Source organism: Bradyrhizobium sp. Leo114, from assembly GCF_055229415.2.
In genome coordinates, this window is record NZ_JBUYEN020000003.1 from 1 (window position 1) to 111,770 (window position 111,770).

At 63.1% G+C, this 111,770-nt stretch carries 107 protein-coding genes, 1 tRNA gene, 1 pseudogene and 1 riboswitch (1 of these 110 running past the window's edge); of the genes and pseudogenes, 49 read left to right on the top strand and 60 right to left on the bottom strand.

All coding sequences use genetic code 11. From position 1 onward, the window contains the following. Positions 1-585 precede the first annotated feature (585 nt). The 4 genes from pdeM to ACZIRK_RS04280 form a co-directional block, all read right to left on the bottom strand. On the bottom strand, positions 586-1,284 hold the full coding sequence (pdeM, locus tag ACZIRK_RS04265) for a ligase-associated DNA damage response endonuclease PdeM (RefSeq protein WP_245475221.1): 699 nt from the start codon (positions 1,282-1,284) through the stop codon (positions 586-588). Between the two features lie 161 nt (positions 1,285-1,445). Beyond that, positions 1,446-4,085 (bottom strand): ligase-associated DNA damage response DEXH box helicase, encoded by a 2,640-nt coding sequence (locus ACZIRK_RS04270; RefSeq protein WP_463326991.1) that lies wholly within the window; start codon positions 4,083-4,085, stop codon positions 1,446-1,448. A 99-nt stretch (positions 4,086-4,184) separates the two neighbouring features. After that, positions 4,185-5,411 carry an ABC transporter substrate-binding protein gene (locus tag ACZIRK_RS04275; RefSeq protein WP_130227530.1) on the bottom strand — a complete coding sequence of 409 codons (1,227 nt, stop codon included), beginning with the start codon at positions 5,409-5,411 and terminating at the stop codon, positions 4,185-4,187. A 361-nt stretch (positions 5,412-5,772) separates the two neighbouring features. Then, positions 5,773-6,699, bottom strand: a complete 927-nt coding sequence (locus tag ACZIRK_RS04280) for a class I SAM-dependent DNA methyltransferase (protein ID WP_463327066.1) — start codon at positions 6,697-6,699, stop codon at positions 5,773-5,775. A 144-nt stretch (positions 6,700-6,843) separates the two neighbouring features. Between ACZIRK_RS04280 and ACZIRK_RS04285 the strand changes: the two genes are divergently transcribed. The 5 genes from ACZIRK_RS04285 to ACZIRK_RS04305 all read left to right on the top strand — a co-directional run bounded on the left by ACZIRK_RS04285 (position 6,844) and on the right by ACZIRK_RS04305 (position 12,022). Further along, positions 6,844-7,884: a ligase-associated DNA damage response exonuclease gene (locus tag ACZIRK_RS04285; protein WP_130227532.1), complete on the top strand. Its 1,041-nt coding sequence runs from the start codon at positions 6,844-6,846 to the stop codon at positions 7,882-7,884. Beyond that, the gene (locus ACZIRK_RS04290) at positions 7,881-9,533 is read left to right on the top strand and encodes an ATP-dependent DNA ligase (RefSeq protein ID WP_130227533.1); all 1,653 of its coding nucleotides are present in this window, start codon (positions 7,881-7,883) and stop codon (positions 9,531-9,533) included. Before ACZIRK_RS04285 ends, ACZIRK_RS04290 begins: the two co-directional genes overlap by 4 nt. A 99-nt stretch (positions 9,534-9,632) precedes the next feature. Next, entirely contained in the window at positions 9,633-9,938 is a 306-nt protein-coding gene (locus ACZIRK_RS04295; protein ID WP_028167653.1) for a DUF6460 domain-containing protein, read from the top strand. A gap of 17 nt (positions 9,939-9,955) precedes the next feature. Then, positions 9,956-10,690, top strand: a complete 735-nt coding sequence (locus ACZIRK_RS04300; protein WP_130227535.1) for an MBL fold metallo-hydrolase — start codon at positions 9,956-9,958, stop codon at positions 10,688-10,690. A gap of 3 nt (positions 10,691-10,693) precedes the next feature. Further along, entirely contained in the window at positions 10,694-12,022 is a 1,329-nt protein-coding gene (locus ACZIRK_RS04305; protein WP_130227536.1) for an MATE family efflux transporter, read from the top strand. A 118-nt stretch (positions 12,023-12,140) separates the two neighbouring features. Here the strand turns inward: ACZIRK_RS04305 and ACZIRK_RS04310 are convergent, their stop codons facing one another. Then, on the bottom strand, positions 12,141-13,238 hold the full coding sequence (locus ACZIRK_RS04310; protein ID WP_130227537.1) for a quinone-dependent dihydroorotate dehydrogenase: 1,098 nt from the start codon (positions 13,236-13,238) through the stop codon (positions 12,141-12,143). Beyond that, positions 13,235-13,579 carry a DUF952 domain-containing protein gene (locus tag ACZIRK_RS04315; protein ID WP_130227538.1) on the bottom strand — a complete coding sequence of 115 codons (345 nt, stop codon included), beginning with the start codon at positions 13,577-13,579 and terminating at the stop codon, positions 13,235-13,237. The genes ACZIRK_RS04310 and ACZIRK_RS04315 overlap by 4 nt, the downstream gene beginning before the upstream one ends. A 183-nt stretch (positions 13,580-13,762) precedes the next feature. Between ACZIRK_RS04315 and ACZIRK_RS04320 the strand changes: the two genes are divergently transcribed. Both ACZIRK_RS04320 and ACZIRK_RS04325 read left to right on the top strand, forming a co-directional pair. Continuing rightward, positions 13,763-14,419 (top strand): S24 family peptidase, encoded by a 657-nt coding sequence (locus ACZIRK_RS04320; RefSeq protein WP_207231067.1) that lies wholly within the window; start codon positions 13,763-13,765, stop codon positions 14,417-14,419. Positions 14,420-14,472: 53 nt separating this feature from the next. Further along, entirely contained in the window at positions 14,473-15,684 is a 1,212-nt protein-coding gene (locus ACZIRK_RS04325) for an NAD(P)/FAD-dependent oxidoreductase (protein ID WP_130227539.1), read from the top strand. 301 nt (positions 15,685-15,985) lie between these two features. Here the strand turns inward: ACZIRK_RS04325 and ACZIRK_RS04330 are convergent, their stop codons facing one another. Beyond that, complete coding sequence (locus ACZIRK_RS04330; RefSeq protein ID WP_245474846.1) at positions 15,986-16,768, bottom strand: class II aldolase/adducin family protein; 783 nt, start codon at positions 16,766-16,768, stop codon at positions 15,986-15,988. A 238-nt stretch (positions 16,769-17,006) separates the two neighbouring features. On the opposite strand from ACZIRK_RS04330, the gene ACZIRK_RS04335 reads away from it, so the two are divergent. Further along, positions 17,007-17,939, top strand: coding sequence for a 2-dehydropantoate 2-reductase (locus ACZIRK_RS04335; RefSeq protein WP_130227541.1), 933 nt, complete (start codon positions 17,007-17,009; stop codon positions 17,937-17,939). Between the two features lie 181 nt (positions 17,940-18,120). Here ACZIRK_RS04335 and ACZIRK_RS04340 read toward each other — a convergent pair whose 3' ends face one another. From ACZIRK_RS04340 to ACZIRK_RS04360, 5 genes are all read right to left on the bottom strand, one after another. Beyond that, on the bottom strand, positions 18,121-19,761 hold the full coding sequence (locus ACZIRK_RS04340; RefSeq protein ID WP_130227542.1) for a lysine--tRNA ligase: 1,641 nt from the start codon (positions 19,759-19,761) through the stop codon (positions 18,121-18,123). A 171-nt stretch (positions 19,762-19,932) separates the two neighbouring features. Next, positions 19,933-20,838 (bottom strand): transporter substrate-binding domain-containing protein, encoded by a 906-nt coding sequence (locus ACZIRK_RS04345; protein ID WP_130227543.1) that lies wholly within the window; start codon positions 20,836-20,838, stop codon positions 19,933-19,935. Between the two features lie 68 nt (positions 20,839-20,906). Further along, positions 20,907-21,497 (bottom strand): SCO family protein, encoded by a 591-nt coding sequence (locus tag ACZIRK_RS04350; protein WP_028167642.1) that lies wholly within the window; start codon positions 21,495-21,497, stop codon positions 20,907-20,909. A 21-nt stretch (positions 21,498-21,518) separates the two neighbouring features. Beyond that, positions 21,519-21,806 carry a hypothetical protein gene (locus ACZIRK_RS04355; RefSeq protein ID WP_130227544.1) on the bottom strand — a complete coding sequence of 96 codons (288 nt, stop codon included), beginning with the start codon at positions 21,804-21,806 and terminating at the stop codon, positions 21,519-21,521. 103 nt (positions 21,807-21,909) lie between these two features. Further along, positions 21,910-22,374 (bottom strand): hypothetical protein, encoded by a 465-nt coding sequence (locus ACZIRK_RS04360; RefSeq protein WP_028163486.1) that lies wholly within the window; start codon positions 22,372-22,374, stop codon positions 21,910-21,912. A 270-nt stretch (positions 22,375-22,644) separates the two neighbouring features. Between ACZIRK_RS04360 and ACZIRK_RS04365 the strand changes: the two genes are divergently transcribed. Together ACZIRK_RS04365 and ACZIRK_RS04370 are read left to right on the top strand one after the other, a co-directional pair. After that, the gene (locus ACZIRK_RS04365) at positions 22,645-24,303 is read left to right on the top strand and encodes an FAD-binding dehydrogenase (RefSeq protein WP_130227545.1); all 1,659 of its coding nucleotides are present in this window, start codon (positions 22,645-22,647) and stop codon (positions 24,301-24,303) included. 65 nt (positions 24,304-24,368) lie between these two features. Continuing rightward, positions 24,369-24,719: a RidA family protein gene (locus ACZIRK_RS04370; protein ID WP_130227546.1), complete on the top strand. Its 351-nt coding sequence runs from the start codon at positions 24,369-24,371 to the stop codon at positions 24,717-24,719. Between the two features lie 98 nt (positions 24,720-24,817). On the opposite strand, the gene glk is transcribed toward ACZIRK_RS04370, so the two are convergent. Together glk and ACZIRK_RS04380 are read right to left on the bottom strand one after the other, a co-directional pair. Beyond that, positions 24,818-25,786, bottom strand: a complete 969-nt coding sequence (gene glk / locus ACZIRK_RS04375) for a glucokinase (RefSeq protein ID WP_130227547.1) — start codon at positions 25,784-25,786, stop codon at positions 24,818-24,820. A gap of 202 nt (positions 25,787-25,988) precedes the next feature. Beyond that, the gene (locus tag ACZIRK_RS04380; protein WP_028163482.1) at positions 25,989-26,444 is read right to left on the bottom strand and encodes a CBS domain-containing protein; all 456 of its coding nucleotides are present in this window, start codon (positions 26,442-26,444) and stop codon (positions 25,989-25,991) included. 303 nt (positions 26,445-26,747) lie between these two features. Here ACZIRK_RS04380 and ACZIRK_RS04385 point away from each other — a divergent pair, with 303 nt between their 5' ends. From ACZIRK_RS04385 to ACZIRK_RS04395, 3 genes are all read left to right on the top strand, one after another. Then, a complete protein-coding gene (locus ACZIRK_RS04385; protein WP_130227549.1) occupies positions 26,748-27,584 on the top strand; it encodes a universal stress protein in 837 nt (278 codons plus the stop codon). Positions 27,585-27,825: 241 nt separating this feature from the next. Further along, positions 27,826-28,497: a helix-turn-helix domain-containing protein gene (locus tag ACZIRK_RS04390; RefSeq protein ID WP_207231068.1), complete on the top strand. Its 672-nt coding sequence runs from the start codon at positions 27,826-27,828 to the stop codon at positions 28,495-28,497. A gap of 35 nt (positions 28,498-28,532) precedes the next feature. Continuing rightward, on the top strand, positions 28,533-28,736 hold the full coding sequence (locus tag ACZIRK_RS04395; RefSeq protein WP_130227550.1) for a hypothetical protein: 204 nt from the start codon (positions 28,533-28,535) through the stop codon (positions 28,734-28,736). 27 nt (positions 28,737-28,763) lie between these two features. Here the strand turns inward: ACZIRK_RS04395 and ACZIRK_RS04400 are convergent, their stop codons facing one another. After that, positions 28,764-29,918 (bottom strand): alpha/beta fold hydrolase, encoded by a 1,155-nt coding sequence (locus tag ACZIRK_RS04400; RefSeq protein WP_474417448.1) that lies wholly within the window; start codon positions 29,916-29,918, stop codon positions 28,764-28,766. Positions 29,919-30,049: 131 nt separating this feature from the next. On the opposite strand from ACZIRK_RS04400, the gene ACZIRK_RS04405 reads away from it, so the two are divergent. The 4 genes from ACZIRK_RS04405 to amaB all read left to right on the top strand — a co-directional run bounded on the left by ACZIRK_RS04405 (position 30,050) and on the right by amaB (position 33,805). Then, positions 30,050-30,265 (top strand): ChaB family protein, encoded by a 216-nt coding sequence (locus tag ACZIRK_RS04405; protein WP_130227551.1) that lies wholly within the window; start codon positions 30,050-30,052, stop codon positions 30,263-30,265. A gap of 185 nt (positions 30,266-30,450) precedes the next feature. Further along, the gene (locus ACZIRK_RS04410) at positions 30,451-30,816 is read left to right on the top strand and encodes a nuclear transport factor 2 family protein (RefSeq protein ID WP_130227552.1); all 366 of its coding nucleotides are present in this window, start codon (positions 30,451-30,453) and stop codon (positions 30,814-30,816) included. Between the two features lie 266 nt (positions 30,817-31,082). Then, the gene (locus ACZIRK_RS04415) at positions 31,083-32,141 is read left to right on the top strand and encodes a class I SAM-dependent methyltransferase (protein WP_130227553.1); all 1,059 of its coding nucleotides are present in this window, start codon (positions 31,083-31,085) and stop codon (positions 32,139-32,141) included. 149 nt (positions 32,142-32,290) lie between these two features. Next, complete coding sequence (amaB, locus tag ACZIRK_RS04420) at positions 32,291-33,805, top strand: L-piperidine-6-carboxylate dehydrogenase (RefSeq protein WP_463326993.1); 1,515 nt, start codon at positions 32,291-32,293, stop codon at positions 33,803-33,805. A gap of 10 nt (positions 33,806-33,815) precedes the next feature. Here the strand turns inward: amaB and ACZIRK_RS04425 are convergent. After that, positions 33,816-33,889, bottom strand: a tRNA-Gly gene (locus ACZIRK_RS04425). Positions 33,890-34,034: 145 nt separating this feature from the next. Between ACZIRK_RS04425 and ACZIRK_RS04430 the strand changes: the two genes are divergently transcribed. The 3 genes from ACZIRK_RS04430 (at position 34,035) to ACZIRK_RS04440 (ending at position 35,903) form a co-directional block, all read left to right on the top strand. Continuing rightward, on the top strand, positions 34,035-34,874 hold the full coding sequence (locus tag ACZIRK_RS04430; protein WP_028163474.1) for a helix-turn-helix transcriptional regulator: 840 nt from the start codon (positions 34,035-34,037) through the stop codon (positions 34,872-34,874). Between the two features lie 57 nt (positions 34,875-34,931). Then, on the top strand, positions 34,932-35,291 hold the full coding sequence (locus ACZIRK_RS04435; RefSeq protein ID WP_130227555.1) for a VOC family protein: 360 nt from the start codon (positions 34,932-34,934) through the stop codon (positions 35,289-35,291). A 129-nt stretch (positions 35,292-35,420) separates the two neighbouring features. Then, positions 35,421-35,903: an SRPBCC family protein gene (locus ACZIRK_RS04440; RefSeq protein WP_463326994.1), complete on the top strand. Its 483-nt coding sequence runs from the start codon at positions 35,421-35,423 to the stop codon at positions 35,901-35,903. Here ACZIRK_RS04440 and ACZIRK_RS04445 read toward each other — a convergent pair. Next, a complete protein-coding gene (locus ACZIRK_RS04445; protein WP_130227557.1) occupies positions 35,832-37,277 on the bottom strand; it encodes an MATE family efflux transporter in 1,446 nt (481 codons plus the stop codon). The genes ACZIRK_RS04440 and ACZIRK_RS04445 overlap by 72 nt on opposite strands. A 208-nt stretch (positions 37,278-37,485) precedes the next feature. On the opposite strand from ACZIRK_RS04445, the gene ACZIRK_RS04450 reads away from it, so the two are divergent. Together ACZIRK_RS04450 and ACZIRK_RS04455 are read left to right on the top strand one after the other, a co-directional pair. Next, positions 37,486-38,823 (top strand): PQQ-dependent sugar dehydrogenase, encoded by a 1,338-nt coding sequence (locus ACZIRK_RS04450; RefSeq protein ID WP_463326995.1) that lies wholly within the window; start codon positions 37,486-37,488, stop codon positions 38,821-38,823. Between the two features lie 251 nt (positions 38,824-39,074). Further along, positions 39,075-39,308, top strand: coding sequence for a hypothetical protein (locus ACZIRK_RS04455; protein ID WP_028163469.1), 234 nt, complete (start codon positions 39,075-39,077; stop codon positions 39,306-39,308). A gap of 40 nt (positions 39,309-39,348) precedes the next feature. Here ACZIRK_RS04455 and ACZIRK_RS04460 read toward each other — a convergent pair whose 3' ends face one another. After that, complete coding sequence (locus tag ACZIRK_RS04460) at positions 39,349-39,960, bottom strand: TetR/AcrR family transcriptional regulator (protein WP_130229018.1); 612 nt, start codon at positions 39,958-39,960, stop codon at positions 39,349-39,351. 101 nt (positions 39,961-40,061) lie between these two features. On the opposite strand from ACZIRK_RS04460, the gene ACZIRK_RS04465 reads away from it, so the two are divergent. From ACZIRK_RS04465 to ACZIRK_RS04475, 3 genes are all read left to right on the top strand, one after another. Next, positions 40,062-40,802, top strand: a complete 741-nt coding sequence (locus ACZIRK_RS04465) for an SDR family NAD(P)-dependent oxidoreductase (protein WP_130229017.1) — start codon at positions 40,062-40,064, stop codon at positions 40,800-40,802. A 122-nt stretch (positions 40,803-40,924) separates the two neighbouring features. Then, on the top strand, positions 40,925-41,230 hold the full coding sequence (locus tag ACZIRK_RS04470) for a hypothetical protein (protein WP_130229016.1): 306 nt from the start codon (positions 40,925-40,927) through the stop codon (positions 41,228-41,230). 259 nt (positions 41,231-41,489) lie between these two features. Further along, positions 41,490-41,813: a hypothetical protein gene (locus tag ACZIRK_RS04475; RefSeq protein WP_130229015.1), complete on the top strand. Its 324-nt coding sequence runs from the start codon at positions 41,490-41,492 to the stop codon at positions 41,811-41,813. Between the two features lie 87 nt (positions 41,814-41,900). Here ACZIRK_RS04475 and ACZIRK_RS04480 read toward each other — a convergent pair whose 3' ends face one another. Further along, on the bottom strand, positions 41,901-43,313 hold the full coding sequence (locus ACZIRK_RS04480) for an adenylate/guanylate cyclase domain-containing protein (RefSeq protein WP_130229014.1): 1,413 nt from the start codon (positions 43,311-43,313) through the stop codon (positions 41,901-41,903). Between the two features lie 569 nt (positions 43,314-43,882). After that, complete coding sequence (locus ACZIRK_RS04485) at positions 43,883-44,941, bottom strand: 2'-deoxycytidine 5'-triphosphate deaminase (protein WP_463327067.1); 1,059 nt, start codon at positions 44,939-44,941, stop codon at positions 43,883-43,885. Between the two features lie 156 nt (positions 44,942-45,097). Beyond that, positions 45,098-45,177, top strand: a riboswitch (SAM riboswitch). Between the two features lie 71 nt (positions 45,178-45,248). Here ACZIRK_RS04485 and ACZIRK_RS04490 point away from each other — a divergent pair. Then, positions 45,249-46,433: an O-succinylhomoserine sulfhydrylase gene (locus tag ACZIRK_RS04490; protein WP_245474992.1), complete on the top strand. Its 1,185-nt coding sequence runs from the start codon at positions 45,249-45,251 to the stop codon at positions 46,431-46,433. Between the two features lie 65 nt (positions 46,434-46,498). Here the strand turns inward: ACZIRK_RS04490 and ACZIRK_RS04495 are convergent, their stop codons facing one another. The 3 genes from ACZIRK_RS04495 to ACZIRK_RS04505 are packed head-to-tail and all read right to left on the bottom strand — an operon-like array spanning position 46,499 to position 49,536. Beyond that, positions 46,499-47,515, bottom strand: coding sequence for an SGNH/GDSL hydrolase family protein (locus ACZIRK_RS04495; RefSeq protein WP_130229011.1), 1,017 nt, complete (start codon positions 47,513-47,515; stop codon positions 46,499-46,501). A 15-nt stretch (positions 47,516-47,530) separates the two neighbouring features. Beyond that, the gene (locus tag ACZIRK_RS04500) at positions 47,531-48,289 is read right to left on the bottom strand and encodes an SGNH/GDSL hydrolase family protein (RefSeq protein WP_130229010.1); all 759 of its coding nucleotides are present in this window, start codon (positions 48,287-48,289) and stop codon (positions 47,531-47,533) included. Continuing rightward, positions 48,286-49,536 (bottom strand): OpgC domain-containing protein, encoded by a 1,251-nt coding sequence (locus tag ACZIRK_RS04505; protein ID WP_130229009.1) that lies wholly within the window; start codon positions 49,534-49,536, stop codon positions 48,286-48,288. The genes ACZIRK_RS04500 and ACZIRK_RS04505 overlap by 4 nt, the downstream gene beginning before the upstream one ends. A 226-nt stretch (positions 49,537-49,762) precedes the next feature. Between ACZIRK_RS04505 and apaG the strand changes: the two genes are divergently transcribed. Next, positions 49,763-50,155, top strand: coding sequence for a Co2+/Mg2+ efflux protein ApaG (gene apaG / locus ACZIRK_RS04510; RefSeq protein WP_028163459.1), 393 nt, complete (start codon positions 49,763-49,765; stop codon positions 50,153-50,155). Between the two features lie 118 nt (positions 50,156-50,273). Here apaG and ACZIRK_RS04515 read toward each other — a convergent pair whose 3' ends face one another. From ACZIRK_RS04515 to ACZIRK_RS04525, 3 genes are all read right to left on the bottom strand, one after another. Beyond that, a complete protein-coding gene (locus ACZIRK_RS04515) occupies positions 50,274-51,272 on the bottom strand; it encodes an Hsp33 family molecular chaperone (RefSeq protein ID WP_463326996.1) in 999 nt (332 codons plus the stop codon). Positions 51,273-51,484: 212 nt separating this feature from the next. Continuing rightward, positions 51,485-52,411, bottom strand: a complete 927-nt coding sequence (argF, locus tag ACZIRK_RS04520; protein WP_028163457.1) for an ornithine carbamoyltransferase — start codon at positions 52,409-52,411, stop codon at positions 51,485-51,487. Then, positions 52,411-53,619, bottom strand: a complete 1,209-nt coding sequence (locus tag ACZIRK_RS04525) for an aspartate aminotransferase family protein (protein WP_165435484.1) — start codon at positions 53,617-53,619, stop codon at positions 52,411-52,413. Before ACZIRK_RS04525 ends, argF begins: the two co-directional genes overlap by 1 nt. Before the next feature lie 498 nt (positions 53,620-54,117). On the opposite strand from ACZIRK_RS04525, the gene ACZIRK_RS04530 reads away from it, so the two are divergent. Further along, a complete protein-coding gene (locus ACZIRK_RS04530) occupies positions 54,118-54,633 on the top strand; it encodes a GcrA family cell cycle regulator (RefSeq protein WP_028163455.1) in 516 nt (171 codons plus the stop codon). 121 nt (positions 54,634-54,754) lie between these two features. Here the strand turns inward: ACZIRK_RS04530 and phoB are convergent, their stop codons facing one another. The 10 genes from phoB to ACZIRK_RS04580 form a co-directional block, all read right to left on the bottom strand. Beyond that, positions 54,755-55,462: a phosphate regulon transcriptional regulator PhoB gene (gene phoB, locus ACZIRK_RS04535; RefSeq protein WP_028163454.1), complete on the bottom strand. Its 708-nt coding sequence runs from the start codon at positions 55,460-55,462 to the stop codon at positions 54,755-54,757. A 116-nt stretch (positions 55,463-55,578) separates the two neighbouring features. Then, on the bottom strand, positions 55,579-56,295 hold the full coding sequence (gene phoU / locus ACZIRK_RS04540) for a phosphate signaling complex protein PhoU (RefSeq protein WP_028163453.1): 717 nt from the start codon (positions 56,293-56,295) through the stop codon (positions 55,579-55,581). A gap of 11 nt (positions 56,296-56,306) precedes the next feature. Next, entirely contained in the window at positions 56,307-57,128 is an 822-nt protein-coding gene (gene pstB, locus ACZIRK_RS04545; RefSeq protein WP_028163452.1) for a phosphate ABC transporter ATP-binding protein PstB, read from the bottom strand. Continuing rightward, positions 57,125-57,970 (bottom strand): phosphate ABC transporter permease PstA, encoded by an 846-nt coding sequence (gene pstA, locus ACZIRK_RS04550; protein ID WP_028163451.1) that lies wholly within the window; start codon positions 57,968-57,970, stop codon positions 57,125-57,127. Before pstA ends, pstB begins: the two co-directional genes overlap by 4 nt. A 1-nt stretch (position 57,971) precedes the next feature. Then, positions 57,972-58,961 (bottom strand): phosphate ABC transporter permease subunit PstC, encoded by a 990-nt coding sequence (gene pstC / locus ACZIRK_RS04555; RefSeq protein WP_035689936.1) that lies wholly within the window; start codon positions 58,959-58,961, stop codon positions 57,972-57,974. 201 nt (positions 58,962-59,162) lie between these two features. Further along, positions 59,163-60,173 (bottom strand): phosphate ABC transporter substrate-binding protein PstS, encoded by a 1,011-nt coding sequence (gene pstS, locus ACZIRK_RS04560; protein WP_028163449.1) that lies wholly within the window; start codon positions 60,171-60,173, stop codon positions 59,163-59,165. Positions 60,174-60,316: 143 nt separating this feature from the next. Next, the gene (locus tag ACZIRK_RS04565) at positions 60,317-61,615 is read right to left on the bottom strand and encodes an ATP-binding protein (protein WP_463326997.1); all 1,299 of its coding nucleotides are present in this window, start codon (positions 61,613-61,615) and stop codon (positions 60,317-60,319) included. 32 nt (positions 61,616-61,647) lie between these two features. Then, the gene (locus ACZIRK_RS04570; protein ID WP_463326998.1) at positions 61,648-62,703 is read right to left on the bottom strand and encodes a lysylphosphatidylglycerol synthase domain-containing protein; all 1,056 of its coding nucleotides are present in this window, start codon (positions 62,701-62,703) and stop codon (positions 61,648-61,650) included. Positions 62,704-63,029: 326 nt separating this feature from the next. After that, positions 63,030-63,326, bottom strand: a complete 297-nt coding sequence (locus ACZIRK_RS04575) for a hypothetical protein (RefSeq protein WP_130229144.1) — start codon at positions 63,324-63,326, stop codon at positions 63,030-63,032. Next, complete coding sequence (locus ACZIRK_RS04580) at positions 63,326-64,720, bottom strand: OmpA family protein (protein ID WP_028163445.1); 1,395 nt, start codon at positions 64,718-64,720, stop codon at positions 63,326-63,328. Before ACZIRK_RS04580 ends, ACZIRK_RS04575 begins: the two co-directional genes overlap by 1 nt. A 168-nt stretch (positions 64,721-64,888) precedes the next feature. Between ACZIRK_RS04580 and ACZIRK_RS04585 the strand changes: the two genes are divergently transcribed. Both ACZIRK_RS04585 and ACZIRK_RS04590 read left to right on the top strand, forming a co-directional pair. After that, on the top strand, positions 64,889-65,950 hold the full coding sequence (locus ACZIRK_RS04585) for a polysaccharide deacetylase family protein (protein WP_130229145.1): 1,062 nt from the start codon (positions 64,889-64,891) through the stop codon (positions 65,948-65,950). A gap of 313 nt (positions 65,951-66,263) precedes the next feature. Further along, positions 66,264-67,073, top strand: a complete 810-nt coding sequence (locus ACZIRK_RS04590) for an SDR family oxidoreductase (protein ID WP_130229146.1) — start codon at positions 66,264-66,266, stop codon at positions 67,071-67,073. Positions 67,074-67,104: 31 nt separating this feature from the next. Here the strand turns inward: ACZIRK_RS04590 and ACZIRK_RS04595 are convergent, their stop codons facing one another. From ACZIRK_RS04595 to ACZIRK_RS04615, 5 genes are all read right to left on the bottom strand, one after another. Continuing rightward, positions 67,105-67,377 (bottom strand): hypothetical protein, encoded by a 273-nt coding sequence (locus tag ACZIRK_RS04595; protein WP_130229147.1) that lies wholly within the window; start codon positions 67,375-67,377, stop codon positions 67,105-67,107. A 25-nt stretch (positions 67,378-67,402) separates the two neighbouring features. Beyond that, positions 67,403-68,854 carry a benzoyl-CoA 2,3-epoxidase subunit BoxB gene (boxB, locus tag ACZIRK_RS04600; RefSeq protein WP_130229148.1) on the bottom strand — a complete coding sequence of 484 codons (1,452 nt, stop codon included), beginning with the start codon at positions 68,852-68,854 and terminating at the stop codon, positions 67,403-67,405. A gap of 14 nt (positions 68,855-68,868) precedes the next feature. Next, a complete protein-coding gene (gene boxC, locus ACZIRK_RS04605; RefSeq protein WP_130229149.1) occupies positions 68,869-70,557 on the bottom strand; it encodes a 2,3-epoxybenzoyl-CoA dihydrolase in 1,689 nt (562 codons plus the stop codon). A gap of 121 nt (positions 70,558-70,678) precedes the next feature. Continuing rightward, a complete protein-coding gene (locus tag ACZIRK_RS04610; protein WP_130229150.1) occupies positions 70,679-71,485 on the bottom strand; it encodes an alpha/beta fold hydrolase in 807 nt (268 codons plus the stop codon). A 106-nt stretch (positions 71,486-71,591) separates the two neighbouring features. After that, the gene (locus ACZIRK_RS04615; RefSeq protein ID WP_130229151.1) at positions 71,592-73,127 is read right to left on the bottom strand and encodes a benzoate-CoA ligase family protein; all 1,536 of its coding nucleotides are present in this window, start codon (positions 73,125-73,127) and stop codon (positions 71,592-71,594) included. Positions 73,128-73,265: 138 nt separating this feature from the next. Here ACZIRK_RS04615 and ACZIRK_RS04620 point away from each other — a divergent pair, with 138 nt between their 5' ends. Next, on the top strand, positions 73,266-74,174 hold the full coding sequence (locus ACZIRK_RS04620; protein ID WP_130229152.1) for a helix-turn-helix transcriptional regulator: 909 nt from the start codon (positions 73,266-73,268) through the stop codon (positions 74,172-74,174). Between the two features lie 189 nt (positions 74,175-74,363). Here the strand turns inward: ACZIRK_RS04620 and ACZIRK_RS04625 are convergent, their stop codons facing one another. Then, on the bottom strand, positions 74,364-75,149 hold the full coding sequence (locus ACZIRK_RS04625; RefSeq protein ID WP_130229153.1) for an IclR family transcriptional regulator domain-containing protein: 786 nt from the start codon (positions 75,147-75,149) through the stop codon (positions 74,364-74,366). A gap of 119 nt (positions 75,150-75,268) precedes the next feature. Here ACZIRK_RS04625 and ACZIRK_RS04630 point away from each other — a divergent pair, with 119 nt between their 5' ends. After that, complete coding sequence (locus tag ACZIRK_RS04630; protein ID WP_130229154.1) at positions 75,269-76,627, top strand: aromatic ring-hydroxylating dioxygenase subunit alpha; 1,359 nt, start codon at positions 75,269-75,271, stop codon at positions 76,625-76,627. Between the two features lie 115 nt (positions 76,628-76,742). Next, positions 76,743-78,179 (top strand): glutamine synthetase family protein, encoded by a 1,437-nt coding sequence (locus tag ACZIRK_RS04635; RefSeq protein ID WP_130229155.1) that lies wholly within the window; start codon positions 76,743-76,745, stop codon positions 78,177-78,179. Between the two features lie 321 nt (positions 78,180-78,500). Here the strand turns inward: ACZIRK_RS04635 and ACZIRK_RS04640 are convergent, their stop codons facing one another. Then, positions 78,501-79,982, bottom strand: a complete 1,482-nt coding sequence (locus ACZIRK_RS04640; protein ID WP_463326999.1) for a GH1 family beta-glucosidase — start codon at positions 79,980-79,982, stop codon at positions 78,501-78,503. A gap of 17 nt (positions 79,983-79,999) precedes the next feature. After that, positions 80,000-81,682, bottom strand: a complete 1,683-nt coding sequence (locus ACZIRK_RS04645; RefSeq protein WP_245475007.1) for a glycoside hydrolase family 17 protein — start codon at positions 81,680-81,682, stop codon at positions 80,000-80,002. 289 nt (positions 81,683-81,971) lie between these two features. Here ACZIRK_RS04645 and ACZIRK_RS04650 point away from each other — a divergent pair, with 289 nt between their 5' ends. Continuing rightward, positions 81,972-82,454, top strand: coding sequence for a hypothetical protein (locus ACZIRK_RS04650; protein WP_130229157.1), 483 nt, complete (start codon positions 81,972-81,974; stop codon positions 82,452-82,454). Between the two features lie 1,279 nt (positions 82,455-83,733). Here ACZIRK_RS04650 and ACZIRK_RS04655 read toward each other — a convergent pair. Further along, a complete protein-coding gene (locus ACZIRK_RS04655; RefSeq protein ID WP_463327000.1) occupies positions 83,734-85,092 on the bottom strand; it encodes a pentapeptide repeat-containing protein in 1,359 nt (452 codons plus the stop codon). A gap of 464 nt (positions 85,093-85,556) precedes the next feature. Between ACZIRK_RS04655 and ACZIRK_RS04660 the strand changes: the two genes are divergently transcribed. From ACZIRK_RS04660 to ACZIRK_RS04705, 10 genes and pseudogenes are all read left to right on the top strand, one after another. Continuing rightward, the gene (locus ACZIRK_RS04660; protein WP_463327001.1) at positions 85,557-85,901 is read left to right on the top strand and encodes a hypothetical protein; all 345 of its coding nucleotides are present in this window, start codon (positions 85,557-85,559) and stop codon (positions 85,899-85,901) included. Continuing rightward, positions 85,898-86,500, top strand: a complete 603-nt coding sequence (locus ACZIRK_RS04665; RefSeq protein WP_463327002.1) for a DUF6680 family protein — start codon at positions 85,898-85,900, stop codon at positions 86,498-86,500. Before ACZIRK_RS04660 ends, ACZIRK_RS04665 begins: the two co-directional genes overlap by 4 nt. A 56-nt stretch (positions 86,501-86,556) precedes the next feature. Further along, positions 86,557-87,171, top strand: a complete 615-nt coding sequence (locus ACZIRK_RS04670) for a GIY-YIG nuclease family protein (RefSeq protein WP_463327003.1) — start codon at positions 86,557-86,559, stop codon at positions 87,169-87,171. Between the two features lie 150 nt (positions 87,172-87,321). Further along, the gene (locus ACZIRK_RS04675) at positions 87,322-87,849 is read left to right on the top strand and encodes a hypothetical protein (protein WP_463327004.1); all 528 of its coding nucleotides are present in this window, start codon (positions 87,322-87,324) and stop codon (positions 87,847-87,849) included. A gap of 72 nt (positions 87,850-87,921) precedes the next feature. Next, positions 87,922-88,298, top strand: a pseudogene (locus tag ACZIRK_RS04680) (SOS response-associated peptidase family protein); the annotation flags it as partial. A 130-nt stretch (positions 88,299-88,428) separates the two neighbouring features. Beyond that, the gene (locus ACZIRK_RS04685; protein ID WP_463327005.1) at positions 88,429-89,511 is read left to right on the top strand and encodes a ComEC/Rec2 family competence protein; all 1,083 of its coding nucleotides are present in this window, start codon (positions 88,429-88,431) and stop codon (positions 89,509-89,511) included. Beyond that, a complete protein-coding gene (locus ACZIRK_RS04690) occupies positions 89,508-90,296 on the top strand; it encodes a hypothetical protein (RefSeq protein WP_463327006.1) in 789 nt (262 codons plus the stop codon). Before ACZIRK_RS04685 ends, ACZIRK_RS04690 begins: the two co-directional genes overlap by 4 nt. A gap of 36 nt (positions 90,297-90,332) precedes the next feature. After that, positions 90,333-90,764: an ATP-dependent DNA ligase gene (locus tag ACZIRK_RS04695; protein ID WP_463327007.1), complete on the top strand. Its 432-nt coding sequence runs from the start codon at positions 90,333-90,335 to the stop codon at positions 90,762-90,764. Positions 90,765-91,019: 255 nt separating this feature from the next. Next, complete coding sequence (locus ACZIRK_RS04700; protein ID WP_463327008.1) at positions 91,020-91,694, top strand: hypothetical protein; 675 nt, start codon at positions 91,020-91,022, stop codon at positions 91,692-91,694. A gap of 91 nt (positions 91,695-91,785) precedes the next feature. Continuing rightward, positions 91,786-92,151 (top strand): hypothetical protein, encoded by a 366-nt coding sequence (locus tag ACZIRK_RS04705; protein ID WP_474417449.1) that lies wholly within the window; start codon positions 91,786-91,788, stop codon positions 92,149-92,151. Between the two features lie 232 nt (positions 92,152-92,383). Here ACZIRK_RS04705 and ACZIRK_RS04710 read toward each other — a convergent pair whose 3' ends face one another. The 3 genes from ACZIRK_RS04710 to ACZIRK_RS04720 form a co-directional block, all read right to left on the bottom strand. After that, positions 92,384-93,115: a hypothetical protein gene (locus ACZIRK_RS04710; protein ID WP_474417450.1), complete on the bottom strand. Its 732-nt coding sequence runs from the start codon at positions 93,113-93,115 to the stop codon at positions 92,384-92,386. Positions 93,116-93,208: 93 nt separating this feature from the next. Continuing rightward, positions 93,209-93,382: a hypothetical protein gene (locus ACZIRK_RS04715; RefSeq protein ID WP_463327011.1), complete on the bottom strand. Its 174-nt coding sequence runs from the start codon at positions 93,380-93,382 to the stop codon at positions 93,209-93,211. 41 nt (positions 93,383-93,423) lie between these two features. Next, positions 93,424-93,984 (bottom strand): hypothetical protein, encoded by a 561-nt coding sequence (locus ACZIRK_RS04720; RefSeq protein ID WP_463327012.1) that lies wholly within the window; start codon positions 93,982-93,984, stop codon positions 93,424-93,426. Here ACZIRK_RS04720 and ACZIRK_RS04725 point away from each other — a divergent pair. Continuing rightward, on the top strand, positions 93,955-94,368 hold the full coding sequence (locus tag ACZIRK_RS04725) for a hypothetical protein (protein ID WP_463327013.1): 414 nt from the start codon (positions 93,955-93,957) through the stop codon (positions 94,366-94,368). The genes ACZIRK_RS04720 and ACZIRK_RS04725 overlap by 30 nt on opposite strands. Before the next feature lie 51 nt (positions 94,369-94,419). Here the strand turns inward: ACZIRK_RS04725 and ACZIRK_RS04730 are convergent, their stop codons facing one another. From ACZIRK_RS04730 to ACZIRK_RS04755, 6 genes are all read right to left on the bottom strand, one after another. Continuing rightward, on the bottom strand, positions 94,420-94,758 hold the full coding sequence (locus tag ACZIRK_RS04730; protein WP_474417451.1) for a hypothetical protein: 339 nt from the start codon (positions 94,756-94,758) through the stop codon (positions 94,420-94,422). 38 nt (positions 94,759-94,796) lie between these two features. Beyond that, a complete protein-coding gene (locus tag ACZIRK_RS04735; RefSeq protein WP_463327015.1) occupies positions 94,797-94,976 on the bottom strand; it encodes a hypothetical protein in 180 nt (59 codons plus the stop codon). After that, positions 94,939-95,502 carry a hypothetical protein gene (locus ACZIRK_RS04740; RefSeq protein WP_463327016.1) on the bottom strand — a complete coding sequence of 188 codons (564 nt, stop codon included), beginning with the start codon at positions 95,500-95,502 and terminating at the stop codon, positions 94,939-94,941. Before ACZIRK_RS04740 ends, ACZIRK_RS04735 begins: the two co-directional genes overlap by 38 nt. A 501-nt stretch (positions 95,503-96,003) precedes the next feature. Beyond that, a complete protein-coding gene (locus ACZIRK_RS04745; protein ID WP_463327017.1) occupies positions 96,004-98,469 on the bottom strand; it encodes a virulence-associated E family protein in 2,466 nt (821 codons plus the stop codon). A 90-nt stretch (positions 98,470-98,559) separates the two neighbouring features. Further along, on the bottom strand, positions 98,560-98,802 hold the full coding sequence (locus ACZIRK_RS04750) for a helix-turn-helix transcriptional regulator (RefSeq protein ID WP_463327018.1): 243 nt from the start codon (positions 98,800-98,802) through the stop codon (positions 98,560-98,562). A gap of 92 nt (positions 98,803-98,894) precedes the next feature. After that, on the bottom strand, positions 98,895-99,725 hold the full coding sequence (locus ACZIRK_RS04755; RefSeq protein ID WP_474417453.1) for a hypothetical protein: 831 nt from the start codon (positions 99,723-99,725) through the stop codon (positions 98,895-98,897). A gap of 378 nt (positions 99,726-100,103) precedes the next feature. On the opposite strand from ACZIRK_RS04755, the gene ACZIRK_RS04760 reads away from it, so the two are divergent. Beyond that, positions 100,104-100,370 carry a helix-turn-helix transcriptional regulator gene (locus ACZIRK_RS04760; protein WP_463327020.1) on the top strand — a complete coding sequence of 89 codons (267 nt, stop codon included), beginning with the start codon at positions 100,104-100,106 and terminating at the stop codon, positions 100,368-100,370. A gap of 494 nt (positions 100,371-100,864) precedes the next feature. Further along, on the top strand, positions 100,865-101,008 hold the full coding sequence (locus tag ACZIRK_RS04765) for a hypothetical protein (RefSeq protein WP_463327021.1): 144 nt from the start codon (positions 100,865-100,867) through the stop codon (positions 101,006-101,008). Between the two features lie 199 nt (positions 101,009-101,207). Here ACZIRK_RS04765 and ACZIRK_RS04770 read toward each other — a convergent pair whose 3' ends face one another. After that, complete coding sequence (locus tag ACZIRK_RS04770) at positions 101,208-102,611, bottom strand: tyrosine-type recombinase/integrase (RefSeq protein ID WP_463327022.1); 1,404 nt, start codon at positions 102,609-102,611, stop codon at positions 101,208-101,210. Between the two features lie 786 nt (positions 102,612-103,397). Here ACZIRK_RS04770 and ACZIRK_RS04775 point away from each other — a divergent pair. Both ACZIRK_RS04775 and ACZIRK_RS04780 read left to right on the top strand, forming a co-directional pair. Further along, positions 103,398-104,012 carry a TetR/AcrR family transcriptional regulator gene (locus ACZIRK_RS04775; protein ID WP_130231770.1) on the top strand — a complete coding sequence of 205 codons (615 nt, stop codon included), beginning with the start codon at positions 103,398-103,400 and terminating at the stop codon, positions 104,010-104,012. 89 nt (positions 104,013-104,101) lie between these two features. Next, positions 104,102-104,962, top strand: a complete 861-nt coding sequence (locus tag ACZIRK_RS04780) for a DMT family transporter (protein WP_463327023.1) — start codon at positions 104,102-104,104, stop codon at positions 104,960-104,962. A 2,121-nt stretch (positions 104,963-107,083) separates the two neighbouring features. Here the strand turns inward: ACZIRK_RS04780 and ACZIRK_RS04785 are convergent. The 5 genes from ACZIRK_RS04785 to ACZIRK_RS04805 form a co-directional block, all read right to left on the bottom strand. Beyond that, positions 107,084-107,797 carry an ABC transporter ATP-binding protein gene (locus tag ACZIRK_RS04785; RefSeq protein WP_130226645.1) on the bottom strand — a complete coding sequence of 238 codons (714 nt, stop codon included), beginning with the start codon at positions 107,795-107,797 and terminating at the stop codon, positions 107,084-107,086. Beyond that, positions 107,790-108,569, bottom strand: a complete 780-nt coding sequence (locus ACZIRK_RS04790; protein WP_130226646.1) for an ABC transporter ATP-binding protein — start codon at positions 108,567-108,569, stop codon at positions 107,790-107,792. Before ACZIRK_RS04790 ends, ACZIRK_RS04785 begins: the two co-directional genes overlap by 8 nt. Next, positions 108,562-109,509, bottom strand: coding sequence for a branched-chain amino acid ABC transporter permease (locus tag ACZIRK_RS04795; protein WP_130226647.1), 948 nt, complete (start codon positions 109,507-109,509; stop codon positions 108,562-108,564). Before ACZIRK_RS04795 ends, ACZIRK_RS04790 begins: the two co-directional genes overlap by 8 nt. After that, on the bottom strand, positions 109,506-110,423 hold the full coding sequence (locus ACZIRK_RS04800; protein WP_130226648.1) for a branched-chain amino acid ABC transporter permease: 918 nt from the start codon (positions 110,421-110,423) through the stop codon (positions 109,506-109,508). The genes ACZIRK_RS04795 and ACZIRK_RS04800 overlap by 4 nt, the downstream gene beginning before the upstream one ends. 224 nt (positions 110,424-110,647) lie before the next feature. Then, a protein-coding gene (locus ACZIRK_RS04805) for an ABC transporter substrate-binding protein (protein ID WP_130226649.1) crosses the window boundary here: on the bottom strand, positions 110,648-111,770 show its 3' portion. It continues 50 nt past the right edge of the window; the window shows 1,123 of its 1,173 coding nt (coding positions 51-1,173); the start codon falls outside the window, past its right edge; its stop codon occupies positions 110,648-110,650.

Consider the following 111,770-nt stretch of genomic DNA (forward strand, 5'->3'; position numbering starts at 1 on the left):
CCCGTGCAACAAAAAGCACGGGGGTAGGACCACAGGTTCAACCGAAGCATTCCGGCTTTCCCTGCGCGATGGTTTACGGCTTACTTCGTGCTCTCCCCGGTGACCGGGCTCTTTTGCCACCGTCACTCTGCGGATACTTGATCCACAAAACTTAGCGCCAGCGTCGGGGCGCCAGGACCACACGACTTCGCCGTCCGCGTTGCATGCGCTCGTCAGTCGCACGCATCGCGTCCACCGCATCTCACCGCAACGTTCGTGACGATCGCGAGCCGCCCCTCATTCGCGTGAGACGCGCGGAGTTAAATCACTGATTTGCCCGACGGCGGAAGCGGAATGTTTTTCGCGCGAGGGCTGGACGGCGCAAATCAACTTGGAATCGCTGGTGAATTTTTCTCCGCCGTCATTCCGGGGCACGCGTAGCGTGAGCCCGGAATCCATTTCTCCGCCAGCGCAAGTGGACGAATGGATTCCGGGCTCGCGACTTCGTCGCGCCCCGGAATGACGGAGAGTGAGGAGTTCGTGGCCCATCCCTCGGGACGCCGCTTGCGCGGCTTCTCGGGATGAGGGGGGCGCTTGTGGCGCCAATCAATAACAGCGGGAGGCGGCGATGGTGTGGAGCTTGGTGTCGCCGAGGAGGTGGGCGGTGAAGGCCGGTGTGCCGAAGAGTTTTGCGAAGGCGGCGTCGCGGATGCTGAGGCCGCCGGCGTAGGCGCCGAAGGCTGGCATCACGGCGCGCTCGCCATCGCTGGCGAAGCAGCGGCGTTCGACCGCGCGGCCGCGGGTCGAGACGCGGGCCTTGGGATGCAGATGGCCGGCGATCTCGCCGATGGCGCCGGTCGGCTCATGGCGGAATCTGATGCGGCCGATCGCGACTTCAGTGGCAACCATGCCGCCGAGATCGGACGGCAGGGCCGGATCGTGATTACCCGAAACCCAGATCCAGTCGCGCCGTGCCTGCAGCGCGGTGATGGCGTCGCGATCCTGCGCGCTCATCCGCTCGTGCGCACGCCGATCATGAAAGCTGTCGCCGAGCGCGATCACCATGCGCGGGTCATGACGGGCGATCACGGCGGCCAAACGGCCGAGGGTCGCCGCGGTGTCGTAAGGCGGCAGCAGCACGCCGCGCGTGGCGAAGCTCGAACCTTTTTCCAGGTGCAGGTCGGAGACGACGAGCAGGCGCTGCTCTTCCCAGAACAAAGCGCCGGAGAGATCGGCGGCGAATGACACGCCGGCGATATCGACGGCGGCGGTCGTATCGACGGTGAGAGCCACTTGCTCCGTCATGGCCGGGCTCGTCCCGGCCATCCACGTTCTTCCGCACGCGCCGAAGCGAAAGACGTGGATGCCCGGGACATCTGCGCGAAGACGCGCTTCGCGCTTTTGCCCGGGCATGACGGTGTGGAGAGAGATGTGCTCCAAAAATTCATCTACTTTGCTACGATGTCTCATGACATCGCCTCTTTCACGAGTTCGTCGGCGGCTTCCGCCAAGAGCTCGTCGGATGCTTCGCCATAAACTGACTCGCGGCCGATTTCCAGCATCACTGGAACCGCGAGCGGTGAGACGTGCTCCAGTTCCCGGTGCGTGATTCGCCCCTGGATCCGCGCGAGCATATCGCCGAGCCGGCGCAGATCGAGCAGACCGGTTGCGGCATCGGCACGGGCCGCGCGCAACAGGACATGATCGCCCTGATGCTTGCGCAGCACATCATAGACAAGGTCGGTCGAGAACAGCACCTGACGTCGCGATTTCTCCTCACCAGTATGGCGACGCGGGATTAGCCCTGAGATGATGGCGCAATTGCGGAAGGTGCGCTTCATCAACGCCGATTCGGCGAGCCATGCTTCGAGATCGTCGCCGAGCATGTCGGGATTGAACAGCGCGTTGAGATCGAGCTGGCCGTGCCGGATCATAAAAGAGAGGTCGCCGAGCCCCCAGATCGCCAGCGCATATTCATTGGCGATGAAGCCGAGCGGCCGGGTGCGGGCGCGCTCCATCCGTCGCGTCAGGAGCATGCCGAGCGTCTGGTGCGCGAGCCGGCCCTCGAAGGGATAGCAGACCAAATAATGCTTGTTGCCGCGTGGAAAGGTTTCGACCAGGAGCTCGCGGACCGCGGGCACGCGGGAGAAATCCTTCTGCAGCGACAGCCATTCATGGACCTGGTCCGGCAGCGCATTCCACGCCCGGCGATCGTCGAGCAGTTTGCGGACGCGCTCGGCGAGGTAGGTGGAGAGCGGGAATTTGCCGCCCATATAGGACGGCACTTTTGCATCCTTGTCGTTGGCGCGGGAGACATAGACCTGGTCCTCGACCAGTGCCTCGTAGCGCACCACCTCGCCGCCGAACACGAAGGTGTCGCCGGGCACGAGGCCCTCGATGAAGACTTCCTCGATCTCGCCTAGCATCTTGCCGCCGCGCGCGATTGCGCCGGTCGAGCCGGAGCCGCCGGCGCGTGAGCGCACCAGCCGCACCTTCAGCATGGTGTCCTCGACGATGGTGCCGACGTTGAGACGGTAGCTCTGCCGCACGCGGGGATTGGCGACGCGCCAGCGGCCCTGCTTGTCCTGCTTGATGCGGGCGAAGCGCTCATAGGTCTTCAGCGCATAGCCGCCGGTGGCGACGAAATCGACGATGTCGTCGAAATCGGCTCGCGTCAGCGCGGCATAGGGCGCCGCTGTCCGCACTTCGTCATACAGCTCATCGGAAAAGAACGGCTCGCCACAGGCGCAGCCGAGCACATGCTGCGCCAGGACGTCGAGTGCGCCTGATCGCAGCGGCGGCGTGTCCTGCGCATTCTCGGCAATCGCGTCGATCGCGACGCGGCATTCCAGCACCTCGAAACGGTTGGCCGGCACCAGCACGGCACGCGAGGCTTCGTCGAAACGGTGATTGGCGCGGCCGATGCGCTGCATCAATCGCGACGAGCCCTTGGGCGCACCGATATTGATGACGAGGTCGACATCGCCCCAGTCGACACCGAGATCGAGCGAGGAGGTGCAGACCACGCCGCGCAGCCGGCCGGCCGCCATCGCATCCTCGACCTTGCGGCGCTGCGCGACATCGAGCGAGCCGTGATGCAGCGCGATCGCAAGCCCATCGTCGTTCATGCGCCAGAGATCCTGGAACAGCATCTCGGCCTGGCTGCGCGTGTTGACGAACACCAGCGTGGTCTTGTTCTGCTTGATCAATTCATAGATCTCGCCGAGCGCATGGCGCGCGGTGTGGCCGGCCCACGGCAGACGTTCGCGCGTATCCAGCATCTCGACGATCGGCGGCGCCGCGCCGCCGGCGGTGACGACATCGGCGGCGATCTGCGCGGCCGGTTGCTGCGGCACCAGGAAGCGCGCGAGCTGCTCCGGCTCGGCGACCGTCGCCGACAGGCCGATCGCGCGCATCTCCGGTGCGAGCCGCCACAGCCGCGCGAGACCAAGCGACAACAGGTCGCCGCGCTTGGAGGTCACCAGCGCGTGCAGCTCGTCGAGCACGATGCGCCTCAGCGAGGAGAACAGGAACGGCGCGTCATCGGATGAGAGCAGGAGCGCGAGCTGCTCGGGCGTGGTGAGCAGGATGTCCGGCGGATAGCGCCGCTGCCGCTGGCGTCGCGATACCGGCGTATCGCCGGTGCGGGTCTCGATCTTGATCGGCAGCCCCATCTCAGCGACCGGCGCCTCAAGGTTGCGCGCGATGTCGACGGCGAGCGCTTTCAGCGGGGAGATGTAAAGGGTGTGAAGGCCGCCGGCGCGCTTCACGCTGCGGCCGGTGGAGATGAGGTTGGAGCGCGGCGCACTTGAGGTCGCTCCCTCTCCGCTGGCGAGCAGGTCATTCTCCCTCCGCCTGAAAGGGGGAGGGCTGGGGCGGTGCAGCCCGCCGCTAAGCTCCACGAGAGTCGGCAAGAATCCCGCCAGCGTCTTGCCGGCGCCGGTGGGCGCGATCAGCAATGCCGAGCGGTTCTCGCGCGCCTTCGCCAACAGCGCGAGCTGATGCGCGCGCGGCGACCAGCCGCGGGCCGCGAACCATTTCTGGAAGCGGAGAGGCAGGAGGGATTCGGCCTCGGTCGGGGCCGCGGGCTGGGTCAGGACGGGCACCGGGTAGAGCTATGCCTTCGGGGGCACTTCGTCGAGGGGTGCTCTCCCCAACCCTCTCCCCGCGAAGAGCGGGGAGAGGGAGATGAAGCAGTTCCCCGCCTACTCCGTCACGGGCTTGTCGGAGATGTCCCAATCCTTGCCGTTGAAGATCGAGATGTAGAGCGTCTTCATCGGCGTGTAGTCTTCGGGCGTGTAGCTGTAATTGATACCGTCGAGGAAATAGGGCGAGTGGAAGCCGGCGAGCGTGGTCGCGTGCTTCAGCACATTGGCGCGGGTAAGGTCGTCGCCGCAGCGGCGCAGGATTTCGGCCATGGTCGCGACCTGGCCGTAGCCGGCGAAGGCGATCGTGTTGTCGGGATCGACATTGGGCAGATATTTCTTCCGCAGCTCCTCGAAGGCGAGCACGTCCGGATCCTTCTCGAAGCGGGGCACGCCGACTTCCTTGGCGTAGCGGATCGCGACGATGCCGGTTGCGTTCTCAAGCCCCGCGGCGTTCAGGATCGAGCGGCCAGTCGAGCCCGCCGAGAGCAGATGCAGCGGCTTCCAGCCGAGCTCGGCGACCTTGCGGATCGACTGCGACGTCGCCTTGCCTGTCGTGATGTTGTAGAAGACATCGGCGCCGGATTTCGAGAGATTGATGAGCTGGGAATCGACGGTCGGATCGGTGAGATCGTAGGTCTGCTCCATGATGACCTGCGCCTTGCCGTCGGCATCCCCCAGCACCTTCTTGAACGGACCTAAGAAGTCGCGACCGAAATCGTCGTTCTGGTAGAGAATGCCGACTTTCGCGTCCGGCTTCACGCTGACGACGTGTTTGGCCAGAATGCGGGCCTCGGTCGGGTAGAGCGGCAGGCCGGCCATGGTCCATTTGAAATTCTTCGGATCATTCCATTTCGACGCGCCGGTGTTGAGCAGCAACTGCGGCACGCCTTTGGAATTGAGATATTTGTGCACGGCGGTCTGCGGCGCGGTACCGAGCGAGCCGTACAGCGCCAGCACTTCCTCCTGCTCCACCAGGCGCCGCGTTGCCTCGACGCATTTCGGCGCGCTGTAGGCATCGTCCATGGTGAGGAACTTGACCTTGCGTCCATTGATGCCGCCCTTCTCGTTCAGCATCTGGAAATAGGCCTCGCCGACGCGACCGAGCACGCCATACAGCGAGCCGGGGCCGGAATGCGGCACGGTCTGGCCGAGCTTGATCTCGGTGTCGCTGGCGCCCGGATCATATTTCTTCTCGGCGGCCCAGAGATAGGGCGCGGACAGGCTTGATGCGGCGAACGCACTGATGGCGGTGGCGCAGAATTCGCGCCTGGTTTGCTTCTTCATTGTTGTTGTCTCTCCCTAGACGACAACAATGATCAACATTCCGCTTGGCTCGGCAATACCGAACTTTTGCCTTTGCGACGCAATGACGCTCGAACAGTTCCGCGCGACGGAAAGGGTAGCGTCTAGACTCAAGTTTTGCTGATGCCGCAGCCGGTGAAGGTTTCGATTGGCGACCGGAGTTAATTCACTCCGGCTTCGCCACGCTCACTGCCGTCATTCCGGGGCGATGCGCAGCATCGAGCCCGGAATCCATTTGTCCGCCGTCACCCGGTGCGTGATGGATTCCGGGCTCGCGCTGTGCGCGCCCCGGAATGACGGCCGGTTATTGCTGCGGTCAAGAGCGCTCCCCGGGCTACGGCCGTTACGTCTTCGTGGCAATCACGACCAGGCCGGGGACGGGCACCTTGCCTTCGTTGCGCGTGGAGGCGGGCTGCAGCGCCGATAAGTTCAGGCCTGCGGCCTCGATCACGGCGCCGATGTAGGGCGCGCCGTGCGCATAACGCAGCCCGTCGCCGATCACGATGCTGTCGCCATCATGCGTCTCGACGGTGAAGGCGACGGCGCCACCGGGTGCGAGCACGCGTCCAGCCTCCGCCAGAACAGGCGCGAGGTCGCAGACATAGACCATGGCGTCGGCCGCGAGGATGAAATCGGCGCTGGCGTCATCCCTGGCGCGCAGCCCGTTCAGCATGTCCTGGACCTCGAGCTCGGCATAGAGGCCGGTGGCGCGCGCCTGCTCGATCATGCCCGGCGAGAGGTCGATGCCGATGAAGCGATCGACGTTCTTGGCAAAGGCGGCAGCACCGAGCCCGGTGCCGCAGCCGAGATCGATGCCGCGCTTGAAAAAGGCCGGCTTGTTCGCGGCGGCGCGCGCCGAGAGCACCGCCTTGAACAACAGCGAGGGGCCGCGATAGCCGAGATCGCGCTTCAAAGCCTCGTCGAAGCGCGGCGCGTATTGATCGAACAGCGCCTGCACATAGGCCTTCGGCATGTCGGACAATCCCTCCGCGCCGAGCTGCATCAAATGCAGACTGGCGCCGTGATGATCCTGTGGGTCGGCGTCGCGGGCGCGACGGAAGGCTGTGATCGCCGCCTCGCGTTCGCCGAGCTCCTGGCGGATCTCGCCGAGCACGAACCAGGCGGAGACGAAGCGCGGTGCGAGCTCGATCGCCTGCTCGAGCAGGTCGGCGGCGGCGGCGAGATCACCCCGCAACTGCAAATCGCGCGCGAATTCATAGCGGCGGTCGGCAACGAGATCGCCGGAGGACAGGAAGAGACGTCCGGACATCGCTTGGGGAACCAGTTCCGTCATTGCCGGGCTCGACCCGGCAATCCATCAATAGAAAGATGGAATCTTTAGAGAGATGGATGCGCGGGTCAAGCCCGCGCATGACGGCTAAAAATCGGGTTAAGCCGGCTTATATACTGCGGCATGCGTCCGCAAGACATCCTGCTGCCAGTTGCTGCCGGTCTCTGCTGCAAACCGGGTGGCTTTCATATCGATCCGGTCCGCCCTGTGGAGCGCGCGGTCATCACCCATGGCCATTCCGACCATGCGCGAGCCGGCCATGGCGCGGTGCTGGCGACGCAAGAGACCCTCGACATGATGCGGCTGCGCTATGGCGACAATTTCGCCGGCTCCACGCAGGCGATTCGTTATGGCGAGGAGGTCAGGCTCGGCGACATCAAGGTGAAATTCCATCCCGCAGGGCACGTGCTGGGCTCCGCGCAGATCGCGGTCTCCTGCAAGGATCTCTGCATCGTCGCCTCCGGCGACTACAAGGATGCGCGGGACCCGACCTGCGCGCCGTTCGAGCTCGTGCCCTGCGACGTCTTCATCACGGAGGCGACCTTCGGCCTGCCGGTGTTCCGGCATGGCGATGCGGCCGATGAGGTGAAGAAGCTCTTGGCATCGGTGGCGCTGTTTCCGGAGCGGGCGCATCTGGTCGGCGCCTATTCGCTCGGCAAGGCGCAGCGCGTGATCGCGCTATTGCGCGAGGCCGGCTATGACGCGCCGATCTATTTGCATGGCGCGATGGAGAAGATCACGCGCTACTACGAGAGCCGCGGGATTGCGCTCGGCGAGCTGCGCCCGGTGCGCGGCATGAAGAAGGCCGAGCTGGCCGGCACCATCACGCTGGCGCCGCCGACGGCGACCTCCGACATCTGGACACGGCGCTTTCCCGACCCGGTCACCGCGTTTGCCTCGGGCTGGATGCGGGTGCGCGCCCGCGCGCGCCAGCGCGGCGTCGAGCTGCCATTGGTGATCTCTGACCATGCCGACTGGGACGGGCTGACCGCGACGATCGGCGCGACCGGCGCCGGCGAGGTGTGGGTGACGCACGGTCAGGAAGACGCGCTGGTGCATTGGTGCAAGAGCAAGGGGCTTGCCGCGCGGCCGCTCGATCTCGTCGGCTATGGCGATGAAGAGGAGACCGAAGTCGTGCTCGACGGCGAGGAAGGCGGGGCATGAACCGTTTCGCCGAACTATTGGACCGCCTCGCCTATGAGCCCGGCCGCAACAACAAGCTGAAGCTGCTCACGGCCTATTTGCGCGACACCGAGGACCCCGACCGCGGCTATGCGCTGGCGGCGCTCACCGGCGCGCTGTCGTTCAAGCACGCCAAGCCGGGCCTGATCCGCGACCTGATCATGGAGCGCACCGATCCGGTGCTGTTCGGATATTCGTATGATTATGTCGGCGATCTCTCCGAAACCGTTGCGCTGATGTGGCCGAAGGTGGCGCTCGTCGGCCACAACAATCCGCCGCCGCCGACGCTGACGGAGGTCGTCACGCGGCTGCGCACGCTTGGCAAGACCGAGTTGCCGGCGCAGCTCGCGCGCTGGCTGGACGAGCTCGACGAGACCGGGCGCTGGGCGCTGCTAAAGCTCGTCACCGGCGCGATGCGGATCGGGATTTCGGCGCGGCTCGCGAAAACCGCGGCCGCGGCGCTCGGCGAGAAAGATCCGCATGAGATCGAATTGATGTGGCCGGGGCTGGCGCCGCCCTATCTCGATCTGTTCGCCTGGCTGGAGGGCCGGGCCGAAAAGCCTGTCAACCGCGACCCGGCGCCATTCCGCCCGGTGATGCTGGCGCATGCGATCGAGGATGCGGATTTCGCCAGTCTCGATCCGGCGGATTTCATCGCCGAATGGAAATGGGACGGCATCCGCGTGCAGGCCGTCTCAGGCCGCGACGAGCGCGGGCATTTGCAGGTTCGGCTCTATTCGCGCAGCGGCGAGGACATCACCAAGAGCTTTCCGGATTTGCTGCCGTCGCTGCATCTGCCCGGCGCGATCGACGGCGAGCTATTGGTGCTGCGCGACGGGCGGGTGCAGACCTTCAACGTGCTGCAGCAGCGGCTGAACCGAAAGGTCGTCTCGCCGAAACTGATGAAGGATTATCCGATCCATCTGCGTGCCTATGACCTGCTCGGCGACGACGAGAACGATTTGCGCGAACTGCCGTTCGAGGAGCGCCGCACGCATCTGGAAGCCTTCATCAGGAAGCTCGCCGATCCGCGCATCGACCTGTCGCCGACCGTCCCCTTCACCGATTGGCCCGCGCTGACCGCGGCGCGTGCCGATCCGGCCGGCGCCGGCGCGGGACTGGATGCGGAAGCGGTCGAGGGCGTGATGCTCAAGCGCCGCGATGCGCCCTATCTGCCGGGCCGTCCGAAGGGGCAATGGTGGAAGTGGAAGCGCGATCCGCACATCATCGACGCGGTACTGATGTATGCGCAGCGCGGCCACGGCAAGCGCTCGTCCTATTATTCCGACTATACGTTCGGTGTCTGGACCAATGGCGGTGCTGGCGACGAATTGGTGCCGGTCGGCAAGGCCTATTTCGGCTTCACCGATGAGGAACTCTTGCAGATCGACCGCTTCGTTCGCCGCAACACCACCGAGAAATTCGGCCCCGTCCGCCATGTCGTGCACGAGCCGGACCAGGGCCTGGTGCTCGAAGTGGCCTTTGAGGGTCTGCAGCGCTCGCCGCGGCACAAGTCGGGCGTTGCGATGCGGTTTCCGCGCATCAACCGATTGCGCTGGGACAAGCCGCCGCGCGAGGCCGACCGGCTGGAGACGCTGGAGCGGATGCTGAAGAGTGTGACGGCAAATTAAGGTTCCGCCCGTGGATGATAAGCATTGACGGCGCGGCGCGGGTTCCCCATGTGCATCGCCTTGCCTATAATGCGGATGCACACCCGCGAGGAGACAGCAATGCCTGACGACGTCCGTGACTTGCCGGCCAGCCAGAATGACGGTTTGTACCGCTTTCTCGGCGGCTCGCCGCTGTCGGTCGCCTTCCGGCTGATCCTCTTGTCGATCCTGGTCGGCGTCGTGCTCGCCGCGGTCGGATTCGATCCCTGGAATATCATCCACAGCATCCAATTGCTGTTCCAGCGGCTGTGGGACCTCGGCTTCGACACCATCAACTGGCTGTGGCGCTACTTCCTGCTTGGCGCCGTGATCGTGATCCCGGTCTGGCTGTTGTCGCGGCTGTTCGGCACGCCGCGCGGCCGCTAGCTGGCGCGGGCCGGGCGATGCAACTGCGATTTGTCGGCTGCGGCGACGCCTTCGGCTCCGGCGGCAGGTACAACACCTGCTTCCACGTCACCGGCAACAGCGTCAATTTCCTGATCGATTGCGGCGCATCCTCGCTACCGGCCATGAAGCGCCTCGACATCGTGCGCGATGAGATCGATCTGATCCTGATCACGCATTTCCACGGCGACCATTTCGCCGGCCTGCCGTTCTTCCTGCTCGATGCACAGTTCTCACGGCGCAGCCGGCCGCTCGTGATCGCGGGGCCTGAGGGCATCGAGACGCGGCTGCCACAGGTGATGGAAGCGCTGTTCGAGCATTCGTCCAAGACCAAGCAGCGTTTCGAGCTCTCCGTCGTGCCGCTGGTGCCCGAGCAAAGCCGCAGCTTCGGCGCGGTGACGGTGACGCCCTATCCGGTCGTGCATGGCGAATCCGGCGGACCGTTCCTGGCCTACCGGATCGAGACCGAAGGCCGCGTCATTGCCTACAGCGCCGACACCGAATGGACGGAGACGCTGATCCCGGCGGCGCGCAACGCCGACCTGTTCATCGCGGAAGCTAATACCTACGACAAGATCGTCAAGAACCATCTCAGCCTGGCGACGCTGGAAGCGCATCTGCCCGAGATCGGCGCCAAGCGGCTGGTGCTGACCCACATGAGCGACGACATGCTCGGCCGCGTGGACGAGCTGCCCTACACCGCCGCCAGCGACGGCATGGTGGTGGTGTTCTAGAAGATGCACGCACCAAACCCATCCGCGGAGGTCACGAGCCGGCAGGTATTCGCCATCGCAGGTCCCGCGATGATCGCGAACCTGACGACGCCGTTGATCGGGATCGTCTCCACCACGGCGATCGGACGGCTGGACGATGCGGCGCTGCTCGGCGGGGTCGCGATGGCCTCCGTGCTGTTCGACTGCATGTTCTGGCTGTTCGCGTTCCTGCGCATGAGCACGGTTGCCTTCACCGCGCAGTCGCTCGGCGCCGGCGAGACGCAGGAATTGCGTGCGATCCTGGTGCGCGGCTTCATCGTCGCGGCGGTGATCGGCGCCGCGCTGATCGTGCTGCAGGGGCCGCTGGCCGCGATCCTGCTCAGCGCGATGGGCGGCAGCGAAGGCGTGACGGCGGCGGCGAAGACCTATTTCCTGATCCGCATCTGGTCGGCGCCGCTCGCGCTCGCCAACTACGTCGTGCTCGGCTGGCTGATCGGCCAGGCGCGGGCGACATTGGCGCTGTCGACGCAGATCGCGATCAACGTCGTCAACATGGCGGCGACCATACTGCTGGTGCTGGTGTTCACTCTCGGCATTGCCGGCGCGGCGATCGCCGCTGTGATCGCGGAAACGGCCGGGCTGTTGCTCGGCATCCTCATTGCGCGGCATCTGACGGGAGGAAAGCTCGACATCCTGCCGGGCACGCTGTTTGCGCGCGAAAAACTAATGCGGATGCTCGCCGTCAACCGCGACATCATGATCCGCACCGCAGCACTGATCACGGCGTTCCTGTTTTTCACCGCGCAAGGCGCCCGCGCCGGCGACGTCACGCTGGCGGCGAATGCGGTGCTCAACAATTTCCTTTTAGTCAGCGCCTTCTTCCTCGACGGCCTCGCCAATGCCGCCGAGCAGCTCTGCGGCCGCGCCTATGGCGCGCGCGACCGCTATGCATTTGCCGGCGCAGTGCGGCTGGTCATCGTCTGGGGCTTTGCGTTTGCGCTCGCAGTGATGGCGGCATTCGCGCTGTTCGGGCCTGTTCTGATCGATATCATGACCGCGAACACGGAGGTGCGGCAGGCCGCGCGCGCGTTCCTGCTGTTCGTGATCCTGTCGCCGCTGCTGGCGGTGTTCGCCTTCGCCTATGACGGCGTCTATATCGGCGCGACCTGGGCGCGCGACATGCGCAATCTGATGGTGCTGTCGCTCGTGATCTTCCTCGCCGCCTGGTTTCTCTTGCGCCCCTTCGGCAATGCCGGGCTGTGGACCGCACTGCTGGTGCACTATGCCGCGCGCGGCGGATTGGAGGCGCTGCGCTATCCGGCGCTGTTCAGGGCATCGTTCGCGACGCCATAGTACGAACCGACTACGCCGTCATTGCGAGCGAAGCGAAGCAATCCATCTCTCCCGCGCGGCGGCATGGATTGCTTCGTCGCTATCGCTCCTCGCAATGACGGTGCAGGCCGGACATGGCTCACCGTACCGGCCAGTCCTCGGCCGTGATGGTGGCGGCATCGGCGCCGACGATTTCGGACAGCGAGTCGCGGCCGGTGCGCAGGAGCGTCGAGGAGAGATCGCGCTTGATGTCGTCGACGAGGCCGAGGCCCTTGTAGACCAGCGAGGAATAAAGCTGGATCAGGCTGGCGCCGGCGCGGATTTTTGTGAGCGCGGCGCCGCCGGAATCGATGCCGCCGACGCCGATCAGGGGAAACGCACCCTCAGCGCGCACATAGGTCTCCGCCACCATCCGCGTCGACAGGCGGAACAGCGGCCGGCCCGAGAGACCGCCCTGCTCCTTGATGCGGGCCTGCTCACGTAACGTGGACGGCCGCGCCAGCGTCGTGTTGGCGACGATCATGCCGTCGACGCGGCGCGAGCGTGCGATGTGAACGACGTCGTCGAGCTCGGCGAGGCTTAAGTCCGGCGCGATCTTCAAGAGCACCGGCGAGTCGCCGGCATTTTTCCGCACCCGCTCCCGGGTCTCGATGACCCGTGCCAGGAGGTCATCGAGCGCGGCCGATTGCTGCAGATTGCGCAGGCCCGGCGTATTCGGCGAGGACACGTTGATGGTGAAGTAGCTCGCGACCGGCGCAAAAGTCTCGATCAGCTTCACATAGTCGGCGGTACGATCCGGCGAATCCTTGTTGGCGCCGACATTGACGCCGACGATGCCGGAAAGATGGGCGCGGCCGGCGAGCCGCCGCAGCACCGCCGCCGCGCCGTCGTTGTTGAAGCCCATGCGGTTGATGACGGCTTCATCCCGCTCAAGCCGAAACAGCCTCGGCCTGGCATTGCCGGACTGCGGCAGCGGCGTCACCGAGCCGATCTCGACAAAGCCGAAGCCGAGCTTGAGCAGCGCATCGGGCGCCTCCGCGTTCTTGTCGAAGCCCGCGGCCATGCCGACCGGATTGGGAAAATTCAGTCCGAACGCGCGCACCGCGAGCTTCGGATCATCCGGCCGCTGGCGGATCGGCGGCAGGAAGCGCAGCCCCTGGATCGCCAGCCGGTGGGCGTCCTCCGGATCGAGCCAGCGCAGCAGCGGCAGCGAGACGGCATCGAAGGCGCGGATCACGGCAACGTCTCCGGGATCGCATGGGTGCCGTCGGCGCGCGCCGGCAGGTCGTAGACCGCGGTGACCGCGCCGAGATCGAGCTCGCCATAGAGATGCGGAAACAATTCATCGTGACGGGAAGGCTCCCAGCGCAAGGCATCACCCAGCGCATCCGCGTCGACCGCGATCAGAAACAGGCCGGTTTGGCCGGAAAAATGCTTTCGCGCGGTCCCGGCGACCTGGGATGCGGTGGAGAAGTGGATGAAACCGTCGCGCAGATCGTCGGCACTACCCCGATACACTCCGGCCCGCTCGGCCTCGCGCCAAGCTGAGGCAGGGCTGATTTTATAGATCGTGCGCACCTATCCGGTGTCCCATGCTTCACGCTTGAGTCTGTTGGGGTTTTCCCGAAGCTGGCCGGGCCAGCGATGGACCGTATCGACGCCCGTGGCGCAACTCAAGCGCCACAGCAGGGCCGATTGGGGACATTTGCGGAAAGCCGCAGGTTCCGGCAATAATTCCTAAATCAGAACGGCGGAATTCCGATGGTCAGACCGCCCAAGCAATCGCGCCTGCTGACCCACGGCCAGGTCTGGGCCGCACTGGACCGGCTGGCGGAGCGCGCCGGATTGTCGCCGTCCGGGCTTGCCCGGCGCGCCGGGCTGGACCCGACCACCTTCAACAAGTCCAAGCGCATCACCACCGACGGCCGCGAGCGTTGGCCCTCGACCGAATCGGTCGCGAAGGCGCTCGCCGCGACCAACGTGTCCATCGACACCTTCGTGCAGTTGATCGGCGACGGCGGCGGCCGCGGCGGCCCGTCAGTGCCGCTGATCGGCCTTGCCGAAGCGTCGGCAAGCGATGCTTTCGACGACAACGGCTTTCCGACCGGCAAAGGCTGGGACGAAGTGGCGCTGCCGACCGTCCCCGACGAGCACGCCTTCGCGCTCGAAATCTTCGGCGACACGCTGCGGCCGGTTTTCCGCGAGGGCGATATCATTATGGTGTCGCCGTCAACTCCGATCCGCCGCGGCGATCGCGTGGTGGTGCGAACCAAGGACGGCGAGATACTGGTGAAGGAGTGCAAACGCCGCACGGCGAAGACGCTCGAATTGCAGTCGCTCAATCCGGCGGAAGCAGATCGCACGCTCGCGGCCGAGGACGTCGCCTGGATCGCGCGGATCGTGTGGGTGAGGCAGTAACTCTCTGGTGTCATCCCTGCGAAAGCAGGGACCCATAACCACAGGAGGTTGTTGTGGCGCGCATTCTTGTCCTTGGTGCGGGATTCGCCGGCCTCTGGGCTGCCATCGGGGCTGCGCGCAAGCGCGATGAGATCGGCCGCGCGGCCGAGGTCGAGATTCTCGTCATCGATCGCAATCCCTATCACAACATTCGAGTCCGCAATTACGAAGTCGACCTGAGCGAGGCGGCGATCCCGCTTGGCGAGGTGCTGGACCCTATCGGCGTCGCTCACAGACTTGCCGAGGTGCAAGCGATCGATGCGGTCAAACAGCAGGTGACCGTCGCAGCGAGCGACGGCCCGGAGGTTTTGACTTACGATCGGCTGGTGCTGGCGCTTGGCAGCGAACTGGCGCGCCCGGCGATTGCCGGCCTCGCGGCCAACGGCTTCGACGTGGACGCCTATGCGGCTGCCGTCCGGCTCGACGCACATCTCGCAGCGCTCGGCGCCGAGGCGCCATCGGAAGCGCGCTCCACGGTGGTCGTGGTCGGCGCCGGTTTCACCGGAATTGAGGTCGCAACCGAGATGCCGGGCAAGCTCGATCGAGCCGGCGTCACCGACGGGCAACGCATCGTTCTCATAGACCCCAATCCCGCGGTTGGCGTCACGATCGGGGATAATGCCCGCCCTGTCATCAATGAGGCGCTCTTGGCGCTCGGCGTTGAAACGCGACTGAGCGTGAGGGTTACCGCTATCGAGCCGAACGCGATCGCGCTCAGTTCGGGGGAGATCATTCCCACACGGACAGTCGTGTGGTGCGCGGGCATGCGCGCAAGTCCGCTGGCTGAGGCGCTGGATGTTGAACGCGACCGGTATGGTCGCGTCATCGTCGATCAATTCATGCGCGTGACCGGTGCAACAAATGTCTTTGCCGCCGGCGATGTGGCCTGCAGTTTCGTGGACGGCGTCCACGCCTCCGTGATGTCCTGCCAGTTCGCCCGGCCGATGGGCCGCTTCGCAGGCCATAACGTCGTGGCCGACCTGTTCGGGCAGCCGATGCTACCGCTTCATATTGATTGGTATGTCACCGTGCTCGATCTCGGCGCGTGGGGAGCTTTGTACACGGAAGGGTGGGATCGCCAGGTGCGTACCAGTGGGGCTGCCGCGAAAGTGACCAAGCAGACGATCAATCACGTGCGGATCTATCCGCCGCGGACAGGTGATCGTGCGGAGATCCTCGCGGCTGCGGCGCCGACGCTGCAGGCGCCGCCGGCCGTGCGATCGTAAACGTCGGCTGCAGAAGCATCGCGCGTAGACTCGGCATTCTCGTCGTTCCCGCGAAGGCGGGGACCCATAACCACAGGGAGCTGTTGTGACGCGAACAAGCGGTTACAGCGGAGCACATTACTGTGGTTGGGTCCCGGGTCCCGGCTACACCAAGCGGCTTCGCCGCGGCGCGCAAGCCCCGGACGACGCCGTCATTGCGAGGAGCGAAGCGACGAAGCAATCCCCATCTCCACAAGCGGTGAGATGGATTGCTTCGCTTCGCTCGCAATGACGGCTTGGATGCAGTCGCGCAAACCTCACCTTACGTCGCGTAGTCCGGCTCCTTGCGGTCCAGCATGCGCTTGAGCGCATCGAAGTGCCGCTGCGCCGGGCTTGGGCTCCTGTAGAGGCTGGTGCCGCCGATATCGCGCATGGTCTTTTCGACCACGGGAGCAGGCAGCTTCTTCAGCGGCTGTCCGGTCCACATCGCATAGATCTGCACCTGCGCGGCGCGCTCGATGTAGTAGAGCCGGTCATAGGCCGCCGCGACGGTCTCGCCGACGGTCGAGATGCCGTGGTTGGCCATGAATAGAATGGTCTTGTCGCCGATCACCCTGGCGAGCCGCGCGCCTTCGGCCGGATCGAGCGCCGGGCCGGTATATTCGTCGTCATAGGCGATCTTGCCGGCCATGCCGACTTCGGTCTGGCCGATCTCCTTGATGCGGGGATCCTCGAGCCGGGTCAGCGCGCTGGCAAACGGCATGTGGGTGTGAAACACCGCTTTGGCCTGCGGCAGCGCCTTGTGGATCGGGGCGTGGATGCAATAGCAGGAGCGCTCGACCTCGCCCTCGCCGCGCTTGACCTCGGCATCGTCGATGCCGACTTCCATGAAAGAGGAAGCGGTCACCTCCGACCAATGCATGCCGAACGGAATCTGATAGTAGCGGTCGCTGCGGCCGGGCACCACGAAGGTCAGATGGTTGAAGATGCCCTCACTGAAACCCTGGATGAAGGCGAGCCGGTGCGCGGCGGCGAGATCGACGCGCGCCTGCCACTCTGCGGCGCCTTGATCGGTAAGCGTGTCCGGCGAAACCCTGAACTGCATGTTGATCCTCCCTTGCGCGCCTGTGCTGGCGGCTTGTTATTGGCGCAGTCTAGCTCAAATTGCCGCCGCCCCGATTGCAATTACCGTGCACCAACCATCCCAATTTCGCGAGGCGGGCGCGGCGCATTGGCGGCAGTTGGCAGCATGTTTTCGATAGAACAACGCGGCAAGACGCAGTTTGCGTTGGCAAAGCCGGCAATGTTCGCCCTACAGTTAAGGATGAGGAGACCTATTTCGGATGACTGCTGGCACTGAAGGAAACCCGGATCGCAAAACCATTGCCGTCGTCGGCCTCGGAAGCATCGGCGGTATCATCGCCGGCCTGTTGCGCGCGGCGGACCGGCACGATGTGGTCGCCTGTGTCAGGCGGCCGCTCGATCGTCTCGTGGTCGAGCGTGCGGAAGGCGCAATCGATGTTCCGCTTCGCGCACTGACCGATCCGGAGCAGGCGACGCCGGTGGACTGGGTGCTGTTCTGCACCAAGGCGCAGGACACGCCGTCAAGCGCGCCGTGGCTTGCAAGACTCTGCGGCGCCGACACCCGGATCGCGGTCCTGCAGAACGGCATCGGGCACAAGGAGCGGCTGGCACCATTGGCCGGACACGCAACCATTATTCCTACGCTCGTCTATTACAATGGCGAGCGATTGGCGCCGGACCGCGTTCGCTTCCGACGTGCCGGCGACTATGAGTTCACGGTCGCGGACGATGCCGATGGACGGGCGTTCGAAGCCCTGCTCGAAGAAACCGGCCTGCGAGTGCTGCGCAGTGACGACTTCGCCACGCTCGCCTGGCGAAAGCTCCTGATCAACGCGGTCGCCAATCCGATCACCGCGCTGACCCTGCTGCGGCAGGCGGTGTTCCGGCGCGATGACGTCAAAGCGCTGTGTCTTGCCATCCTCGAAGAGGCTGTTGCCGTCGGGCGCGCCGATGGCGCTCGCCTCGAGGCAGATGAGGCCCAGCGAATGCTGGCGACGCTGCTCACCTATCCGCCCGACGCCGGCACCTCGATGTATTTCGATCGCCTCGCCGGCCGACCGTTCGAAGCCGACGCGCTCACCGGCGCGATCGTCGCGGCCGGCAAACGACATGGCGTGGCGACGCCGCTCAACGGCCTCCTGCTGACGCTATTGCGTGCGACGAGTGATGGGTTGCGGGATGCGAAGCGGTAGGGTGGGCAAAGCGAAGCGTGCCCACCATTCCTTGCGCCGCGCTTGATGGTGGGCACGGTTCGCTTTGCCCACCCTACGGGACGATCATTGCCGGGCCTGACCCGGCAATCCATCGACCGAAAGAGTCTTGCGAAGCTGGATGGATGCGCGGGTCAAGCCCGCGCATGACGGATTGAGAAAGCTACGACGACCTTGCCAGTGCGCCGTCGATCATGTTGACGGCGTTCTGGAGGCCGTAGACCGCGACGAAGGAGCCGAAGCGCGGGCCTTTCTCCTGGCCGAGCAGGACCTGGTAGAGCATGTTGAACCAGTCGAGCGAGACGCCGGGGCGGCCGTCCTTGCCCTTCTTCACGGGATCGAGGAACGGCTCGCGGCGGCCGATCTCGTAGACCACGTTCTGGATGTCCTCCGCGGTCGAGTCCGGCGGCATGTTGGAGAGCGCATCACGCAAATCCTGCAGCGCCGCCCGCTCGCTCTCGGTCGGCTCGCGGAACTGCTTCGAGGGCGCGACGAAGTCGCGGTAGTAGTTGATGGCATAGCCGACCATCGCATCCAGCTTCGGATGCGTCTGCGGCGTCACGCCCGGGCGATAGCGGCCGATGAAGCCCCACAAGGTCTCGGCATTCTCCGCATTCGACGACGACACCAGCGTCAGCAGAAGCTGGAAGGTGACGGGCATGTCCACCTTCGGCGGATGGCCGGAGTGGATGTGCCAGACCGGATTCTGCAATTGCTGCCGCCCTTCCTGACGCGGGAAGGCGTCGACGAACTGCTGGTATTCGTCGACATTGCGCGGGATCACGTCGAAATAGAGCCGCTTGGCCGCCTTCGGCTCGCGATACATGAACAGCGACAGCGATTCCGGCGAGGCATAGCGCAGCCATTCGTCGATTGTGAGCCCGTTGCCCTTCGACTTCGAGATCTTCTGGCCTTTGTCGTCGAGGAAGAGCTCGTAGTTGAAGCCTTCCGGCGGCGTGCCGCCGAGCGCCGCGCAGATCTTGCCCGACAGCTTCACCGAATCGATCAGGTCCTTGCCGGCCATCTCATAGTCGACGCCGAGCGCATACCAGCGCATCGCCCAGTCCGGCTTCCACTGCAATTTGCAGCGGCCGCCGGTGACGGGCACCGTGACGCTCTCCTTCGTCTCGGGGTCTTCATAAGAGATGGTGCCGGCCTTGGCGTCATGTGCGGTGACCGGCACGTAAAGCACGAGCCCGGTGCGCGGGCAGATCGGGAGGAACGGCGAATAGCTCGCGGCGCGCTCCTCGCGGAGCGAGGGCAGCATGATCGCCATCACCTTCTCGATCCGCTCCAGCATCCGCAGCAGCGCGGCGTCGAAGCGGCCCGAGGTGTAGTAGTCGGTCGAGCTGGCGAATTCGTAGTCGAAGCCGAACTGATCGAGGAAGGCGCGCAGCCGCGCATTGTTGTGCTCGCCGAAGCTCGGATGCGTGCCGAAGGGATCAGGCACCTTCGTCAGCGGCATGCCGAGGTGCTGCTCCAGCAGCTCCTTGTTCGGGACATTGTCCGGCACCTTGCGCAGGCCATCCATGTCGTCGGAGAAGGCGAGCAGGCGCGTCTTGATCTTGTCCTCCGTGAGCACGCGGAAGGCGTGGCGCACCATGGTGGTGCGCGCGACCTCGCCGAAGGTGCCGATATGGGGCAGGCCGGACGGGCCATAGCCGGTCTCGAACAGCACCTCATCCTTCGGATTTTTTTTCAGCCGCGCGACAATCGCTTTCGCCTGCTCGAACGGCCAGGCGTTGGATTGTTCGGCGAGCGCACGCAGGTCGCTCGGGCTTGCGGCAAGGTCAGTCACGGACATCGGGGTCTCCAAGGCCGCGGAAACTAACGGCCTCCGCGGCAAAATGCAAAATAGCGGCGAAGCTGTCATTCCGGGATGGTGCGTCAGCACCAGACCCGGAATCTCGGGATTCTCCGATGTGCAATAGCACATCGTAGTTCGATGCTCGCGCATCGCCCCGGAATGACAGCGCTAAAACGGGCTGACGGAAAAATAGCGCAGCCACAGATCGGTGTAGCGGCCTTTTTCCCAGAGCCGGAACAGCGCCCAGTTCAACGCCTGCCGGAGCAGGTCGTTGCCCTTGCGCACCGCAATGCCGATGCCCTCGCCGAAGAAGCGGCTCTCGACGAAGGGGCCGCCGGAGAAGGCGCAGCATTCGGCCGAATCGGTGCCGTTGATCCAGAACGCGAGCGCGATCGCGTCGCCGAAGATGAAATCGACCTCGCCGCGGCGAAGCGCCTGCCGGAGCGCGTCGTCATTTGGATAAGTGTGGAGCTCGGCGTCGGTGAACATCGCCTTCAGATAGGCTTCGTGCGCGGTGCCGCCGATGACGCCGACCTTCTTGCCTTCGAGATATTCCGGCCGCACCTCCGGCAGCACGGCGTTGCGCTGGGACACGAAGCGGGCCGGCGCGCGGTAATAAGGATCGGAGAAATCAACCCTTGTGCGCAATTGCGGCGTCACCGCCATCGAGGCGATGATGGCATCGCCCCTGTTGGTGGCGAGCGCATCCACGAGCGTCTCGAAGCGGCGCATCTGGATGGTGCAGGTGACCTTGATCTCCTCGCAGATCGCGCGCGCCAGGTCGACATTGAAACCGGCCGGATTGCCGTCAGGACCGGTGAAGTTGAACGGCGGATAATCGGTTTCGGTCAGGAACCGGATGACGGTGATGCGCGACAGATCCGGCCGTTCAGGCCGCCGCCGCGGATCCCAGAAACCGGGCACCGCCTGCGGCGCCGCCTCGACGGGCGGCTTCGGCGGCGGGGTTTGTGCCAGCGCGGACCCGCTACAGACAGCCAACGCCGCTACAACCAGCCATCCGGCCGTGGCGCGGACAGGACGGGAAATGTCGAGCGGGGCGGTCTGATCTGACATTTGGCCGGGCAATGTTGCGGAATTGGACGGCCTTATAGACCATCCGGGGCACGATGCGAGGCTTTAGCTCAGAGATAGCGCTTGAGGTCGGCCGCAGCTTCTTCCGGGCTGCGTTTGAGGTTGAACGGGGAGACGAACTTGCCGTCGCGGTCCATCAGATAGATCAGCGCGGTGTGGTCCATTGTGTAGTCGCCGTCCTTGAGCGGGACCTTCTTGGCGTAGACGCGATAGGCCGACAGCACCTTGGCGATGGCATCGGGGTTGCCGGTGAGGCCCTTCAGATGCGGGTCGAAGCTGGAGAGATAGTCCTTCATCGCCGCCGCGGTGTCGCGCTCCGGATCGACCGAGACGAAATAGGCGTTCACCTTGTCGGCGTCCGTGCCCATCGCCCGCAGCACTTCGGAAATCTCGAACAGCGAGGTCGGGCAGACGTCGGGGCAATGGGTGAAGCCGAAGAAGATCAGCGTCGGCTTGCCCTTCAGGCTCTTGTCGGTGATGGTCTGGCCGGCTTGGTCGGTGAGCTGGAACGGGCCGCCGATCGCCGACGGGGTGGTCATGCTGCGCAGGCCGCCCATCGTCCAGAACAACAGCAATAGCCCGATCGCCAGGCTGCCGGCGAAGGCAGCCACGATCACGAGCGGGCGGGTGGTCCGATCCATGAAAAAATTCCTCTTATTGGATCAGAAACAGGCCGAGACGCCGGCCGCGATGGTCTCAAAGAACACCGCCGTGCCGTAATGGAACCAGAGCGCGCCCGCGCCCAGCACGACGAGCGCGCCCAGCCCCGCGGCACCCCAGGCGATGGCGGACGCCGCCTTGCCCTGTGCCGAGGCCGGCGCGGTCATTCCATGCGAGGCGGAAACCGGCTGAACCATGTGCTTGAAATAAGCCCGGTTCCGCCGCCCGGCAAGCGCAATGCTGCGGCGCGCCGTCACATCATGTGGAGGGAAATACCGAACTGTCGCCACTCGTCATGCCCGGGCTCGACCCGGGCATCCACGTCTTCCTTGACGTCAAGAACGTGGATGGCCGGGTCAAGCCCGCCCATGACGGCAGAGGGCGACCGCGCCTCTAGCGCGCCCGGTTGGCGGAGGCCTGGGCGTCGAGGTAGCAGGGCCGGAACATGGCCTGCAGGGCCTTGCCGCGCAGGAAGATCATCCTCGGGGTGAGGCCGCCGCGCGAGGCGATCCAGCGGCGGATCGAGGTCGGGTACATCGAGTACAGCATCTGGGTCGCTTCGGGATTGGTGATGGCGCGGCCGTTGGCGCCGAAATCCCATGCAGCGTGGAAACCGAGATTGGCATGCGAGGTGACGCAGATCCGATTATGCGGAACCGCACCCAGCACGATGGTGCAGGCCGATGCGCAGAGGCCGTCGATGATGACGGTTTCGCCGGAACTGCGAAGGCCTTGATATCTGTCGACGTAAGTGCCGATCCTGCCGCCACGATCGTCGGCGATCCGCACCACCGCATGCGAAGCCCCCATACCCGCCAGCAGGAGAACCGCCGCGAGCAACCCCGTCATCAACTTCATGGCCTGCCCCAGTCGAATATCGAATCCGTTGATCTTAGTGATGCAAGACTTTGGCCAGCGTGTTGCGGGTCTGGATTTTTGTCCAGCCGTCACAGCTCGATCAAAACAAATTCAAATCGAGTGTTGCGCACACGCTGCAGTTTGCGGATGAGAGGTCCCAAACTGAAACAACCTTACCGTGTCCTCGCGGAACGGCCGCCAAGCTCCCTTTGCCGTTGACCGCGCGCGAACGTGCAGGTCTCATTCAAAGGGAACTCGGGGAAGAAAGACATGGCTGAGGATGTAGACGTCATTGTGGTGGGCGCGGGTCTGGCAGGCCTTGTTGCCGCCACAGAGATTACAGATGCCGGAAAACGCGTCATCGTGGTCGAGCAGGAAGGCGAACAATCGCTCGGGGGCCAGGCGTTCTGGTCGTTCGGCGGATTGTTCTTGGTCGATTCGCCGGAGCAGCGCCGGCTCGGCATCAAGGACTCTCACGCGCTCGCGCTGCAGGACTGGATGGGAACCGCGGGCTTCGATCGCGACGAAGACCATTGGCCGCGGCGTTGGGCGGAAGCCTACGTCGCTTTCGCCGCGGGTGAAAAGCGCGACTGGCTGCGCGCGATGGGCCATCGCCTGTTTCCGATCGTCGGCTGGGCCGAGCGCGGCGGCTATGACGCGATGGGCCACGGCAATTCGGTGCCGCGTTTCCACGTCACCTGGGGCACCGGGCCCGGCATCGTCGAGCCGTTCGCGCGCCGCGCACGCGAGGCCGAAAAGAGCGGCAGGCTGATCTTCAAGTTCCGCCATCGCGTCGATGCGCTGTCGGTGACGAACGGCGCGATCGACGGCGTCACCGGCGCGATCCTCGAGCCGACCAATGTGGAGCGCGGCAAGAGCACCTCGCGCAATGTGGTCGGCGAATTCTCGCTGCGCGCGCCAGCCGTGATCGTGGCGTCCGGCGGCATCGGCGGCAATCATGACCTGGTGCGGCAGAACTGGCCGAAGCGATTGGGCGAACCGCCGCAGCACATGATCTCCGGCGTGCCCGCACATGTCGACGGCCGCATGATCGGCATCACCGAGGCGAGCGGCGCGCGGTCGATCAACCGCGACCGGATGTGGCACTACGTCGAGGGCATCCAGAACTGGAATCCAATCTGGCCGAAGCACGGCATCCGCATCCTGCCCGGGCCGTCATCGATGTGGTTCGATGCGACCGGACGGCGATTGCCGGCGCCGCTGTTTCCGGGCTCCGACACGCTCGGGCAACTGCAATACATCATGGGCACCGGCTATGATTATTCCTGGTTCATCCTGACCCAGAGCATCATCAAGAAGGAGTTCGCGCTCTCGGGCTCCGAGCAGAACCCCGATCTCACCGGCAAGAGCTGGCGCATGACGATCAAGCGCGCGACCAACAAAGGCGCGCCGGCGCCGGTGGAAGCGTTCAAAAAACACGGCGTCGACTTCATCGTGCGCGACAGGCTCGAGGATCTCATCGCTGCGATGAACCAGCTTTCCGGCGACAACCTGTTGAAGCTCGATCACATCCGGACGCAGATCGAGGCGCGTGACCGCGAGATCACGAATCCTTACGTGAAGGACGCGCAGGTGATGAACCTGCACAATGCGCGCAAATATATCGGCGACCGCCTGATCCGCACCGCCGCGCCGCATCGCATCCTCGATCCCGCGCATGGACCGCTGATCGCGGTGAAGCTCAACATCCTCACCCGCAAGACACTCGGCGGATTCGAGACCGATCTCGATTCACGTGTGTTCGGCCACGACGGCGAGATCATCCGGGGACTCTACGCCGTCGGCGAAGCCGCAGGATTCGGCGGCGGCGGCATGCACGGCTATCGCTCGCTGGAGGGGACTTTCCTCGGCGGCTGCCTGTTCTCCGGACGAAACGCGGGACGCGCCGCGGCGAAGGCGGTGGGATAAATCGCGACTCGCCAGTGTTAAGCGACTGCGCTAGGTAGTCACCCGCCAATCAACGGGAGAACAATATGACCATTCAGCGTTTTGAAACCGGGCCGCGGATGAGCCAGGTCGTCGTGCATGGCGACACGGTGTATCTGGCCGGCATCGTCGCCAACAAGACGGCCGGTGAAAGCGTGACGAAACAGACCGAGGAGATCCTCTCGATCATCGACGGCCATCTGGCAAAGGCCGGCACCGACAAATCGAAATTGCTGACGACGACGATCTACATCACCGACATGAAGACGTTTCCCGAGATGAACGCCGCGTGGGACCGCTGGGTGTCGCCGGGCAACACGCCGGCGCGCGCCACCGTCGAGGCCAAGCTGGCGGCGCCGCAATACACTGTCGAGATCATGGTGACCGCGGCGAAGTAAGCGCGCCTTACTCGAGAATGGCGATGCCGGCCGTGACGCGCGGCCGGCATCGTGCATTTCGTCGAGCGTGATCGAGCGACTTCCATCGTCGAAGCGACCTATGCGGCCGCGACGTTGGTCTCGAAGAACGCCTTGAGCCCGACAAAAGTCACATCGGGCCTGGTGATGACATGGACCGGAATCTCCCGCAGATAGGCATCGAACCGGCCTTTGCTGGTGAAGCCCGTGCCAAAACCCGATCCCGCCAGATGATCGACGAAACGAGGCACGATGCCGCCGGCGATATAGACGCCGCCGCGGGCGCCGAAGGTCAGCGCCAGATTGCCGCAGACCATGCCGAGCATCGCGCAGAACATGTCGAGCGCCGCCCGGCTCGTCGCGCAGTTCCCGTCAAGCGCGGCCTGCGTGATCGAGGCCGCATCGCGCGCGGGGGCGCCGGCGCCGTCGATGGCGTTCAGGGCGTCATAGAGATTGGCGAGGCCGGACCCCGATAGCACACGTTCGATCGAGACGTGACCGAAGCGCCCGCGCAGGTGATCGATCACCCGCTCCTCCCGTTCCGACGTTGCCGGCAAGGTGGCATGGCCGGCTTCGGTGACAACTGCCACGGGCAGCTTGCTCGCCGGAACCAGGCAGGACGCGCCAAAGCCGGTCCCCGGCCCGACCACGAGCATGGGAGCGCCGGCGACCGGAGTTCGGCCGCCGAGCGACACCACGTCGGAAGCCCCCAGCGCCGGCAGCGACCAGGCCAGCGCCTCGAAATCATTGAGCAGATGCACAGCCGTGAAGGCGAATTGCTGGCGCAGGCTGGCCGCATCGAACATCCACGGGCTGTTGGTCAGCACCACGCGGTTGTTCTCGATCGGGCCCGCGATGCCGAAAATCGCCGCAGTGGCAACGTCGCCCATCGCGTGGCGGGCGAGGAAGGCAGCGATCGCCTCCGCCGAGGTCGGATAGTCGGCGACCTTGACATGTTCGATGGGGCCGATCTGACCACCCCTGACGAGCGCGAAACGCGCATTGGTGCCGCCGATATCGGCGAGCAATGCTTGGCTGGTCCCGGTCATTGACTCCGTTCCTGTCGAGTTCCGATCAGCACGCGCCCATCTTTCGCCGCAGCCGCTTGCCGGTTCCGGTCCGCGCCTGCCGGCTGGCTGGCGGCGATGAGGTCCGAGTACCACTGCACGGCGGTTTTGGGAATCGGTCGCTGCGTGGCTTTATCAACGCAACCCAGGCCGAAAACGCTGCGAATAGCCCGCCGCCCCTTCGTCAGTGTTGCGGGCTCAAACAACGTTCGAGCGCGATGAGCAACTGCGTCCGGCCAACGATTCCGATGGGTTTGCCGTCGCGGACCACCAGCACCTGCGATATCTGGTGCGCGTCCATTCGCGTGACGACATCGTCTACCGTCGCGGTCTCATCCACGCGCACGGGATCCCGCGTCATGACGGCATCGACGCGCAACGCGTGCGTCCGCTCACGCATCAGATGACCCTCCGCTCTTCCGAGCATCAATTCGAGCAAGAACCCTGCGGGGCCAGTCACGCCCAGCTCCTGGCGATGCAGGAAATCACCTTCGGAGATGATGCCGACCAAAGATCCATCATCGTCGATCACAGGCAAGCCACGCTGGGTGGTTTCCAGGAGCAGGTGGACGGCATCGAGCAGCGGCGCGTTCGGCTTTATGGTGGCGAAGCAGGTTCGCATGACATCCGTTGCCAGCATTGTTTCTCTCCAAACAGGCTCGGGTCGCGAGAGCGTTTTCGAGCGAAGCATGCCCTCGGACTTGATCCGAGGGTGGGCACCGGTTCGCGTGAAGAAAACGCGTCAAAGCAAAAATCTAGAGCTTCGGCTCTGGTTCAATCAGAACCTAAGCTCCAGCGTGCACCGGCGAACGAGCCGGACCTTGATGTGCGTCAAAATGACGACGGCGCCCTCTGACCTGGATCAATACCTGGATCGGCCGTTGTGCTCTTATGGCTGCGTCCAATTCGGGCCGATTGCCACCAATTGTGGGGGAGAATGACGATGTTCAAGAACCTGCTGGTGCTTATCCCTTCCGAACGTCCGGCGCGGCCGGTAATTGACGGCGCCGTGCTGCTGACCATGGCGTACGGCGCCCACCTCGACGCGCTGTCCGTCGCCTACGAGACTGCCAATGTTCCGATCGCCGCGGCCGGCGGCGCTGCGGTCGTCATGATCGTCGAGGAGACCCGGCAGCACGCGCTGGAGCGCGCAGAGGCCGCGATGCTCGTTTTCGAGGTCGAGGCCAAGCACGCAGGGATTTCGTATACCTGCCGCACCATGAGCGCGACACCAGGCGAGGCAATCGCGATCGCCGGCGCCAGCGCCCGGCTTCATGATCTCACCGTCGTCCTGCAGCCGGAACCCGATCGCGATACATTCGACAACGATGTTCCGCAGGAAGTCCTGTTCCAGTCAGGCGGCCCGGTCTTGTTCATGCCCTATACCTTCCGCGGCGCATTTGCGGCGCGGCGCATCGGAATTTGCTGGGACGGAAGCCGCCTTGCCGGCCGTGCGCTGCGGGATGCCATGCCGCTGCTGCGGCACGCCGACGCGCTCACGATCATTTCCATCGGCAATCCGGGGGCGATTCCCGACGAAGCAAGCCCGCAGCGCCTCGTCGAACATCTGGCGCGGCTTGGACTGCCGGCCAAGATCATGGCCTTCCCGGCCGCGCACTCCGAAATCCAGCCGGCCATCCTGTCCGTTGCGGCCGACGAGAGCCTCGATCTGCTGGTGATGGGCGGTTACGGGCATTCGCGGCTGCAGGAACGGCTGCTCGGCGGCGTCACCCGCGAAATGCTCCAGTGCATGACGGTACCGACCCTGATGTCGCATTGAGCTGGCTGGCGGGCCTCCGCCGTCGCGTATCGTCCGTCATTGCGAACGCAGCGAAGCAATCCATCGTTCCGCACGTGGAGCCATGGATTGCTTCGCTGCGCTCGCAATGACGATTGTCTGGGTCCCAGCCCTCCGTAACATTCCTTAGGGTCCGTAATCCTCCTTAGGGAAGGACTCCGAATTTTCAGGCGCGGTGCAGGCAGGCACTCTGGCTCCATCAGATGATTTGAAGGAGCCCGCCATGCACACCGACGCTTCCCGCCCCGTCATCCAGGCCGCGAGCACGCCGCACCGTCTCGGAAGCCCGGCCATGCAGGGACCGCTTGCGCTGATGGGCACGCCCTTTCAATATGCGCGCAATGCCGAGATCTACGGCGAAGGTGACGAAGCCGAATATCTCTATCAGGTAGTCTCTGGCACCGTCCGCACCTACAAGGTGCTGGAAGACGGCCGGCGTCAGATCGGCGGCTTCTATCTGCCGGGCGACATCTTCGGCTTTGAGGCGGGCGAAACGCACTCGTCTTCCGCCGAGGCCGTGAACGGGGCGCAGGTCCTGATCGTCAAGCGCAGCGCGGTGATGCTGCGTGCCGAGCGCGAGAAGGATCTGTCGCAGCAGCTTTGGGATGCCACCACGCGCGAACTGCAGCGCTTCCGCAATCACATGCTGCTCCTGATCAAGACGGCCGAGGAGCGGGTCGCGGGATTCCTGCTCGATATCGCCCGCCGCACCGCCAGCACGAATTCGATCGAACTTGCGATGTCGCGCCAGGACATTGCCGATTACCTCGGCCTCACCATCGAGACCGTATCCCGCACCTTCACCCAGTTGGAACAATCCGGCGCCATCGCGCTGGCGACCTCGCGCAGGATCGAATTGCGGAACCGGGCTGCGCTAAACCGGCTGAACGCCTGAACGCCTGACGAGGATAGAATCGACCGAGGTGTGCCATGAACCATTCATTGATCAGCGCGGATCGTGGCACCCATCGCAAGATCATTGCGCTTGGTGCTGCCGCCGCGGTCGCGATCATGCTGCTGGCGGTTCATGGCCGAAGCAGCGACCAGACCGAAGCTTCACGCCGGCAGCCCATTGTCCAGCATATTGCCGCGCCCGATGCGATGCGTCCGCTCGCACTAGCCGAGTTGAGATAGCCCGGCTCCCCGCCGAAAGCTTTCGTTTCACGCCCTGATCCTGGGCCTTGGTTCCGCAACATCGTCGCCACCGGCCTGGAGCCAGCGGATGATCCGGCGCCACGAACGGCCCAAGCTCTCGCGCCCCATGAAAAGACCTAGGTGACCGCACGGCTCGGAGGACTGCTCCAGCCATTGCGGCGGCGTGCCGAGCAGGCGCGCCGTGGCGAGTGCCTGCTCGAGCGGCACGACAATGTCCTTCTCTGCTGCCAGCAGGAAGACCGGAACCGTCACATCGGCGAGATCGATCTTGTGGCCAAGCGCGATGAATTGTCCCTGGGCGATCCGGTTCTCGCGGAAGATCCAGTTGGTCGCCTCGATATAAAAGGTTCCCGGCAAATCCAGCAGCTTGCGATCCCAGCGCTCGAAGCGTGCCAGCAGTGCCGCCCCCTGTTCGGATCCATCACCGACATCCCTCTGCAAGGTCGCTTCGACGTCCTGGGGGGTGAGCGGCATGCTCCAGAAGCGAAGCGTATGCTTGCCGCTTATGATGCCCTCTCCCTGGTGCACCAGCTCGTCGAACGCTGCCTCGGGCACACTTGCCACCATCCGCGACAGATCTGAGGGCACGGAGACATCGACCGGCGCACCGGCGAGCACGAGCCGCCGCACCTTTTGCGGAAAACGGGCGGCATAGACCAGCGACAGCCACCCGCCCTGGCACAAGCCGATGAGATCGACCGGTGCGCCGATGTCATCGACGGCCACGTTGAGGTCGGCGAGATAGCTGTCGATCGAAAGATAGCGCATCTCTGATGTCGCCGAGCACCAGTCGGTGACATAGATGCGATCCATGCCGCCCTGTTGCAGGGCCTGCACCAGGCTATGGCCGGGCGCGAAATCGGCGACCAAGGCCTCGTGCAGCGAAAAGGGGGCGCAGATCAGAAGCGGCTGGCCCGTCGCCTTGCGTGAAAAATCCCGCAGCCGCATCGAGGCGAGCTGCAGCGCGATCACGTTCGGCGTGGACCAGGGGGGCGGCGTTTCGTTCTCCGGCTCGGACGGCGTGGGGTCGCGACCAGCGAACCAATGCAGATAGGCTTCCAGCGCCAATCGCGTGGCTGCCATCGGCCATAGCAGCGTCTGCACCGCCCAATCCGTGTCGACGCTCGGCTTCTCTTGCGGTGGTCTGCTCTTTTCGCTCAAGCTCACCCCCCTTTGCTCGCCGGCGCCATGGTCGGACAGGCATCAGCGGAAGGTTTGACCTCGATCAAGCGTGGACAATATAGGACCACCATATTAGCGCTGGCCTGAGCGGGTTAGCAGGGGAGTTGTCCATGCCCTATCCCTCGAATGCGGATCTGCCATTTCCGGTTCGCAGCCATTTGCCTCCGCATGCCCAGGACATCTATCGCGAAGCCTTCAACCATTCCTTTGCCGCGCATGCGGGCGACATCAGGCAAGAGGAGACCGCACACCGGACCGCCTGGGCGGCGGTGAAGCGATCCTATGAGAAGGTCGGCGATCATTGGATCCAGAGACCCGGAATCTAGAACCTGAAGAGTTTTGTTCGAATTGCTCTAGCGCGAAACCAACGGCTGGCACGTGATCCGGTTTCGCGCACCACCGCAGATTTCCAAGCGGCCGGCGATGACCTCGGAGGTAATCGATTAGCTCACGCCAACATCCGATAGTCCGCAGCAGCCGATCCATTCGGCGACACGCGAAGGAGAGCAAGATGACCGACCACAAAACCATCGCAAGCCGCTATATCGAACTGTGGAACGAGCGCACGCCGAGCCGGCGCCGCGAGATACTGGCCGAGAACTGGACCACGGACGCACGCTATGTCGATCCGCTGATGAGCGGCGACGGCCATGAAGGCGTCGATGCGCTGATATCGGGCGTCCAGGAAAAATTTCCGGCCTTCAAATTCAAACTGATCGGCGAACCCAACGGTTTCGGCGATCATCTCCGCTTTTGCTGGGGCCTTGGTCCCGACGGCGCCGACGGCCCGATCAAGGGCACGGACTTCGCGGTGCTGAAGGACGGCCGCATCAAGAGCATCACCGGCTTCCTCGACCAGGTGCCGCAGGGCGCGTGATATGATGCGGTGCATGGCGGTGCTACTGACGCAACATCCGTCAGCCTCCCTGCCATGCACTGCCGAGAAGAAAGCATAGAGCGGAGCAAGTTTGCGTTACCGCTCGCGCGCTTGTGACGGCGATCTCGCTGTCGTGAGAAGTAACGCCTCACCTCCCACAGCATTATCTCGCGCTGCGATGAAGCGGTTTTGCATCCCGCAAGGGTCGCTTTGCGCAGCGTCGATGTGACAGTTTCGGTGAAAAGCAATTTCAACGGAGGCATATCATGGAAGTTGATACTGACCGCCTGAACTCTTTCATGGGCAAGATGATTGGTGACATCGGCGCCGCGATGAACGCGTCGCTGATGCTGATCGGTGACAGGCTCGGCCTCTACAAGGCGTTGGCCGAGAAGGGACCGATGAACTCCGCAGAGCTGGCGGAAGCGACAGGCACCGCGGAGCGCTATGTGCGCGAGTGGCTGTCGGCGCAAGCCGCCTCGGGCTACGTCGAATACGACACCAAATCCGGAAAGTTCTCGATGTTGCCGGAACAGGCCATGGCGCTGGCCGACGACGAAAGCCCGGTTTTCCTGGGCGCGGTCGGCAACGTCGTAGCGGCGACATTCCTCGACGAGCAGAAGATTTCCGACGCCTTCAAGACCGGCAAGGGCGTCGGCTGGAACAAGCGCAGCGAATGCCTGTTCTGCGGAACGGCGCGCTTCTTTCGCACCGGCTACAAGCATCATCTGGTGCAGGAATGGCTGCCTTCGCTCGAGGGCGTCGTCGACAAATTGAAGCGGGGCGCGAAGGTCGCGGATGTCGGCTGCGGCCATGGCATATCGACCCGCTTGATGGCGGAAGCGTTTCCGAAATCCACATTCTTGGGGTTCGACTATCACGAGGGCTCGGTCCAGGTCGCGCGCGAGCTGGCGCGGGAGGCGGGACTGTCCGATCGCATGCACTTCGAGACCCACACCGCGAAGACTTTTCCTGCCAACAGCTACGATCTCGTGTGCTTCTTCGACTGCCTGCACGACATGGGCGACCCGGTCGGTGCGCTCAAGCATACCCGCAGCACCATGGCCAAGGACGGCACCTGCATGCTGGTCGAGCCCTTCGCCAACGACCGGCTGGAGGACAATCTCAATCCGATCGGGCGCGTCTACTATGCGGCCTCGACCATGGTCTGCACGCCGGCCTCCCTGGACCAGGAGGTCGGGCTCGCCTTGGGCGCGCAGGCTGGCGAGGCCAGGTTGCGCGAGATCGCCCGCGAAGCCGGCTTCACCCGGTTCCGGCGCGCCACCGAAACGCCGTTCAACCTGATCCTGGAAGCACGGCCATAACAGCGCGATAACGCCAGCACGCAGCGCCGCCGCGCGAAGTCTCTTCGCGTGGCGGCGGATGGACTTGACGCGGACGAGCGCTTGCGGGACTTGCTAACGGATCGAGGCCGGCGCTGACATGCGCGACCGCTGATCCGAGGACATCTGCCATGAGTACCTCTGTCGCCAACGAAGCCATCGATCTCCTGACGAAGCTGCGGGCTCTGCCGGCCTTCGTCGCCGACGGCAGTCTGATCGCCCGCTCGCCGATCGACGGCGAGGTCATCGGGCGTCTCAAGCCTGGAAGCGATGACGACATGCGCGCGGCGATCGCCCGCGCGCGCAGCGCGTTCCTGGCTTGGCGAACTGTCCCTGCCCCGCGCCGCGGCGAACTGGTGCGCCTGCTCGGCGAGGAATTGCGCGGTTCGAAAGAACTGCTCGGGCGGCTGGTGACGATCGAGGTCGGCAAGATCCTCTCCGAGGGACTCGGAGAGGTGCAGGAGATGATCGACATCTGCGACTTCGCCGTCGGGCTATCGCGCCAGCTTTATGGATTGACGATCGCGTCCGAACGCCCCGGTCATCGGATGATGGAGACCTGGCATCCGGCCGGCGTGTGCGGCATCATCACGGCGTTCAACTTTCCGGTTGCCGTGTGGTGCTGGAATGCAGCGCTTGCGCTGGTCTGCGGCAACGCCGTGGTGTGGAAGCCTTCGGAGAAAACGCCGCTGACCGCCTGCGCGGTGCAGGCGATCATTGAGCGTGCGCTCGCGCGTTTCGGCGATGCGCCGCAGGGTCTCGCCAAACTGGTGCAGGGCGACCGCACGATCGGCGAAGTCCTGGTCGATCACCCCGACGTCGCCATTCTGTCGGCCACCGGATCGACGCGCATGGGCAAGCAGGTCGGCCCGCGCGTCGCCGCGCGCTTTGGCCGGGCCATTCTCGAGCTCGGCGGCAACAACGCCGCGATCGTCACGCCCTCCGCCGATCAGGATCTCGCTCTGCGCAGCATCGCGTTCTCGGCGATGGGCACTGCCGGCCAGCGGTGCACCTCGCTGCGCCGCCTGTTCGTGCACGAAAGCAACGCCGATGATTTCGTCTCGAGGCTCAGCCGCGTCTACCGTTCCGTCACCATCGGCGACCCGCGCGAGTCGCGCACCTTGGTCGGCCCGCTGATCGATGCAGCCGCCTTCGAGGCGATGGGCCGCGCGCTGGAGGAAGCAACCTCGCTCGGCAAGGTGCATGGCGGCACCCGCGTGGATCATCAATCACAAGCCGCCTATTACGTTGCGCCTGCCCTGGTCGAGATGCCGGCCCAAACCGGCCCGGTGCCGCGCGAGACGTTCGCGCCAATCCTGTACGTGATGCGCTACCGCGATCTTGCCGAGGCGATCGCCAGCCACAATGCGGTGCCGCAGGGGCTCGCATCGTCGATCTTCACAACCGACATCCGCGAGGCCGAGACCTTCTTGTCCGCGGTCGGCTCGGATTGCGGCATCGCCAACGTCAATATCGGCCCGTCGGGCGCCGAAATCGGCGGCGCGTTCGGCGGCGAGAAGGAAACCGGCGGCGGCCGCGAATCCGGATCCGACGCCTGGCGCGGCTACATGCGGCGCGCCACCAACACCATCAACTATTCGCGCGAACTGCCATTGGCGCAGGGCGTCAAATTCGATGTCGGGTGACGCGAGGGATTGGAGCGGGCGAAGGGAATCGAACCCTCGTATGCAGCTTGGGAAGCTGCCGTTCTACCATTGAACTACGCCCGCGGATCTCGCTTTCCGCACCTGATTAGCCGAGACTGGGGCTTTCGCCAAGCCGCCTCTGGCGTTCTCCTTAACGGAAAACATCCAGATTCCGGGTGGGCTGCTTGGGGCGTTGCGCCGCGGCGGGCGCATCGCTAAGTCCTGGGGCATGATCCGAAGACCGCTGTTGCAGCGTGAGCGCATTGCCGTGAACGAGTTCCGCTGCACCGCGGTGCCCGGCGAGAAACCGTTTGCCGAACAATATGATGCGCATTCGATTTCCTATGTCCGCAAGGGCAGCTTCGGCTGCCATTGCCGGGGCCGTTTCCATGAGCTGGTGACCGGCGCGATCCTGGTCGGCCATCCCGGCGACGAATATACCTGCACCCATGACCATGTCGGCGGCGACGAATGCCTGTCGTTCTACCTGCATCCGGAGCTGGTGCAGGCGATCGGCGACAGCCGCGCCGTCTGGCAGATCGGATCGGTGCCGCCGCTGCCGGAATTGATGGTGCTGGGCGAGCTCGCGCAAACGGCAGCAGATGGCAACAGCGACATCGGCCTTGACGAGGCCGGCCATCTCTTGGCCAACCGCTTCGTCGAGGTGGTGTCGGGGCGCGCGGCGAAGCCGGTGACAGCCGCCTTGCGCGATCGGCGCCGCGCGGTCGAGGCCGCGCTGTGGATCGACGCGCATTCGCAGCAAGAAATCGGGCTGGATGATGCGGCGGATCAGGCCGGCATCAGCGCGTTCCATTTCCTCAGGCTGTTCTCGGACGTCCTCGGCGTGACGCCGCATCAATATCTCGTGCGCTCGCGGCTGCGCCACGCGGCGCGCCGCTTGGCCGATGACGACAGCTCGGTCACCGAGATCGCCTACGACGTCGGTTTCGGCGATCTCTCCAATTTCGTGCGCACGTTCCGCCGCGCCGCCGGCGTCTCGCCGCATGCGTTCCGAAAAGCGTCGCGCGGCGACCGCAAGATTTTCCAAGAACGGCTGGCGCTGCACTAGCTAGCCTCCTCCAGTCCAGCGCGTCATCAGGCGCGCTTAAAGCACTGGAGAACGATCATGTATGACCATATCGGACTGCGCGTCGGCGATCTCGACGCCAGCGTGCGTTTCTATACCGCGGCGCTTTCCCCGCTCGGCTATGTCCTGTGCTCGCGCGATGACAGTGGCGCCGGCTTCGGCCCGAAGGGCGAGCCGGCGCTGTGGCTGCATCTGCACAAGGGCAAGAGCAATGGCGGCGCCCATGTCGCATTCCGCGCGCCGGACCACGAGGCGATCAAGACATTCCATAGCGAAGGATTGAAAGCCGGCGGCCGCGACAATGGCGCAGCCGGCCATCGCAAGGATTACAGCCCGACCTATTACGCGGCGTTCCTGATCGACCCCGACGGCAACAATGTCGAGGCGGTGTGTGCGTAAGCAACCGCCATCTCCGCCGTCATTGCGAGCGGAGCGAAGCAATCCATGGTGCCACTTGCGGAGGCTTGGATTGCTTCGTCGCTTCGCTCCTCGCAATGACGAACTCCACATGCAAGAGGAATTCACCCCATGGCTTCCATCCGCAAGGAATTCATCATCGACGCGCATCCCGACCAGGTCTGGGATGCCTTACGCGATTTCGGCGCGCTGCATACGCGCCTGGTGCCGGGCTTCGTGCTCGACACCAAGCTCGACGGCGATGCCCGCATCGTCACCTTCTCCAACGGCACGGTCGCGCGTGAACTGTTCGTCGACTGCGACGACGCGCGGCGGCGGCTGGTCTATGCCGTCGTCAGCGAGCGGCTGAAGCAGCACAGCGCATCCATCCAGGTGTTCGCCGACGGCGACTCCCGCAGCCGCGTGACATGGATCGCCGATATGCTGCCGAACGAGATCGCGCCTACATCTCCTCCCAGATGGATCTCGGCGTCAGTGCGATGCAGAACAAGCTCGGGCGAGAGGCGCCGTGATGAACCCGTGTCAGGACAGCGCGGGACTTACCTTCGCAATCGGCGCACGCTTCGGGCCCCAGCGCGTCAGCACCACGCTTAAGCATGAGAGCACGCCAAGCACGACCATCGAGGCGGCTGCGAGCATGAAGAAGTTCTGCGCGGTCGCCTCATGCGTCGAGAGCCACCAGCCGCCGGCGGCGATGAACAGCAGACGCGCGGTCTGCGCCAGCACCGGGCCCAGCACCTTTGCCGCGCCTTGCGAGGAGAAAAACATCGACATGGCCAACCCGATGAAAGCGTACATCGGCGCCGCCGTCGACAGATATTGATGGCTGGCCAGGCGCACGGCGGGATCACCCGTGAAGAGGTTGACCCAGAGGTCGGGGAAGATGGCGAGGAAGGTGCCGATCGCACCGACCGAGACGAACGACACCGTGCCCGCGGTCCAGGCGATCCGCCGCGCCCGCGCAATACGGTCGGCGCCGACCGCCATGCCAATCATCGGCACTGAGGCGATGCCGGTCGCGAACGCGAGCGACGTCAGCATGAATTCGAGCCGCGCGCCGATACCGTAGCCGGCCAGGATCGCGGTGCCGAAATTCGCCAGCATGTGGGTGAAGATGCTGATGGTCAAAACCGACTGCAGCGGCGAGAAGCAGGAGATGGCGCCGACCTTCAGGATGTCGATGAACATCGCCCACTGGATGCGCAATCCCCTGAGCTTCGGCACGACGCGGGCGCGGCCGGAGAACAGGTACCAGCCCATCACGGCAATGCTGATCGAATAGGCGATCAGCGAACCCGCCGCGACGCCGCGCATGCCGAATTGCGGGATGGGGCCGAGGCCGAGGCCCAGCGTGCCGCCCAGGATGATCTGCCACACGGCGGACGACAGGATCATGGTCGAGGGCAGCTTCATGTTGCCGGTGCCGCGCAACACGCCCGCCATGGTGTTCATCAGCCACGGCAGCACGGCGCCGCCGAAGAAGATCTGGCTGTAAGCAATCGCCTGCGCCAGCACGTTGCCGCGGCCGCCGAGCAATTCCAGAAGATGCGGCCCGAAGATCAGCATGCCCAGCATGAAGACCAGCCCGAAGCTGATGCCGATCAGAAGCGCATGCGCCGCAAGCGTGGAGGCGCGTTCGGTCTCGCCGGCGCCAAGTGCCCGCGCGATCGCGGAGGCCACGCCGCCACCCATGGCCCCGCCCGACATGGTCATGGTCAGGATCACGCAGGGAAACACCAGCGCCATCGCGGCCAGCGATTCCACGCCGAGCCGGCCGATATAGGAGGTCTCCGCGATCACCACGCAGGTGCCGGCCGAAAGCGCGATCACGTTGGGCCAGGCGAGCCACAACAGCGTGCGCAGGATCGGCCCGTCGAGCAGGCGGTTACGCGCCGGCGCCGTCACCGGCGGCGGCAGCGGGCGCTCTTCCTCGTCGACAGGTATTTCGGCAACCGCGATATCAGGCATTTCCACTCCGAAGCACGCGGTCTGGTTGCCGCGGCGCGGTGCTTCCCTACCACGGCCGCGATCAATCCCACGTGCGCCCGGCGCAGGGGCCCCCTGCACGATTGTAGGTGGGTAGCCTCCCGTCCCACCACACGAAATTCACGCCGAACGATAAGAACATTCGACCGCGCAACGGATTGTCCCTGCACCATCTTTAGGGAGCCCACCCATGCGCAGGAATCTGCTCGTGGCAATGTCGATCGGCGCGTTGGCGCTGTCGCTTTCCGCCTGCAATGACCCGGAGGACACCAAGACCGTCGCACAGAGCTACGGGGCCGCGCCGGCGCTGCCGCCGCCCGAACATTCGCTGATCCCGACCGTCGATATCGCCACGCCGAATCCGTGGCCCGCCGGCACCAAGCCGATGGCCGCCAACGGAATGGCCGTCAACGCCTTCGCGACCGGGCTCGATCATCCGCGCACGGTCTACGTATTGCCGAATGGCGATGTGCTGGTGGCCGAAAGCAACGCACCGCCGAAGCCGGACGACGGCAAGGGCATCAAGGGCTTCATCTACAAGCAGGCGCAGAAATGGGCCGGGGCCGGCGTGCCGAGCGCCAACCGCATCACGCTCCTGCGCGACGCCGACGGGGACGGTGTCGCCGAAACCCGCAGCATTTTCCTGAAAGACCTGAATTCGCCCTTCGGCATGGTGCTGGTCGGCAATGATTTCTATGTCGCCGACTCCGATGCGATCATGCGCTTCCCGTATCACGAGGGAGATACCAAGATAGACGCGGCCGGCGTGAAGCTCACCGAGCTCCCCGCTGGCACCATCAATCATCACTGGACCAAGGACCTGACCGCGAGCCCCGACGGCAGCAAGCTCTATGCGACCGTCGGCTCCAACAGCAATGTCGGCGAGAACGGCGTGGAGGCCGAGGCCAATCGCGCCGCCGTGCTCGAAGTCGATCGCCAGAGCGGCGAGTGGCGTGTGTTCGCCTCCGGTCTGCGCAACCCGAACGGCCCATCATGGAATCCGCAGACCGGCGAGCTCTGGGTCACCGTCAACGAGCGCGACGAGCTCGGTAACGATCTGGTGCCCGATTACATGACCTCGGTGAAGGATGGCGGCTTCTACGGCTGGCCCTACAGCTATTTCGGCCAGCATGTCGACAGCCGCGTCGATCCGCAGCGGCCGGACCTGGTCGCAAAGGCGATCGTGCCGGACTATGCGCTCGGCGCGCATACCGCCTCGCTCGGGCTCACATTTAACACTGGGAATCTTTTTCCGCAGGACATGGCCGGCGGCGCCTTCATCGGCCAGCACGGCTCGTGGAATCGCAAGCCGCGTTCCGGCTATAAGGTGATCTTCGTGCCATTCGCGAATGGCAAGCCCGCAGGGCCGCCGCGGGATATCCTGACCGGCTTCCTCAACGACAAGGGCGAGGCCCAGGGCCGTCCCGTCGGCGTCCGCATTGCCAAGGACGGCGCGCTCCTCGTCGCCGACGACATCGGCAACACGGTCTGGCGCGTGACGCCGGCGACGCATTCGGCGGCGAAATAGCGATCGGATCGATCAGAGCTTCGGTTCTGATTGAATCAGAACCGAAGCTCTGGATTCCTGTTTTGACGCGTTTTCTTCACGCGAACCGGTGTCCACTTCGCTCGAAAACGCTCTGGCCAAGGTTCCTACTGTGGCTTTGCTGCACGCGAACGCAAACATTGCCCGCGGCCGTCGCATCCTCGCCCAAATGGCTTCTCGGTCTCGCCACGAATTCGGTTCACGAAGCATCGACCATACTTGGGGAGATGGTTATGCGGGCGACCAGACTATCTGCGCCGGTGGTGTCCACCGACGCCACGGCAGAGATCGCGCGGCTCCAGAATGAGCTGACCGGCTTCAATGACCGTATCACCGAACTCGAAAGACAACATCCCGAGGCCTCGAAGCTGGAAGCGCTGAGGGCGAGCGCGTTGCTGCTGGCCCGGCAAATCGATGAGCTGCGCTGTTCGAGCTCGACCGACCTGACCGAGCTGCTCGCAAAGTAGGTCGCACCCCGAAAGAACGACGGGGACGATTGCCGGCGAATTAGCCAGGCGCGCTGGTCAAGGGCTTCCATGCGGCGAGCGCCGCGCGCGCAACGCGTTCAAGCTCTCGCCGCGTCGCGCCGTCGCGCGCCTGGATCGACATGCCCTGTTGCACGGTGACGTAGTATCGGGCGATCGCCGCGAGATCGGCGCTTGCCGATATCTCGCCTGATACCACGCCCTCCTGCAGGCGCTGCCGCAGATCCTCGACGTTTTTCGTGCGCATCGCCATCAGCTCGCGCCGCACCGTTTCGGACTGCTCGGTCGCATGCAGCGCCGATAGCACCACCAGGCACCCCGTCGGCCGGTTCCGTCGCGTGAACGCCCTCGCCGTCTGCATGAGATAGCTTTCCACCGCCTCAAAAGCAGTCGGCGCGCGGGCGATGCCATCCCAGATCTCAGGCCCCTCGGTGGCGCTATACAATTGCAGCGCTTGCCGGAACAGTTCTTCCTTGCAGCCGAAGGCCGCATAGAGACTCGGCGAAGCAATCCCCATCGCCGTGGTGAGATCGGTCATCGACGCCCCTTCATAGCCCTTGACCCAAAACACCTCCATGGCGCGCGCGAGCGCCGCATCCTTGTCGAAGCCCCTGGGGCGACCTCGTTCGACCATCCGTCCACCCGATTTCTGTGTTGTTCGATACATAATTAGCTTGACCGCCCGGCGCAACCAACCTATTTCTGTATCGGTCAACACAGAAATGGAGATGGAACATGAGCGCATTGCAGGGAAAGCGGGCGTTGGTGACGGGCGCGAGCCGCGGGATTGGCGCCGCGATCGCAAGGCGGCTCGCCGCCGATGGCGCGAACGTTGCGATCACCTATGAACGTTCGGCCGACAAGGCGCAGGCGGTAGTCGCCGAGATCGAGCGTTTGGGCCGGCGCGGATTTGCGATCAAGGCCGACAGCGCCAATGCCGCTGCGGTCAAGGCGGCCGTGGATCAAGCCGCCGAGGCGCTCGGCGGTCTCGATATCCTCGTCAACAATGCCGGCATCTTCAGGGGCGGACGGATCGACGAACTCAGCCTCGAAGACATCGATGCGACGCTCGCGGTCAACGTCCGCGCTGTGGTGGTCGGATCCCAGGCGGCGGCAGCGCACATGGGCGAAGGCGGCCGCATCATCTCGATCGGCAGCAATCTGGCGACCCAGGTGCCCGGTCCCGGCATGAGCCTATACTCCATGAGCAAATCCGCGCTGATCGCGTGGACAAAAGGCCTGGCGCGCGATCTCGGCGGCCGCGGCATCACGGTCAACATCGTGCATCCGGGCTCGACCGACACCGACATGAATCCCGCCGAAGGCGAGCAGGCGGCCGCCCAGCGGGCCCGGATGGCGATCCCCCGCTACGGCAAGGCAGAGGACGTCGCAGCGCTGGTCGCATTCGTCGCTGGGCCGGAGGGGCGCTCGATCAACGGCACCGAGCTTACCATCGACGGCGGCGCCAACGCGTAGGCGGCCACCCCGCATCGCCAGCGGGTGACTGCAACGGGCCCTGATCGTATTTGCAAGGGCACCAATTGAGGCAAACGCCGCCGGGAGACTGCATTTCGAACCCGGCGGCGGAGTTTTGTGAATTGCCGAACGCTCAGAGCGAGCTGATCGAAAGCTTCATAAAGGCGTCAAGCAACGACGGTATTTTGGTAGCCTCAAAATTGATTTCTTTTGCATATGGATGCTCGATGACCGACGAGAAAGTCGCCCGTCTGCGGGCCCATGACAGCAACATCAGCCGATACCGGCGGCTGCTGGGGACCAATCTTACGGATCTTGAACGTGGGTTTGTCGAAAGGCGGTTGAACGAGGAATGGTCGGCCGTGCAAAGCTTGGCCAATCCTCAAATTTCAAGTTGTCGCTTCGACTGGAGCGGCCCGCCAATGTGATCGCGGCGGACTCTCGCAGGGCTTCGCTTTCGCCAGCCCCGGCGTCCGCCAGTGCTGACGGAGTTCGCCAAATTCCCTGACGGTCGTTTCAAGATAGATTTTGTGCGGCTCTCCGGGCCCAAGGGAGCGCAGGTCGGCAGGCCCCCGTCCGATGCCGTCATAATCTATCGCGCGCATCGACGGGACTTGAGAAACTGCTGCTATAAAAGCATCGCTGCCGCCACGGCCCGGTGGTCCTTATTGTGCCGGAGGGGAGTCCATGAAGCTCATCTATGCTGGCCTACTGTTGGCCGCGGTATTCTGCCAATCTGGCGAGCGCTGCTATGCCCAGCAGGGCTCGTTGGGCCCCACCGATATAGACGGCTTCTATCAGCCTCCAGCGGAAGCCATCCCTTCTCTTCCGCAGCAACGGACGGCCCGCAAGCGGAAGGACGAAACGGCGCAAGGTTCGGCGTCAAAATCCACGAACTGGGAGGAAGAAGCAGCGCGCCAGCGGGCTGATGACGATCAGCTCAGGCGCAAACTGAATATCTGCCAGAACTGTGTTTCGCCGAACCAGAAAGGCAAGCCGGCAGGCTTTTAATCTGTGAAGCCCGTCCGACGTCGGTCCCCGGCCGCAACGGAAAGGGCCATGTCGCCGCTGGCGGCCAACCGGGCTAAAGTGCTCTGGTCAGCTTATCGCGAAGATGGGCATGCGCTCGCCGACACCGCGGAGCGTCATCACCTGAGGTTGGGGATCCACCCCGCGCGACGAAATGAGTCGGGCCGATTCCGGATCCTGCACCACCGCCTGGGTGGCGAAGATGCTGTCGCCTGTGGCCAAAGCCTGCACCCGCGATGCGATGTTCACCGTCTGGCCGAAGTAATCCTGCCGGTCGTTCAGGTTCACGGCAAGGCAGGGCCCCTCGTGAATCCCGATCTTCAGGATCAGTTCCTCCGCGCCCCGCCGGACATTCAGCGCTCGCATCGAATCGCGCATCTTGAGGGCGGCGGAGACGGCGCGGTGCGGCACCGGGAAGGTCGCCATTACGGCGTCACCGATGGTCTTGACCACGGCGCCGGATTCAGACGCCACGATTTCGTTCAGGATCTGGAAGTGCGAGCGCACCAGATCATAGGCGACGAGATCGCCGACCCGATCGTACAGGTCGGTCGACCCCTTCAGGTCCGTGAACAGGAAGGTCAGGCTCATGATCTTGAGCCGCTGTTCGACGTCGAGGGTCTCCGTCCGATAGAGGTCGCGGAATGTCTGGTTCGTCAGCAATCGCTTGGCGGTAAGGAAGGGGCGCCGGCCGCCGATCAGCCGCTCCAGCTCCGGGCCCGTCACATAGACGCCGACCAGAATCCGGCGCTCCGTTCGGTTATCCAGCAGAAGACGCAATGGACCCGGAGACAGGGTGATGCGGCTGAGGCCGGTAGGGGCGTTCATGAAGATCATCGAGAGCTCGCGGCGTTCCGCCGTCGGTTCGCCTGAGGTCTCGATCAAATGGGCACTATGGGTCACCGGGTCGAAGACGATCACGGGCTGCGCCGGAAGTTGCAGAGCCAGAATCATCCGTTCGCCGGCGTGCAGCTCGATCGTCTCCAACACAGCCTTACTGGCGAGCTCGGCGAACGCGTCCGGCCTGGGGGAGACGACCCCCGTCCCGAAAAAGACCTGCCGGTGATAGTCCCAGAAGCCGAGTTCGTCCGGAGAGTGGGCGGCGATGCGGCGAATCCGTGGGCTGACCGTGAAGCTGACCTCCACCGTTTCGTCCAGCACCGGCTCGCTCGCCACCCCGCAGAAAGCGCAATGGTAGTCCTCCTTCTGCACGCTCCGCAACGTGGCGTTGGCACCGAGGATGCCGCCGCAGCTCGGACATAGAATGTTCCAGGACATCTCGAACAGCCCAAGCCGCGATGCGTGCAGAAGGGCCGCGATGACCTTTTCCTCGTCCAGGCCGCTGCCGGCAGCGAAGGCCACGGCATTGAGCCGGGCGAGTTCCTCGTCACGTCCGTTCTGGACGAGATTATCGACGGCATCGACCACGACCGGGTCGGCCGAGCGGCGCAAGGCGTCGAACAGGGTGTCGCTATCCTGCATGTGCCGAGCATACCTCAAATGTCCGGCGACGACATCCGGCCGCTAGGGTCGAAGTGCGTCGATAGCGTGGGCTATGAGAATACCGACGCTCAATATAATCAGACATGAAATTACTGCATCAAACATGCCTTTAGGGGGTGATCTCGTCCCTGATCAGTCAAAAGGATTCGACCGCAGGGGAACATTTCCGGCACTGTCGATGCGTCGAGGCCACAACCCCGCGTCATGTGAGACCAAGCGAGCGCTACGCGGCCTCGAACACGATCAAAATTGTCGTTTCCCCTTCCGAAGGGTGGCGGCTACGACCGCGGTCGACAGGTTCTGATGGCTGACGGCGCCAAAGGCGCTCACCCGGAGAGCAATAGGTCAGTGCAATGGCAACAAGTCCATTGAAGGCGAGCCAAGCCGCAATGACCCCGAAACAGGTTACAGTGTAGTCCACCGACCACCCATCAAGCCGTCGCCCCCTGAGATAGGCCACAACGTCTTTGTGTCGTTATGGTGGTCACAAGGAATGTAATCTGTGATTCAGGCTAACCGTACCAAATGAGCAACAGGAGATTTCGCGATCACACCCTGAAATGCTTCGAGAGCTTCAGGCCCTGGGCCTGGTAGTTCGAGCCGATGCGCTGGCCGTACATCGCATCAGGCCGGGCCAGCATCTTCTCATAGACCAGGCGGCCGACGATTTGGCCGTGCTCGAGGATGAACGGCACCTCGCGCGAGCGCACTTCCAGCACGGCGCGGGCGCCCTGCCCGCCGGCGCCGGCATAGCCGAAGCCGGGATCGAAGAAGCCGGCATAGTGCACGCGGAATTCACCGACCAAGGGATCGAACGGCACCATCTCGGCGGCGTAGTCCGGCGGTACCTGCACGGCTTCCTTCGAGGCGAGGATATAGAACTCGCCGGGATCGAGGATCAGGCTGCCGTCGGGGCGCGCGCGGATCGGCTCCCAGAAATCATCGACCGGATAACCGCCGCGGCGATCGACATCGACCACGCCGGTATGGCGCTTGGCGCGATAGCCGACGAAGCCGCCGGAATTCTCGCCCGAGAGATCAACCGAAACCGCGACGCCATTGGTGAGATCGGCATCGTCGATATCGACCAGGCGTTCGGCGTCATGTAGCGCATCGAGCTCGTTGGCGCTGAGGATGGCATCGCCGGTGCGGAAGCGCACCTGGGACAGCCGCGAGCCCTCGCGCACCAGGATCGGAAACGTCTTGGGGCTGATCTCGGCATAGAGCGGGCCGTGATAGCCGGCCCCGATCATGTCGAAACGGCGCGTGCCGTCGGCGATCACGCGGGTGAAGACATCGAGCCGCCCGGTCGAACTCTTCGGGTTCGCAGCTGCGACGATCTCCGGGGGCAGCGCGAGGCTCTCGAGCAGCGGCACGATGTAGACGCAATTGGTCTCCAGCACCGCGTCGTCGGCGAGATCGATCTCGTGCAACTTGAGCTCGTCGATGCGCTGGGCAACGGTGGCGTCGGGACCGGGCAGAAAGCTCGCGCGCACGCGATAGGCGATGTCGCCGAGGCGAAGATCGAGGCTCGCGGGCTGGATCTGGCTCTCCACAAAGGGATAGACCGGCAGGATCAGGCCCGCGTCCGCCATCGCCGCGATCATGCGGTCGGGCAGGATCCCATTGGCATCGTCTTGCAGTACGAACGACACAGACGCGGTCCCTCAAGACGGCTTAGAGCCATAAAAGGCCCAAAAAATGGATTTTATCGGTTAGCCGATGCCCGCCTTGACGGAAAGGGCGGGAACGAATATCAGCATGACTTATCCCGTGGTGATTTGAGCCGGCCGGCTTGCAGCCACGTTAAATAAGTCGCTAAACAGGCCGGGGACCTCAGCGATCCCGGCCCTTCAGGCCGGTTTTTTTGTGACCATTTTCCCAAGGACGAAAATGGTCACGTTGGAGGTCCTAATGTCTGCAGCTACACGCTACCGCCCCGAAACCCGGCTGGTTCATTCCGGAACGCTACGCTCACAATTTGGCGAGACGTCCGAAGCAATATTCCTGACCCAAGGGTTCGTCTACGCCACGGCCGAGGAATGCGAGGCGCGATTCAAGGGCGAGGATCCCGGCTTCCTCTATTCGCGTTTCTCCAACCCCGACGTCTCGATGTTCGAGCGCCGCATGATCGAGCTCGAGGGCGCGGAAGCTGCGCGCGCGACCGCGACCGGCATGGCGGCGGTGACGACTGCGATCCTCGCGCCGCTGAAGGCCGGCGATCACGTGGTGGCCTCAAAAGCGATGTTCGGCTCATGCCGCTACGTCGTGGAGGAACTCTTGCCGCGCTACGGCATCCAGTCGACGCTGGTCGACGGGCTCGACCTCGACCAGTGGAAAAAGGCGATCCGGCCGAACACCAAGACCTGCTTCCTCGAGAGCCCGACCAATCCGACGCTCGACGTGCTCGACATCGGCGCGATTGCCGAGATCGCGCATCAGGGCGGCGCACGGCTGATCGTCGACAATGTGTTCGCCACTCCGATCTGGCAGAGCCCGCTGTCGCTCGGCGCCGACGTCGTGGTCTATTCCGCGACCAAGCATATCGACGGCCAGGGACGGTGCCTCGGCGGCATCATCCTCTCCTCCGAGGCGTTCATCACCGAGCATATCCATAACTTCCTGCGCCAGACCGGGCCGTCGATGTCGCCGTTCAATGCGTGGATACTGCTGAAGGGGCTGGAGACCTTGGCGGTGCGCGTCCGGGCGCAGACCGAGACGGCCGCGAAGATCGCGGATGCGCTCGCAAGCCATCCGAAGATCACGCGGCTGATCTATCCCGGCCGCGCCGATCATCCGCAGGCGGCGACCGTGAAGAAGCAGATGCGTTCCGGATCGACCCTGATCGGGTTCGAGGTGAAGGGCGGCAAGGCCGGCGCATTCCGCTGCCTCAACGGGCTCAAGATCTCGCGCATCTCCAACAATCTCGGCGATGCCAAGAGCCTCGTCACCCACCCCGCCACCACGACGCATCAGCGCCTGGGGCCGGACGCGCGCGCCGAGCTCGGCATCAGCGAAGGTTTTATTCGTTTCTCCGCCGGCCTCGAGCACGCCGACGATTTGATCGAGGATTTTGCCCAGGCGCTGGAGGCGGTGTGATTCAGGCGAATGGCGCGTGGCGAGTAGGGTCAGCCCTATTCGCCACTCTCCATTCGCTTTCAGCCTTACATCGGCCGATACGTCCGCACATCCGCCGGCACGTTGACGCCGAGCTTGATCTGACCGACCGACTTGATGATGTCGTCGCCGAGCAACTGGGCGAAACAGGCATAGCCCCAATCGTTCATGTGCAGGCCGTCGGCGATCACGAAGCTGTCGATCGGGATCGACTGTTTCTCGTGCCAGTCGCGCATCACTTCAAAACGCGGGAAGATGCTGACATGGCGGAGCTCGGCGATGTGGTTGAGCAGCCGGATCATCTTGTTGGCGCTAGCGGCGCGCTCGGTGACGCGCGGCGAATATTGGGGATCGACCAGCACGACGTCGGCGCCGGCCGACTGGATGCGCGTCACGCCATCCTCGACCATTTTTTCGGTCTCGCCGGGGTCGAGATTGCGCAGCACGGCATTGGTGCCGACTTGCCAGATCACGAGGTCCGGGTGGGCGTCGATCACCTCGGTCTGCAGCCGCTGCATCATCTCCGGCGCGTCCTCGCCGCCCCGGCCGCGATTGACGACGCGGATGTCGGCGCCGGGATACTGCCGGTGCAGTTGCGCCGCGAGCCGGTTTGGATAGGTGAATTCCGGCGCCGAAGAACCATAGCCCTGGGTCGAGGACGAGCCGAAGGCGATGATGGTGACCGGCTGGCCCGCGGCAAGCTTGCTCGCGACATGGGGCAGCGAGCCCATCGTTTTCGAGACGCCCTTCGGCGGCAGGCAGGGCACGCGACGGAAGATGTCGCTGGCCGACTTCGCGACCTCCTTCACCTTGTCGATCGCCTTTCCGGCGATGCCCTTCTGGGCATCAGCCTCGGCGGCGCCCGCAGTACCGGACGAAATGGCCGGCGTGGATGGTCCCGATTTGTCGGATGGGGGGTGGGATTTCGCGCCGTCAGTAAGCGCGGCATGCTGGTCGCCTTGCGCAACTTGCGCGTGCAGCGGCGAGGTCACGAGCACGGACGCCGTGACGGCGGCGGCCGCCACCAGCCATGTGCTTCGACAAAAAGGGCGGTAGGTCCTCATTAACGCTGGTTCCCTTTAGTTCTGCTGCGCCGGTCCGAGGTGGGCCGCGTCGATCACGAATTTCGACAGCGCACGGCCGAGACAGGCATGCACCCGCTTGGCCAATTCCACGCCGTGGGCGGAGCTGAACAGGTCGAAATCACCAGCATCGTTCCAGTGATGCATGATGGCGAAACGATCAAACAGCGGGACATCATGTTCGTGCGCCGACACCCGCATATTATCTAGGTATGGTGATCCGGAAATCATGCTTTCGGTGCGGGGGCTGTACTGAAGATTGACCAGGACCACGTCGGTTCCCGCCTGTTGCAATGCACCAATTCCCGCATCCAGAGCGCTGCGAAAGTCGTCGGGATCGGTAGCTCGGATGGCATCGACGGTTCCCGTCTGCCAGATCACCAAAGTAGGCCTTTTTGCTTCCACCAGCTTAACGAGGGTGTCGGCTGTATCCCCCGTGGTTTTGGCGCCCTGCAGTTCTACGGACAGGTTAACGGTCGTGCTGGGCAGGCTTTCCTTCAGCGCAGCCTGCAACTTTGCCGGGTACGCGCTGGCCTCGGAAGAGGGAATCGTGGAGGAGCGGCTGCCGACCACCAGCACGTTCAGGGGCTGGCCGCTTCGCACCGCCTCGGCGACCTTGCGCAACGAGCTTTCGGTGGCCAGCAGATTGGCCGGGACGTCGCAGATCTGCTCGGGATCGCCGGCGCGTGCCGGGGCCGCCGACAGATAAACGGCCAGCAATGTCAGGCCTAGCATAGTCCATAAGCCGGACTTCATACCGCCCCTCCCGCCAGATCGGCATTGCCGCCGGCGCTCTTGTATCGCGCGGCACCTTTGTCGGCGGAGTGTTTGTACCACGAAATCACCCACGCCATGGCGCACATGATGACAATCCCGGTGACGCTGACCAGGAAGTGCATTCCGGCGCCGCCGGACACCTCGGCCAAGATGAAATGCCCGGCAAATGCCAGGAACACACCAAGGCAGAATATCTCAAGGGAGTGCTGGCCGCAGAGGATCAAAGGTCGCAGCCAGGGCGATTTCAGGCCCGGCCAATCCCGGGGCAGGACGCGGACGGTGATGGCCGCCAGCGCCAGGAAATGGGCAAAGCGCAACACGTCCAGATCGGTCTTGTTGATCGGATACATCCACTGCTCGATGCGGCGCGGCACGATGTGGCCGAGCTGCGGCAGATACCAGGACAGCGTGACCAGGAACGCCGCGAAAAGATAGACAATGCAGATCCAGAGCGTGATCGGGGAGGCCAGGATGCGCGACATCCTTCTTGCGCCGCCGAGCGCGCACCAGGCGCCGAACACGAACAATAATTGCCAGGCGAACGGATTGAACGCCCAGACGCCGTTCGGATAGGCGCTGAGATAGAGGTCGAAATGCCAGGTCAGGACGTAGAGGCCAGCCGAGAGCGCCAGCGTCACGTCGGTGCGCCATTTCATCAGCCACAGGATCAAGGGCAGGAACAGCATCAGCACGATGTAGAGCGGCAGCACGTCCATGTTGACGGGACGGAAGCGCAACAGCAGCGCCTGGACGATGGTGACATCAGGCTGCTTGAGGAAATCCATGATCCCCATCTCTTCGGTGTAGAGCGGGTTCTCGAAGCGGGTGGCGACGTAGGAGATTTCCGCAAGAAAGATCGTGAACAGGAACACGTGGGCGACATAAATCTGCCAGACGCGGCGCAGGATGCGCGCGGTCGCCACCACGAAGCCGGCCTGAAGCATCGCACGGCCATAGACGAAGGCCGCGGTGTAGCCGGAGATGAAGATGAAAATCTCGGTCGCGTCGGAGAAGCCGTAATTGCGGATCGTGAGCCAGGTCAGAATGTTCGTCGGCAAATGGTCGATGAAGATCAGCCACAGCGCGAGGCCGCGGAACAAATCCAGCCGCAATTCGCGCTCGGAGGTTGCGGGCATCGTGATCGCGGGCGCGGCGGCGACCGCTGCGCTCGCGTCCTTGGCGTCGGCAAGCTGCGTTCCGGAAATTGGATCGGCAATCGACGTCATCGGGCACCATGACCGTGCGAAGTTTTGCGCCGCCCCGACTCAAAAGGATAATATCCGCCCGCCACTTGCGGACAAGATACGGGATTGACGCGGATCCTCGCGCCTTTAGAGCGGAACTATGGTCAAACGGGGATGAAAAACAGAAACCGCCCAACTTCGTCACCAAGTGCGACGATTGGTTCCGACGGACTTATTGGCTATGATGCGAGTTGAGGAGACCGGAAAAGTGTACCGCGCCGTCACCCGCGACATCGAAGTCACCGTCGAGCCGAACTTCCTGCCGGAACGTTCGTCGACTGAAAACCGGCAATATTTCTGGTCCTACACCATCGTCATCACCAATTCTGGCACCGAGACGGTGCAACTGCGCACCCGATACTGGCTCATCACCGACGCCACCGGCCGCCAGCAGGAAGTGCGCGGCGAGGGCGTGGTCGGCGAACAGCCGGTGCTCGCGCCGGGCGAGCGCTTCGAATACACTTCGGGCGTGCCGCTGCCGACCGAATCCGGCTTCATGAGCGGCCGCTACCAGATGGTGAGCGAAAGCGGCGAACGGTTCGAGATCGACGTGCCGACATTTTCGCTCGACAGCCCGGACGGGAAGAGGGTGTTGAATTGACGAGCGCTCGCGCTCGTCATCATCGGGCTTGACCCGGTGATCCATCTCTTCGACAGAATTTTTCAGGCGAGATGGATGGCCGGGTCAAGCCCGGCCATGACACGCGGAGTTTAGCGCCCTACTCCACCCCGGCCTCTTCCGGCGTGAATTCGTACACCGACGAGCAGAACTCGCAGGTGACGACGACCTTGCCGTCCTTCACCATGTCGGCGCGGTCCTTCGCCGTAAAGCTTTTCAGCATCGAGGACACCGCCTCGCGCGAGCAGGAGCATTGCGCGCGCAGCGGCAGAGGCGTGAACACGCGCACGCCGCGCTCGTGGAACAGGCGGTACAATAGCCGCTCGCCCGACAGATCCGGATCGAGCAGTTCGACGTCCTCGACCGTTCCGATCAGCGACTGCCCCTCGACCCAGGCATCGTCTTCCGGAACCTCATGGGCGGCCGTTCCTTCGGGCGCATCGCCGGGGTGCAGATCGGCCTGCCGCGCGCGCTCCGGCGCCTTCGGCAGGAACTGCAGCAGCATGCCGCCGGCGCGCCAGCGAACCTTGCCGCCGTCGCCGCCGCGCCATTCCTCGCCGACTGCAAGGCGCACGCGCGTCGGGATCTGCTCCGAGCGCAGGAAATACTCATGCGCTGCCTCCTCGAGGCTGCCGCCATGGAGCGCGACCAGGCCCTGATAGCGGCTCATGTCCGGCCCCTGGTCGATGGTCATCGCGAGATGGCCCTTGCCGAGCAGCGCGCCGGAGTCGAGCCCGTCCTGCAATCGCGTCGCATCGTAGCGCGCATAGGCGCGCAGCCGATCGGGCGCCTTGAAATCGACGATCAGGAACGAGACCGGGCCGTCGGTCCGGGTCTGCAGGATGAAACGGCCGTCGAACTTCAGGGATGAACCGAGCAGCGTCGTCAGCACGATCGCCTCGCCGAGCAATTTGCCGACCGCAGGCGGATAATCATGCTTGTGCAGGATGTCGTCGAGGGCGGGACCGAGCCGCGTCAGCCGCCCACGCAGATCGAGTGCATCGACCTCGAATGGCAGCACCGCGTCGTCGACCGGCACGGCCGATGGCGCCCGGGTCGGTGTTTCCGTGATCTTGATGTCGGGGGATTGTGAAACCATGGCGCTCTATCTGGGGTCTTGAGAGGCGAAACGAAAGGGGTTCACATCTATCGTTGTTAGCCGTCATCCCTGCGAAAGCAGGGATCCATAACCACCGATGTGAGCATTGTGAAAAGCTGGGGCCGCAGCTTGATGCAACAACTCACATCGGTGGTTATGGATCCCGGCTCGCGCTTCGCTTGGCCGGGACGACAGCTATCTTGGCGGCGCGCTTACGCGACCGCGTCAAAACACCAGGCCAGAATGCCCTTTTGCGCATGCAGGCGGTTCTCGGCCTCGTCGAACACCACCGATTGCGGACCGTCGATCACCTCGTCGGTGACTTCCTCGCCGCGATGCGCCGGCAGGCAATGCATGAACAAAGCATCGGGCTTCGCCAGCGACATCAGCTTGGCATTGACCTGATAGGGTCGGAGCAGATTGTGCCGGTGCTCGCCGTCCTTGTCGCCCATCGACACCCAGGTGTCGGTGACGACGCAGTCGGCGCCGCGCACGGCCTCCTCTGGGTCGTTGCCGAGCACGATCGGCGCCTGGGTCGCCTTGATCCAGTCGCGCATCGCCTTGTTCGGCGCGAGCTGCGGCGGCGTCGCGATATTGAGGGCGAACTTGAAACGCTCGGCGGCATGCGCCCATGACGCCAGCACGTTGTTGTCGTCACCGGTCCACGCCACGGTCTTGCCCTCGATCGAACCGCGACGCTCCTCGAACGTCATCAGGTCGGCCATCACCTGGCAGGGATGCGAGCGGCGCGTCAGCCCGTTGATCACGGGGACGGTGGCATGCGCGGCGAGCTCCAAGAGCGCATCGTGGTTGAGGATGCGGATCATGATCGCATCGACATAGCGCGACAGCACGCGCGCAGTGTCGGCGATGGTCTCGCCACGGCCGAGCTGCATCTCGGCGCCGGTGAGCATGATCGATTCACCGCCAAGCTGGCGCATGCCGACGTCGAACGACACTCGCGTGCGGGTCGAAGGACGCTCGAAGATCATCGCCAGCGTCTTGCCTTCGAGCGGCTTCGTGGCCCGCTCATGCGCCTTCAGTCTCGCCTTCATGGCGGCGCCGGCGGCCAGCATGGCGCGCAGCTCGTTGAGCGACATTTCGTTGATGTCGAGGAAGTGACGGGGCGCCTTGCTCATCATCCCGCTGCCTTCTTCGACGGTCCGCTTGAGAGCGCGGTGCAGGCGCGCTCCAGACAACCGATGGCGTGCTCGATCTCGGCCTCGCTGACGATCAGCGGCGCGAGGAATCGCACCACATTATCGCCGGCGCCGACTGTGAGCAGCTTCTGCTCGCGCAGGGCGTTGACGAGGTCGCCCGAGGGCACCACGGCCTTGACGCCGATCAGAAGCCCCTCGCCGCGCACGTCGGCGAGAATGGACGGATAGCGGTCAACCGCGGAGGCGAGCTTCTGCTTGAGCAGGAGCGACATCTTCTGCACGTGATCGAAGAAGCCGGGCTTCAGCATCACATCGAGCACGGCGCCGGCGGCCGCGACCGCGAGCGGATTGCCGCCGAAGGTCGAGCCATGCGAACCCGGCGTCATGCCGGACGCAGCTTCCGCGGTCGCAAGGAAGGCGCCGATCGGAAAGCCGCCGCCGAGCGCCTTGGCCAGCGACATCACGTCAGGGGTGACCCCGATGCGCTTGTAGGCGAAGAGATCGCCGGTGCGGCCCATGCCGGTCTGCACCTCGTCGAACGCGAGCAATAGGCCATGCTCGTCGCAGAGCTGGCGCAGCGCCTTGAAGAAGGCCGGCGGCGCGGAGCGCACGCCGCCTTCGCCCTGCACCGGCTCGATCAGGATGCCTGCGGTCTCTGGACCGATCGCGCGTTTCACCGCTTCGATATCGCCATGCGGCACCTGATCAAAGCCGTCCATCGGCGCGCCGAAGCCCTCGAGATATTTAGCGGCGCCGGTCGCGGCGAGTGTCGCGAGCGTGCGGCCATGGAAGGCGCCTTCGAAGGTGATGATGCGGTAGCGCTCCGGATGCCCCTTCGAGAAGTGATAGTGACGCACGACCTTGATCACGCCCTCCATCGCTTCCGCGCCGGAATTGCAGAAGAACACCAAGTCCGCAAAACTCTGCTCGCACAGCCGCGCGGCAAGCTTCTCGCCGTCCGGGCTCTTGAACAGGTTCGACATGTGCCAGAGCTTCGTCGCCTGTTCCTGCAGCGCCTTCACCAGATGCGGATGGGCATGGCCGAGCGCGTTCACCGCGACGCCGGAGGTGAAGTCGAGATAACGCTCGCCTTTGGTCGAGATCAGCCAACAGCCTTCGCCGCGTTCGAAGCCGAGATCGGCCCTGGCAAAAACGGGAAGCAGATGCGACGTGGCGCGGTCGGTCATGGCGATCACTGAAGGGTTCAGACAAGCCTTTCAGACAAGCCCCGGCGGCGTGCAGCGATGCAGACACGCGGCTGGAGCTCATCCAGCGAAAACAAAACGTGCCGCCTTTGCAGGGCGGCACGTGAAGGCATTCTATGCGCGCGGCGGGTGCTGTCAATCGCCACGAAGCCGCCAGGCTGCGCTGCAAAGTGCCGGTAATCCGCAGTTTTCCGGTGTGGTGGAAAAGCCCGATTGCAATCCCTAAATGTCGGAACATGTGGACGCATAGGCGCGGACTCTTGCGCCAGAGTCACGCCATATTGTAGCGTCTAGCCTGTCGGGTACGACATCTCGTGCGGCAGTTTTGATCCCTTAGAGTCCTTTGTGTGCGGCGTACACGTTCGGGTGCGGTTTTCGTGCCCGGCGAGCCTTAAGGGATTCTGCCCGCAGGGATTTTTGAGATTAGGCATCGCAGCGCTGTCCCAGGATCGGCCGGCGCAACGCGAAGGGAAAGATGCGATGACGGTATTGACCTGGTCCGACGAACGCGTCGAGCAGTTGAAAAAGCTCTGGGAAGGTGGCCTCTCGGCCAGCCAGATCGCTGCGGAACTGGGCAACGTGACCCGCAATGCGGTGATCGGCAAGGTGCACCGGCTCGGCCTCTCGGGCCGCGCCAAGAGTCCTGCTGCAGCCGCGCCGCGGCAGCGCAAGGCGCGTCCCGCACAGCCGATGATGCGCGTGGCGCGTCCGGTCTCCCGCGGCAACACCGCGCTCGCCCACGCCTTCGAGGTGGAGGTGGAAGCGGACCCTATCGCCTACGACAATGTGGTGCCGATGAGCCAGCGGCTGTCGCTGCTCGAATTGAACGAGGCCACCTGCCACTGGCCGGTCGGCGATCCCTCGAGCCCGGAATTCTTCTTCTGCGGCGGCAAGGCGCTTCCCGGCCTGCCCTATTGCGCGCACCACTCCCGCATCGCCTACCAGCCGGCGGCTGACCGCCGCCGTCCGACGGTCAAGCCGTCACAAGGCAAGTAAGCCGACGACAGATCGTAGCCTGGGTGGAGCGCAGCGCAACCCGGGAACGCTGTATCGGCGGGTCCAAATTTCCCCGGGGTTACGCTTCGCTGCACCCGGGCTACGGATTGAGGTCGCCGGTTTACGACTGCTCGGCCTTCGCGAAGCGATCATCGAGCGCGTAGCCCGCGCCGCGGACGGTACGGATCGGGTCCTGCTCGCGGCCGGGATTGAGCAATTTGCGCAGGCGGCCGATGTGAACGTCGACGGTGCGCTCGTCGATATAGATGTCGCGGCCCCAAACGCTGTCGAGCAGCTGCTCGCGGCTGAACACGCGGCCGGGATGCTCCAGGAAGAACTCCAGCAGGCGATATTCGGTCGGGCCGAGATCGATCGGGCGGCCCGAGCGCGCGACGCGGCGCTTCTCGCGGTCGAGTTCGATGTCGCCATAGGTGAGCACGGTGGCGAGCCGCTCCGGGCTTGCCCGGCGCAACAGGCCCTTCACCCGCGCGAGCAGTTCAGGCACCGAGAACGGCTTGACGATGTAGTCGTCGGCACCGGTCGCCAGCCCCCTCACGCGCTCGCTTTCCTCGCCGCGCGCGGTCAGCATGATGATCGGGAGCTGCTTGGTCTCCGGCCGCGCCCGCAGACGGCGGCACAGCTCGATGCCGGAGAGTCCCGGCAGCATCCAGTCGAGCACGACAAGGTCGGGAATACGTTCCTTGAGCCTTGTGTCCGCATCGTCTCCACGGGCGACCGTTTCGACATCATAGCCTTCTGCATCGAGATTGTAGCGCAACAGCGTCGTCAGCGCTTCTTCGTCTTCGACCACCAGAATGCGTGCGCTCATCGGCTTGGCTTCTCCTATAGCGGGATGACTCTCTGCTTGAATCGTCATCCCACTCTTCCTTTGATGTTTGAGCAGGATCTTGGCTGAAAGCCGGCGTCGACTTTCCGGATGTTGCTCTAGTTGCCCGGAACGGTCGTGGCGAACGTCGTCATATCCCCCTTCGGCCGCTTGTCGGTGATCTGCTGACCCTCGATCATGTAGAAGACCGTTTCCGCGATGTTGGTGGCGTGGTCGCCGATCCGCTCGATATTCTTGGCGCAGAACATCAGGTGGATGCAGAACGAGATGTTGCGCGGATCTTCCATCATGTAGGTGAGGAGCTCGCGGAACAGCGAGGTGCAGATCGCGTCCACCTCCTCGTCGCTCTTCCAGACGTTCATCGCCGCCGGCAGATCGTGCGCGGCATAGGCGTCGAGCACGGACTTGACCTGCGACAGCACGAGGTCGGTCATGTGCTCCAGGCCGCGGATCAGCTTCAGCGGCTGGAAGTCGTTCTCCAGCGCGGCGACGCGCTTGCCCATGTTCTTGGCGAGGTCGCCGATCCGCTCGAGGTCGGTCGCCACCCGCATCGCGCCGACGATCTCGCGCAGGTCGACAGCCATCGGCTGGCGGCGGGCGATCGTCAGCACGGCGCGCTCCTCGATCACGCGCTGCAGGCTGTCGATCTCGATGTCGGAAGCGACGACACGCTTGCCGAGCGCGACGTCGCGGCGGATCAGCGCATCGACGGATTCGGTGATCATCCGTTCGACCAGCCCGCCCATCTCTGCGACCAGACGGGTCAGTTCCTGAAGATCGCTGTCGAATGCCTTGGCGGTATGTTCAGAAGCCATGATGTCCCTCCTCAACCAAACCGGCCGGTGATGTAGTCCTGGGTGCGTCGATCGCTCGGCGAGGTGAAGATCTTGCTGGTGTCGTCGAACTCGATCAGTTCGCCCAGATACATGAACGCGGTCTTGTCGGAGACGCGCGCCGCCTGCTGCATGTTATGCGTGACGATCGCGATCGTGTAGTCCTCCGACAATTCCTGGATCAGCTCCTCGACCTTGGCGGTCGAGATCGGATCGAGCGCCGAGCAGGGCTCGTCGAACAGGATAACTTCGGGCCGCACCGCAACCGTGCGGGCGATGCAGAGGCGCTGCTGCTGGCCGCCGGAGAGGCTCAGGCCGGAGGCGTTGAGCTTGTCCTTGACCTCGTTCCACAGCGCGCCGCCGCGCAGCGCTTTCTCGACGCGGCCGTCCATTTCAGATTTCGAGATCTTCTCGTAAAGGCGGATGCCGAAGGCGATGTTCTCATAGATCGTCATCGGGAACGGCGTCGGCTTCTGGAACACCATTCCGATCCGCGCCCGCAGCAGGTTGAGGTCGAGCTTGGGGTCGAGGATGTTGGTCTGGTCCAGCATCAACTGGCCGGTGGCGCGCTGGCCGGGATACAGGTCGTACATCCGGTTGAAGATCCGGAGCAGGGTCGACTTGCCGCAGCCGGACGGGCCGATAAAGGCGGTGACGCGGTTGGTGCCGAGCGTCAGGTTGATGTTCTTCAACGCATGGTGCTCGCCGTAATAGAAGTTGAGGCTGCGTGCAGTCACCTTTGGCGCCGCTTCCGGCAGCGACTTCTGGGGAATGGCCGCGCTCGGGCTGGTCGTCGATACGGACAGATCGGTCATTTTGCGCTCCTTTCGGCGCCGAGAATGCGCGCGCCGATGTTGAGCGCGAGCACGGTCAAGGTGATAAGCAAGGCCCCGCTCCAGGCGAGCTCCTTCCAATAGGCGTAGGGGCTCTGCACGAAGTTGTTGATGGTCACCGGCAGGTTCGCCATCGTCTTGGTCAGGTTCAGGCTGAAGAACTGATTGGACAGCGCGGTGAACAGCAGCGGCGCGGTCTCACCGGCGACGCGGGCGGTCGCCAGCAGCACGCCCGTGATCAGGCCGGAGCGCGCCGCGCGATAGGCAATCCGCTTGATCACCAGCGAGCGCGGAAGGCCAAGCGCGGAGGCCGCCTCCCGCAGCGGGTTGGGGACGAGCAGCAGCATGTCCTCGGTAGTGCGGAGCACAACCGGGATGACGATCACCGCCAGCGCCAGACAGCCGGCCAGCGCGGAGAAGCCGCCCATCGGCACGACGACCGCGCCATAGATGAACAGGCCGATGATGATCGACGGCGCGCTCAAGAGGATGTCGTTGATGAAGCGGATCACCGAGGTGAGCCGGTCATGCTTGCCGTATTCGGCCAGATAGGTGCCCGCGAACAGGCCGAGCGGCGCGCCGATGCCGACACCGATCACGGTCATGATCACCGAGCCGACGATCGCGTTCAACAGACCGCCATCGGTGGAGCCGGGCGGCGGCGTGTTCTTGGTGAAGACGTCGAGGCTGAGGCCGGCGAGACCGTTGTAGAACAGCGTGAACAGGATCAGCGCCAGCCAGGTCACCCCGAACGCGGCAGCGGCGATGCAAAGCCCGCGGATGATGATGTCGTTGCGGCGGCGTGCTTTGTAAATCGGGTTCATGTCAGTTCCCCGCCTTCCTTTCCAGACGCATCAGCATCAGTCGCGCGCAAGCGAGAACGATGAATGTCAGCACGAACAGCAAGAGGCCGAGCAGGATCAGGCCCGACTGGTGCAATCCGTCACTCTCGGCGAATTCGCTGGCGATCGCCGCCGAGATCGTCGTGCCCGGCGCGAAGATCGAGGAGGAGATGCGGAACGAATTGCCGATGATGAAGGTCACGGCCATGGTTTCGCCGAGGGCGCGGCCGAGCGCCAGCATGATGCCGCCGATCACGCCGACGCGGGTATAGGGGATCACGACGTTGCGGACGACTTCCCAGGTGGTGCAGCCGACCCCGTAGGCCGCCTCCTTGAGGACCGGCGGCACCGTCTTGAACACGTCGACCGAGATCGCCGTGATGAAGGGCAGCACCATGATCGCCAGGATCAGCGCGGCGTTGAACAGGCTGAGATAGGATGGCGGGCCTGCGAATATCGCACCCAGCACCGGCACGCCGTCGAACACGCGGATCATGAACGGCTGGAACGTGTTGGCGAGGAACGGGCCCAGCACGAAGAAGCCCCACATGCCGTAGATGATCGAGGGGATGCCGGCGAGCAGTTCGATCGCGATGCCGATCGGGCGGCGCAGCCATTGTGGGCAGAGCTCGGTGAGGAAGATCGCAATGCCGATGCCAACTGGAATGGCAATCATCATCGCGATGACAGAGGTGATCAGCGTGCCGTAGATCGGCCCGAGCGCGCCGAGCACCGGCGGGTCTGCCGAAGGCGCCCAGCGCTGGGTCCACAGGAACGAGAAGCCGTATTCCTTCATTGCCGGCCAGGCGCCGGCGATCAGCGAAAGGATGATACCGCCTAGGATCAGGAGCACCGAAATCGCGCAGGCGCGAGTGATCCAGTAGAAGGTGATGTCACCGAGTTTGAAGGCGCTGAGGGCCCTGGCACGATCGTAAGGTCCGGAGGCTGCCATTACGTCGCTTTGAACGGCCATGTCTGCCACGCCAATCCCCTGTGTTTACTCGATCGCAACTTACTGCGCGACCCGTTCTGAACGTTTTCCCGCATCGTCGCAGGATGCACCCCGTCGGGCGTAGACCCGGAATCCACAGCTTCGGTTGCGAAGCGATGGATTCCGGTTTCTCGACTTTGTCGCGCCCGCAGAGGACGGGGCGCGACGCTCGCTATGCGAGCCTCAGCTCTTGATGTCCGACGACCAGGTCTTCTCGATCAGCTTGACGACCGGCTCCGGCATCGGGATGTAGTCGAGCTCTTCGGCGGCCTTGCCACCCTTCTCGAACGACCACTTGAAGAACTTGATGGCTTCGGCCGAGGCCGCCTTATCCGTCGGCTCCTTGTGCATCAGGATGAAGGTCGCCGCGGTGATCGGCCAGGACGCATCGCCTGGCTGGTCGGTCAGGATCACGTAGTAGCCCGGAGCCTTGGCCCAGTCCGCGTTGGAAGCAGCGGCCTGGAACGCAGCAATGGTCGGCTGCACGGTCTTGCCGGCCTTGTTGACCATCGCCGCATAGGTCAGCTTGTTCTGCTTGGCGTAGGCGTATTCGACATAGCCGATGGCGTTCTTGGTCTGGCTGATGTTGCCGGCAACACCCTCGTTACCCTTGGCGCCAACGCCAACCGGCCACTCGACCGCGGTGCCCGAACCGACCTTGGACTTCCAATCGGCATTCGACTTGGAGAGGAAGTCGGTGAAGTTGAAGGTGGTGCCCGAACCGTCGGAACGGCGGACCACGGTGATAGCGTCGGAGGGCAGCTTCAGCTTCGGATTGAGCTTGGCGATCGCCGCATCGTCCCACTTGGTGATCTTGCCGAGATAGATGTTGCCGAGCACCTCGCCCGACAGCACCAGTTCGCCCGGCTTGATGCCTTCGAGGTTCACGACCGGCACGATCGCGCCCATCACCATCGGCCACTGGACGAGTCCGTCCTTCTCGAGCTGCTCGGCCTTCAGCGGCGCATCGGTGGCACCGAAGGTCACGGTCTTGGCCTGGATCTGCTTGATGCCGGCGCCGGAGCCGATCGACTGATAATTCAGCCCGTTGCCCGTTTCCTTCTTATAGGCGTCCGCCCATTTGGAATAGATCGGGAACGGAAAGGTCGCGCCCGCGCCAGTGATATCGGCCGCAAAGGCCGACGTCGAAACGGCCACCAAGCCGGCAGCGACGATTGTCCTAAAGAAATTCATGGGGTGGTCTCCAATCCTGTGAGCGAAGCGCCGGATGCGCCCGATCGCGCTCACGCCGGTCCGTTTAGGAGCGGTCGATGCTCGTTTTACGAAGGTTGGATGACAGTTGGATGACACATTCAACCAATTGAAAGTGCTTGATTTTATGCCGCCACAGGGGTCTTCACCTGGGGAAAACAGGCGGTAAAAGTGGCGCCGTTTTTCGGCACGCTTTCGATCAAAAGACGGCCGCGATGACGGTTAAGAATATGTTTCACCAAGGATAATCCAAGCCCGGTTCCGCCCTGGAGGCGGCTGTCGCCGACGTCGACCCGGTAGAAGCGCTCGGTCAGCCGCGGCAGGTGTTCCGGGGCGATGCCGGGACCGAAATCCCGCACCAGGACCCGGATCTCCGGGGCGCCCTCGCCGGAGGCGGCCTCCTTCAGCGAGACGATCACCCGGCCGCCGGAGGCGCCATATTTCAGGGCGTTCTCGATCAGGTTCTCGAACAGCCGCAACAGCTCCTCGCGGTCGCCCGCGATCATGACCGGCGTCTCGGGAAGCTGGATCTCGATCACGACCTGCCGCTCGCGCGCCAGCGGCTCCAGGCCGTCGGCGACCTGGCGGATGATCGGGATCAGGTCGACGCAGGTGTCAGGGCGGACATGGGCCGAGAGCTCGACCCGCGACAGCGACAACAGATCGTCGATCAGCCGCGCCATCCGCGTGGCCTGGGTGTGCATGATGCCGAGGAAGCGCTCCCGCGCCCGCGGATCGTCCCTGGCCGGCCCCTGCAGGGTGTCGATGAAGCCCGACAGCGCCGCGAGCGGCGTCCGCAATTCGTGGCTGGCATTGGCGACGAAGTCGGCGCGCATTTCCTCGACCCGGCGCAGCGGCGTCAGGTCGTGGAAGGTCATCAGCATGCATTTGTCGGTGCCGCCGAACAGGGTCGGCACCGGCACCGGCGTGATCACCAATTCCATCCAGCGATCGACCGGGACATGGTCGAGATAGGTGGCGCGCCGCGGCTCGGTGGTGGCGATCGCCTCGCGCAGCGCGGTGATGATCTCCGGCGAGCGCAGCGCGAACTGGGCCAGCTCGTTCTTGCGCAGCGCCGGCGCCAACTGGGCCGCCGCGGCATTGAGATGAATGACGCGGCCGGCGCGGTCGAGCAGCACGGCGGGGTCCGGCATGCCGGCGACGACGGCGGCAACCGCCCCGTTCTCGACCGGGTTGACGCTGCGGGTGTCCTCGCGGGAGGCCGCCACGTCATGCAGGCGCCAGGGCACCAACGCCGCGGCGGCGATGCAGAGGAACACCGCAAAGGCGCGGATCAGCGAGAGCTCATCGAGCGCGACCAGCACGCTGAGCGCCAGCCCCGCGGCAAGCAGGACAATAGCCGAGTGCCGCAGCCGGTCGGGCCACGGCGAGAAAAAGGAGGAAGAGGATTCGTGAAGGGCCATTGAGCCGGCTTCTTCCTGTTCAGGCGGCGGCGTCAGGCGCTGGTGTCTCCGCGCTCGCGGACATAAACGGCCTCATGCCGCGGTTTGGCGTCGGAGCCAGCTCCCAAATGGCGCAGGCGCTTGATTCGCGCTCCAAGGATAAGCTCCCGAAACGTCAGCAAGATTACAGATATGACAAAAGGTGAAATATAGTAGAGCATCCGGAACAAAAGCATCCCGCCAAGCAGGTCCTCGCGGTCCATCTGCCAGAGGCCGACCAGCATGGCGGCGTCGAACACGCCAAGGCCGCCGGGCGAGTGGCTGGCAAAGCCCAGTAGCGTCGCCGAGACGAAGATGACGGCCACCACGACAAAGCCGAGATTGGGCTCGTCCGGCACCAGCACGTACATCGCCAAGGCGCAGAACCCGAGGTCGATGATGCCGATGCAGATCTGCAAGAGCGTCAGCGGGCCGCCCGGCAGCGTCACCGTCCAGGGCCCGCGCCCGACCACCCGCGGCTGGGTCCAGACCCAGACCACATAGGCCACCAGCGCGACGATGATGGTGAATGCCGCGACCCGATTGAGCCAGGGCGGAAGCTGATCGATCGCAGCGGCGGCTTCCGGATGATAGGCAATCCCGATGCCGAGCACGGCGGCATTGCCGAGCCAGAAGGTCAGGCCGGCCAGGAAGCAGATCTTGGCGACGTCGATCGCGTTCAGCCCCCAGGCCGAATAGATGCGGTAGCGCACCGCCCCGCCGGTGAAGACGCTGGCGCCGACATTGTGCCCGATCGAATAGGAGGTGAAGGCGGCGAGCGCATTGATGCGGTAGGGAACGTGGCTGTGGCCGATCGCACGCACCGCGAACAGGTCGTAGAAGGTCAGCGTGAAATAGCCGGCCGCCACGAACAGCGCCGCCAGGGCGATCTGGCGCGGCTCGGTGCTTTTGATGGCCTCGAGCACCTCGTTGGTGTCGATGCCGCGCAGCATGTGATAGAGCACGTAGCACGCGATCGCGATGACCGTGATACTGATCGCAACGCCCAATTTGTGCAGGACCTGCTTCTGGCGCAGAAACGCGATCGCCCTGTGGATTGCTTCCAGCATCTAGACCTCGAATTGCGATCCCGCGACGACGGCTATCGGGCGAACCCCGCCGACGCTCCGCTGTTCCCTCCCGCCTGTCGTAGCGCGTTTCGGGTCGAAGTGGAATTCGTCTGGCGACGATAAAACGCGCATCTTCAACACATTAGGGGGAGTTCATGACAGCAGGTGCACAGTTTTGCTGCATTCTCTCCGATCCGACAAGGAGTTGACACGTAGGCGCGGGCCATGGCCAGCCCGGCACCGATGCGACCGAACGTCCCGGCAGCAGCCATCGGGAGCACAAAAACCCGCCTGGCAGCCGCAACTTGCCGCCTCACCCGACCACCTCATCGGGCCGGCTGGCTGCGCGCCACCACCCAGTCACGCAGCCACGATCCCACCAGGCATCCGGCGAGGTAGAGCGCGAACATGATCAGGAACAGGTCGAGCCAATAGCCGAACCGGCCCGGAACGATGTGGCCGAGCGCAAGGGCGATCAGGATCGCCGCGAGCAGCGCCAGCCATCGCGCCAGCTTTCGTGACACGCCTTCCCCGTGCTGCACCACCGATATCCAGCCCATCGCAAGGCCGATCAACAGCGCCGCGAGCAGCCAACCCCAGAAGAACGTCGCCAGATAGGCCATCACTTCACCACGAAATCGATGCGGCGGTTCTGCGCCTTGCCTTCTTCGCTGTCGTTGCCGGCAAGCGGCTGCGTAGCGCCGTAGCCGACCGCCTGGAAGCGGGTTGGCGGCAGGCCCGCTTTGACCAGATAGTCCATCACCGCCTCGGCGCGCCGTTCCGAGAGCGCCTGGTTGGCGCTCTCGTCGCCGTCGCTGTCGGTGTGACCGGCGATCTCGATCGTGGCATTCGGACAGCGCAGCGCGGTCTCGGTCAGGCGATCGAGCAGGCCCACGGAATCCGCGGAGATATCGGCCTTGCCCGATTCGAAGCGGATCCTCGCCTTCGACAGCAGCTCGGTGAAGAGCTGCTGGCACACGGTCGCATCCACCGGGGAGGCCGCCGGCTTCACCGAAATATCGGCCTTGTACTGCCAGCCTTGCGGAAAATCCCGGCCGAGTCCGGCGCGGATCTGGTTGGCGGCGGCGTCATAGAACGCATCGCCCGACAGCTTCACTTCGCGATCGGTCACCACGAGCGTGCCGGTCGACAGCCGCGACAAGGCGCCGAGCGCGGGCACCACGGCGTTCGCAAAGCCGGAAGGAGCGCCCAGGCTGGCCTTGAGGTTGTCGACGACCTTCTCCGAGAAGAACTTGCGCTCGGCGGCCGCGACGAGCGCGGCATGAGCGTTGTTGTCGGGCACATTGCCGGTGAGCGTCAGCGTCACCGCGACCGGATCCTTGTAGGCCTGGAAGATGTAGGGCGGCGCCTTGATGTCATTGGCTGCGACCGAATAGCCCTCCGGCAGATTCCGTAGCGCGGCCGCGATCGCCTCGCGCCCGCCGAGCTCGCGCGCCATGCCGGACAGGTTGACCTTGGTGTCGGTCAAGGTGATCTTGCCATCCTTCAACTTGCCGATCTGGTCGAGCAGCAGCAGCGCCGCACTGTCGAAGCGCGGCGGCGCGCCGCGCGCGAGCGACATCTGGTCGGCGACTTCGACGCTGCCAAGCGTATTGCGGGCCGCTTCGAGCAGCTTGCCCTTGCTCGACGGTAACGGCGCACTGCCGGTGAGTGTCACCCGGACGACGTCGCGCTCGGCCGACCAGACGAATGGCTTTGCTTCGGGAACGAGCCGCGTCTCGTTATTGACGAGGCGCACGCCGGGCACCGCCTCGACGGAGGCCACCGCGCTCTGACGGCCCTCCTCCGAGAACGCCTCGGCGGCAAACGTCACGTCCCGTCCGGCGACCGCGATCCTGCGCTTGTCAAGGATGGTGTCCTTGAGCGCGGCGTTTGATCGCGCGGCGAGATCAGCCTCCACGGTTGCGGTCGTGGTCCAGGCCGCGATACCCCAACAGATGACCAGCGGAATCACGCCCGGCCACCACTTGCGACTCCACTTGAAAAGTTCGTGCATTCGGGGTCCTGGCTCCGGAACCAGAGAGAAAACAAACCCTTGGCTGACTGTCAAACCCGAAATACCGCGTCTGGCAAAGAGCCGCGTATAACCGGGCCGGCTAACCGTTTGTTCAGCGGTGGTTCGCTAATTTCGCGCCGTAATGCAACCGGCCGGCCGATGTCGCGGATGAAAAAACAGCTCAGAAAAACCGTTATCCGCGCCGGGCTCGAAGCGCTGTATTTCTCCGGAGCCCATTTCCTGCTGCGACCGATCTTCGCAGGCGTCGGGGCGGTTTTCATGCTGCACCATGTCCGGCCACGCCGCAACGATGAGTTCCAGCCGAACCATCATCTCGAGGTTGAACCGGAGTTCCTGCGCGCGATGCTGGAGCATCTGCGCTCGCTGGACATCGATATCGTCACCATGGACGAGATGCACCGGCGAATGACCGAGCGCGATTTCGCGCGGCGCTTTGCCTGCTTCACCTTCGACGACGGCTATCGCGACAACCGCGACCATGCACTGCCTGTCATGCGCGAGTTCGACGCGCCGTTCATTGTCTACGCCGCCAGCGATTTCGCGGAAGGGACCGGCCGGCTGTGGTGGATCGCGCTGGAGCAGGTGGTCGCCAAGGCGGCCGCGATCGAGGCGCCGATCGGCGGAGCGATGGCGCCGATCGATACTTCGACGCCGGAGGCGAAACACACCGCCTTCGAGCAGTTGCACGACTGGTTGCGGAGCTTGCCGGGCGAGCAGGATGTCCAGCACGAGGTTTCGGCGCTCTGCGCGCGCCATGATGTCGACGAGACGACGATCGCGCGCAAGTTCTGCATGTCCTGGAGCGAACTGAAGGAATTCGCCAACGATCCGCTGGTGACAATCGGCGCGCACACCATCACCCATTGCAACCTCGCCCGGCAGTCCGAGGACGTGGCGGCGTTCGAGATGACCGCCAGCCGGGAGCGGATCGAAGCGGCGCTGGCGCGACCGGTGCTGCATTTCGCCTATCCCTATGGCGACAAGATCGCGGCCGGCCAACGCGAATTCGCGCTTGCCAGCGCCGCGGGCTTCAAGACCGCGGTGACGACGCGGCCGGGCATGATCTTCCCGGAAAGCGCCGACTACCTGACCGCCCTGCAGCGCGTCTCGCTGAACGGCAACTACCAGGACGCGCGCATCATCCCCGTCCTCACCTCCGGCGCCGCCACCGCCGTCTGGAACGGCTTCCGCCGCATCGACGCGGCGTAGCTTTTCTACCCTCGCTACGGCGCCCTTCCCTTCTCCCCTTGTGGGAGAAGGTGGCGTGGACGCAGTCCACGCCGGATGAGGGGTTGTCTCCACGGGCGCAGGTGTTCGTGGAGAGAACCCCTCACCCAAGCGAATTTGCCGTAGCGCCGGAGCCGCCCTCTCCCACAAGGGGCGAGGGCGCATCAACTCGCAACCTTGAAGTTGTGATGATTGGCGAGCGAACAAAGCACGCGAGCTGCTCCGCGTTGCGGGTACTTCCTTGACTCGTCTCGATGCTCCTTTCACAACCTTCGGCAAGCAATCGGAGGAACGCATGTTCAAGGATCTGTTTTCACTCAAGGGTCGCATTGCGCTGGTGACTGGCGGCTCGCGCGGCATCGGCAGGATGATCGCGGCGGGCTTCCTCGCGCAAGGCGCGGCTAAGGTCTACATCACCGCGCGGAAAGCCGGGCCGTGTGAAGAGACGGCAAAGGAGCTTTCGGCCGAATATGGCGGCGAGTGCATCGCGCTGCCGATTGACATCTCCAGTCTCGCCGGCATCGAGATGCTGGCTGCGGAGATCAAGAAGCGCGAGCCGAGGCTCGACATCCTCGTCAACAATGCCGGCGCGGCATGGGGCGCGGACTTCGACGAGTTTCCGGAAAGCGGCTGGGACAAGGTGATGACCCTCAACGTCAAGGCGCCGTTCTTCCTGACCAAGGCGCTGGCCGCGCCGCTCCGCGCAGCCGCGAGCGCCGAGCGGCCGGCGAAGGTGATCAACATCGCCTCGATCGACGGCATCTTCGTCAACCCGCTGGAGACCTATTCCTATGCCGCGAGCAAGGCCGGCTTGATCCACCTGACGCGGCGGATGGCAGTGAAGCTGATCAAGGACCACGTCGTGGTCACGGCGATCGCGCCGGGACCTTTCAAATCGGACTTGAACCGCGCGGCGCGCGACAATGCCGATGAGGTCGCGACGAAGGTGCCGTCTGGCCGGATCGGCACCGACGAGGACATGGCGGGTGCTGCGATCTATCTCGCCTCCCGCGCCGGCGACTATGTGGTCGGCGCCACCATCACCGTGGACGGCGGCATCGTCTATGCGAATGCCGGAATCACGGGCAGCGGGTGGGATAGCTGAGGCTAAGATCGCGTTCGAGCTTGCGGCAGCGTCACTCGTATTCGTGGTCGGCGCGCGGCGCGTTGGGCAGTTCGCGATCGAGCGCCTCCCGGTATCGGAGGCAGCCTCGCAAGAATTTCAGCCATGGCGGGACGGCGACCTCCGGCGCAACCCGCTCGGGAAGCAGCCCCCACATGTCGGGATGATGCCAGCACAAATCGTGACCGGTGCTGTCCCGGTGCGCGCGGATACCTGCCCGCAAGCGTTTCACCTCCGCGACCAGTTGGTCGCGGTCCATCCCTTCAAGGTCATGGTCGGGGTCCATGCCGTCTTCTCCCCGAATGCCCGGTTTATGACTCGATCTTCACGTACTCGAAATCGCCGGGCTTGTTGTCGATACCGACCTTCGGCGGCGAGATCCAGGAGGCGAATTTCCCGATCTCGGTGACGGGCTTCATCAGCGAAGCGATGAACTCGCCATCTTCGGTTGTCGGCAACCATTCAGTCTTGCGTTTGTTCCAGGTGGCGTCGTCGATCAGGATGCCCTCGGGGGTCGCCGCGACGTCCTTGAACTCGCCGATGGCGCGGTGGAAGGCGACGTGCGGCACTGCGAGCTTGAAGTCGTAGCCTGATGTCGAGATCACCTTATTCCAGCGCAGCATGCCCTTCACGCAGTCCTGCGTATAGTCGTCGCGCAGGCGCATGTTGAGCGCGGTCAGCGCCGGCTCGTCGACCAGCTTGAGTTCGCCGTCGATCAGCTTCAGCACCGGATAGGTCGAGTTCTGGAGCTGATGATCGTCCTCGATCGTCGTCTCCTTGTAGCGGCCCTTGATGCCGGCGTTGAAGGCGTTGGCGGCGTTGGTCGAGACTTCGGAGCCGAACAAATCGAGCGACAATGAATAGTGCAGGTTCAATTTCTTCTGGATGGTCGGCAGGTCGATCACCCCGAGCGCCCGCACTTTCGCGATATCGGTCGGATCCTCGATGCCGGCCTCCCGCATCGTCTCGCAGGTCCGCTGCACGACGCGGCTGATGCCGGTCTCGCCGACGAACATGTGGTGCGCCTCTTCCGTCAGCATGAAGCGGCAGGTGCGCGACAGGGGGTCGAAGCCGGATTGCGCCAGCGAGTGCAACTGCATCTTGCCGTCGCGGTCGGTGAAATAGGTGAACATGAAGAAGGAGAGCCAATCCGGCGTCGCCTCGTTGAAAGCGCCCAGCATGCGCGGCGCATCGGCATCGCCCGAGCGGCGGCGCAACAAATCATCCGCCTCCTCGCGGCCGTCGCGGCCGAAATATTTCTGGAGCAGATAGACCATCGCCCAGAGATGGCGGCCCTCCTCGACATTGACCTGGAACAGGTTGCGCATGTCGTAGAGCGAGGGCGCGGTCTTGCCGAGATGGCGCTGCTGCTCGACGGAGGCCGGCTCGGTGTCGCCCTGGATCACGATCAGCCGGCGCAGCATGGCGCGGTGCTCGCCTGGCACTTCCTGCCAGGCCGGCTCGCCATAATGGGCGCCGAACGGCACCACGCGGTTCTCTTCCTGCGGCGCGAGCAGGATGCCCCAGCGATATTCGGGCATCTTGACGTAGTCGAACTTGGCCCAGCCACGCGGATCGACCGAATAGGCGGTGCGCAGATAGACCAGCGATTGCTGGAAGCCTTCCGGCCCCATGTCGCTCCACCAGTCCATGTAGCCGGGATGCCAGCCCTCCAGCGCCTTCAAGACCTGGCGATCCGCCGACAGGTTCACGTTGTTCGGAATCTTGGTCGAGTAGTCGACGTTCATGATGTTGACGTTCATGGCGAACCTCCCGTCTAGACTCTTGTCATATCGAACTGCGCCTTCTGGCCGGTGCCGTAGCGCCGCAGCGCGCCCTCTTCGCCGACCGCGTTGGGGCGCTGGAAGATCCAGTTCTGCCACGCGGTCAAACGCGCAAAGATTTTCGATTCCATGGTCTCGGGGCCGACGAAGCGCAGGTTCGCTTCCATGCCGGTAAGGCCGTCGGGGGAGAAGCTGGTGCGCTCCTCCAGGAACACGCGCACCTCGTCGTCCCAGTCGATGTCGTCGAGCGCGAAGGTGACGAGGCCGAGCCCTTCGGCCTCTTCCGCATCGAGCGCCTTGCCGATCGCGCCACGCGCCCGCTCAAGATCGGATGGGTCGGCCTGGAAGCGTGATTGCAGACGGGTCAGCCCGTGGCTCATCGGATAGGGCCCAAAATTCATCGCGGTGAGCTGGATCGCGGGCGGCGGACGGTTGTCGCCCTCGCGCGAGCCGATCAGCATGTAGGAGCGATCGGCGGCGAACACGAGTTCGGCGAGCGTGCCGACGAAGCAGGAGCCGGGCTCGACCAGCGTCACCAGCGTGCGCGAGGTGACGTCGATGCGCTTTAGCACGCGCTTCCAAATGTGCCTGATCTCGTTGACCAGCCAATGGGACTTGTTGGCCTCGAGGAAATCGTCATAGGCGACGACATGAGCGGGATCGCCGTGGCTCTTGAATACCAGCATCGCGATCCCGAGTTCGTTGATGCGCAGATGCAGGATCGCGTCATCGAGCTCGCGCGCGACCTGCAGCGGCCAGAACGCCGCTCCTTGCGCGATCAGACCGTCGATATCGGACGGCGGCGCGGCCTCCGGCGCCTGGATCGAGATCGTGGCGATGCGTGCGGCGCGGTCGATATCGACGCTGACGAAACCATAGCGGATGCTGTTCTCGTCGATCACGCGGTTGAGGGGCGAGAGCGCAATGCCCTTGCCGCTGCCGTTGCGCGTCGACTTGGCGGCGAATTCCTTGACGCGGTCGGCGAGCTTGCCTTCCAGCTTGCTGTTCGGCGCGATCTCGTCGACGAGGCGCCACTGCACGGCGCGCTTGCCCTTGATGCCTTCCTCGATGGTGCAGAAGAAGTCGGCATGGTCGCGGCGCACCTTGCGCTTGTCGACGACACGCGTCAGCCCGCCGGTGCCCGGCAGCACCGCGAGCAGCGGCACTTCCGGCAGCGCCACGGCGGCCGCGCCGTCGTCGGCGAGGATGATGTGGTCGGTCGCCAGCGCAAGCTCGTAGCCGCCGCCGGCCGCGGTGCCGTTGACGACGGTGATGAAGCGCTGGCCGGAATTCTCCGAGGAGTCCTCGATCCCGTTGCGGGTCTCGTTGGTGAATTTGCAGAAATTGACCTTGTGCGCGTGCGTCGAGCCCGCGAGCATGCGGATGTTGGCGCCGGCGCAGAACACGCGGTTCTTGCCCGAGCGCATCACCACGACCTTCACATCGGGATGCTCGAAGCGCAGCCGCTGCACGGCGTCGGCGAGTTCGATGTCAACGCCGAGGTCGTAGGAATTGAGCTTGAGCTGGTAGCCTTCGAACAGGCCAGCATTCTCGTCGACGTCCATGGTCAGGGTTGCGACCTCGCCGTCGACATCGAGTTTCCAATGCCGGTACCGGGACGGGTCGGTCTGAAAATCGATGTATTTCGCGCCGTTCGCGAGCACGCGATCCTCACCGGCCATGAGCCACCCTTGTGCGTTATTGGTTATCTGATCATGCACAATAATGCATGTTTTGAAATTGGTCCAGTCAAGAACGCGAGAACATGCACTTTGTTTCATGTTCCGGCACTCGGCCAATGGCCTAGGCCGCTTGCGGCTGGTCAGTCCGCAACGCCGCCTCGGCGAAATCCGCGATTGCGTTGAGCGTTGCCTCCGGCGCCTCGCGGTGCGGCGAATGTCCCGCGCCCGGAATGACCGTGACATCGACCGGGCAGTAGCACTCTTCCTTGGCGATCTCGGCCTGGCGCAGCGTCCCGTACTGGTCGGCCCCGCCCTGCAGGATCGCGATGGGTACGCGGACATAGGCGAGGTATTCGGAAATATCCCAGTCCCGGAATTTCGAATCGAGCCAGGCGCCGCTCCAGCCGTAGAAGGCGTTGTCGACATCCTTGTGCCAGCGCGCCAGCTTCTCCTTCAAGTTCGTACTCTCGTACATCGTCTTGATCTCCGCGATCGACTTCACCGAGATGTCCTCGACGATGAAATGCGGCGCGATCAATGCGATGCCCTGCAGGCGATGGTCCTGGTGCGAGCCGGCGTAGATCGCCGCGATCGACGCACCATCGGAATGCCCGACCAGAAGCCCGCGGCGGAAGCCAATGGCATCCAACAGCTTCGGCAGCACCTCCTGCGCCTCGGTGTGCATATAGTCGAGCGGCCGCGGCAGCTTCACCGGGCTCGAGGCGCCATAGCCGGCGCGCGAATAGGCGAACACGCCGCCGCCGGTCGCTGCCTGCAGCTTCTCGGGAAAGTCACCCCACAGTCCGACCGAGCCCAGGCCTTCATGCAGCATCACGATGGTTGGTGCTGCGTCAGGAGCCGGACCGATCATGCGGTATTCGAGATCGGAGCCGTTGATGCGAAGGAAGCCGGACGGAGAAAGAGTCATGTTGCTCCTCTTGTGTCTCTCGTCATGCCCGGGCTTGTCCCGGGCATCCACGTCCTTTTGCCAAGTGGCGAGACGTGGATGGCCGGGTCAAGCCCGGCCATGACGACTAGTGTTCCCGCAGCTTGAAGCGCTGGATCTTGCCTGTCGCGGTCTTGGGCAAGCTCTCGACCACCTCGATCCAGCGCGGATATTTCCACGGGCCGATCTTCTGCTTGACGTACTCCTTCAGCGTCTCGTGCAAGCCATCGGTGTTCGCGTCCGCGCGCAGCACCACAAAGGCCTTCGGCTTGAGCAATCCTTCCGGATCGGCTTCCGGCACGACGGCGGCTTCCAGCACCGCGGGATGGGTGATCAGCGCGCTCTCGACCTCGAAAGGCGAGACCCAGATGCCGGAGACCTTGAACATGTCGTCGCTGCGGCCGCAGAAGGTGTAACGGCCCTCGGCATCGCGGATATATTTGTCGCCGGTGCGGGTCCAGTGACCTTCGAAGGTCTGCCGACTCTTGCTGCGCTGATTCCAGTAGCCTTCGCCGGCAGAGGGCGCATCGACCAAGAGTTCGCCGACTTCGCCATCCGGCACGTCGGCGCCCGACTCATTGACGAGGCGCACCCTGTAGCCGGGGACCGGACGGCCGGACGAGCCGTATTTGATGTCGCCGGGCGCATTCGACAGGAAGATGTGCAAGAGCTCGGTCGAGCCGACGCCGTCAAGGATATCGACGCCGAAACGCGCCTTCCAGGCATTGCCAACGGATTCCGGCAGCGCCTCGCCGGCGGAGGTGCAGATGCGCAGCCGCTTCCCCGCGGGCATCGTCTTCGACGCTTCATCGTGCAGCATCGACGCGAACAGCGTCGGCACGCCGTAGAAGATGGTCGGGTGATATTTGTTCATCAGCGCGAACATCACCGCAGGCGTCGGCCGCTCCGAGTTGAGGATGGTGGTGGCGCCGACCGACATCGGGAAGGTGAGCGCGTTGCCGAGACCGTAAGCAAAGAACAGCTTTGCCGCCGAGAGCCCGACGTCGTTCTCCTGGATGCCGAGCACCTGCCTGGCGTAGGTCTCGGCCGTCGCGGCGAGATTGGAATGCAGGTGGCGCACGCCCTTGGGCATGCCGGTCGATCCTGACGAATAGAGCCAGAACGCCGGCTCGTCCGGATGGGTCGCGGCGGTTGTGAAGTCATCGCCCTCGCGCGCCAGTTCGTCGGAAAACGTCTTGTGGCCGTGCGCATCCTTGCCGGAGACCACAACATGCTCGAGGTCAGGCATCCGCCCGACGATGTCCTTCACCATCGGCAGCAGCGCTTCGGAGATGAACAGCACCCGCGCGCGGCAGTCGGCGAGCACATAGGCATATTGATCCGCGGTGAGCAGCGTATTCAGCGGCACCGGCACCACACCGGCGCGGATCGCGCCCAAGAACACGATCGGGAAATCGACCGTGTCGAGCATGATCATCGCCACCCGCTCCTCGCGGCGGACGCCGAGACGGCGCAGCAGGTTGGCAAGGCGACGCGTCTGTCGCTGCAGCTCGCCATAGGTGAGTTGCGAGACGGTGTCGTCGAAGACGAGCTTGTCGCCGCGGCCCTCGTCGACATTGCGGTCCAACAGCCAAGTCACCGCGTTGTAGGAGGTGCCGCTCATGCCCTGCTCCGTACGCCCACGCGCGCCACGACGTCTCTCCCCAGATTTTAAGAATTATAATTCATAGAAAGCCACTGGAGCGGCTTGCTGTCAATCCTCGTCGGCACTATCCTTCCTGCGACTCCTTTGCGGGGGGACATGACAGACCAAGGCGATCCCGAAACCGATTTCCTAGAACAGCTCGGCCAGCGCGTGCGCACGATGCGCGCGCTGCGCGGCATGTCGCGGAAAGTGCTCGCCAAGGTTTCGGGAATTTCGGAGCGCTATATCGCGCAGCTCGAAAGCGGCAAGGGCAATGTCTCGATCGTGCTGCTGCGCCGGGTGTCGCACGCGATGGGCGCGCATCTGCAAGACCTGATCCCTTCCGCTGAGCCGGCGCCGGACTGGGCCGTGATCCGCGACCTCCTGCGCAAGGCGACGCCGGAGCAGATCGCGCACGCCAAGGACATCCTCGCCGGCGGCAGCGCATCCACGCCGCGGCGCTCCTCGTTCTCTGGCATCGCGCTGATCGGGCTGCGCGGCGCCGGCAAGTCCACGCTCGGCAGGATGCTGGCGAAGCGGATCGGCTGGAGCTTTGTCGAACTCAACAAGGAGGTCGAGCGCGAGAACGGCCTCTCCGTCGCCGAGATCATCGCGCTTTACGGCCAGGAAGGTTTCCGGCGCATGGAGCAGGCCGCGCTGAAGCAATTGCTGGCGCGGAACGAACTGATGGTGCTCGCCACCGGCGGCGGCATCGTCTCCGAGCCGTTGACCTTCGACCTGATCCTGTCGTCGTTCTACACGATCTGGCTGAAGGCCGAGCCGGAGGAACACATGGCGCGGGTGCGCCGGCAAGGTGATCTGCGGCCGATGGCCGACGATCGCTCGGCGATGGCCGAGCTGCGCAACATCCTGCTCAGCCGCGAGCCGCTTTATTCCCGTGCATCGGCCGTGGTCGATACGGCCGGCCTTTCCGTCGATGCCGCAGCCGCGCGGCTGATCGAAGCAGTGACGCCGGTGCTACAGAACCAGGCGCGCAGTTTTGGATTGCGCAGCGTGGCGATGTAGTTACGCCAACCACGCAACTCCCCGTCGTCCCGGGCTTGACCCGGGACCCATAACCACAGGCCTTTGTTGTATGCTCCGCTGCAACTGCTTGCTCGCGCCACAACCTCTCCCTGTGGTTATGGGTCCCCGCCTTCGCGGGGACGACAGTCGTAGAATGGAAAGAGCGAAGCGCAACCCGGGCTACACGCTTCAGAGCAACCTGCCTTTCACATCCTCCGCTCCCTCGCGCAGCAGCGGCAGGAATCGCTCGATCAACTCTTCCGTCGGCACGCGGTCGACATGGGCGCCCATGTTGATGGCGGCAACAATAGTGTCGTCGTAGCGGCGCACCGGCACCGAGATCGAGCGGAAATGTGGCTCGGCTTCGCGGTCGACCAGTGAATAGCCCTTTTGCCGATCGGCGATGATGGCGGCGAGCAGCCGCTTCGGGTCGGTCACCGTCTGCGGCGTCAGCGCCTCGCGGCGCATTGCCTTCAACCGCATTGCCAGTTCTTCATCACGGAGCCGGCCGAGCATGGCGCGGCCGACCGAGGTGCAGAAGGCCGGCAGGCGGTAGCCGATATCGAGACCGCTGGAGAACATCCGCGCCGGGCTGCCGCGCGCGACGAACACCACCTCGTCGCCATCGAGCAAGGCCAGCGAACTGATCTCCTGCGCCGCACTCGCGATACAATCGAGCACCGGCTGCAGCACCGCGATCACCTGGTTCGAGCGCAGGTACGATCCTGCGAGCGTCAGCACATGCGCCGTGAGCGTGAACAGCTTGCCATCCGTTGCGACGAACCCGCCGCGCTCCAGCGTGAACAGGATGCGCCGCGCGGTGGCGCGCGGCAGGTCGGCGGCACGCGCCAGGTCGCTCAGCGTCGCAGGGCCGGTGATGGTGCCGAAGATCTGGAGCAGCCGCAGCCCACGGTCGAGGCTTTCGACGAAATCGGTGGCGCGCTCCTCGCGATCTTCACGCTTCAGCTTCGGCATAGGCCCGCCCCTGGCGGCGCGGATCAAAAATTAGGCTTGCCGCCGTATTGAGCCATGGCATAATTCGCCCATTCGTTCAATAGGCGAACAAATCCAGATACCCGGGAAGGAACGCCGCCATGATGAGCCAGGAGCAGAACGACCTGATCACCCGCACCGGGCCAAAGGATCCGTGCGGGAAATTGATGCGGATGTACTGGCAGCCGGCGGCGCTGGTGGACGAACTCGAGGGGGCGCGGCCGGTACGCCCCGTCAGGCTGCTTGGCGAAAATCTCGTACTGTTTCGTGACGAGCAGGGCCGCTACGGCCTGATTGAGCGCCATTGCGCACATCGCGGCGCCGACCTCGCCTTCGGCCGGCTCGAACATGGCGGCCTGCGCTGCGCCTTCCACGGCTGGCTGTTCGACGTCACCGGTCAATGCCTGGAGACGCCGGCCGAGCCGAAGAACTCGCAGCTCTGCAAAGGCATCCGGCAGCGCTCCTATCCCGTGGTCGAGAAGAGCGGCATCCTCTGGGCTTATCTCGGCGAAGGTACCCCGCCGGCCTTTCCGGAGATCGACTGCTTCGTGGCGCCCGGCAGCCACACCTTCGCCTTCAAGGGCCACATGAACTGCAACTGGCTGCAGGCGCTCGAAGTCGGCATCGATCCCTCGCACGCCTCCTACCTGCACCGCTTCTTCGAGGACGAGGACACCTCGACCGCATATGGCAAGCAGTTCCGCGGCGCGTCCGCGGGATCCGAGATGCCGATGACCAGGATCCTGCGCGAATATGACCGGCCCATCATCAATGTCGAGCACACCGAATATGGCCTGCGGCTGATCGCGCTGCGCGAACTGGATGAAGCGCGCACCCATGTGCGGGTGACCAACCAGCTCTTCCCGCACGGCTTCGTCATTCCGATGAGCACGGAGATGACGATCACGCAGTGGCACGTGCCTGTCGATGACGAGAACTGCTACTGGTACGCGATCTTCACCAGCTACACGGCGCCGGTCGACAAGAAGAAGATGCGCGACCAGCGGCTCGAACTTTACGAGCTGCCCGACTACACGTCGCGGAAGAACAGGTCGAACGATTACGGCTTCGATCCGCACGAGCAGATGACGGCGACCTATACCGGCATGGGCAACGACATCAACGTCCACGACCAATGGGCGGTGGAATCGATGGGCCCGATCCAGGATCGCACCAAGGAGCATCTCGGCCAAAGCGACAAGGCGATCGTGCAGTATCGCCGGCTGTTGCGGCAGGAGATCGAAAAGGTGTCCGGCGGCGAGAAGCCGATGCTGTTCCTGGATGAGGCGTCGTCCCGCAGCATCCAGGGCCCCGCGACCATGGACGGCATTGGGCCGACCCAAGGTTGGGAGCTCTACTGGATGGAAGTCGACGTGAAGCGGCGCCGCGGCGCGCCGTGGGCTGCGCCGGTGCCGAGCGAGATCGCCGGCAAGGTGCGGCATCTCTCGGCGGCCGAGTGATGCTGCTTTCCCCGTCATTGCGAGCGAAGCGAAGCAATCCATCCATCCACACGCGCGGAGGCAATGGATTGCTTCGCTGCGCTCGCAATGACGATCAATGCAAAGGAACAGCGCGTTGAGCTTTGTCCAGCGTCACGGCCTGTGGTCGGATGAGCAAAAGGCGGCGGCGGCGCGCGTCCGCCGCATCGTCGAAGAGAAGAACCTCGAAGTTGTCAGGCTGTCGTTTCCGGACCAGCATGGCATCCTGCGCGGGAAGACGCTGATCGCAACCGAGGCGGTGCGCGCGCTGGAAAACGGCTGCTCCATCACCACGACCATGCTGGCGAAGGACACTTCGCACAAGACGGTGTTTCCCGTATTCACCGCCGGCGGCGGCTTCGGCATGAAGGAGATGGAAGGCGCCGCCGACGTGTTGATGGTGGCCGACCCCACTACGTTCCGGATACTGCCATGGGCGCCCACGACGGGCTGGCTGCTCTGCGACATCTATTTCAATGACGGCCGGCCGGTGCCGTTCGCGACGCGCAATCTCTATCGCAGGGTGCTCGAGCAGCTCGGCGCGCGCGGCTATGACTTCGTTGCCGGCCTGGAGGTCGAATTCCACCTCTTCAAGCTCGACGACGCGCATATGGCGCCGGAGCATTCCGGTCAGCCGGGCCGGCCGCCCTCGGTGAGCCTGCTCTCGCACGGCTATCAGTATTTGACCGAGCAGCGCTACGACCAGATGGAGCCGGCGCTCGAGATCATCCGCCGCGACGTCCTCGCGCTTGGCCTGCCGCTGCGCTCGGTCGAGGTCGAGTTTGGCCCGAGCCAGTGCGAATTCACGTTCCAGCCGACCGCAGGCATCGAGCCCGCCGACACCATGGTGCTGTTCCGCGCCGCCGTGAAACAGATCGCGCGGCGGCATGGTTACCACGCGACCTTCATGTGCCGGCCGAAGCTGCCGAACGTGTTTGCGTCGGGCTGGCACCTGCATCAGTCGCTGGTGTCGCGCACAAGCGGCGAGAATGCACTCATGGCGAGGGAGCCCGACCAGGCCTTGAGCCCGTTCGGGTCCTGCTATCTCGCCGGGCTGTTGCAGCATGCCCGCGCCTCCACCGTGTTCACGACGCCGACCATCAACGGCTACAAGCGCTACCGCTCCTACTCATTGGCGCCGGACCGCGCGATCTGGGGCCGTGACAATCGCGGCGTCATGATCCGCGTGCTCGGCGGCACGGGCGATCCCGCGACGCGGCTGGAGAACCGGATCGGGGAGCCGGCCGCCAATCCCTATCTCTACATGGCCTCGCAGATCCTGTCGGGGCTGGACGGCATCGACCGCAAGCTCGATCCGGGGCCATCGGCCGACACTCCGTACGAAACCAAGGCGGCGCTATTGCCAAAGAGCCTGCGTGAGGCGGTGTTCGCACTGAGCGACGATCCGTTTTTCCGCCAGGCGCTCGGCGCGGAGTTCGTCGATTACTACGTGCATATCAAGAACGCCGAGATCGAGCGTTTCCAGGCCGAAGTGTCCGACTGGGAGCATCGCGAATATTTCGAGATGTTCTGAGGGGACGGACGCCGCGAACAAGGACAGTAGACCTCACCAAATGACGGCGATATTCCTCACACGCGCGTGAATCGATTTCGTGCATTGTCGCCCGACGAAATCCACTATGGCGGCAACGAAACCATTTTGCCAAGCCACGAAAATCTCCTGAAAGAATAAGGGGTCAACCTACCCCTCCATGATCAACAGCGGAGTTCGATCATGTTGGCATATTTCTTTAACATCATTTACCGCTTTGCCTGCCGCGCCAGCCTTGCGCAAATGGGACGGCACCATCTGGGCCGCTGACATCAAAGCATTTATGTACGCCTGTCCGGCATATCAGACCACGGCGTTTTGCTTGATGACCTCACGGTAGAATGAAGCGCTCAATTTCGGGGTACGGCGTTGCGTCTTGAAGTCGACGTGGTAGAGCCCGAACCTTTTCTGATAGCCATCCGCCCATTCAAAATTATCGATCAGGCTCCAGTGGAAGTACCCGGCCACGGGCACTCCCTGTGACGTCGCGCGCTGGAGCTGCTGCAAATAATTGCGCAGATACATCACCCGATCGAGGTCGTAGACGTTGCCGTCCGCTGCAGGTTGGTCCGACGACGACGTCCCGTTCTCGGTGATATAGATCGACCGCACGCCCCACAGCTTTGCCGCGTGACGCGGCGCCCAATACATCGCCTCGGGGCCGAACCGGAGCCAATCCGCATCCATGTGCGGGAACGATGCGGGAAACGGCGCCAAGGCGAAGCCGCGTTCGTTGTCGGCCGCCAGCACGTAATGGTCGGGCTTGTAGATGTTCAGCCCCAAGAAATCGATCGGCGACGAGATGATGCGGAGATCTTCGGTCGTGTATTTTGGGGCGTCCTTTCCGGCCTGAGCCAGAAAGCCGTCGATGTACTGCCCTTCGAGCATCACGGTCAGATAGCCGCCGTTGAGTTCACGTGTCGCGATTTCTGCGGCGCGCACATGCGCGGGAGTGTCGATCGCCGGTATGCAGACGACCAGGTTCTCCGCGGGCCCGACCTTCGTCCCCGGCCGCCCACGCGCGCGGATCGCCTGCACCGACAGGCCATGTCCGAGCGCAACGTTGTGACAGACCTGATTCAACTCGGCTTGCGGCAGTTTCAAACCAGGGGCGTCGATCCCAAGGCCGTGGCCGAGATGAACGAGCCTCGAACATTCGTTGATGGTGAAGATGTGGCTGACGCGATCGGTCAGGCGCTCGGCGACATAGGCCGCGTAATCCGCAAAGGCCTTCGCGGTGTCGCGCGACATCCAGCCGCCGAAGCGGTCCTGCAATGCCTGGGGCAGATCCCAATGATAGAGCGTGGCGAACGGCTCGATGCCGTTCGCCAGGAGTTCGTCAATCAGCCGGTCGTAAAAGTCGAGGCCCTTCGGATTTGGCGTGCCTGCCCCCTCCGGGAAGACGCGCGGCCACGCGATCGAGAAACGATACGCCGTGGCTCCCAGCGCCTTCATCAATTGGACGTCGTCGCGGTACAGGCGATAGTGATCATCGGCGACATCCGCATTGCTGTGATCGAAGATGGTCCCGGGCGTGTGAGCAAAGCCGTCCCAGATCGCCGGCCCGCGGCCGTCTTCGTTGACGGCTCCTTCGATCTGATAGGCCGAGGTCGCCGTGCCCCATCGGAAATCGGCCGGAAAGCCGGCCAGCGAATTTTCACCGGCGGCTCTGCCCCCCTGCGGCTTGCCGGCATCGGCCGGATAGGCCGGCGCGGCCGACAATCCGAGCGCTGCCGCTCCGGCGAGCGTTGCGAAATGACGCCGTGAAAGTCCATCCAGCGACATCGATGTACTCCAGAAATTCACCGCTCGCGCGACGACCACAGCGCGGCGCCAAGCAGGACAAACGCGGCCGCGGTCCATAGCGACTGCCAGTTTTGAATGCCTTCATTCAGCAGGATGAAGACCGCGGCCGCCGCGAACAGCCCCGCGAATACCGACTCAGACCTTGCGCTGACCTCTGGCTTTCGACGGTTCAGCAGCGCCACCACCAGGATCGGCACCGCCGCCATGGTCAAGCTGGCAAATGGGAAGTCGCGCGACCGCGGGTCGAACATGAAGCCCAGTGCGCTTTCCGCTGCGACCATGGCAGTGAGGAGGAGCACAGCGCCGTGAAGCAGTGCCGGCAGGGATCGTGTTCGCATCTCGCGCGGTCCGATCAATTCCGCAAACGCCGGGAGTGCGCGGCCCGACATCAAGGCGTTCATGCACAGGAGCGGCAGAGCCGTTGCCGCGATCAAGAACGAGCCTTGCCGCATCAACCCGGCAAGGCCGTAGCTTTCGTGGAGCGCATTCTCGACGCTGATACCGAGCAGGATTCCGCCGACGGTGGCGGATGCCGACACCGCAAGCCACCGCGACAATGCCGTTGGCGCAGCCGAGCGCAGGCGCGCCAACAACGCCGTGACGAACATGGCGATGCTGAAAGCTAGGCCAGCGCCGAGCTGCAGCTTCCAGAACGGATAGTTGCTGACGGCAGCTCCGGGTGAATATTTCAGCCGGCGGCTTTCTCCATCGAGCCAGCCCCAATGAGCGCCCACCGTCCCTTCCCACTGGCGCTTCCATGGCTCGTCATACGCTTCGAACAAATTGATACGAACGTTCTCCCGACTGGCCTTGTCGAGCAGCTCGAAGGTGAAGCGCGCCTGATTGATGCGCGATGGCAGCGCACCGTCGCGCATGCGTCCTCGGCTCGGCCAGCCGGCCTCGCCGATGAAGATCTCCTTTCCGGGAAATGCCAGCGCGACCTTGTTGCGTGCGTCGAGCACATGCTGGGGCGCTTCCTCGGCGCGAGGCGGAACGTCTTCCCAATAGGGCAGGACGTGGATCGTCACGAAATCGACGTCATGGCCGAGCTCCGGGTAGCGCAGCCAGAAGTCCCAGGTGTCGGCGTAGCTCACGGGAACGCTGACGCGGCCTTTGGTGGAGCGGATGGCCTCGCGAAGGCCCGCCTCGGGCAGTTCACCACGGAGCAGCACCTCGTTGCCGACGATGACGGCGGTCACCACATCGGTGAACTGGTTGGCCAGCGACACCGCGGATTCGATGAGGCTGGCATTCTTCAGACGATCGCGTCCTATCCAGACGCCGAGGATCACCTTCAGCCCGACCTTTGACGCGAGCTCGGGCACCTTGTCCAGGCCGTTCTCCACCGAGTAGATGCGGATGCAGGTGCTGATCTTGGCAAGATCGGCGATATCTTCCGCGATCTGGTCCGGGCTGATGACGGCGGAGGAATTCCACGGCGTCTGGTGGCCGCGAAATGGCGCATAGGAAACACAATCCAGCTTTTTCGCGAGATCGACGGGCGCATGTCCCAATGGGACCGGCGTTGCCAGCCAGCACCAAACCGCGACAATGATGCACATGGACAGTAGGAACAGCCATAGCGGCGCGGCAACCCTAAGCGGCGATCTTATGGCGGCGCCACCGGGCAACCGGCTCGCACGATTGGGGCTTGATCCGGCGGGAACATCGAGCTGCATCAGTTAAGCGCTCCGGGCTGCGTCCGAACCGACGATCGCAGGGGAGCGCGAGGAACCATCCAGTTCGCTGAAGAAAGCGATTGAAGACATCGTTTCAAATGCTTTAGCCTGGCCCGGTCAAGCCAAAGCTAAATCCCCAAATTCGCCGCACGCAACTACGGCAGACCCCATCCGTAGATTTACGGAAGAAGTATAGCAGTGTCTTTCATGTGCCTACAAACGCAGGAATGGCAATGGGCAGGCTACGCGCGTTCTTGAAGGCCCTGGCGATTGCGCGGGGAAGCTATTGATGCGGCGACGCGAGTTCATTGCAGGCGCGGCGGCGCTGGCGGCCTGTATGCAACTTTCGAGGCGGACTGGTCTACTGACGCCGGCCTATGGCGAGGTACTGCCCCCCGGCAATCCGCTGCCTACCGGCTTCTACAATTTTACCGGCTCCAACCTCCCCAATTGGCAGAAAGCATCGGTGGCGCAGCAGCGCGGAGACGCCAATGCGATCATCGGCTGTCTCGGCGATTCAACGGTCGCCGGCCAGGGTGCCGCCAGCAACGAACTCGCGTCCAACGCCAAGAGCAAGTCGTGGCCAACGCAATTGGCAAGACTGACTCCGAACGGAAGCTGGTCAAGCGTATGGGGTGACAACAACGTCAGCGCCGCCGCCGGCGACCTTCATGCCTTCGATGCGCGGCTTCATCGCGCCGGTTGGCCGATCAGCAATATGAGGGCTCAAGTCGCTGGCGCTTGCAATGACGAGCGGAGAGTTCTGATTTGAATGTCAAACAGCAATTCCGTAGGATGGGCAGAGCGCAGCGAAACCCATCAGCTTCGGCGACGGCGGCACGAATGATGGGTTTCGCTGCGCTCTACCCATCCTACGTTTGATTTCAAACAGCAGTGAGGATGCGAGTCCGCATTCTCGCGGCGTTTTGCGCCCGAGCTTTGCGTCTCGTTTCACCCTCCTCGATATCAGAGGGCGCAGGGAAAGCCGGGTGCCGGCTGCACCCGTGGGTCCCGTGCAACAAAAAGCACGGGGGTAGGACCACAGGTCAACCGAAGCATTCCGGCTTTCCCTGCGCGATGGTGTTACGGTTTCCTTCGTGCTCTCCTCGGTGACCGGGCTTTCTTGCCACCGTCGTCCGCGGCAGCTCTTGCTGCTCGCGCACTTAGCGCCAGCGTCGGGGCGCCAGGACCACACGACTTGAAGTCTAGTGGCTTTTTCGGCCTGTTGAAAACGGCGGAAGCGCCGGAAAATAAAGGCATTTTCTGATCTCTGCTGGGGCCGACGAAAGGGCCGCCGAAACCGGCTGGGCCCCGATAGGCCCTAGTTTCACACCCTGTGCGCTGGCGCGCTTCGTCCTGAAAGCCTAAGGACGCACCGTGCGCGCGTCCTTGCTACGAATGTCTATGGGATTACGAAACGTCGGCCGCTTACGGTCTTGGCTGTCTGAAAACGCCAAGGCGCTTGATGGCGATAGAAGAAACTCGCAAGCAGCGGGAATAAAAATGGATGCCAGACGGTAATAAGGACTGTCTGGCATTCAGGGGCTGATCTCAGGCCCTTAAGTTCCACTTCAGTTCACTCCGCAATCGTTGCTCAACGCAAACAAAGGAGTGTCCAAATGTCTCGTCTTTCAGTTTTCGCCGCGGCAACTTTTTTGTCGGTGTTAGCGACAGCCCCGATGGCCTTCGCCACGGAGCATCACCACGTCCGCACAGCGCCGCAGCACATCAGCCTTCCAGCGCGGGCCTACGCAGGGCCTCAGCCATTGATGCACTACCATGACATTCCAAGCTACAACGACCCGTCGAAGAATGGATGCTGCGGCTGACCTTGAATTGTCAAGGAACCCAAATCGGGTGTCTCAATAGTGTCCCTTCGCAGGGTTCCCTTCGCGAGGGACACGCAGGGACGCGCTCGCGTTCACGGGCTGGGGCATGACGCTGATGCGCGACGGGGCAGACGCGCGCCACAGAGCGCCCCTGAAGGTTCGCGCGCACGTCCCAGACGAAGCTCGCGATCGGCAGTGGCGCAGAGCACGCCGGTGCGTGAACTAGACTGTTGGTGGAATTGGTCTGGCTCCTGAACGCAACTCCGATGCCTTACGCTCAGCAGGCTCAATCACATGCTCGCCGAGTGCAGCGATGAGTTCATCCGGTGCCTCATACCGATAGAGCGGCAACACCCAAGGATAACGCGCATAGTGCTCAAACATCCCATACTCACGGCTCTCTCTCAGTAGGAGAGGTTGTACCGGAACGGAGGGCAAATCTGGCACGATGACATTGAGTTCTTGTGGGATGGACCTAGCATCAGTGATATCCGCCACAACGAAGCGCGCCATGCGTGCCAGGAGGGAAATAGTTTCCGTGACATCCCGATTGGCTGGCTTATCGAAATCAAAAAGGATCGGAAGATAGCCGCGCAGTCGCAACTCCTCGCGGATTGCGTCGAGAACTAATTTACGCTCAGCGGTGAAGCGACCGAGGATCAGCACCGCCTTGGAGGTAATAGTGTCAATCACGTCGCGAATTTTCACGTTGTGAAGCATGAGGTAGATAAACTGCGCGACCTCGATATTGTCGACGGTGATTTCGGGTTCGTCCTGATGTGTGATTACCAAGTTCTGCTGCTTAGTACCCTCCAATTCGAGGTTCCATGCGGATATGCCGTAGATGTGGCATTCTCTGAGATCGGCGCCCCTAAGGATCGTTTCCACGAGGATGGCATGCTTGAGATACGCCCCGCGGAGATTTGCATTGGTGAGGATCGCCCCCCTGAGGTTCGCCCCGCCGAAGATTGCCTTGCGGAGATTTGCATTGGTGAAGTCCGCCCCGGTGAGGTCTGTCATGCTGAAGTCCGCCCCGTTGAGGATCGCCCCGTTGAGGTTCGTCCGCCGGAGCATCGCCCCACTGAGGTTCGCCTGGATGAGCTTCGCCTCAATGAGCTTCGCCCCCGCAAGGTTCGCCTGAAATAGGGTCGCCCCGTTGAGGATCGCCCCGTTGAGGTTCGCCTCGCGGAGGATCGCCCCGTTGAGCTTCGCCCCGCTAAGGTCCGCCCCGCTGAGGTTCGCCTCGATGAGGTTCACCTCCTCGAGCCTCGCGCCGCTGAGGTTCGTCTCCAAGAGGTTCGCCTCCAAGAGGATCGCCCGGTCGAGGTGCGCCCCGCTGAGGTTCGCCCCGCTGAGCTTCGCTCGGACGAGGTACGCCCCGCCGAGGCCGGCCCCCTTGAGGTTCGCGCGGCTGAGGTTCGCTCCCATGAAGTTCACGTCGTGGAGGTGCAACTCGCTGAGATCCGCCTCGCTGAGGTCCGCGCCCCTAAGGTCGGGACGAGTGTCTTGGTTCGCGAGATACCACTCGTTCCACGCGTCACCCCCCTGCTTGAGTATCGCGACGTGCTCGTCGTTCGCCATCACAGCACCCCTGTCCGTTTCGGATAGTCGGTCCGATTAAGGTGCTGTGCAACCCTCCGCGTGATGCGGCGATGACGCGAGGCGCGCCAAGGGAACTGACCCTTTCGCCGTTGGGGTCCTCCCCAGCCGGGGCCCATGGGGGATACGCGCAACGGCGGCCCCCTTTCAAGATATTTGCCCGAGCGATTTCCCGAATTGCATTGCGGATCGGTACAAAAATCGGAGGGGCCGCGGTGAGTGCGATGGCGGCGCGCCTTGGGCGCGCGATCGCGACCCGTGAGGTTTAGAAGCGGCTTCTAAACCTGATGTTGGGGTTGGTGTTCGGCAGCTCACCGCCTCATCTGCCCCCTGTCTGACACCAAAATATCGGTGCATCTAGGGCGCGAGGGCCTACGGTCACACAATTTACTGTGCTAGGGAGCCACGGGCTGCAGGTTTAGCGGGGAATTGGGGGACTAATTCACATGGCGAAGGCGCTTTACGTCGCCTACTTCACGGGCGTCGCAGGTCAAAGCATTGGCCTTTTCTATATCGGCGACGGAATGCTCGTCGGTGTCGATGTCGCCACGATGCAATACGACGGCTCCTATCAAAACAAGCCAGACGGCAGTCTCGAAGGGGTCGTCGAATATGTGCTTCCTGCCGGAGCCTCGCTTATCACTGGAGCGTCAACTAGCGGTGCTCCGACTAGGGTCTCGGTGAAGCTCACGCTTCCAGCCGATTTTGCTGATGGCCGCGTCATAACAATCGAGACGCCACTTGGACCTGTGAATGCGAAGTTTGAGAAGGTCAAGGATTTGCCGTCATGAATTGCCCTGACGGCTTCTGGTGCATGCAATTCAAGGATTGGCTCAACGTCGCAATCCTTATCATTACAGCCATTGCGATTGTCGTCGGCCCGATCGTGGCCGTCCAGATTACGCTTCGCTTTGAGGAGAAGCGGGAGAAGCGCCGCAGGAAATACGATACGTTCCACGCGCTCATGAGGACGCGGCGGGTAACGCTTTCGGCTGATCACGTCACCGCGCTCAATGTGATCCAGACTGAATTTCACGACGATGATACGGTGATCACCGCTTACAAGAAGTACATCGATAACCTAGGGATCCCGCCATTGCCGCCGGGATCATCAAACGAAGCTATTCGCCATTTCGTTGACGAGCGCGACGACGCCTTCAATGAGATGATGTTTGCGCTTGGGAAGCATCTGGGCTTCGCGCTCGATAAGCGTGAGCTTGCGAAATACTCTTACGCTCCGCAGGCTTGGGTCAACATCGAAGCCGAACAGAATGCTATGCGACAATTCGCATTGGAGCTACTGCAGGGCAAGCGACCAATGCCAATCACCCAATTCCAGCCCAGGCCCCCGGCAAATAAATTCCCGCCACCGCCTTCGACGCACCGCTGAGAACAGCCATGGACAATCTTTGACGATGGCCGTCGTCTCCTAAGCGAAAGGTCCACATGGTTGACATCGTATACATTCTGACAAACGAAGCCATGCCAGGTTTGATCAAGATTGGCTGTACTAACGGCGAATTGGCCGCACGAATTAAGCAATTGTATGCGACTGGCGTGCCGCTGCCATTTGAACTGTTTTACGCTTGCGAAGTGACCGATTGCGTTTCTGTTGAGAGCAAGCTCCATGATGCCTTTGGGGATCACCGTATAAGTAAGGGCCGGGAGTTCTTTCGACTGGCTCCTGAACGCGCAAAGGCCGCCCTCTCGCTGGCCGAAATCCGCGAGGTGAGGCTTGGGGACGAGATATTTGAAACCAATGAAATCAAGGCCGAAGTGGAAGCAGCCAAGCGCCGAAGCCGCTTCCGCCTCTCAATGATAGGAGTTGCGCCGGGTACCGAACTTCAACTTGCTAAGGATCCGAAGATTATTTGCACGACCATCGATGACGGCAACAAGGTGGACTATCTGGGCGATGTCACCTCGCTGTCGGACGCGGCACTTCAGGCACACAATGCGCTCGGCGACGATTGGCCTGCTGTTTCCGGTCCATGGGCGTGGATGTACCAAGGCAAGCGTCTGGATGACCTGAGACGGGAAATCGAAGATAAGGGTGACTGAATTATGTAGCCAGCCCGTATCGGGTGCGGCGAAGACCTCTCACACGGTCACAAGAGCACAGGCAAATTGACAATTCGAAAAACTAGAGAAGTAGGCCTCTCACCCACAGAACTAAGGCGGCTGAGCGTTGAGCGTCGTCGAATTCGTCTCTTGTATTCGCTTGGCGACCTGCAACTCGCCTTGAGCGCGTGTGAGTTTCTTTACGAGTGTGATCCAGACGATCGATATTCACGAATTGAGCTGCGGCGCTTTCGCTGTTTCGAAACCACGTTGATCACTGCGTACGGTAGGCCGTTCTCGCAGTCTGATGGCGGCGTTCCCCCTCTGACATTGAAAATGGCGAGGGCGAAGTTAAGCGAGCAAGAGACGGCGTTGCATCGGCGGCTCATGCGGATGCGCAACAAGATCATTGCTCATTCGGATCGCGAACTGATGCGAATGACGACAAAGACAATCAAGATACCTCACGACGAAAACGATGAGGATGGAAAGGGGTTCGTGCTGATCCATTCGGTTTTCGATGAGGGGATTACCTTGTTGGGCGATCTTCTGATCGATACCAACGAGCTTCTTCGTAAGCTCTACTCCGCCATTTATAAGACGCTGTCCGACGAAGCACAAAAAGAGCCGGGCTCATTCAACATGAGACTGGATCACAACCTCCACCAGAATACGTAATCGTCGCCGACATGTTGCAATCTCTATAGCATCACCACCAACCAAGCCGCGATCATCAACCTGTTTCGGGTGATCAATCGCTACGTCGGCAACCTCGCTCCGATGCCGGGCGTGTTTCCCGACTATCCTGCACCGGTGATCCGCAACACCGATACCGGCACCGAGATGACCCTGATGCGGTGGGGCATGCCGCCGCCACCGCGCACCGGCGGCCCGCCGGTCACCAACATCCGCAACACGTCCTCGCCGCACTGGCGAGGCTGGCTGAAGCCAGAAAGCCGGTGCTTGGTCCCCGGCTAATAGCTTCGCTGAGTACGCGCCAGAGTCGACCCCAGAGACGAAGAAAAAGGACGTCGTTTGGTTCGGGCTCAACGATGACCGGCCGCTGTTCGCCTTCGCTGGCATCTGGGCCACGTTCAACGGCGACCGCGGCACATCAGAGCGCCCTAGACCTCGTCCGCGCGGGTCCTGCACGGCCACAAAGCCGTCGAAATCCCCAATTTTCGCCTCTGTTCACCTTGACCGAGTTCGATGGGAGGTTGAAAGGTCTCGACATTACTCGGCTGAGGAGTTGCAGGAATGTCGATCGAAATAGAATTTCTGCCCTGCGGTGACGACCACGGTGACGCCATTTGCGTTCGGTTCGGCAATGTCCAGCAGGGCTACCAGATACACGTTATTGATGGCGGCTATGCCGACACGGCCGACACAATCATCAATCACATCGAGCAGAACTATGGGCGCGGCGTCACGATCGGCAACGTTGTGTTGACGCATGCCGACGACGATCACGCGACCGGCCTCGCCAAGGTGATCGAGCACTTCCCAGTCGGGCAAATTTGGATGAATAGGCCATGGCTCTTTGTCCGCGAGACCATCCAGCACTTCCACAAGAACTTCGGCGAGGAAGGTCTCTACAAGAAAATGCGCGACCTTCACCCATACCTAATCGACATCGAGAACGTCGCCGCCAAAAAGAACCCGCGCCCGCAAATAAACAACGTGTTTCAGGGGGCGAAGATCGGCCCGTTCATCGTACTCGCGCCGTCCCGCGAGCGCTACGTGCAGATGATCCCCTTCATTGAGAAAACTCCGAAGGCATACACGCCGCCGCCAACGCAAAACTCCTTTCTTGGCGGGCTCTTGACCGAGGCGAAGAAAGCCGTGCAGGAATACATCGATGAGCGATGGAACATCGAGACGCTCTCGAATGATCCACAACCGCCCACGTCGTATTCCAATGAGTCCTCAGTCATTCAGTACGGCACCATCGAAGGCAAGAACATCTTGCTGACTGGCGACGCAGGGCCGATCGCCCTCATCGAGGCCGTGAACTATGCGGCGCGCCTAGGCCTGCAACACCCAGATTTCGTTCAGGTGCCACATCACGGTAGTCGGCACAACGTCACGCCCGACGTGCTCAATGCATGGCTCGGTCCCATCCAAGGTGAGAATGGTCCGAGGCGCGGTACGTCTATGGCTTCGGTCGGCAGGAAGAAGCTCGACTATCCGCGAGGTCAAGTGATCAATGCCTTTAAGCGGCGCGGCTATCCGATGTTCACCATGCGGAACAACGCTCTCCGCATGCCGTATAACTGTCCACATCGCCCCGGCTGGTCTTCAGTTGAGGCCGAGCCTTTCCGCACGAAGGTGGAGAAATGAAGATCAACGTGACAATGCCGGACACGTACGCGCTGCGCGCGCGCCTGATCCCGGCGATCGTTGCGGGCGCACCCGCATTCGCGCTCGCCGCGATCCTAATCTCGTGGACCTCATTCAATTTCACCCAACTCGTCGCGACGGTCGGCCTCACAGCACTGTTCTCAGTATTCAACAACATTGCCCGTCAACGTGGCAAGGCGATCGAGCCGGGCATCTACGAGAGGATGGGCGGCATGCCCAGCATCGTGACGCTCCGGTACGGCGACGCCACATTCGACGCTATCACCAAAGCGAAGATGCACGCTTTCCTCGCACAGAAGCTCAACGAGGCTGCGCCCACACCAGAGCAGGAGAAAACGGACCCCACTGCGGCAGACGGCTTCTACAAGCGCGGGGGCGACTGGTTGCGCGAGAATACACGGGACACCAAGAAGTTTCCGCTCGTCCTTAGCGAGAACATCAACTACGGCTTCCATCGCAATCTTCTTGGTCTGCGGGTGCCCGCCCTGTACCTGAATGCTCTCATCGTGATCTTCTGTGGCGCTATGCTCTGGCTGCGCTTTCCGATCGCTCTGACGCGTCGGTTCGATCAGGCACTCATCACTGTAATCGGGGTCGCTGTCCTGCATGCCCTTTATCTCGCTTTCTTTGTAAATGAGCGGGGAGTATTCCAAGCGGCGCGTCTTTATGCACGACAACTGCTTCTCTCTATTGAGACGCTCAATAAAGCCGCGACGGGGTCGGCGACCCCGACGCGCCCAAAAACGGCGAAAAGAAAGACATGACCTCGCACTATTCGCCCCAATGACTATATTGGCCGCATGCGCCGCACCTTCGACTTCTGCCTGCCCACCAAGTTCACCATCGTCCCATACGACGGCTACCGCCTCCGCTTGGAGCGCGACGGCGATCGCGTGCGCCTGATCACCCGAGGCGGCTGTAACTGGGCGGACCGATACCCGTGGATTGTCGAGGCAGCTCGCAAGAACCGCGTGAAACAGTTCGTCGTCGATGGCGAGGCCGTGGTGCTCGGCGTCGATGGCATCTCTGATTTCAACGGGCTGCATTCCGGCAAGCAGAATGCCGAAGTCCAGCTCTGCGCCTTCGATCTGCTGGCTGTCGATGGGGACGATCTGCGCGGCCTGCCGCTGTCGATGCGCAAGACGAATCTCTACCGGCTGTTGCGCGGGCGACCGGACGGCATCTTCATCAACCCGTTCGAGCAAGGCGAGATCGGGCCAGAGCTATCCTGAGCCGCGTGCCGCATGGGTCTGGAGGGGTTGTTGGTGTCGAAGCGCCGGGACCGGCCCTATCAGGCTCGGCGGTCGAGGGACTGGGTCAAGGTGAAGAATACGACACATCCCGCCACGGAACGGAGTTTGTAAAATGACATTACGCGTCACATTTGACACCAATGCTTTCGACAAGGTCGTTCGCCCGACCGTCTACCCCAAAGACCCTCGCAGCTCGGAATATGTGGCCATCCATGAGGCCTTGAGGCGGGCGAAGTGCTCGGTTTCATCAGCGAAACCATCATCATACTCGAAGGGATCGGGAAAGACGATCGTGCGTCGGTCTTTGGCACAACTAACCTTCGAAGCCAGACCGAGCAAGTTTCAGATGATACGTTTGAACTCACCCTGACCCCTGAGCAGCCCGCACGTAAGCCAATCCATGTCAAGCAAGCCGAGCGGTTCGCTGAGGCTTTTAAGTTCGGCTTTCGCTTGCTCGCCGCTCCCCGGATCGGAATGCCCAGAGTTGAGGGTGATTTCTACGCATCTGAAGCTGATGAGGTTCTCACCGCGAGGTACGATAACTTCGTCACCCTTGCGCGGGCGATTGAGGCCCGGGGAGTTGGACATCCGAGGGTATTGGCAATTGCAAGGCGCTGGGCTGCTAGGGCGCCGAACGAACCTTGGTATAGAGTGCTGGGCAAAGCAAAGGATATTTACGAAGAACGGGAAGTTGCTCGCGCCGTCGCGGAGTGGTCCGATGCAGACAGCATCGCCGCCCATTATGGGTATGCCAACGACTTGTTTTGTACGCAGGACGTGGCGGCTGGTGAAGCAAGTCGCGGCGACGCCGCGATCTTGGACGCTGATAACCGGCAATGGCTCGCGTCAGACTACGGGATCAAGTTCGGATCATTAAGCGATCTCGCGGCGATTGTCGCGAGGAAATGAATTTTGTGAGATTTCCTAGTGAGCCTTCAGCGGCTCGCGCGTCAATACGACAGCAGGGCAGCGGCACAGTTCGCCCGCGCGGCTCAGCGCCATGTGCCACAACCCCACCCGCTCGCGAAAAATCGCCGCGCGCATCACCCGCAGCGAGAGGATTGTCGATATAGCGCTGCAGCCGCTTCCCAAGCGCGGATGCGAACGCAGTCGCGTCGGCGTAACGAGCATCGCAGTAGCCGATCTCGATGAGATGAATGAAGATGTCGTTACCGACGAGTTGCACGTCGTCGAGCTGCACGATCAGCGCCGCCAGATGCTCCAGCAGCGCGTCAGGAACGCGCTTGGCCGTCCGAAGGCGAGCAAGCCGCGCAACGCCGGGCGCATCGGCAAGCCGGTCGGCGAAGTGACTGAGTATCTGTTCGAACTCGTTGGGATCGTCAGGCAACACGACACTGTTCGGTGAGGTTATCGGCGCGGGCTTTGATCTCGCGCCAGAGACGCCTCCGCTCATGCTCGGCGGCCAAGGAAAGGCGCGCGACGCAAGCCGAAATGATTTCATCGACCTGATCGCCGGACAACGTGCCGCTCCCCCGGGTGGCATAACACGGCCGGTTTGGGTCAAACTGAGACTTACCTCACAAACCGGAACATAATGTCCGCTCCGACCCGAGACCGGCCGCGGACGGTGAGGTATATCATCCCCTGTTGATGTCTATGGTCATTTCACATTTGAACGCTTTGGCGTTCTCAAGCCGCCGCTCCCAGTCACGGCGGCGCTCCCGTTCGGCTGCGAGTACAACGCGAGAGTGGGTGGTCGCGATCACCTTATCGATCTCCTCGCCGGTCAACGTGCGCCGAATGCGCAGCACAAGCGCCAAGCTCATGATGATCGGCGCATGCGGGTAGATCAAATCGTGTGCCTGCTGCTCAGCAAAAGCCAGAAAACGCTCGACTGCTTCCGCTGACCGGCAGCACAATGACGCCAGCCCAACCGCTTGTTCAACATCGCTGACGGAAGGCACAGGTTCCCCCGGCAGAAGCATGCGCTCGGCGACCGCAGCCGCGGCAAGTTCGATGCACCGATCAAGTGCGTGCAGATACACATCGGCCGCATCAGCGCGAGGTTCGCCGTCTTGCGGCATCAAAGTGCGCAGCTTGTCGCAAAGCTCGGGCACGTCGTCGGCGCTGTCATCCCGCCCGAAGGCAACGCTGTGGCTCGGACCCCAGACGAGGCCACCATATTTGCCGTTCCGGTCGGGATCAATGGTCGCGCCGCCAAGCGGCTGCCCGAGCAGTCGGGCGGCAATCGCGTGACCGCTTTCGTGAATGCTGATCCTCAGATCGTCATCCTCCGTGCGGCCGAGCTTGGCGAGATGCTCAAGATACGGGTCATGTTCGTCGTCAAATTCCGCGACTTGATCGGTCATCAACAAACCCCTGTAGCTGCCCGCCGCGTGACGCGAACGAGGCGCGGCGGCGACGGACTGCGTGACCGGCGCGTTGCCCGCGCCGGGAAACTATTAGTCATGGCGGAGCCTCAACATGCGCTCGACCATCCGTTGGCGCACGCACATGCGCGCCTTGATCTCGGCAACAGAGCTATCGCCGAGCGGCGGCATGGCCCGCGCGATCATCTCGGCAACGGCCGCCGGGATGCGATCTGCGACGCCGATCCAGCCGTCGATGCGCGTCATGATCTTGTGAGGCTCCCAGCCCGGAGGTGCAGCTTTCATGATCACGACCGTGGCACTGCGATCTCGAGCGTGAACGCCTCCGCGCTGCGATCGATGGTTCGGAAATCCGCCGAAGCAATCGGATCGTTGTCGGCTCCGATGTCCTGCACCTTGGCCGGTTCGAGAGCGTTCAGATCGACAACATCAGGCGCCTTGAAGTTGAAGTCGGCGCCGCGCGCGCCGCGAAGCTGGGCACGGCGTGGATCAGCGGTTGTCGTAGCAGCGCCAGAGCGCAAGGCGCGCTGTGCAGTAGCCACCGGCATCGATGCATCGGTGTACTGCCCAACGAGCTGCGTCCTGCCGTCATGGTCGCGGTACTTCGCCGACCGCATCATGAAAACGGTCATCGTCGGCGGTGGCTCGATAGGCGGGAGGGGTTCGGGCGGCAGCTTCGGCGACCGGATCGGCGCGGAGCCATCCTTGACAGCTTGCGCCAAACGGCGAAGCTCGGGCAGCACGAATGCGAGCGCGATCTCGGCTTCACCTGCCACGCTGGACAGATACTTGCCGAGCTGCCCGACCTCGAAACTCAGATGATCGATCGCGGTGAGGGCATCGGACACTTTGCGCATTGCTCCCAGCATCGGGTCGCAGCGACGCTCGATGTCGGCGGCTGCGGCAGCGATCTCTTCCGAGGCCTTCGCGCGCGCGATGCTCTCGCGCTCAGCAATGAGCTGATTTTCCGCTTCCGTTTTCTGCTGCGCCAGAATGGCGAGCGCATCCTCAATACCCGCCAGGGCCGACATTGCCGAGTCAACCTCGCCCTGCAACCTGTCGATCGAACGCTGATCATTCAGATCACCAGACAAGAGCGCGTCTTGCCGGGCCTTGGTTGCTTTGTCCAAGGTATTCTGCGCCTTGAGGCGCTTGATGGCGAGCTGTTCGCCGCGCTTTTCCAGCGCGGCGACGTTGCTTTCATAATTTTGCATTGTGCTTTTACGGAATGATGGGAGTTTCATTCAGTGATTGTACGACGACGCTACCTGGATGCGTAGGCGTCAGCCTGGCGCGGCGCGTCCATCGTGCGTGGAATTTTGGCGCGGCGGGTTCAAAGCCGCATATTTTTCCGCGCGCGAAATCGCGGCGTTGCGACCATGACGACCGTCGCGCCGCTCGATGTCGTCAAGGAGCAATTGCTTTGAGATCAACCAGACCGACTGCGCGAACCAAACCCCGATTGGATTGCCTGCAGCCTCTGCTTCGGCTGCGCGGCGGCGGATCGTTTGCGGGGAGCAATCTGCGATATAAGCCGCCTCGTCGGTCCCGATCGCGTCTCCTGCAGCGTAGGCATGAACCCAGTGGCAGGTCGGCGGCGTCCAGTCCAGCTCGGCGAGCATTTGCAGGTGAAGGGCGATCAGGCGGTCACGATCGAGCATCAGTGGAGCCTCCTCACTGGCCTCAGCGCCTCTGCCACCGCCTCATTGAGGGCGCGAGCGATCGCTGTGCGCGCCTCAGCGGCGGTCATCAGCTCAACCTTGCCGTCCTCACGGATGCGAAAACCGTAGTACTCGTCATCATCAGACAGCATCAGGCGCGCCGTCTTCGTCGTCGTCATTGTCGTCACCATTCTCTTTGGGTCTGTCGATCGTGCTGTTCCGGCTCTCAAGCCCCGCAGCGGCGGCGTCGGCCGCAGCCGTCGCCGGATCGGATAACTCTTCCAATTTGTCGCGGACCATCTGATCGAGGATTTCGTAGACTTCCTGCTGCGGGCGCATAGCCGCCGCGAATGCAGCCTCCGCGGGCAGATTGAGCAACCTGTTGCGAAATGCCAGGAGCGCCCGTTCCAGGAAACGCCGCACCGGATCGAGCCGTATCCGCTGACCGGCCTCGATCTCCGCCTGCATTTCCTCGCGCTTCCGTTTTGCGCGGGTCAGAAGCACGCGCTCCTTCGTCAGAGCGTCGGCGCCCGAGCCGCCCGCGCGGCTGCGCAGATGCGCGAACACCTTCAACCGGCATTCATCTTGATCATATTTGCCGTTCGACGCGCGCTTGATGATCTTTCGCGCGACATAGTCGTTAACCGTCTCGCGTGTGCAGCCCAAATGCACGGCGAGCGCGGTTCCGCTAACATATTCACTCATGTAGCCTCCTGTCGATCAAAGCTCCTCGATTATACTCAATATTAGCACAACCCATGCGCGAGCGCGCGACCCGCCCTGGACCTGCTCCCAGGAAGGACCCTGCGGATCATCCCGAATGCTTAGGCCGCCGATCATGGTGCGATCACCCATCGTCCAGCTTGGCAGGCAGGCCATCTCCATGGTGAGGGGCTCGGCTCGTGAGCGACCTCGGCAACGCGCGCCGAGCGACACCGCCCAAGGCGCGGCCTGAGGGAGGGGCTGGATCCGAGCGACCTCTCCTCCGAAATGAGCGACCTCATGATTTCAAGTAACCCTTGCGAGAGATGGATTAGAGCGACCTGAGCGACCTAAGCGACCTCTCCAGAGAGTTCTGGGCAATCGCACCACTACACGCTGCCAGCGGTACCGTGCACCGGGCAGGCAGGCTGGGGCGGTGCCTCCCAGAGGAAATAGGAAGTAGCCGCTCAGGGCGCTCAGGTCGCTCACCTTGGTGCATTGTTATCAACTCTCTGTGCCACGTTTGCGGGAGTAGCCCTTCTGCCGCCCGATGCTGGGGATCGACACGTAGCCGTTCTTGGGCCGGTCCCAGCCGAGTTTTTTCATCACGGTAGACAGGCGCATCGTGTGCTGCGTGGTCTGGTTCCCCGGCTGGATGCCCAGGACATACTCCAGCACGTGCGACCCGATCACTTTCTCTTCGTGTTCGTCGTAATAGATGATTGTTCGCGTGCCTTCGTGCCGCGAGCCATCCTTCCAATGGCCGTAGGTCGTGAGCTGCGGCATGTTATGAAGGATGTCCTCCCAAGGGTCCGTGACGCGCCGGGCTTCCTGCTCGAGGGCGGCTTCACCCCACAGCTTCTCATCGAGCACAAGGCTTTCGCCCTGGCTCTGGTAGTGAGCAGCCTCGCCCCACAACTGCTGCCGATCACGTTTCAGCTTAGCGATGTCAATCGATTTCAGAACCCGCAGCGGCCAGAACCGCCGATTGCCGGTTTGCGACTGCAAGTAACGGTCGCTGTTAGTGGTGCCGACCTCGATTGAATGCCGCTTCTGCTTCGTCGGGAAGCGGTCGTATGCGCGCCGCGCAATGTCAACCATCCGGCTCGCATATGCCTTGATCGTCTCGACTTCGGTCTTCTTCATCCCGGCAAGATCAGCGTTCTCATGTATCCAGATTTCGGCAAGCTGTTCCTGCACCTCCCGGCTAGCCTTGCCGATCACGCTTTCGTCGGAGAAGTTCTCGTCGCCAGCGAGCACGCGCAAGGCGGTGGACTTATTGAAGCCCTCTGCGCTTTCCAGCACCGGGATGGTGTCGAACTTGATGCCGGGAGCGCGCGCTCTCGCGACGGCTGCGATCATCATCTTGCGGATGAAGGCGGCATTGAGCGGGGTGTCTTCGCAGTTGAGATAATCAGCCGCCATGTGGTCCAAACGCTTGACACCATCCCAGCCCGCTTCGGCGGTCGCAAGCATATCGACCACGGGGTCGAAGCAATGCTCCAGCGCCAGCGAGATCACCGCGTCCCGCGTGTGCTTGTCGGTTAGATCGAACCCGAAGGTGTCGGACATGAGTTGCCGCAGGGCGATGATGCCGTTATCTGTCACCTCGCCCACAATGTGTTCGACCGCGTGCCGCACGCTGTCGCCCTGGAAGCCGAACAGCAACTTGTTATGGAACGTATCGTAGCTGCACTCGATGCCGAGTGCGGTGATTGACAGGCGCGCGTTGTGCATGCTCGGCACCGGAGAACCGTCCTTGCGTTGTTCCCGCCAGTTCGGCGCGCCGGGTCTGCGCGCCATGCTGGACGATGGCTCCGCGTATGACCGCAAGATCGCGCGCTCGATAGCGCGCCGCTTGTCCGCCTGATTGGCGATGTGCTGATTGCATTCCAGATCGGCCAGTAAGGCCGCTGCGATTTGCTCGTTGCTATAGCGGCCGTCGGATTTGAAGATCGCCGCGAGCGCGAACGTCACCTCGCTCCAGCTCCGGTACGGCTTGTTCGGTACACCGGCCTGTTGCAGATCGAAATTGAGGTCCTTGAGATTGCCAGAATGTCTGACGATCAACCTGGCCCTCACACTGAAATCGGAAGGCAGATTATCGGCGCTCTTCAGCCAGCCGATGTGCTGCTGCACAGCGGTCCAATCGATGCTGGCGTTGGCTGAGCTAGCGCCACTGTCCGGGTTGCCAGTACCCGCGCAGCCAGTGGTGCCGCCGGAGCTGTCGGCCCGCGTGTCACCTGATGAGGGCGTCGGGAACTCGTCCAGCCTGCACGCCGCAAGTTCGTTATAGGCGAGCAGGCTCGACTGACACGCCTTGCGGCCCTTCTTGACCTTCGCCTTGGTCGGCAGGTTGACGGTACCGGGCAGGCGCAGGATGCGGTCGATGTTCTGCGTCCCGGCAACGCTGCCCAGCTTCTCCATCGCCGCCTTAGCACGGGCTTCGACATCATCAACGATGGCTTGCGCTTCCGGCGAGAGAGCCGGTTTGGTCTTGCCATCCGTATCGGTGACCATGACCGCATCGGGCAGCGGCATCGGCTCGCTAAGACGCCACAGCGCCTGCACGCCGTTGCCGCTATCGACCACAAACATGGGCGAGGGCTCGAAAGATGTCAGTGCCGCGAGAAAGCGGGCTTTCGCGTCCTCGGGCGCCTCACCCTCATCCGGGTCGAGATCGCCGGGCAGAAATTCAATCGCGCTGACTTCGGTCTTCGATGCCTTCTTGTCTTTGACCCGGACCGGATTGGGTGCGTAGTAGAGATTGTGGTTGCCGTCGTAGCGATTGATGAACCCGCGCGCCTGATCGGGAGTAGTCGCGGTGACGGTCTTGATGTCGTTATTGACGTTCGGATTGATCGCGGACAACTGCCACGGCCCGTCAGGCCGCAGCAGCATCAGGAAGTCGATGGCCTGTTCCAGCGAGGGCGCATCCGCGCCATGACCCTGCGCGGCATCCGCTTGCATCGCCTCAGTGGCGCTGCTATCAGTGTCAAGCATTTGATAAATTCCTTGAGAGGGGCGAGCCGTGGCGGGCGAGCCCCTTTTCCGTTGGGACTACGCGGCGCGACCCATCGTGCGGGCGGCAGCGGCTTCAGCATTCGAGCCGATGCGGCCCGCCCGGCGAGCAATAGCGCCGGCGACGTGTGCATCGATCTCTCCAGAGAGCCAACCGACGCGGCCCGGGCTGATCTGCACCCGGCGCGGAAATTTGCCCGCCGCCTCCAGTCGATCGATCTGACGGCGGCCGAGCCGGATGCCGTGAGCTGCGAGTTCAGGGAAGGTAAGAATTTTCGACATGGTGTCATCCTTTGACCGGGGATGACGCGACCATGCCGGGCAAAGCGCGACGCCTCGAATGTACGTTTGGTCCCGGCTTGAGCGCCGAAAGCTCAGGAAGTCCGCTTGCCCCAGGGTTTTCTAAGCTGTTCAAGCTCCTTGGCGGAGAACCCCATTTCCGTTTCTTTTTTTCGCAAGCGAGCGAGCGTGAGGACCTGTCTCCCGAGGTGTCCGTCGATGTCCGCGGCCAGCGCGATCAGGCCCGCATCCTTGAAGCCGCCCTTTGGGTTCAGGGTTTCGTTGTCAATCAGCGGCTGATACGTAAGCCCTTTTTTTCCAGAAAGCGCCTGATATGCGTCGCGCACGCGCAACACAAAGGTATAGGTCAGCTTGTCGATCTCGCGCTTGCTTGTGAACACGTCTTTGGCAAGGGCGGCCTCGATACGTGGAATGCTGTCGTTGGCAGTTGGCATCAACGCGCTGAGCCCGCTGATGTTGACCAGCTTCATATGCCTTGTATCAAGTTGCGCGCGCCGGAAACCAAGTGTGCCCGCGCTGCCCTCGATCTCCGTGTTCTGCTCGATAATCGGCGGTGGCTGTGACTTCGTGGCGCCAGGAGCCTTAGATAGCGATACGACCGCACGCGCCTCACCGGAAACGCCTAACCACGCTGTTTGCCATTCCATTGCAGAGCCGCCACGGGCCGCCTTCAGCAAACGCTGCAGATCGTCCTTCAACCCGCGTGTTGCCGGTACCGGCTCTGCCCGCCGCCTGATTTCGCCCTTGATCTTGAAGCCGTGCTTGTCGGGCCGTCCACGCAAGAGCTGATAGGCGGTATGGATTTTGCGCGCATGCTCCACAACGAGCAGAGTATCGGCAGCCGGATTGATCAGCTTCAGCCGATTGACGAGATAGTCCAGTTCGGGCGGGACAAGCTCGCCCATGATTTTGTTCTCGACCCAAGCGGCAGCAGATCGGCGCTTCATCTGTGAGCTACCCAACACACGTCAGCGGGACACGGCCAGCCATATTCGGACGGCCCGATCGAATTTCACAAGCTGAAACTTGAAAAATTTTTGCGCGCCGGTCGGCGGCGACAATCCCCGAACCATGGGGGCAATGCCACTCTTTTGCCCAGCCGCCGTGCGCCGCTTTTCGCGCTCAAGATGGGACCAAACGTACATTACCGAACCCACGGTCCTTCAGGTTAAGAGCTGTGTTGTTCAAGGTGTTTCGGCGAGTTGCCGGGCATTCCAAATTTGTGGTCAGCGGCGACACACGCCGAGACGCGTGATCGAGACGCATGATTAGGGGAAGCCGAAATGGACGACGGCACAGCAGCGGTTGGCGCGGGCGGCGCGGATAAATTCGCGCCTCGTCGCATGCTGAGCGAAAAGCAGGTCTTGGAGATCATCCCCGTCAGCCGCACCACGCTGTACCGGATGGAGAAGGCGGGCCGGTTTCCGAGGTCGACGTACATTTCCGCGAATAGGCGTGTCTGGTTCGAGGACGAGCTCGTTGCTTGGCAGAACGAAATCAATGGCGGGGGCCGTGGCCGCCGCAACCATCTCCGCCGCTCGAAATCCTGAGGGTGCCGCCGCAGCACGTCGGGGCGCGCTCCGATTGAATTATCGGGACGTCCTGCAAACGAGTAAGGCCGCAGTTGGCGGCTGGTTGCGCAAGGTTGCTGAACATCCATTCAAAAAAGTTCCGACACAGTTCCCGAAACTCCACGGCCAACCGTTCGTTTTTCTTGTCAGTCGTAACTAACGAGAGGAGACGAACCATGAGAAGGCTTTCTTACGTTCTCGCCGCGTTAGCAACCATCGCTGTTGCGGCCCCTACAGTCGCAAGCGCTCAGGGTTTTAGTGTTCGGATCGGCAGCGACCGAGACTACTACCGCGACCGTGATTATTACGGACCCCGTGCTGGGTTCTATGGGCATGACCGTGGCTGGCATCGCGGATGGTATCATCGCTATGACGACCGTGACGTAATCATCAGGCGTCACCATTATTGGGACGACTAACGCAAAATGGCCCTAGCCGGGGGCCATTTTTTTCGTCTGTTGATAGGTGCGATAATGAAACCGAAGCAGTCCGATGTATTTAGGGATAACGCGCAGAACTGCGCCGAGATGGCGGAGCGGGCGAAAGAGAAAGCGGCATATAAGCGCTTTAAACGCATGGAAGAGGCTTGGCTGGCGTTAGCCAAGGAGCAAGAATAGTTGGATGGCGAGATACAACCAAACAGGTCCGTGCTAACCGAAGTCCTTGACGGAAAAACCTGACGGGAGAGTTGTCTCCCTGCCGCGCTAACGCACCAGCGGGCAAATGGCGCGTTTCAGCGTGTTTCAAAAGAAAAGCCCGGCCAGCGATGTACTGACCGGGCGCTGCTAAAATGGGCGGTCAGCCCATTTCTGCTGATCAAGCCGCGAGCCGCGGTTCGTCGTGATCAACGGCCTTCATTGCAGGCTCGCCAATGATGCGCCGCAGCTCGGCCGCGATGCCATCAAGCACCGCGCGCTTCTGCTGCATGCGCTTCGACTGGTTATAGATGCCGGTGACCCGGCTGATCTTCTCGCCGTCATCCTTGGTCACGGCATGATCGAGGCACTTCGCGATAGCTGCGTCCGAATACCCGAGTTCGCCCGCGAGGGTTGCTGCGGTCCGGCGCAGATCATGCGGGGTGAAGCGCTTCAAGCCCAGCAGTTCGCAGAGACCGGGCGTCTTGGTCTTGTGCTTCTCGTGCTTGGTGCCCCGCAGGGCGGTTGCCATCGCGGTGCGGTGGATCGGCTGGCCCTCGTGGACCGGGCTTTCGAACACGAATTGCTGGCCTTCTCCGGCCATCGCCTCCTTGATGATCTCGACCGCAAGGCTCGAAAGCGGCTGCTGGATCGCGCGGCGTTTCTTGACCCGCTTCGCCGGGACATCAAAGCGCGGAAATGCGCCGTCGATGTCAAACAGTTCGTCGAGATGGGCAGGAACCAGTTCGCCCGAGCGCAGCATGGTGACCAGCTCGAACTTGAGCGCCAGCCGCGTCCTGCGATCCCAAGGCAGGTCGTCGCGGTCGAGGCCGTGCCAGAATATCCTGATCTCGTGCTCGTTGAGCACCCGTGTGCGTGCATGCTCCTTGTCGAGCGGCGGCAGGTTGGCGCAAGGGCTCGCGGTCACATATTCGCGGCCCGCCTCAGCGGCCCAATTGAACAGGCCCGAGGCGGCGCGGCGCATGTGGCGAGCATTGGCGACCGACGCCTTGCTGCCAGGATACCGGCCAGCGACGATATCATCCGAGAGTGTGGCGATATCGCGCTTGGTGACCGTGCTCGCGGCCATCTTGCCGAGGCGCGGGCTGATAAACCGCCGCAGATGGCTCTCGACGTTGCTCCATGTTTCGATGCGGGGCCGCATCTCGCCATCGGCCTTGAGGACCGGCGCCTTCATCCATGCGACCCGCTCAGCGATGATCTCATCGACCGTCTTGCCTTGCGCGGCCTTGTCGGCCTGTTTCTGCGAGAGCAGCGCGACAAGCTCGGCCGGGTCCATCGCCTTCATTGCGTAGACCTTGCTGCGGGCGGCATCGACCCCGAAGGTCTCCGGGTTATATTCGCCGATCTTGAGCGAGCACTGCTTGCCGCTCGTCGGATGGGTGAATTTGAAATTGAAGGTCGCCACGCCAGCCGTGGTGATGCTGACGTAGAGGCCGGGGCACTTGCGGTCGTACATCTTGACCCGCTTGGTGACCCGCTTTTCGCACATGCGGTCGGTCAATATGGTGCTGCTGTTGCGCGCGCGCTTGCTGGCAGGTTCGGCGGTTGTGCTAGTATCCATTGCGGTTTCAGGCTCCTGAAGGGTTTGGGACCACGGGCTCGGCCTTGGGCCTCTCAGTCCTTGGAGGGTCGAGAGAGGCTTAGGGCCGGGCCCTAGATTTGGCGAAACGCGCAGAAACGCCCTGCTACAGGGTAGCCAAGAAGTGCTTATTTTAAAGAGTTTTCTTGGTTTCGGCGTGTTTCACCGAATGCCAAAATATAGCCCACACGACTTCGCCGTCCGTGCTGCGCGTGCTCGTCAGTCACACACTTCACGTCCACCGCATCTCACCGCAACGTTCGTGACGATCGCGAGCCGCCCCTCATTGGCCGTGAGACGCGCGGAGTTAAATCACTGATTTGCCCGACGACGGAAGCGGAATGTTTTTCCTGCGAGGGGTGGACAGGGCAAATCACGTTGATTGGCCTAAGGAAAATCGCGCGAATGATACGACACCGTCATGCCCGGGCAAAAGCGCGAGGCGTGTCTTCGCGCAGATGTCCCGGGCATCCACGTCTTTCCACGCGCCCGAGAGAACGTGGATGGCCGGGTCAACCCCGGCCATGACGGAGGAGAGGATTGCGCGATGTGTCCCCAGTCATTCCGGGGCGATGCGACAGCATCGAGCTATGATGTGCAATTGCACATCATAGAATCCATTTCACCACAGGCGCTTGCGGCCAAATGGATTCCGGGCCCGCGCGCTTCGTACGCATCCCGGAATGACGGCGGAGTTTGCTTACTCGGTCGAAAATCACCCACAGCGGCCACTTGCGATTTAAAGACCAATTGGTCTATATGTTGGCAATGAGCCACCAGACCCCAGCACAGTTGCCCCGTGGCCGCCCCCGAAGTTTCGACATGGAAGCTGCTGTCGAACGCGCGATGGGTGTGTTCTGGTCGCGCGGCTATCACGCCACGGCGCTCCCTGACCTTCTTCGTGCGACAAAGCTCTCGCGTGGCAGCCTTTACGCGGCTTTCGGTGACAAGCACTCGCTCTTCTTGCGGGCGCTTGATCGCTACATTGCCGATGCTCTGACAAGGATGGATATCGAACTCGACCCCCGCAGAGAGCCGGTCGACGGCCTGCGGGCCTACCTTGCCGGCTACGTTGACCGCACCAGCGGTGCCAATGGTCGGCGCGGATGCCTGCTGGTGGCCGCAGCCATGGAGCTGGCTGGCCAGGATGCTGAAGTTGGTCGTCGCATCGCGAGCTTTTTCAAAGCCATGGAGGCCAGGGTGGCGGATGCGCTTTCTCGCGGGAAGGCGGCGGGCAAGTTGGCCGATGGTGTTGAGCCTTCAAGTGCCGCCCGAATTCTCGTCTGTTTCGTTGAGGGGCTGCGAGTGGTCGGCAAAACGGCACCGACTCGGATCACATCGCAAGCCACCGTTGACGCTCTTCTCGACCGCTTCATCAAGTAAACAACCCTTCGTCAGGTAATCGCCCCTTCGACGCCTCCGCTATTGGCGCAGCGATATCTAGACTGATCGGTCTTGAAAGGAAGATGCCCATGTCTGCCATCCAGATCGTCTGCGCGGTGGTCGTTCCGTTGCTCTGGGGTTATCAGTTCGTGGCCATCAAGGTGGGCGTTACGGAGTTTCCGCCTCTCTTCTTCCTCGCACTGCGCTTCCTGGCCATCGCGCTGCTGCTGGTTCCGTTCGTCAAGAGGCCCACGCGGCAACAGCTCGGCCCGATCGCAGCTATTTCGATTTTCTTTGGTGGACTGAACTTCGGACTCTTCTATGTTGGCCTTGGGCTCGGCTCGGGAAGCATGTCGGCCGTCGCATATCAGCTCGCCACGCCCTTTACTGTGCTGTTAGCCTGGCCGTTACTGGCGGAGAGGCCGTCTCTCACCACGTCCGCCGGAGTGGTGCTTGCATTCGTCGGCGTGGTCGTGTTGGCAGCGGAGCCTGGCCTGTCGGCAAATGCGCGTCCGCTGCTGCTTGTGGTCGGATCAGCCTTCGCATTCGCGGTGTCCAACGTCTTGACGAAACGCTACGGCCCTTTTGATCCCCTGGCGTTGATGGGGTGGTCGTCCCTGCTCACGGTGCCGCAGGTCATGTTGCTGTCGCTGCTCCTTGAGTATGGACAACTGGCGAGCCTTGTCACAGCGGATCACCGTGGTTGGCTGGCACTCGCCTACACAATTTTCATCGGAGGAATTGTTGGGTTTGGCCTTTGGTTCTGGCTGATCGCCCGCTGCTCCATGGGCCGCGTCGCACCCTTCGGTCTGCTGCTTCCGGTGTTCGCCTTGATTTCGAGCGTGTTATTCCTTGGCGACCGCATGACTCCAAAGTTGATTGTCGGTGGGCTGCTCGCGATCTCCGGCGTCGCTATCACACAATTAAGACCGAGCGCTCGACCGATTTGAACCCGGAAGTCGCGTCGTGGCGACTTCCGGGTTTGTGAAGGGTTTCGGATGCCGGTCGCATGATTGACGGCGCGGCATATTCGGCGGCCGGCGTCCGAAACCCTTCAAAGGCGACCTTAAACTCGCAACCAGCGAGAGGCTGATCGCGGCTTGGCAGAGTCCTTGGTGGGACTTAGCACAAGCGGCACGCCCCCCAGGATGCGCAGCAACCCGCGCAACCACCAACCCCCCAGCCACCATACCCCCAGCCACCGAACCCGATGTCGTCATCGAACCCGATGTCGTCATAGAACCCGACGCTGAACCCGCAGCCGCCGCAACCGCAACCACGGAAGCCAAGGCAACCACGGAAGCCACCGCAACCTCGGACGCCAACAAACCTGGCACCACCGCAACCTCGGACGCCAACAAATCCGCCACCACCGCAACCTCGGACGCCAACAAACCCGCCACCACCGCAACCTCGGCCGCCAGCAAATCCACCACCACCGCAACCTCCGCCGCCGACAAATCCGGCACCACCGCAACCTCGGCCGCCGCCAAACCCGCCACCACCGCAACCTCGGCCGCCGCCGCAACCGCCGCCACCATGGCCGCACCCGCAACCGCCGCAGCCGCCGCCGCGCGCCAGCTGCACGCCGCGACCAAAGTTTTCTCTATCGAAGAGATGGAACGTGGCCAGACTGACGTCGGCCATTTCCTCCTCGCCGAGAAAGAAGCGCTGATTTGGCGAGGTATTGTAAGGCTGCGGGACACCGGCAGCGGGCATCGTGGATGCGGATGCACTACCCGCCAGCGAAAGACCCAGTCCGACGGCACCTAGCACCTTCACGGTGGCGGCTTTGGTTGCGCGTTTCTGCTTCGAAGCCTGCTTGACCCTTGGCATGGTCGCACCCTCCGTAAGTTCTTGTGAAACGCTCGGGAAGACTGCGCTCGGCGAAACCGGCGCGCAAGGGCTACTTGTGCCATAACATGCGAAACATCTCATCGAGTTCCATTCATCTTCATGAACGGAGATCGACACATAACCGCTTTTGGTTGAGCAGAATCGCGCCATCTGCGTACACGCAGCATGGACCTGCATGTCGAATTCTGGCCCGTTGCGTCATTTACTGCCGCGCAGCAATTCCATCGCTTTGGGCGCGAAGCGGATATCGACTTCAGTGGATCGCACAAGCGGCGTAGGCGACGGAGCTCTTCTTCGGGCCCACATCGCGGCGCCAAGCCGTGCCTCAAATCCCGAGATAGAGGCATGGATTGCTTCGCTTCGCTCGCAATGACGGCGGAGTTTGCGGCGAGCGCCGGCGCAAGGCGGTCGGCCTCACCGGCTGCCAGTGCGATCCAGACCGTGGGCGTTGATATCGACCAAATCGAGCTGTCGATCATCTGCACAGCTTCGTCATCGTTCACCCTCATCCCGCTTTGGCGGCCAAGCGGACATCCGGCCGGCATCTGCTGAACTTGGGAGGGCCTACCTGACCCTCAGTGTCTCAAAATGCGATTTCCCGATTGCTGCTTACTCACTCTCGTCCTTCACCAACGGTCCTAAGAGACCTATTGACATAAAAAAATAGATAACAACGGGCGACATTATCGACCTCAGAAGCGACTGGTGGGAAAAACTGCTGACTGGGTAGTAGCGGACAAGGACGAAGCAAGCTACGCCCAACAGAAACGAACCTACAAACGGCCATGGCCATCTCCGAAACAGGGTATTACTCACACGGAAATTGCGTAAGAATATCGCCATGAATACCAAGGCAGCAGCTCCTGACAGGAGCAGATTGAACGACTTCAAGAAAACGAAAACGCATTCGTAGCGAGGCAGAGAGCTTCTGACGGCATTTATCTCGTCGTTCAATGAAGGCCACACATGAGACGAATAACCCGCCAGCCCGCAGCCTAGCTGAGAATCCGTGCCGAGACCGAAACCGACCACTACCGAGAAGTACGACGCGAGCAGCAACCATACGACTGCCATGCATAATTTTCGTCCTGCTTCCATGGATAGCATGCGAGATGACCTTTTTATTCTTCGGCGGGTCGAACAAGCAGGCTACGCGGTGCAGCTGGTCTGGAGCGACACCTTCTTCGAGCCGACATCGCGGCGCCTAGCGTATCTCAAATGCCCAAATACCGGTGCTGCAGATCGGGCTCGGCGACCAGTTGCTCCGATGTGCCGCTCCACACGGTCCGGCCGCGCTCGATGATGTAATGGCGGTCGGCGATGCGGGCGAGGTTTCCGACGTTCTTGTCGATCACCAGCACGGACTGGCCGCGTCCTTTCAGCATCGACAGGCAGCTCCAGATCTCGTCGCGGATCAAGGGGGCGAGGCCTTCGGTGGCCTCGTCCAGGATCAGGAGTTTCGGATTGGTCATCAGTGCGCGGCCGATGGCGAGCATCTGCTGCTCGCCGCCGGAGAGCGTGACGCCCATGTTGCTGCCGCGCTCGGCGAGCCGCGGGAACAGCGCGTGGATCTTCTCCAGCGTCCAGGGATCCGAGCTGCGCAGACGATTGCCTGAGGCCGCGACCAGGTTTTCGCGCACGGTCAGGTTCGGGAAGATCTGCCGGCCCTCCGGCACCAGGCCGATGCCGAGTTTCGCAATCTTGTAGGAGGGCAGGCCACGCACCTGTTGCCCGGCGAAGCGGATCGCGCCTGATCGCGCCGGGGTCAATCCCATGATGGAGCGGATCGTGGTGGTCTTGCCCATGCCGTTGCGGCCCATCAGCGCGACCATCTCGCCGCTCTTGATCGAGAGCGACAGGCCGAACAGCACCTGGCTGAGGCCGTAGCAGGTCTCGATCCTCTCCACTTCAAGCAACGTGTCAGCCAATTGGGTCTCCCTGGCGGGTCACCGCATGCTGCTCGCCGAGATAGGCCCGCTTCACCTCTTCGTGCCGGCGGATCGCATCCGGCGTATCGCAGGCGATAACGCGGCCATAGACCAGGACCGTGATGCGGTCGGCGAGTGCGAACACCGCTTCCATGTCGTGCTCGACCAGCACGATGGTGAATTCCTTGCGCAGCTCCTTCAGCAGTCCGACCATCCGCGCGGACTCGGTGACGCCGAGGCCTGCCATCGGCTCATCCAGCAGCAGGAGCTGCGGCTTGGTTGCGAGCGCCACCGCGAGTTCGAGCTCACGCTGCTCGCCATGGCTAAGCTCGGAGACCAGGACATCGGCGCGCGATCCGAGGCCGACGCGTTCCAGCGCCGCACGCGCGGTATCGCGCAGGTGCTTCTCCTTGCGCGCGTTGCCCCAGAAGCGGAAGGAGTGGCCGTCATGCGCCTGCGCCGCGAGCGCGACATTGTCGATCGCGGTGAAATCCTTGAGCAGCGAGGTGATCTGGAACGAGCGCGCCAGCCCGAGCCGGCTGCGCCGATAGGACGGCAGCCGCGTGACGTCGCGACCGGCAAAATGGATGCTGCCGGAATTCGGCATCAATTGCCCGGTCAACTGGCTGATCAGCGTGGTCTTGCCGGCGCCATTGGGGCCGATGATCGCGTGCAACTCGCCGCGCGGCACCTCGAGCGACAGATTGTCGGTGGCGAGGATGCCGCCGAAACGGCGCACCAGATTGTCGACGCGAAGCAGGGGATCAGCCACGACGCACCCTCCCGAGCAGGCCCATGATGCCACCACGCGCGAACAGCACGATCAAGACCAATAGCGGGCCCATGATCAGCGCCCAATATTCGGTGAACTGCGACAGCAATTCTTCCAGCACGAGGAAGACGATCGCGCCGATCAACGGGCCGAACAGCCAACCCATGCCGCCGAGGATCACCATCACCATGAGTTCGCCGGAGCGGGTCCAGTACATCACGGCCGGGCTGACGAAATCCGTATTGTTGGCGAGCAGTGCGCCGGCAAGGCCGCAGATCGTGCCCGCGATGACGAAGCAGGTCAGCCGGTAGCGATAGGCCGGAAAGCCGATCGCCTGCATGCGCTGCTCGTTGGAGCGCACGCCCTGCACCACCAGGCCGAACCGCGAATTGACGATGCGCCAGATCAGGTAGATGCCGCCGAGGAGGCAGGCGAGGCAGAGATAGTAGAACTGCGTGCGGTCCGAGAGGTTGATCAGCCCGTCGAAGGTGCTGCGCTTGTAGATGGTCAGGCCGTCGTCACCGCCATAGCGCGACAGCGCGGAGGCGACGTAATAGGCCATCTGCGCGAAGGCGAGCGTGATCATGATGAAATAGACGCCGCGGGTGCGCAGGGAGAGCGAGCCGATCACCAGCGCAAACAAAGCGGAGACGGCGAGCGCCACCGGCCACTGGATGAAGCCGGAGCCGATGCCCTCGGCCGCCAGGATGCCGACCGCATAGCCGCCGATGCCGAGATAGGCGGCGTGGCCGAAGCTCATCATGCCGCCATAGCCCATCATCAGGTTCAGGCTCGAGGCCGCCAGCGCAAAGATGATGATGCGCGTGAACAGCGTCAGGATGAAGATATTGCCTGTAACAGCCGAATAGACCGGCAGCAGGACAAGCGCGGCGCAAACCACCGCCACAACGGCGTTGCTGGCGTTGAGCTTGAACTTCATCGCTTGGCGGCCGGAAACAGCCCCTCCGGCCGCATGACCAGCACGATCGCCATCAACAAATAGATCAGCATCGAGGACAAAGCGGGTGCGGCGGTCGAGGCGGCGGCGCCGCTCAGCACCTTGCGCAGGAGATCCGGCAGGAAGGCGCGGCCGAGCGTGTCGATCAGGCCGACGAAGATCGCGGCGAGGAAGGCGCCGCGGATCGAGCCGATGCCGCCGATCACGATGATGACGAAGGCGAGGATCAGGATGTTCTCGCCCATGCCGATCTGCACGGTCAGGATCGGCGCCTGCATCAAGCCGGCAAGGCCCGCGAGCGCGGCCCCAAGACCGAACACCAGCGTGAACAGCAGCTTGATGTTGATGCCGAGCGCACCGGCCATCTCGCGGTTGGAGGCGCCGGCGCGGATCAGCATGCCGATGCGGGTGCGCATCACCACGAGATAGAGCAGCGCGGCGACCAGCAGCGCGACAATGATGATCGAGAGCCGGTAGGCCGGATAGTACACGCCGGGCAGCAGCTGCACCGGGGTGGTCAGCCATGTCGGCAGCGGCAGCGCAAGGCCCGCCGGGCCCCAGATCAGCCGCACCATGTCATTGAAGAACAGGATCAGGCCGAAGGTCGCCAGCACCTGGTCGAGATGGTCGCGGCCATAGAGATGCCTGAGCGCCACGAATTCAAGGGCGATGCCGAGCAGAAGCGTGGCGGCGAGCGCGAGGATCGCGCCAAGCACGAAGCTGCCGGTCCAGCCGACAAAGGTCGCGGCGAAATAGGCGCCCATCATGTAGAGCGAACCATGCGCCAGGTTCACGAAATCCATGATGCCGAACACCAGCGTGAGCCCGGCCGCCAGCAGGAACAAGAGCAGGCCGAACTGCAATCCGTTCAGAAGTTGTTCGATCAGAAGGAACATCGGGAGCTTAAGTCAGCCTCACAAACAAAACAGCGGCAGCGCGCATGCGCCGCCGCCTTCTCCCTTGCCCCGCCCTTGCGGGGTCGAGACGAGCGAAAGCTCGCTCTGAGAGCGTTGGCGTGAGGGGCTGCCTCCACGAACACCGCGCTCGCGGAGAGGCCCCCTCACCCGGATCGCAAGAGCGATCCGACCTCTCCCCGCAAGCGGGGCGAGGTGACTTACAATTACTTCATCGGGCACTTGTCGTGAAACCGGTCCTGGTCGTTCTCGACGATGGTTGCGACGGTCTTCAGCGATAGCTGACCGTCCGCGTCCTTGACCACGTCCTGCAGGTAGAAATTCTGGATCGGGATGTGGTTGTTGCCGTATTTGAACGGACCACGCAGCGACTTGAAGTTCGCCTTCTCCATCTCCGCCTTCATCGCGTCCTTTTTGGTCAGGTCGCCCTTCACTGCGACCACCGCGCTGTTGATGAGCTGGGCGGCGTCATAGGCCTGCGCGCCATAATAGGTTGGGCGCAGGTTCGCGTATTTCTTGCGGTAATCGGCGACGAAACGCTTGTTCTCTTCATTCGGCAAATCGTTCACCCATTCCTGGGCCCCGGGAACGCCGAGCGCGTTCTCCTTTTGCAGCGGCAACGACAATTCGTCGATGGTGAAGGCGGTGTAGAGCGGGATCTGCTGCTTGATGCCAGCCTGCACATACTGGTTGAGGAACTGCACACCGGCGGCGCCCGGATAGAACACGAAGATCGACTCGGCCTTCGAGTTGCGCGCCTTGGTCAGCTCGGCGGAGAAATCGAGCTGGCTCGGCCACACCGTATATTCCTCGCCGACCACTTCGCCCTTGAAGGTGCTCTTGACGCCCGCAAGCATGTCCTTGCCGGCGGCATAGTTCGGCCCGATCAGGAACACCGATTTCACGCCCTTCTGGTTCATGTAGAGGCCCATGGCGGCGGGCGTCTGGTCGTTCTGCCAGGAGGTCGAGAAGACGTAAGGGGAGCAAAGCTCGCCGGCGAGCTGCGACGGACCGGCATTGGCCGAGATCAGGAAGGTCTTGCTGTCGACGGCGGTCTTCAGCGAGGCCAGGAGCACGTTCGACCAGATGTAGCCGACGATGAAATCGACCTTGTCGGACTGCATCAGTTTCTCGGTCTTCTGCTTGCCGATATCGGGCTTCTGCTGGTCGTCCTCATAGATCACCTCGACCGGCTTGCCGTCCATCTTGCGGCCGAGATGGTCAAGCGCCAGCTCGAACGAGTTCCGCATATCGTTGCCGATGACGGCGGTCGGACCGCTGAAAGTCGAGACAAAGCCGATCTTGATGGTGTCAGCCGCCAATGCGGGC

Excerpts from the sequence above, each read along its gene's own strand:
- pdeM (WP_245475221.1), bottom strand. The coding sequence starts at position 1,284 with ATGACGGAGCAAGTGGCTCTCACCGTCGATACGACCGCCGCCGTCGAT.
- ACZIRK_RS04275 (WP_130227530.1), bottom strand. The coding sequence starts at position 5,411 with ATGAAGAAGCAAACCAGGCGCGAATTCTGCGCCACCGCCATCAGTGCG.
- ACZIRK_RS04280 (WP_463327066.1), bottom strand. The coding sequence starts at position 6,699 with ATGTCCGGACGTCTCTTCCTGTCCTCCGGCGATCTCGTTGCCGACCGC.
- ACZIRK_RS04285 (WP_130227532.1), top strand. The coding sequence starts at position 6,844 with ATGCGTCCGCAAGACATCCTGCTGCCAGTTGCTGCCGGTCTCTGCTGC.
- ACZIRK_RS04290 (WP_130227533.1), top strand. The coding sequence starts at position 7,881 with ATGAACCGTTTCGCCGAACTATTGGACCGCCTCGCCTATGAGCCCGGC.
- ACZIRK_RS04295 (WP_028167653.1), top strand. The coding sequence starts at position 9,633 with ATGCCTGACGACGTCCGTGACTTGCCGGCCAGCCAGAATGACGGTTTG.
- ACZIRK_RS04300 (WP_130227535.1), top strand. The coding sequence starts at position 9,956 with ATGCAACTGCGATTTGTCGGCTGCGGCGACGCCTTCGGCTCCGGCGGC.
- ACZIRK_RS04305 (WP_130227536.1), top strand. The coding sequence starts at position 10,694 with ATGCACGCACCAAACCCATCCGCGGAGGTCACGAGCCGGCAGGTATTC.
- ACZIRK_RS04320 (WP_207231067.1), top strand. The coding sequence starts at position 13,763 with ATGGTCAGACCGCCCAAGCAATCGCGCCTGCTGACCCACGGCCAGGTC.
- ACZIRK_RS04330 (WP_245474846.1), bottom strand. The coding sequence starts at position 16,768 with ATGCAGTTCAGGGTTTCGCCGGACACGCTTACCGATCAAGGCGCCGCA.
- ACZIRK_RS04335 (WP_130227541.1), top strand. The coding sequence starts at position 17,007 with ATGACTGCTGGCACTGAAGGAAACCCGGATCGCAAAACCATTGCCGTC.
- ACZIRK_RS04340 (WP_130227542.1), bottom strand. The coding sequence starts at position 19,761 with ATGTCCGTGACTGACCTTGCCGCAAGCCCGAGCGACCTGCGTGCGCTC.
- ACZIRK_RS04345 (WP_130227543.1), bottom strand. The coding sequence starts at position 20,838 with ATGTCAGATCAGACCGCCCCGCTCGACATTTCCCGTCCTGTCCGCGCC.
- ACZIRK_RS04350 (WP_028167642.1), bottom strand. The coding sequence starts at position 21,497 with ATGGATCGGACCACCCGCCCGCTCGTGATCGTGGCTGCCTTCGCCGGC.
- ACZIRK_RS04360 (WP_028163486.1), bottom strand. The coding sequence starts at position 22,374 with ATGAAGTTGATGACGGGGTTGCTCGCGGCGGTTCTCCTGCTGGCGGGT.
- ACZIRK_RS04365 (WP_130227545.1), top strand. The coding sequence starts at position 22,645 with ATGGCTGAGGATGTAGACGTCATTGTGGTGGGCGCGGGTCTGGCAGGC.
- ACZIRK_RS04370 (WP_130227546.1), top strand. The coding sequence starts at position 24,369 with ATGACCATTCAGCGTTTTGAAACCGGGCCGCGGATGAGCCAGGTCGTC.
- glk (WP_130227547.1), bottom strand. The coding sequence starts at position 25,786 with ATGACCGGGACCAGCCAAGCATTGCTCGCCGATATCGGCGGCACCAAT.
- ACZIRK_RS04380 (WP_028163482.1), bottom strand. The coding sequence starts at position 26,444 with ATGCTGGCAACGGATGTCATGCGAACCTGCTTCGCCACCATAAAGCCG.
- ACZIRK_RS04385 (WP_130227549.1), top strand. The coding sequence starts at position 26,748 with ATGTTCAAGAACCTGCTGGTGCTTATCCCTTCCGAACGTCCGGCGCGG.
- ACZIRK_RS04390 (WP_207231068.1), top strand. The coding sequence starts at position 27,826 with ATGCACACCGACGCTTCCCGCCCCGTCATCCAGGCCGCGAGCACGCCG.
- ACZIRK_RS04395 (WP_130227550.1), top strand. The coding sequence starts at position 28,533 with ATGAACCATTCATTGATCAGCGCGGATCGTGGCACCCATCGCAAGATC.
- ACZIRK_RS04405 (WP_130227551.1), top strand. The coding sequence starts at position 30,050 with ATGCCCTATCCCTCGAATGCGGATCTGCCATTTCCGGTTCGCAGCCAT.
- ACZIRK_RS04410 (WP_130227552.1), top strand. The coding sequence starts at position 30,451 with ATGACCGACCACAAAACCATCGCAAGCCGCTATATCGAACTGTGGAAC.
- ACZIRK_RS04415 (WP_130227553.1), top strand. The coding sequence starts at position 31,083 with ATGGAAGTTGATACTGACCGCCTGAACTCTTTCATGGGCAAGATGATT.
- amaB (WP_463326993.1), top strand. The coding sequence starts at position 32,291 with ATGAGTACCTCTGTCGCCAACGAAGCCATCGATCTCCTGACGAAGCTG.
- ACZIRK_RS04430 (WP_028163474.1), top strand. The coding sequence starts at position 34,035 with ATGATCCGAAGACCGCTGTTGCAGCGTGAGCGCATTGCCGTGAACGAG.
- ACZIRK_RS04435 (WP_130227555.1), top strand. The coding sequence starts at position 34,932 with ATGTATGACCATATCGGACTGCGCGTCGGCGATCTCGACGCCAGCGTG.
- ACZIRK_RS04440 (WP_463326994.1), top strand. The coding sequence starts at position 35,421 with ATGGCTTCCATCCGCAAGGAATTCATCATCGACGCGCATCCCGACCAG.
- ACZIRK_RS04445 (WP_130227557.1), bottom strand. The coding sequence starts at position 37,277 with ATGCCTGATATCGCGGTTGCCGAAATACCTGTCGACGAGGAAGAGCGC.
- ACZIRK_RS04450 (WP_463326995.1), top strand. The coding sequence starts at position 37,486 with ATGCGCAGGAATCTGCTCGTGGCAATGTCGATCGGCGCGTTGGCGCTG.
- ACZIRK_RS04455 (WP_028163469.1), top strand. The coding sequence starts at position 39,075 with ATGCGGGCGACCAGACTATCTGCGCCGGTGGTGTCCACCGACGCCACG.
- ACZIRK_RS04460 (WP_130229018.1), bottom strand. The coding sequence starts at position 39,960 with ATGGTCGAACGAGGTCGCCCCAGGGGCTTCGACAAGGATGCGGCGCTC.
- ACZIRK_RS04465 (WP_130229017.1), top strand. The coding sequence starts at position 40,062 with ATGAGCGCATTGCAGGGAAAGCGGGCGTTGGTGACGGGCGCGAGCCGC.
- ACZIRK_RS04475 (WP_130229015.1), top strand. The coding sequence starts at position 41,490 with ATGAAGCTCATCTATGCTGGCCTACTGTTGGCCGCGGTATTCTGCCAA.
- ACZIRK_RS04480 (WP_130229014.1), bottom strand. The coding sequence starts at position 43,313 with ATGCAGGATAGCGACACCCTGTTCGACGCCTTGCGCCGCTCGGCCGAC.
- ACZIRK_RS04485 (WP_463327067.1), bottom strand. The coding sequence starts at position 44,941 with ATGATCGCGGCGATGGCGGACGCGGGCCTGATCCTGCCGGTCTATCCC.
- ACZIRK_RS04490 (WP_245474992.1), top strand. The coding sequence starts at position 45,249 with ATGTCTGCAGCTACACGCTACCGCCCCGAAACCCGGCTGGTTCATTCC.
- ACZIRK_RS04495 (WP_130229011.1), bottom strand. The coding sequence starts at position 47,515 with ATGAGGACCTACCGCCCTTTTTGTCGAAGCACATGGCTGGTGGCGGCC.
- ACZIRK_RS04500 (WP_130229010.1), bottom strand. The coding sequence starts at position 48,289 with ATGAAGTCCGGCTTATGGACTATGCTAGGCCTGACATTGCTGGCCGTT.
- ACZIRK_RS04505 (WP_130229009.1), bottom strand. The coding sequence starts at position 49,536 with ATGACGTCGATTGCCGATCCAATTTCCGGAACGCAGCTTGCCGACGCC.
- ACZIRK_RS04515 (WP_463326996.1), bottom strand. The coding sequence starts at position 51,272 with ATGGTTTCACAATCCCCCGACATCAAGATCACGGAAACACCGACCCGG.
- argF (WP_028163457.1), bottom strand. The coding sequence starts at position 52,411 with ATGAGCAAGGCGCCCCGTCACTTCCTCGACATCAACGAAATGTCGCTC.
- ACZIRK_RS04525 (WP_165435484.1), bottom strand. The coding sequence starts at position 53,619 with ATGACCGACCGCGCCACGTCGCATCTGCTTCCCGTTTTTGCCAGGGCC.
- ACZIRK_RS04530 (WP_028163455.1), top strand. The coding sequence starts at position 54,118 with ATGACGGTATTGACCTGGTCCGACGAACGCGTCGAGCAGTTGAAAAAG.
- phoB (WP_028163454.1), bottom strand. The coding sequence starts at position 55,462 with ATGAGCGCACGCATTCTGGTGGTCGAAGACGAAGAAGCGCTGACGACG.
- phoU (WP_028163453.1), bottom strand. The coding sequence starts at position 56,295 with ATGGCTTCTGAACATACCGCCAAGGCATTCGACAGCGATCTTCAGGAA.
- pstB (WP_028163452.1), bottom strand. The coding sequence starts at position 57,128 with ATGACCGATCTGTCCGTATCGACGACCAGCCCGAGCGCGGCCATTCCC.
- pstA (WP_028163451.1), bottom strand. The coding sequence starts at position 57,970 with ATGAACCCGATTTACAAAGCACGCCGCCGCAACGACATCATCATCCGC.
- pstC (WP_035689936.1), bottom strand. The coding sequence starts at position 58,961 with ATGGCCGTTCAAAGCGACGTAATGGCAGCCTCCGGACCTTACGATCGT.
- pstS (WP_028163449.1), bottom strand. The coding sequence starts at position 60,173 with ATGAATTTCTTTAGGACAATCGTCGCTGCCGGCTTGGTGGCCGTTTCG.
- ACZIRK_RS04565 (WP_463326997.1), bottom strand. The coding sequence starts at position 61,615 with ATGGCCCTTCACGAATCCTCTTCCTCCTTTTTCTCGCCGTGGCCCGAC.
- ACZIRK_RS04570 (WP_463326998.1), bottom strand. The coding sequence starts at position 62,703 with ATGCTGGAAGCAATCCACAGGGCGATCGCGTTTCTGCGCCAGAAGCAG.
- ACZIRK_RS04575 (WP_130229144.1), bottom strand. The coding sequence starts at position 63,326 with ATGGCCTATCTGGCGACGTTCTTCTGGGGTTGGCTGCTCGCGGCGCTG.
- ACZIRK_RS04580 (WP_028163445.1), bottom strand. The coding sequence starts at position 64,720 with ATGCACGAACTTTTCAAGTGGAGTCGCAAGTGGTGGCCGGGCGTGATT.
- ACZIRK_RS04585 (WP_130229145.1), top strand. The coding sequence starts at position 64,889 with ATGAAAAAACAGCTCAGAAAAACCGTTATCCGCGCCGGGCTCGAAGCG.
- ACZIRK_RS04590 (WP_130229146.1), top strand. The coding sequence starts at position 66,264 with ATGTTCAAGGATCTGTTTTCACTCAAGGGTCGCATTGCGCTGGTGACT.
- ACZIRK_RS04595 (WP_130229147.1), bottom strand. The coding sequence starts at position 67,377 with ATGGACCCCGACCATGACCTTGAAGGGATGGACCGCGACCAACTGGTC.
- boxB (WP_130229148.1), bottom strand. The coding sequence starts at position 68,854 with ATGAACGTCAACATCATGAACGTCGACTACTCGACCAAGATTCCGAAC.
- boxC (WP_130229149.1), bottom strand. The coding sequence starts at position 70,557 with ATGGCCGGTGAGGATCGCGTGCTCGCGAACGGCGCGAAATACATCGAT.
- ACZIRK_RS04610 (WP_130229150.1), bottom strand. The coding sequence starts at position 71,485 with ATGACTCTTTCTCCGTCCGGCTTCCTTCGCATCAACGGCTCCGATCTC.
- ACZIRK_RS04615 (WP_130229151.1), bottom strand. The coding sequence starts at position 73,127 with ATGAGCGGCACCTCCTACAACGCGGTGACTTGGCTGTTGGACCGCAAT.
- ACZIRK_RS04620 (WP_130229152.1), top strand. The coding sequence starts at position 73,266 with ATGACAGACCAAGGCGATCCCGAAACCGATTTCCTAGAACAGCTCGGC.
- ACZIRK_RS04625 (WP_130229153.1), bottom strand. The coding sequence starts at position 75,149 with ATGCCGAAGCTGAAGCGTGAAGATCGCGAGGAGCGCGCCACCGATTTC.
- ACZIRK_RS04630 (WP_130229154.1), top strand. The coding sequence starts at position 75,269 with ATGATGAGCCAGGAGCAGAACGACCTGATCACCCGCACCGGGCCAAAG.
- ACZIRK_RS04640 (WP_463326999.1), bottom strand. The coding sequence starts at position 79,982 with ATGTCGCTGGATGGACTTTCACGGCGTCATTTCGCAACGCTCGCCGGA.
- ACZIRK_RS04645 (WP_245475007.1), bottom strand. The coding sequence starts at position 81,682 with ATGCAGCTCGATGTTCCCGCCGGATCAAGCCCCAATCGTGCGAGCCGG.
- ACZIRK_RS04650 (WP_130229157.1), top strand. The coding sequence starts at position 81,972 with ATGCGGCGACGCGAGTTCATTGCAGGCGCGGCGGCGCTGGCGGCCTGT.
- ACZIRK_RS04655 (WP_463327000.1), bottom strand. The coding sequence starts at position 85,092 with ATGGCGAACGACGAGCACGTCGCGATACTCAAGCAGGGGGGTGACGCG.
- ACZIRK_RS04660 (WP_463327001.1), top strand. The coding sequence starts at position 85,557 with ATGGCGAAGGCGCTTTACGTCGCCTACTTCACGGGCGTCGCAGGTCAA.
- ACZIRK_RS04665 (WP_463327002.1), top strand. The coding sequence starts at position 85,898 with ATGAATTGCCCTGACGGCTTCTGGTGCATGCAATTCAAGGATTGGCTC.
- ACZIRK_RS04670 (WP_463327003.1), top strand. The coding sequence starts at position 86,557 with ATGGTTGACATCGTATACATTCTGACAAACGAAGCCATGCCAGGTTTG.
- ACZIRK_RS04685 (WP_463327005.1), top strand. The coding sequence starts at position 88,429 with ATGTCGATCGAAATAGAATTTCTGCCCTGCGGTGACGACCACGGTGAC.
- ACZIRK_RS04690 (WP_463327006.1), top strand. The coding sequence starts at position 89,508 with ATGAAGATCAACGTGACAATGCCGGACACGTACGCGCTGCGCGCGCGC.
- ACZIRK_RS04695 (WP_463327007.1), top strand. The coding sequence starts at position 90,333 with ATGCGCCGCACCTTCGACTTCTGCCTGCCCACCAAGTTCACCATCGTC.
- ACZIRK_RS04705 (WP_474417449.1), top strand. The coding sequence starts at position 91,786 with ATGTGCCACAACCCCACCCGCTCGCGAAAAATCGCCGCGCGCATCACC.
- ACZIRK_RS04710 (WP_474417450.1), bottom strand. The coding sequence starts at position 93,115 with ATGACCGATCAAGTCGCGGAATTTGACGACGAACATGACCCGTATCTT.
- ACZIRK_RS04715 (WP_463327011.1), bottom strand. The coding sequence starts at position 93,382 with ATGACGCGCATCGACGGCTGGATCGGCGTCGCAGATCGCATCCCGGCG.
- ACZIRK_RS04725 (WP_463327013.1), top strand. The coding sequence starts at position 93,955 with ATGATCGATCGCGGTGAGGGCATCGGACACTTTGCGCATTGCTCCCAG.
- ACZIRK_RS04730 (WP_474417451.1), bottom strand. The coding sequence starts at position 94,758 with ATGCTCGCCGAGCTGGACTGGACGCCGCCGACCTGCCACTGGGTTCAT.
- ACZIRK_RS04735 (WP_463327015.1), bottom strand. The coding sequence starts at position 94,976 with ATGACGACGACGAAGACGGCGCGCCTGATGCTGTCTGATGATGACGAG.
- ACZIRK_RS04740 (WP_463327016.1), bottom strand. The coding sequence starts at position 95,502 with ATGAGTGAATATGTTAGCGGAACCGCGCTCGCCGTGCATTTGGGCTGC.
- ACZIRK_RS04745 (WP_463327017.1), bottom strand. The coding sequence starts at position 98,469 with ATGCAAGCGGATGCCGCGCAGGGTCATGGCGCGGATGCGCCCTCGCTG.
- ACZIRK_RS04750 (WP_463327018.1), bottom strand. The coding sequence starts at position 98,802 with ATGTCGAAAATTCTTACCTTCCCTGAACTCGCAGCTCACGGCATCCGG.
- ACZIRK_RS04755 (WP_474417453.1), bottom strand. The coding sequence starts at position 99,725 with ATGGGCGAGCTTGTCCCGCCCGAACTGGACTATCTCGTCAATCGGCTG.
- ACZIRK_RS04760 (WP_463327020.1), top strand. The coding sequence starts at position 100,104 with ATGGACGACGGCACAGCAGCGGTTGGCGCGGGCGGCGCGGATAAATTC.
- ACZIRK_RS04765 (WP_463327021.1), top strand. The coding sequence starts at position 100,865 with ATGAAACCGAAGCAGTCCGATGTATTTAGGGATAACGCGCAGAACTGC.
- ACZIRK_RS04770 (WP_463327022.1), bottom strand. The coding sequence starts at position 102,611 with ATGGATACTAGCACAACCGCCGAACCTGCCAGCAAGCGCGCGCGCAAC.
- ACZIRK_RS04775 (WP_130231770.1), top strand. The coding sequence starts at position 103,398 with ATGAGCCACCAGACCCCAGCACAGTTGCCCCGTGGCCGCCCCCGAAGT.
- ACZIRK_RS04780 (WP_463327023.1), top strand. The coding sequence starts at position 104,102 with ATGTCTGCCATCCAGATCGTCTGCGCGGTGGTCGTTCCGTTGCTCTGG.
- ACZIRK_RS04795 (WP_130226647.1), bottom strand. The coding sequence starts at position 109,509 with ATGAAGTTCAAGCTCAACGCCAGCAACGCCGTTGTGGCGGTGGTTTGC.
- ACZIRK_RS04800 (WP_130226648.1), bottom strand. The coding sequence starts at position 110,423 with ATGTTCCTTCTGATCGAACAACTTCTGAACGGATTGCAGTTCGGCCTG.